This is a genomic window from Methanobacterium sp. SMA-27, from assembly GCF_000744455.1.
GTDB lineage: Archaea > Methanobacteriota > Methanobacteria > Methanobacteriales > Methanobacteriaceae > Methanobacterium_B.
Genome location: NZ_JQLY01000001.1, coordinates 2,067,843 through 2,183,185 on the forward strand (window position 1 = coordinate 2,067,843; position 115,343 = coordinate 2,183,185).

Sequence of the window (115,343 nt, forward strand, 5' to 3'; positions counted from 1 at the left end):
ACTGACCTGCTCATAAACTTACATTGTCATTGTACCAGCGGTATGACACCAATGAGTTATTATGCTGCTTGTCAAGCGGGAGTTGACCTCCTTGATACAGCTATATCACCCCTTTCATGGGGAGCATCACAACCTCCTACAGAGAGCATGGTTGCAGCACTTGAAGGTACGCCCTACTCAACAGAACTTGATTTAATACTTTTAAGTGAGATTAAAAAATATTTCGAAGGTATAAGAAAGAAATATAGTAGTCTTATAGATCCAATATCTGAGAAGGTAGACACAGATGTATTGCTCTATCAGATACCAGGAGGAATGCTTTCGAATTTTGTTTCTCAACTCAAAGAACAGAATGCACTTGATCGTTACGAAGAAGTACTTGAAGAAGTGCCTAAAGTACGTGCAGAACTAGGATATCCCCCATTAGTAACACCTACCAGCCAAATAGTAGGTATACAAGCTGTTATGAATGTACTCGGTGGTGAAAGATATAAAAATGTTTCAAAAGAGGTTAAAGATTATATAAAAGGATATTATGGACGACCTCCTGCACCAGTAAACAGTACCGTTGCAAAAAAAATAATAGGAGATGCCGAGATAATAGATTCTAGACCTGCAGATCTTTTAGAACCAGAACTAGAAAAGTTCCGATCCGAAGGCGAAAAAATGGGAATAATCAAAAAGGACGAAGACATTCTAACATATGCGCTTTATCCTGCAGTTGCACCCAAATTTCTAAGAGGTGAAGTAATAGAAGAACCCCTTGAAAAACCCAAAGAAGTTGAAAGTACCAGTTCTGGTGCGCTTCCAACAGAATATAATGTTGAGGTCGATGGCGAACTTTTCGATGTCAAAGTTGTTCCAACAGGATATATGGAAATTGAATCTGGTGGTATAAAAGCTCCAAGTGGTCCTGTTGAGGGTGGTGTTACATCTAGCATGCAGGGCATGATACTGAAGTTGAAGGTTGCACAGGATGATAAAGTGAATGAAGGCGACATAGTTGCTGTTTTAGAAGCCATGAAAATGGAAAATGATATACATGCCCCCAATTCAGGAGTTGTTCGGGATATATTTATTGAAGAAGGGGATACTGTTAGTACAGGTGAAACCCTGATGATTATTAAGTGAACTACTCCTCCCTTTCGGAAGGGGCTTCTTCCTTCATTGAATCACACTATTGTGGTTTTCTCAGAGAAGCTTTAATTTCCGTAGTTCCTACGGTACTGATGAGATTTTCTTTATCCAGTGCAAAATCGCGAATATTAACTGCTGCATTCACATCACGATCATGTCTCTTTTCACACTTTGGACAAATCCATTCACGATGATGTAATTTCAAATTACCATTATGGTATCCTCAATGGTTGCATATTTTACTTGATGGTTCAAACTGTCCTATTTGGAGTATTGTTTTACCATACCATTCACTTTTATATTTTAATTTATCCATGAAACCAGCCCAGCCAACTTCACTTATACTTTGTGAGAGGTTATGGTTTCGTAACATGCCTTTATTTTTAATTTCTCTATTGCTATCGCTTGGTTCTCACATACAATAGATTTACTAAGTTTATGCTGAAAATCCTCACTTATGTTTCATATTCGTTCATGAATCTTTGATATTTTGATTCGTTGTTTATCAAGATTATTTGAACCTTTTTGTTTATGTGATAACTTTCGTTGTTCACGTTTAAGTTTACGTAGTTCTGTTTTAAGTGGATGTGGATTATCAACCTTAACACCGTTACTAGTGATTAAGAAGTGGGTTAATCCCATATCCAATCCTACGGTGGTTTTCTGATTGAATTTTACCTTCTCAGGTAATGATTGTTCATCATCAATTAGAATACTGATATAATATTTACCAGTATTTGCCATTGAGATTGTTGCTGTTTGTTGTTTGCCTTTGAATTGTCTATGTAATTTTGTTTTCACCCATCCTATCTTAGGAAGGTATATGTATTGTTATCGAAATCAACTTTATAATTCTGTGGTACATTGAATGATAGTGCTCTATTTTTCTTTGATTTAAAATGTGGGAATCCTTTTTTCTCCCTGAAAAACCTTGTGAATGCATTATCAATGTTAAGTGTAGCTCCTTGTAATGATTGACTGTTAATTTCTTTGAGCCATACTACTTTGTTTGAGTAATGTTATTTCTTTGTTAAGAGCGAAACGGGATATTGATTTACCAGTTTCCTTATATGTTCGATTTTTATAGTCTAATCCCCAATTATACACGTATCGACATGCTCCAAAATGTTTGTTAACCATTTCTTTTTGGTTTTTAGTCGGATACATTCGATATCCTATATGCTCTTAACATAATATTATTTATTGCTAAATTATTATTAATATATTATGGTTGGATTCACCCCACCCCTCATAGGTGAGGTATTCTCCAACATTAGGATAAAAATATCTAATTCTTTTTCTTTGTCGCGATAATTTACATTGTTAATGGAAGTGTAGAAATGGCCAAAACCAAGAAAGAAATGTTAGATGACATCCTTACAAGTATATTACAAGTTGGAAAAATCAAGGCTTGTGGCATAGTCTCCTCTGAAGGCCAAATTATTGATTCAAGAGCGCCATCAGATGTTGATGAAGGGATATTTTCAGCATTATGTCAGCTATATGGGAACTGCAGAAGCAGCTTCAGGGCAGCTCAAGACAGGTCTTGTAGGGCAAATATCTGTAAAAACTGAAAAAGGAATAATAGTTTTGATACCTGCCGGCTCCAAGGCCATATTTACCGCATTAACCGAACTTGATGCCCAATTAGGACTTATATTATCTGAAATTGAATCTAGAGCTCAGCAAGTAAATACAATACTCAACAAATATTAAATAAAGATTTATACTTATTTTTTCTAGCGTTTAACATAAAATGGGCAATATTAACCCTTTTCACGCTTAAACTAATCTATTAATAAATTTTAATAAATTTTAAACCGCGTTTAAATACCTTTTTTGAAAAAATAGGTGATGTTACAATATATTAGCAAATCCCCACATTTTATAAATCAATATATGAATATCAACAAATTTTTTTTAAATTAAGATTTTAAAAGAAAATTTTAATTAATGTCTAGAATAAACGGTTTTATCCTCTACTTCAGCCCTTTCAAATGCCCTTATACGCCTCATACAAGATTCACAAACACCACAATGAGATTCAAAACCTTTATAACAGGAATAACTTAAATTTAGTGGCGCCCCTACATCATTTCCCAACTTAACTATGCTTTCTTTATCCATATCAATTAGTGGAGCTTTAATTTTTATTTTATCGAACGAACCCACATCTATAACATTATTAAATGCATTTAAAAACTCTTTAGAGTTATCAGGAAACGTTACTGCTTCCTCATGGTCCCAACCAACAATGATGATACTTGCTCCTTCTGACTCTGCAAATGAATTTGCTATGGATGTGAAGACTATATTACGCCCTGGAACCCACACACTGTGAGCAGTTTCAATTGAAACATCTTTATCATCCAGATCTTCTCCAGTTGGTTCAGGAATATCTCTGTCCGATGTTAATGCAGATTTCCCAAGTTCTGCAAGCCATGGTAAATCTATAACCGTATGTTCTGCACCAATTTCTTTACAAACTGCAAGTGCTGATTTAATTTCCATTTCAGCACTTTTTTGACCGTAGTTGAATGTTAAAGCATGTATATGATGAGTATCTTTAAATGTAGCAGTAGCAACTGTGGAGTCTAAACCTCCAGAAAGTACTGATATTGCAATTTTTTTCTTTGATTCCATTTTCAAGCACCATTATTTATTAAATTTATTAAGTAAAATGTATCATTTATAAATTTCATTAAATACTTGATTTGCACGATCCATAACCTCTTTAAGAGGCATACCTCTTTCATATGATACTTTACGCACATCTTCGTATTCCGGTTTTACACTTATTATATCCTTTCCAATCATTCCAACCTTTATCCTAATTTCTACTTCTATTCCATTGATATGAAACTGAACTGGAACAATTTTTCTTGATGCAATATTTCTGTGAACAAAAGGAATAACTCTGACTCCAAGAGTACCTGTTTCTCTTATGATCAGTTCCGAAAGCACATCACAATCTACAGGCTTTGCTATAACCCTCAAAAGATATCCTGGCCTATTTTTTTTGGTTAATGTGGGTATTATACTCACATCCCTTGCTCCTTTGTTCATCAATATATTGAATATATTTCCCATTAACTCTCCTGTTACATTATCAAGGTTGGTTTCAAGAATAGATACATGATCGCTTTCGAGTTCTGAATTTCCTTCAATAATCCTCAATGTATTGGGTAATGAAAGTTCCATTTTACCTGTACCATAACCCACATTCTTATTGATTATCAGGGGATAGAAATTGGTGAATTCATCAACAAAATTCACCAACAGTGCTGCACCCGTTGGTGTTGTGAGCTCAAAATTTACAGGACCACCAAATACAGGGACATTTTTCAGGATTTCAAGTGTTGCCGGTGCAGGTACACTTAGAATTCCATGCATAGCTTTAATTCTACCTCCACCAAGTGCAACTGGCATCCCATAGACCTTCTCATTCTTCATCCCCAGCTTATTGTAGCAATAAACTGCACCTACCACGTCTGCTACTGCATCAGCAGCCCCCACTTCGTGGAAATGTACCTCATCTATTGTGGTACCATGAACTTTGGCCTCTGCTTCTGCAAGGGTTTTAAACACGTTTTTTGAAAGTTTCATTGTATCGGATGATACTTCAGGATGTTCTATCCCATCTAAAACTTCAATTAAATCCGTATATTTAATTGGTTTTTTATCCTTACATTTCACATTAACAAAGCTTGCTGAAATTCCTGATTTTGTAACCTTATCAATATCAACATGAATATCACCAAAATGTGATGCATAATATTGCATAACTTCTATTACAACTTCAGAATCTAATCCCAAATCAACCAAAGCTCCAATAACCATGTTGCCAGAAATTCCTGAGTTTTGAGGATCTATTATAACAGTCATTGTATCACGATAATATTATTAAAAATTTAATTTATTTACGTATTATTTGTATCGGGAATGTAAACATTATTCCATTAATCACGTACTCTTTCAATCTCTTCATTCCACAGATCAGGGTTTTTTTGAATAAAATTTTCAAGAATAATCTTGCACTCATCAAGATCCATGTTAATTACTTCTACACCATTTTCAATCAAATATTCTTCTGAACCTTTCAATGTTTTATTTTCACCCATTACTACTCTAGGAATTTTATAAAGAATTATTGTACCAGAACACATTTCACATGGTGATAATGTAGTATATAATGTGCATTTTTTATAATCTACCCCTTTAAGTCTCCCAGCATTTTCAATACAATCCATTTCAGCATGTAAAATTGTTGAATCATCTTGTAAGAGCTTGTTATGCCCCCTACCTATAATATTCTTGTTTTCAACAAGAACCGCCCCTATTGGAATTCCACTTTCCTTTAAAGATATTTTCGCCTCTTTTATTGCTTCTTTCATGTATAGGTGATTTTTTTCTTTCATTTAATCCTCTGCAAAATTTTACATAATTAGTTATAAAATAGTTTAAATTAGTAGATATAAAATGAGATCATAAAATTTATAGGAGTGTAGACAATATGGACTTAAGATCCTTTGCAGTTTTTATTATAGTGGCTATTGTATTTTTCTACATTGTTAGCTATTTGCTACATTAGTAAATATAAAATTTGCAAACCCCTAATAAAATACTTAAAACATTATTTTTATTATTATAAACATTTTTTAGGAATTTCAACCATATTAAATGTGTAATACCTTTTAAATCCACATTCTCTACAGCAAATCTTCAAATCATATTCATCTACTTCTATTTCATGAATAGTTGCATCCCCACAATAATTGCACATCGCTGACTTCTCAAGTTTCCATGGTTTTACAACCATGATCACTCCCCAGGATTCTCAGTTGTTTTTAATGTATAATATCGTGATGCCCCACAATTAGTGCACCATATTTTAGCTTTATTTTTATCTATCCGTATTCTTTGTACTGCTTTTTCATCACAATAAAAACAGGGAACTTCCTTTTCAAGCAACCATGGCTCTGCTTTTTCATCTGTTTTCTTCTTATTGCCACCGTAGCTTACAATTATTCTTCTAATTGGAACTTCCAATATGGTATATTTTTCTCCTTCAAGGGATTCTTGTACAGATTCAACAATATTATCAACTCTATCCTCATCAACAACGCTACATACTAATACAGCGTCTTGCGCATAATCTCTTATTAAGCCTATTGTAGATTTTGGGTCTTCTTTTATTGAAAAACCTTTCCAATCTTGAGGAGACATTCCTTTATACTCTAAAATGTAAAAACCAGTTATTCCTGCATCCGTAAGGGCGTTAATGGCCTTTCCCAGATTTTCAATCTCAACAAAGACACGAAGATGTACCTTCAAGCTAATCACCTATTATAATATTCTGTAAAACTTATCTTAATAATTTATCTGTTACCATTAAAATAATAAAAAATTGACAAAATATTAAATTTGTTGATATGAATCTTCTCCATAACTTTATGCAATTTGAATATAGATTATTAATATTATGTATATTGTCGAGAGGTGATTAAATGACTGATTTCGATGTAAATAGAAATTCAGGATCATTCTGGATGAAAACATGCCCTAAAACAAATTTTAATCCTCTTAAAAATGGATTAAAGGTTGATACTGTAATACTCGGGGGAGGAATTGCAGGAATCACTACAGCAACACTATTAAAAGATTTAGGGTACAGTATCGCGATAATAGAGTCAGATAGAATTGTAAAAGACGTTACTTTAGGTACGACTGCTAAAATTAGCGTTGCACCCAATATGATATATAATAACCTAATAAAAAATTTAGGTCAAGTTAAAGCCCAAATGTATGCCACAGCAAATGGAAAAGCCTTGGAAAAAATAGGAGATATAGTATTTAATAAAAAAATAGAATGTGAATTCCATCGCACTCCCCTCTACATTTACACAGAGTCTCAGGATAAAGTTGAAAAAATAAAAGAAGAATTTCTAGCAGCAAAAAAACTTCAACTACCTGTTTCCTACACCAATAACATCCCATTACCTTTTAAAACTATAGCTGGGCTAAAGTATGAAAATCAAGCCCAATTTCATCCACGAAAATATCTTCTTGGGTTGGCTGAGGATTTAAATGGTGAAAATAATTACATCTTTGAAAAAACTCGTGCAATTACCGTTAAAGAAGGTGCTATTAATGAAGTTGTTACTGATAAAGGATCTATATTTGCAGATAACGTGGTAATTACAACCCACACCCCTGTTTATGATCCTGATAATTTGAAATCCCATTTGCATCCTGCTAGATCCTATGTTCTTGATTTATATATTAATGGAGAGTTTCCAGATGGAATGTTTATTGATTTTGACCCTGTTCATACCTACCGCACAACACCAACTGAAAAGGGTACACTAATAATAGTTGCCGGAGAACACAGTGATATGCGGGTACAAAATCTGAATGAATATTATATGCGTCTAGAAAACTATGCACGCGAACATTTGGATATTAAATCTATTGAGTATCGTTGGTCTAGCCATGATAATAGCAGTGATGATGGTTTGCCACTGATTGGTAAGACTTCATCTGAAAATATATACGTTGCAACGGGTTTTGGTTTTTGGGGAATGAATAATGGAACTACATCTGCAATGATTATTTCTGACATGATTGATGGTAAAAATAACCCTTTAATAACTCTATTTGATCCATTGAGGTTCAAATCAGGATAAAATATTTATATATTTATAAATTCTTTAGTTATCAAGGTGTGATGGAATGAAAACAAATATTTGTATAGATGATATTAAGATTAAAAAAGATAAACATACCACGGTATTTTACAGAGATAATGGGTTTCAGACCATTGGAAATTCTACAATTGGAAATGGAATTGGATATGTGAAGTCAATTGTATATCATGGAATGGAAAATCGAGAACAACCTCTTCCCTATACTTTTGGTGAAGTTAATGATGAAGAAATTTTTAAAGAAAAAAATGAATATTTAAATGCAATTTTTGAGTTTAATGAAGTTGAAAAACCTATTGCTGCAATATTAAGCCCCATAGATAAGGTTAACTTTGAAGCTGTAAACACAACTAATATTACAGCACTTGTAAATGTGTATCCCGGAAGTAAATTGTTTTTAAGTATTCTATTATTTGTAAACTATGACCTTGATTCAAAAACTCTTGTAAGAATTTTAAAATCCACAATAGACTCTAAATCCGCAGCTTTATGGGATATGGGTGTTATAAATCATTTTTCATTTGATCCGCTTGATCTTGAGGATAATGAATCAATTATTATAGCATCTACTGGTTCTGCAGAAGTTGTATCTCCTGAATTAGTTAATGAACTGGTTAAAGATGTGCAAATAAATGTTAGACAAGCAGTTAAAAACGCTTTGAGTCATAATGGTTATCCAAAAGATGTTCTAGAATATATGAAGGATGTAGGTGTAGAGGTTGATGATCTTGTAGATGCAGGTATGGAACTGGTTGTAGGTGTTGAAGAAACACCAGAAATCAGTGAAAAACTTAGAAAACAAATTTATCATTCTCTAGAGGACCTTAACGTGGTATCATTCATAATTGCAGGTATCAGGCTTGAAGAAGACTATGAAAAACATAGGGTTCTTGGAGTTGATGTTGATGATGATCCTGCATATCTATATTCAGACGAGGTTTTTGGAATGTCGGTTGCAAATCAAATAGCTGGTACCAAAGCAATTTTCAACTTTAAAAGATATGATGAGGCCAAACCTGGAATTATTAGTAAATTAGGTCCTGTTCTTGATGATGTATTCGCAGGTCTTGTTGCGGGATGTATGTCGAAAATATTTGAAGTTTAAATTGGAGGATAATCATGTCAATATTAAATGATCAGAATGATGAATCCAAAAAAGAAGGAAGTAAGATAAATGGTTTCTTTGGTTTGATATCCTTCTCAACAATAATCCCGATTAATATTCATACAAGCATCAAGGAAATGGCAACTTACACATGGGCTTGGCCAATAATTGGTGCAGCAATTGGAATAATTGTTGGTGCCTTTGGATTTTTACTTGTTGATCTGATGCATCTACCCCAATTGATAGCAGCAGCAATGATTTATAGTTTTTCAATTTGGTTCACTGGCTTCCATCATCTTGATGGCCTTATAGACTTTGGAGATGGGATGATGGTCCATGGAACCCCTGAAAAAAAAATAGATGTCATGAGGGACAAACGAATTGGTACAGGAGGTATGGCCTATCTTCTAATTGTAGGTCTTATCACACTTACAGCCATAGCATCAATTCCCATAGGAGTTATTTTCTATATAATTCTTATTTCAGAAATAGCTGCAAAAATGGGCATTGTTAGCTGTGCAACATTTTCTAAACCATTCCCCAATGGTACCGGAAAATATTTCATTGAAGCCATGAACAAGAAAATTTTATTCTTATCATTTATTCTAACATCCACAATTGGATTTCTTGTGTTTAATACAATAGGGATAATTGGAGTAGCAATGGGTATTTTATCAGGTGTTTTAATTGCATTAATTGCAAAGAAAAACTTTAAATGGGCTACAGGAGATGTTTTAGGTACATCAAATGAAGTTGCAAGGATGCTAGCACTTTTGATCATGGTGGCGATGTTTACAATCTGATTTTATTTAAGTTTTTAAATCAGAGTAGTATACTCCTAAAATATTTCAAGTTAATATTTGTCTATATTTATAAAATGAGAATTTTATGATTTCAAGGAATGGTAAAAAATGAAGGTTAATGTTTTAAGACTAGATCACAGGAGGGTCAGGGATGCCAGAATAACAACTCATGTTTGTTTGACAGCAAGGGCATTTGGGGCTTCTAAAGTTATATTAAGCGGAGATCAAGATAAAAAAATAATGGAAAATGTTAGAGATGTTGTAAAACGTTGGGGTGGGAACTTCGAAATTGATTATTGCAAAAGATGGGATAAATTCATAGATGACTGGAAACGAAATGGCGGAGAAGTAATTCATCTCACAATGTATGGTGAAGCTGTTCAAAATATAACTGGCAAAATACGTGAATCAACAAAGGACAAACTGGTTGTTGTGGGAGGTTCACGGGTTCCTTCAAAGGTTTACCAAGAATCAGATTGGAATGTTTCTGTAACCAATCAACCCCACTCAGAGGTTGCAGCTCTTTCTATATTCTTACATACACTATTTGATGGGAAAGAATATGAAATAGACTTTAAAAACAGTGAATTAAAGATTATTCCCACTGCACATGGTAAAAAGGTATTAACAAAATATAAAAATTCTGAGATTGATGATCAATAGTTTTAAAACTCGGACTATCCATCAATTAACTTTGATCCTTATGATTTTATCGTCTCCAATTTGAGGTATACCTCTTCCATCCCTATTGGAAGTGCAGATATAGATGTATCCATCATGCACAACTGCATCCCGAATTCTTCCTAATTGGGTAAACAGTGCATTTTGTCCAATGATGCTTGTGCCATTATTTGAAAGACTTATCTCCCTTAATTGAGAACCTCTGAGCCCTGCAACATAGAGTTTGTTATTGTAAAAAGCAATTCCCGATGGTGCAAGGGTCATATCAGTATAAACATACAAAGGTGTTTGTATTCCCTGTGCTGTTTCATTTCCCTGATCAGTTGGCCAACCATAATTACCTCCTCTAATCAAGATGTTAATTTCATCATTCTGTATGTCTCCATGTTCTGATTCATACAAAATTCCATTACTAGGATTCCATGCAAGCCCCTGTGGATCTCTGTTGCCATAGGTATACACAAAATTATTGAATGGATTATCTGAAGGAACTGTACCATCCTTATTTATTCTCAAAATCTTTCCAGAAAGGGAATTTAAATCCTGTGCAGAAGTTCTATTGTTAGCATCCCCTGTTGTAATGTATAGTTTTCCATCGGGCCCGAACTTAATTCTCCCACCGTTATGTATCGAACCTGATGGAATTCTATCGATTAATACTGTTTCATTTTGAAGTTGATCATTTAAAACAAATCTTGAAACCCTATTTCCATTATTAGAGGTATAAAAAAGATATACATATCTATTCTGAGAAAATTGAGGGTCAACAGCTATACCTAATAATCCAGATTCACCATTGGCAGTCACATTTATGTTACCAATATTTTTTACACCATTATCCATTAAAAGACTTACATTTCCCCCCCTCTGAGTGAATATCATTGTATTATTTGGCAAAAAATCCATTGCCCCAGGTATGTCCAGATTATCTGCAACTACCTCCGATTGAAATCCCGTTTGCGTGACTGGTTTAGGTAAGATAAGTATAATTAACACGGCAAAAATTATTATTAAAGGTATTATAAGCAATTTTTTGTTCATATTATCCCAGAATAATCTTAAAATTATTCAAATCAGATAATATTATATTGTAGTTTTTTATACTTCAAATTTTTGTAAGAATATAATTGAAATAGAAGATATAATTTGGATACTGAATAAATACAATATCATTTCATTAAATTAATTTGGAAACTTATAACCCTGAATTAATTAAAGGGTTACTATACTAATATTGAAGGAGAAATTTTTATGATATTAAAACATGTTGAGCATCTACTTGTACAGGATCAACTTACAACAATAAGAAGATCAGGAATAAGTAGCACAGATTTTAGGGCGGGTATGATCGAAATTGGCAGATTAATGAGTTATGTTTTCGCAGACACTCTTGAAAAAGAGAAATTAACCGTCAAAACACCTTTAGGAATATCTGAAGGTATTAAAATTAAAGATAAAAAAGATATCGTTGTTATAAATGTCCTTAGAGCTGCAATTCCACTTGTAGATGGAATATTGAGAGTTTTTACCGAATCTAAATGTGGAGTAGTAGGTGCATGGCGTGAAGATATTCCTCCATTTAAAGTAAACTTAAATTATGCAAGAATCCCACATGTTGAGAATAAAATTGTTATAATTGCTGATCCAATGCTTGCCACAGGCAACACACTTAATGCAATATTGAATGAAATAAAAAATCAGGGTATTCCAAAAAGAATTGTACTATTTAATGTGATAGCATCTCGAGAAGGAATAGAAAAAGTTTCTAGACACCACAATGATCTAGAGATTTATACTTGTGCCATTGACAATGAAGTTAACAGTGATGGATATATAGTCCCTGGACTTGGAGATGCAGGAGATATCTCTTTTGGAAAACCCCATGAAAAATAAAAATTTCCATTTATTAGTAATATAATCTAAAAAAATTTAGTAGATAGCCTTACCATGGGCAGCTGCAACTATACAGGGTATACCGCGTACTTCTAATAAATGAATGGATTCCATACCCTCATTTTCAAATGCAACAACCTTCCTTGAAATTATTCTACTCGATAAAAGTGCTGCTGCGGGAGGAGTAACAGCAAAAATTGATTCATATTTATCTAATAACTTAACTGTGCTATCTCCAAGTGATCCCTTCCCTATATGTATTTTAACACCAGATTTAGCAAGACACGGTATGCTCTCTTCAATCTCTTCTTTATTACTTGTTGTAGGGGAAATACCTGCATCGCTGACAGCAGTGTGCATAATAACAGATCCTTCAAGATCATCAAAACACTGCCCCTTATTTATAGAATCAACCAGTTTAGGAAGAGCAGCATCCCTACCTGTTAAAATAATACCATATACCTCTATCTTATCCCCAACATGCAAATCTTGAACTGTTTGAGAGTTTATTGGAGTACAGATTCGTTTTATTTGTCCGATCTCATTATTTTTCTCTGTCAACTACAAAAACTCCGTTAATTATAAATTCAAGCTCTTAAGATCTTCTATAAATGCTTTTACATGTTTTTCTTTGATGTGAGGCATTACTATAACCCTTATGGCACGTGGATATGACGATTTGGAAACAGCCCATCCTAAATTTTCAAGCCTTTTAGCCAGTTCATCAACAGATATGTCCTTTGATTTAAAAGCAACAATGTTCAACTGAGGCTCTGTTACCACTTCAAATCCAGATTCGATGATACCTTCATATAAAAGTTTGGTTATTTCCATACATTGATTTGAAACTTTCTTGTAACCTTCTCTTCCAAGATATTTCATAAGAGCCCATGTAGCAGCTGTTGAAGCACCCGTTCTAGTTCCTACAATGGTGGACTGCCTATCTTCTGTAAGATATGGCGTTTCAATGCTCATTGCATCCAGATACTTTTTCTCACGGAAAAGAATTCCACCAGTTGGTATTGGTGCAAGCCCCATTTTATGAGGATCTATTGTTATTGAACATACACCTTTGAGTTCAAAATCAAATTTAGGAAATTCATAACCTATTTCAGTTAAAAATGGAATAGAATATCCTCCAAATGCCGCATCAACATGAAGGTAAATATTATTTTCAAGACAAATATTTGAAATATCTTCAACAGGATCAACTTTACCCAATTCAGTTGTTCCTGCAACAGCCACTACTGCAACAGTGTTCTTAGATAACATTTCCTCAATAGAATTAACATCCACCTTGTAGTCACTATCAAGTTTTGCTTCCATAATATTCAAACAAAGCATGTCTGCTGCTTTTTTAAAAGAAAAATGTGCCGATTTAGGAACTATTATTTCAGGATCCTTTATTCCAGGATTTTCTAGTTTAGCAGAATTTCTGGCAGCTCTCATTGCCATTATATTTGCTTCTGTTCCACCAGTTATTATGTGACCATGAATATCTTGTTTACCCAAAAGATCGCCTAACAAATTTATAACTTCATCTTCCATGGCTTTAGTTCCTTTAAAAAGACCAGGATCTCCTAAATTAGACTCCAAAAACATTTGATATGCCCTCAAGCCTACAGGATGTGGGCATGTACACATTGAGCCAAGTATTTTACCTGAACGATGTGTCATATCCTTCTTTTTAAACTCTTTAAGTTGCCTGAAAACTTCTGTTTTTGATATTCCCTTATCTTCCATGGTTACCCCTGAAAATATGTGAAAATAATAATATCTTAAATTTCAAATCTAAAATAAAAAAAAATATTGGAGTAGTTACTCCTTAATTTAAAATTCTATTCTTGCAAGACTTTTCTTGCTGCTTTGAGTACTAACTTCTTTTCAACTCGTGCAACAACTTCTCTAACAGTTGCAACAGCATCTGTATTGGCAGATACACTTGTAATTCCAAGTTCTACCAGTTGTTCAACAATGTCAGGCATGCTTCCTGCTTGCCCACATATGCTTGTTTTAACACCTGCTTTGTTACACTCCTTGATTACCATTGCAATTAACTTCATAACTGCAGGATGTCTCTCAGAATAAAGTCCCGCCACGTTTTCATTGTTACGATCTATTGCAAGTGTGTATTGTGTCAAATCGTTTGTTCCGAAACTAACAAAATCAATTCCCTCAGCAATGAAGTCTTCAATTGTTAGAGCAGCTCCTGGAGTTTCAACCATTATACCCCATTCTATATTCTTTTGAGGTTTTAATCCAACTTCTCTTGCTATTTTCTTGGCTTCCTTAAGCTCATCTGGATGTTGAACCAATGGAAGCATAACACCTATGTTGGTATATCCCTCTTCATGGAGTTTTTTTATTGCTTTAAACTCAGCTTTTAATATTTCAGGTTCGTCAAGTTCCCTTCTAATACCCCTCCAACCCAACATAGGATTGTGTTCGTATGGTTCATCTTCTCCACCATCAAGTGACTTAAATTCATCAGTAGGCGCATCTAATGTTCTGTACCATACTGTTTTGGGATAAAATGCATCTGCAACCTTTAAAATATTTTCAACAAGAGCTTTGACAAGTTCGTCTTCCCTACCTTCAATAATGAACTTTTTAGGGTGCACACCCAAAGCCAACATCATGTGCTCTGTTCTAAGCAAACCTACACCATCAGCACCTGTCTCTGAAGCTTTTTTAGCTGCTTCTGGCATACTAACATTTACTTTAACTTCTGTTACTGTTAAAATTGATTGATTTTGGATAACTGTAGCTGTTGATCCATTTTCTGTGGAATCCTTATTATCTGTTTTCAACTTTCCTTCATATACAAATCCCTTGCTTCCATCAAGGGTTACAACAGAATTTTCTTTCAGAATCTTACTTCCATCACCTGTACCAACTACACATGGTATTCCAAGTTCTCTTGATACTATTGCTGCGTGGCAAGTAACTCCACCTTCGTCAGTTATAATACCCTCTGCCCTTTTCATTGCAGGAACCATATCTGGCGTTGTCATCACAGTAACTAATATGTCACCCTTTTCTATTTTATCGAGTTCATCAGTATTTCGTACGATTTTTACTGCCCCAGATGCCATACCTGGGCTTGCTCCAAGTCCTTTAGCGATTATTATCCTTTCTTCAGATTCTTGTTCTGATTTGGATTCACCGTTGTCCTTGCCAAGTGTTGTTACAGGCCTTGATTGTAGCATGTAAATTTTACCGCCTTCAATTGCCCACTCTGTGTCTTGAGGGAAATTATAATGATTTTGAATTCTTTTTCCAAGTTGAGCAAGTTGTGTTATCTCATCATTACTTAAAACACGTTTCTCACGTAGATCTTCTGGTACATCAACCTTTACTGTATATCCTGTATCAGGGTCACGATCAAACATTACCTTCTTATCGCTGATCTTGTAATCAAGAATCTCATTTTTTTCTTTGTCGTACCAGCAAGTATCAGGTGTCACTGTTCCTGAAACTACTCCTTCCCCTAAACCCCATGCTGCCTCTATGAGAATTTTTTCTTCTCCAGTTGATGGGTGTACAGTGAACATTACTCCTGCTTTTTCTGCATTAACCATTTCCTGAACAACCACTGCTATGTAAACTTTAGAATGGTCGAAATCATTTTCTTCACGATAAAATATTGCACGTGATTCAAAAAGAGATGCCCAACATTTTTGAACATATTCAACAACATCTTCGCTACCCCTTATGTTAAGATAGGTATCTTGTTGACCAGCAAAAGATGCTTCCGGCAGGTCTTCTGCAGTTGCAGAGGATCTGATTGCTACAAAAACATCATCTTTACCAATTCGATGGCATAATGCATTGTATGCTTCGATTATGATGGTTTTGATCTCATCGGGCATCGTTGTTTCGGTTATTATTTTTTTGATCTTAACAGCTGATGCCTGAAGTTCTTTGTTTTTGTTGACGTCAAGAGCATCAAGAATGTCCATTATTTCATCGAAGATCCCTGTTTCTTTTATAAATTGATCGTAGGTTTTGGATGTGACAACAAAACCGGGAGGTACCGGTATCCCTGCATGAGTTAATTCTCCGAGGTTTGCGCCTTTTCCGCCTGCTACTGCAACATCTTCCTTTCTCAGTTCTTCAAAAAATTCGACATGCTTCATGCTAACACTCTTTTTATTATTTTTTTATTTGACTAGTTCTGAGCCTTCTTCAACTTCAATTCTACATGTTACTGGAAACTTCATTGCTGCTCTTCTTAAAGATTCTTTAGCGTCTTTAAAGTTTCTTTTGTTAGTATAAATAGTTAAAACCTTTTGATTTGGTTTTACAATTGCAACAGAGCTTACGGCTTTACCGAATGCCTTTCTCATACCATCCTGTACCCTATCTGCACCTGCTCCAGTAGCCATTGGATTTTCCCTTACAATGTGATGAGGGTAAACCCTTATCTTCAAATGATAACCCATCCTTCCGGCTTTTCTCTGCATGTACCTGTTTGAAGCTATCCTAGCTGCTTCAAGTGCATTGTGAGATAACTGTGCTGCTTCTTTGACAACCAGCGTTACTTTTAAAGGGAACTCAGCTGAGAGGTTACCCATATCATATTGAACTATTCTTGAACCTGGAATTTTCCTGATGTAATCTTTTCTAGTATATGCTCTAACCATAAATAATCCTCCTTTCTAGAAAGTTTAGTCTATAAGTATAATAAACGTTGCCCTATAATATACCCATGTTAAAATATAACTCCATTTTCCTATAAAAAACATCAAATATATCAATCAACAGGATCGTGAGATGACGAAAATTGCAATAACTGGAAAAGGAGGGGTTGGAAAAACAACCCTTTCGGGCACATTGGCATGTTTATTTTCACAGACTTATAAAGTATTCGCTATCGATGCAGACCCAGATATGAACCTGGCATCCAGCCTTGGAATACACACTAAAATAACCCCAATATCAAAGATGAGGGACCTTATAAAAGAAAGGACAGGTGCAGAACCTGGATCATCATTTGGAGAGGTTTTTAAGATAAATCCCAGGATATCTGACCTTCCGGAATCTCTTTCAATAAATTACGATGAAGAAGGCAAGCTAAAGCTCCTTGTAATGGGCACAGTTGATAAAGGAGGAGAAGGGTGCATATGTCCTGCTTCAGTACTTTTAAAGGCATTAATGCGGAATCTTATTCTTAAAAAAGATGAGATGATTATATTGGATATGGAAGCAGGAGTTGAACATCTCGGGAGAAAAACAGCGGAAGCTGTTGATATAATGATAATCGTTGTTGAACCTGGACTCAAATCACTTGAAACTGCTGAACGAATTAAAAGACTTGCAAGGGACATTGGTATAAAAGAGATAGTTTGTGTTGTTAACAAGATTTCAAGTTTAGATGAAGACCAATTTGTAAGATCTAAGCTTGAAGATTTGGGAATTAAAATTATTGGAACCATACCCCGTGACCCATTAGTTGTAAAGGCAGATATGGAGGGTAAAGCACTTGTTGACTATCCTGATTCAGAAGCACTAGCTGCTATAAAAAATATTAGTAAAAACATACTTGAATGGGAAGGATAGAACAGCTTTCTATCGTTTAGGATAAGAGAAATTATAGGGTTAATAATATTATGAATATCAAAGCCATCATAAAATTCAAATATAAAAATGAAGAAATTGCAGAAATTGCCTATAAATCCCTTGAACCTGACAACATTGGATATATTAATTCTTCTATCGATGGTAATTATTTTATCTGTAGTTTAAATGGCGATTCAATAGGTACAATCCTTGCGACTGCTGATGATCTAGTTTTCTGCGAAACAATGGTTGAAAAGATTTCTGAATTAAGGACATATTAATCATTAACTATAAAATTTAATTAGGAGAAGTAACAATGATCAATCTCAAAGATTTGATGGTTGGTTTTGGATTTGTTCTAATAGTTCTAATATTTATGATACAAAAAATCAGAATTAGATCTGCCCATAAAAAAAAGATTATTGAAATTAAAAACAGAAGAAAAAAGAAAAGAAAGAAAAATATGAAGTAATATCTATTCCTTTTTCTCTTCTTCAGGTAAAACTTCTTCTGCTATTTCTTCAGCTTCAACCTTTTCAACAGCTTCTTCAAGTGCTTCTTCAGCAATAACCTCTTCGGCTATTTCTGCTGCTTCTTCTACTTTTTTCTCGAAGACATCGACGAATTCAACTTTTTCAATGTTTTCCATGTTCTCCCAGATATCTCTGGCTATTCTAAACCTTGCAAATGTAATGTCCATGTAAGGTTTTTTATCGAACTTCGCCATTTCATCCATTGCTATTCTGACCACTCCATCGATTATTTGTATGTCGTGTTTTTCAGAGTCGATGTTAGGTGCTGTGTAATGAAGTTCTATCATGCTTTTGATCTTCTCAACATCATCATCAATAACCTTAATGACTTTTATGTCGTATTCTAGATTTTTTCCTGCAAGTTCATGATTGAAGTCTACTCTAACCCTTCCACCACTTACACTTCTAATTATTCCAGTTGTTCCGTCGGATGTAATTGCCATTCCAACTTCGGGTTTCATTCCCTGTTTCTTGAATTCTCCCATAGGTATTAGCTGTAAGAGTTTTGGATCTCTTAATCCAAATCCTTCTTCAGGAGTTATATCTACTTTTTTCTCTTCTCCTTCTTTCATACCTACAAGTGCTTCGTCTAATCCCTTTAAAACGTGTCCTCCACCAACTACTATTGGTATTGCACCATAAGTTTTAGCATCTAATTTTATATCTGCTTCTTCCGCCACATTTTCATCGGTTGTGTCAAAGACGTTGCCTGTCTCCTGAACCTTTCCTGTATACTCAAGTCTTATAAAATCTCCTTCTTTCACTGCCATATCTCTAGCCTCCTGTGTGGTATTCTTTTTCGAAATTCATTTAGAACTTCTTTATTTTTATATTTTAATATACGTATAACAGATGGGTATCTGTCTATATAGTTATGTACACCCTCCTTAAAAATACCCGCCTCGATTGATGACATAACCCTGTTTTTAAAGTGTCTGCTGAAACCCTGAGAAATAGATTTTTCAACATCTAAAAGGCAATTAAAGGGCCTGTTCTTTATTAAAGCTTCTGCTGTAATATCATCAATCAATGGGAGGGATTTAAGTTCTTGAATGTTGTTATTATTCACCCTTTCGAGTATTCCATCAACATCCCTTAATTTGTCCAAAGGTGCATGACCATTATCAATTTCTCTAATAAGAACTTCAATTGTTTCAGGAGGTAACATATCTGTAACAGATTCCAGATCACCCAAAACAACTGCCTCCCTTATTTTAGTGCCACTAACACCTTCAACGCGCTTCACAAATATAAATTTACCAGTGAAATCAAAATCAATCTTTTTAAGGGACTTTGATAATGAAACTATTACATAATTGTCTTCATCAAGTTTTCCATGAAGAAGAACTTCCTTTGTTTCCATATCAACAATTTTATATGGTTTCGGTGCTACGCCGTTTCCATTGCTTATTCTTTTGAGTATATTTTCATATCCTGGAAATGGTCTGTAACCACGAGGAATGTAATCCGCATCAAGAGCCTTAAAAGTCTTTGCAAGACATAATGAATACTGACCCGAACCCATTATCCCCATCGGGGGTCCTTCAATTACAATATCTGCTCCTGCTGCTATTGCGGTTTCAGCACGAGCTTCACGTGTCATAATATAAGGAAGGCCCCTGCCACTTCTCTCCAATGGCCCGGGTACAACAGCAACAAATAAACCTTCTGGAATCTGGTTTTTTGCTTGGATCATACAAAATTTATGGCCTAGATGTAGTGGAGAGTACTCTGTAAAATCTGCAATTATCTTCACATCACCTTCAACAGATCCATAAATTGGTTCCCTTTTAATATCGTTATTTAAAAGTTTTCTATCTCTATCCAAAATTTTCTGGACGAATGTTTTACATTCCAAATTGAATTACCCCGATTACTTTGTATATATTTAATATGTTTCTATCATAATAATGGTTCATTGGATCAAAAGATAAAAATATAATAGAGAAGATATGATTATTTGGTGTAAAAATGCTTGATCTCTGCCTTTCAAATTGTAAAATTGTTCCTGAAAACATTGAATATTCGATAGGAATTAATGATGGTAAAATTGTTTCCATCAAAAGGAGTACTATCAAAGCAGGAAAAACTATTGAAATAAATGGTAAAATAGTTCTACCTGGATTAATTGATGCCCATGTGCACTTGAGAGACCCTGGATTTACCTATAAAGAAGATTTCAGATCTGGAACAACTGCTGCTGCTGGAGGCGGTTTTACAACTGTCCTGGACATGCCCAATACAAAACCTCCAACAAACACTGCCGAAACATTCAAGAACAAAATTAGAATAGGAGAAAATAAAAGTCTTGTTGACTTTGGTTTACATGCAGGGGCAGATAATCCTGAACAGATAAAAAAACTTGCAGCCCTCAAACCAGCTTCATTTAAAATTTTCATGGATCTATTTGATGATGATTTTTTAATGAATATATTCGGTGAACTATCGGATTTACCCGAAATTGACGGCATTAAAACCGTTGTTTCACTACATGCAGAAGATAAGGAAATTGTAAATCGATACACAAATATGGTAAAATCCAAGGAAAATTTGAATCCAATTGCATATGTGGATGCAAGACCACCATTAGCAGAAGAGATTGCAGTTTCCAAAGCTATATTATTGGCCAAAGAATTCAATTTGAAGATGCATGTGTGCCATGCGAGTACTAAAAAATCTTTAAACCTAATAAAAAAAGCTAAATTTGATGGATGTAATATTACATCAGAAGTTACTCCACATCATTTGTTTTTAGATTCAAGCTACTTTGAACAATTTGGAAACTTTGCCAAAACCAATCCCCCACTCAGAAACAAGGCAAATAAGATAAATCTAATTGATCTTCATAATGTGGACATTATTGGAACAGATCATGCCCCGCACACAATTTCAGAAAAAGAAGAAAATATTTGGAATGCACCACCTGGAATCCCAGGGCTTGAAACTGCCCTCCCACTTATTTTAACCCAAATAAATAGGGGTAAAACATCATTTGAAGTGCTGAAAAAGCTCCTATGTGAAAATCCTGCCAGAATATTTAACCTTAAAAATAAGGGATTTATAAAGGAAGGAATGGATGCGGATTTTGTTGTGGTTGACATGAAAAAGGAAGATATCATAAATCCTGATAATTTCTACTCAAAGGCCCATTATTCTCCATTTAAAGGTCAAAAAGTACAGGGATTACCAATCATGACAATTTTAAGAGGTGAAATTGTAATGAAAGAAGGCGAAGTTTATGAAACCAACGGAAAATTTGTTTACAGTTAAAATTAACTTAATTTGTATTATAAAAAAAATTTAATGGTGATAAAATGTGCGAATCCACTGTTTATTCAATAGATGGAACAAAAATAATGGAAGATGTTTTAAATATTAAAATAAATGGCAATAATATAGAATTAATGGATATTCTAAACACGAAAAAAGATATTAATGGTACCATAGTAGAGATAGACTTGGATAAACATGGAATATACATTGATTTAAAATAATCAAATCCAAATTTTTAATAAATTAATTTTTTTTTATTATCCAATCTAATATTTTCTTTAATATATACAAACTAGTATTTTGGTCTTATTTCAAAAAGAGTAATATTTGCAGATTTGCTATAATTTTATTATATTCATTATATTTTCTAAAAAAATAAAAAAAGGGTTTGGTGGATAAATTCCACCTTATAAAAAACTTACTTCATTGAGAGTGCGTCTTTAGGACACGGTTCTATGCACTGGTCACAGAGTATACAGTAACCCTTGAGTGGTACTTTTTCTCCAGTGAGCTTCAGCATGCTATATGGGCATACTTCAATACAGTCACCGCATTCAGTACATTTATCTGGGCTGAAAGAGATCCTGTTTCGTTTAACGGCTTTGCCATCAACTACTTTATCGATCTCTGAAATTGTCAAGGCTCCCTCAGGACAGGCAGTTGTACATGCACCGCAACGTGTACACATTGCGTATGATGCTTCTGCATCTGTCTTAATGTCGCCTGGAACTTGCATTCCAGTGTTTGTTACTACTCTGATTGCGTCAGTAGGGCATATTCTTGCACATGCACCTATATGATCACATTTTTCCTCGTCCCAGACAAGTCCTTCTTCAGATGCTGGCTTTGCTGGTCCTAATTCTACTTCAAGATCTATTGCATCTACAGGGCACAGCTGTTCGCAGAGACCACATGCTGTACAGATCTCTGGAAGTTCAACTGATAGTGTTGATGATTTAGGATTAATGAAGTCTCCAGGACATGCTTCAACACAGACGTTACATCCAATACAGGTGTCTTCGTCCACTTCAAATTTGAGCATCTCTTTGGTACGTTTTTCTGGTTTTTTGCCTGATATGTACACTGCATTCCATGGGCATGTCTGTGAACAGACTCCACATTTTATACAAGTGTCTTCATCAATGACAATACTTCCTCCAACTTCTTCGAGGGTGATGGCATCTACTGGACATTCATCCACACACATACCACAACCTACACAGTCCACTATTGCTATAGGTCCGCTGATGTCAATATCAACCTTATTAGGTTCTTTAACACCTTCAACACCAATAACTTCTACAGGGCATATGTCCACACATTTCTGACACATTACACAGTATCCTTCTAGTGGTACCTTGCTCATTTTACCTTCATCAAGTTTCAGTACCTGTGGTGGGCAAATTTCTACACAGTCGCCGCATTCATCACATAGTGCTGGGTTGTAGGTTACTCGAGCTTGTGTTACACCGCTCTCATCAATTGAAAGTTCTTCTGTTTTCAATGCACCTTTTGGGCATATGTCCACACATTTGGGTGCGCCTCCACAGACGTCACAGTAGATCACATCTTCCGGTGACACTTCTATGGCTGCTGTAGGACATGCACCCTGGCATGCGCCGCATCTGATGCAGTCTTCCTTGTTGACTACTATCATTTTTTCACCTTTGGGTTAGACCTTGTTTATGAGGTGTCCCTCACTGTCGTATACTTCAACAGTTGCGAGTTTCATATTTGTGTCGATTGTGTGAGTTGCACAGGATAGACATGGGTCGTATGCCCTTATTACCATTTCCATTAAGTTGAATATTTTGTCGTCTACTTCAACACCAGGTTTGATGTAGTCTTTGGCGACTTTCTGAATACCCATTTCCATGGCAGGGTTGTTCTGGATTGTAGCAACTATTATGTTAGCTTTGGTTACTAGACCGTCTTCATCTGTTTGGTAGTGGTGAGTCAATGTTCCTCTTGCTGCTTCAACTATTCCTACACCTTCACCAGCCTGTCTTTCAATTGGTCCTGGGAATTTTTCTCCAGATAGGTCGCCTTCGAGTGCGTCAACAGCCATTTCTGAAGCTGCAACCAGTTCAATTAACCTTGCCCAATGGAAGAGTAGTGGTTCTTGTGCGTATCCAAAGGTATCTTGGAATTCTTTGAAGTAGTCCTGAGCTATTGGTGATGGCATTTTATCTGCCACATTAAGCCTTGATAATGGAGCTACCCTGTAAATTCCTTCAGGATATCCTAAGTCTTTTATGTAAGGGAACTTGAGCCAGGAGTAAGGTTTGACCTTCTCTGCCATGTGGTCCAGGTAGTTTTCGCTTCCAAATTCAGCGTGTATTTTACCTTCTTTGTCTTTGATCCTAACGTCTCCGTTGTAAACATCCCATACGCCTTTGTTAACAAGACCGGTATGGTAGGTTTCTACGTATCCAAGTTCTTTAACAAGATCTAGGTTTTCAACAAATATTGGTTTTGCAAGTTCTATTGTTGCCTGTGCTAGTTCAACATTCCTCTTTGCTTTGGTAAGAAGATCTTTCTGAGTTTCTGCATCGATTTCTGTTGATATACCTCCAGGTGTTGATGATGTTGGGTGTATTGACCTTCCACCTGTTGCTTTGACTATGTCTAAAGCGTTTTTCCTTAATTCTATAGCTTGGAGTGCAACATCAGGTGCGTCTTTAATGATTTGGAAGACGTTCCTTGTTTTACGGTCTTTTCCAGCTATGAAATCAGGTGCTGCCAGGAAGTAGAAATGGAGTGCATGTGAGTGCATGAAAGAACCCCAGTTCATTAACTCCCTCATTTTGTAGGCAGTTGGTAAAATTTCATCGTCTTTAAATCCGTAACACTGATCTGATGCTTTTGCAGCAGCTAAGTGGTGCTGTACATCACAGATACCACAGATTCTTGGTACTATTCTAGGAACCTCTTCAACTGGTCTTCCCTGGAGGAATTTTTCAAATCCACGGAATTCCATAACATGAAGTCTGGTTTCCTCAACATTTCCGGCATCATCGAGATGCACTGTAATTTTTGCGTGACCTTCAATCCTTGTCACAGGTTCCATTGTTAATTTAACCATTTATTTTCCCTCCTTTTGCATTTTCATTGGTATTAATGCAGCTGGGAGTGTGTAAGTATAGAACGTACCTACAATATCATCTAACTGGTCAGCAACTTCTTCAGGGTCAACAGTTTTGTCGTGATCAATACCGAAGTCTGATCCTATAGCGCTTATCATTTTTGCACCTTGGTCAGTTACTTTTGCTGTTGGTCCGTAGCATCCTCTACACTGTATGCCTATTGATGGACATTCTGCTCCGCAGAGTGATATTGTTGATGGACCCATACATACAAGTCCCTGTGGTACCAGACACATTTCTTTTTCTGGTCTTCCAAGTTCGAACTGCCTGATGATCTTGTCCATTGCCATTCCTTCCGGTGGCTTTTCTCTTGGACATACTTCACATAGGTTTGTTGTTGGTAATGTTACCGGTTCACCTGTTAAAAGAGCTATAAGTGCTTCTGCAAGAACATCGGATCTTGTTGGGCAGCCAGGTATGGAAAGATCCACATCTATTGCTTCTGAAAGTGGTCTCACCCTACTTTCGAGGTGTGGTATATCTTCACTTGGTATTATACCTTCTTCGTTGTAAGTACTGGCGGAATTTACGTAAGCTTCTTGGGTGAGCTCGTCAACAGTGTGTAAGTTTCCGAGTCCAGGTATTCCTCCGTATACTGCGCAAACACCGTATGCTATGACGAATTTTGCTTTTTTTCTTAGCATTTCGGCAAGTTCACGGTTTTCATTGTTACGGATTCCGCCTTCTATTATTATAACATCCAGATCATCTGGAACTTCATCGTATTTAACGTCCATGAGTACGGGCATGAATTCTATGTCTGCCAATCCCATCACATCAATTATTGCTTCATGTATATCTGCAATGGACAGGTGACAACCGGAACATCCAGCCAACCACATGGTCGCTATTTTAGCTTTTTCTGCCATATTATTTCACTCCTCCGCTTATGCTTCAACTGATAGTTGTTCCTTGAGTGGGGATTTACCTAGTCCCTTTATACGGGTTACCATCATATCAACGGTTTTCGCGAATTTTTCTCCTTCTGATGCAGATATCCAGTCGTGGTAAATTCTTTCTCTTCCAATTCCTAGGTCATCTGCTAATTTGTAAATCAATCTCATTCTTCTGTCTAATTTGTAGTTTCCTGCGTCGTAGTGACAGTCACCGTGGTGACATCCTGCTACAATAACACCATCTGCTCCCTCACGGAATGCTTTAAAAACAAACTGTGGTTCTATACGTCCTGAGCACATAACTCTTATTACACGTACGTTTGGAGGATATTGCATCCTTGCAGTACCAGCGGTGTCAGCTCCACCGTAGGAGCACCAGTTACAACAAAACATAACGATCTTCACATCATCCTCAGCCATAGAGTTTCCTCCTGATTTATCAATGTACCATCAACTTCACCATATTGAGGTTACTTATTAATGTACATTATATGGATAGCAAAATAGTTATTATAAAGGTTACTCCAAGAACAATTCCGAAAGGCATATATATAAGAATATGAATATCCTGTTTAGTATTACTTTGACAATTTAATACCAATTATTTATATTATTAAAGCCTAAAAAAGCTTTAAAACTAATTATTTACTCTTAGATCTATTTTTAACATTTAATATTAATATTAATTAAATTTAAAGGAATAATTACAGGCGTATTTCTAATTTTTTTTGTATAAATTTAAATATAAAACAATTTTTAAGAATAGTATTTAATTGAATTTAATATTCTTAATAGTTAACAATGTTAATTTAATGGTTTATTAGTCATTGTTAAATAAAACAAAATACAGAAAAAGAGTTTGAGATAAAAAATTATTTAAAATAAAAAAGTTGGTGGTTAGACTGCTGCTTGAAATAACAGATCTGGCTGTAGAAGTTAATGGAAAAGAAATACTAAAGGATATAGATTTATACATCGATAAAGGCGAAACACATGTGCTGTTAGGTCCAAATGGAAGTGGAAAAAGTACTCTTTTTATGTCCATGCTAGGATTTCCAAAGTACAAAGTGACTAGAGGCGAAATAATCTTCAAAGATGAAGATATAACAAATATGACTACTACTGAACGGGTTGAACGAGGTTTAGGTGTAAGTTTCCAGAATCCCCCTGCAATAAGAGGAGTTAAACTTAAAGATTTGTTGCAGATCGAAAAGAGTAAAAAAAGTGTCAAACCTAATCAAGATGAGCTTGACCCTGAAACAATTGCACTAGCTGAAAAACTTAAATTCTCAGACCAATTCCTTGAAAGGGATGTTAATCTTGGATTTTCAGGTGGAGAAGTTAAAAGATCTGAGATTCTGCAACTTCTAGCACAACAACCAGATTTCATAATGTTCGATGAACCTGATTCTGGAGTTGATATTGAAAACGTGGAACTCCTTGCAGAGGAAATAAATGTATTATTGGACAAAGACAAAAAACCAGGATTGCGTGAAAAATCGGGTTTACTAATAACCCATTTGGGTTACATACTAAACTTTGTTAGTGCAAACACAGCCCATGTGCTGATGGATGGAAAAATAGCTTGTTCTGGAGATCCAAACGAGATATTAGGAAGGAAGGATTTAAAGGGTGTGTGGAATGTTGCGGAATACACTAGAACGTGCTGAAAAGGCCAAAAAGAAGAAAGCTGCCCTTGGATCTGATGTTGAAATAGAAGAATTCGAAGGGGAAGAAGCAGGAGAACACGAAGAGGTTGAATCTTTAAGTGATCTTTCGAATAAAGATCAAAAATCTCTTCTAAAGGTTGGGGTTGATCCTTCTGGTGCAGGTAGGGCAGGTTCATTTTTACAAATTGACCAGTCTAAAGTATGCAGCAATTGTCAATCCGAAGCAATAGAACTTATGGGTTTACCACAGGCATTAGAAAAATATGATTGGGTTAAAGATTATTTATGGAACGCCGTACCTGTAGATACAGATAAATACACTGCACGAACTGCTTTAGGAGAGCCAGGAGGTTACTTTATAAGATCACTTCCAGGTACCAAGGAAGTGTTACCTGTACAGGCATGTATGTTTATTGGTGATGAAAAAGTTGCTCAAACAGCTCATAACATAATAATTGCCGAAGAAAATTCAGAACTTCATATCATTACGGGATGTTCAACTGGTAGTGATGTGCAGTCTGCTATGCATGTTGGTGTTTCTGAATTCTATTTGAAAAAAGGGGCTAAAATAACCTTTACAATGGTACATAACTGGGCAGAGCAGGTTGAAGTTAGACCTAGGACAGGAGTTATTCTAGGTGATGATACAACTTACATCAGTAATTATATACTCACCAGCCCTGTGAATACAATACAGACATATCCTACAGCATATTGTCAGGGAGAAAACTCCAAAGTAGTTTTCCAGTCAATATTGGGTGGTCAAAAGGATTCTATTCTTGATGCCGGTTCAAGGGCAATATTAACTGGTAGAAATTCTAGCGCTGAAATGATAACACGTGCAGTTTCCAAGGATGAATCCCAGATATACACAAGGGGTCATCTTGCAGGAAAATCTCCAGATGTTCGAGGGCATTTGGAATGTATGGGTTTGGTACTTTCAGATGATTCACTCATTTACTCTGTTCCAGAACTTGAGGGAAGTTCAACTGATCTTGAACTCTCTCATGAGGCAGCTGTTGGTAAAATTGCAGAAGAAGAGGTTCTTTATCTCATGTCTAGAGGACTCACAGAGGATGAAGCTGCTTCAATGATTGTGAAGGGATTCCTGAGTATGGATATTGCAGGATTACCACCAGAGTTAGCTGCTGAAACTAAGAATATGATAGATCTAAGTATTCAGGGAATGTAAAAAAAATCTTTTTTTTTTGGAGATTAATTAGCAATCTCCATATTCTATTCTTTTTAATATTTAATAATGGAATATTTAATTCAAGTATCATTGTTAAACTTGAGAAATTACCAATTAATCTGGCAACAACTGGATTCCTTAAGTATAATATTGAAAATGTGAAATAACAACTGCATTTGCGTTCAATCCTTATTAACCAAACCAACCAATCCAATAATCTTATCCAAATTATAAAGATAAAATTATCACCAGAATTAGTCTTCTGGTATTGGTTTAGTATAGTTTAGATGTTTTAAAACATTGAAACATACAATTTAAAAAGAAAAAATATATTGATTCTATTAGAGGAACTGGTCTAAAAAAAATGTTTTTTTTTATATCTTCTGAAATAATTTGTTAATAAAATATTATGTGGGTTATTCTGAGATTATTATGAATTCGCCCACTTTCTCTACTTTACCGAACGGAACTAATAAATTCTCTCCTTTCTTCTTGGCACCTTTGATATGTACATTTCTGCCTTTTTCAACTTTAATAACAACATCAGTTATCTTTCCAGTTTTACCGTTGATTACCAATTCTTCAAGTTCTCCTAGAATTCTAGCATTATTTGTTGCTACTTGGTATCCCTTGATCTCGCTCCAGACTTTTTCTTCCCCTTTTATAAGTTTTCTCTCTTCAACAACCATTACAATCACCTAAATTTTTAACCCAATGTTACTCAAAACATCCTCTAAAACTACTATGTCCTCACAGCTATTAATATTTACGGCCAGTTCAATTTTCCCTAACTTGAGAACTTCCTCATCTTGTTGCTTGTTGTTACTTCTTAATATATTTAATCCCGACGGAACCACATCTCCAAGCACAATACTGGGCTTCAAACCATTTTTCTTGAATAATTCTATTGGAACAGCAATGCACATTGCTGGTTTCCTGGACTTTTCATATTCTAAAAGAACTTGATTTATAATTTCGCTTGTTATTAATGGTAAATCAGCAGTAATAGTTAATATAATCTTGTTTGAATCGTGTTGGAAACATTCTGAAATATAATACTGTAAATCTTCAATATATCCATTTCCAGGTGTTTGAAAGGCAGAATATCCTCCTATGCGGGCAAATTTAGAAGTTTTAGGAGTGTTTGGACTTGTTAATATAATTACATCTGAAATTCCTTTCGAAGCCAACAGTGCATTAATAACATGTTGGATCATTGGTATTCCGCCAACTTCAATGAGAGGTTTTTCTTTTTTACCTCTCATTCTTGTGCCCATTCCACCGGCCATAATAATTGCTGTTACCATTACTGATCCCATTGTTCCGTATTTGTAATATATCATTCCTTATGTTGTAGCTTTCTCCTGGGTCCAAGTATGCACTTACCGCCTTGACATCCACCTACTGGATTCTTTGGAGTACCTAATGAATTCATACATCTTGCCATCATAGCAGCACCCATTGCTAATGCATCTGAAACAAAAAGAGTGTCATTGAAGTACTTTTGAGAATATTCCAATATTAATTCTGGTTTTTTACCTGTTATTCCTGCTCTACCTGTCACTCCTAGCAAAGAACCCTCTTCAATTACACCTTCATTAAATGCTTCCTCTATTAATCTTTTAACTACAAGGGCACTTATATGGTCCAGTGTTGCAAATAGAGTATGTATTCCTGAGCTCTCAAATATTTCATGTCCTAGTTTTACTAGTTCAGGTATTTGATCCCCATTTTCACCAACATCACATCCAATTAGAGTTGTACCTGCATCATAAGCAGCTTTAGGATCTACTGGAACTGTTCCAAATCTTTCACGCCCTTCAGGCACTTTGCCTATGTCAACAAATTCGTGAGCTTGTTCTGCAAATTTTTTGGCTTCTTTCCAGTCTGCTCCTTTAATTATTCCTTTTTTATATAGATCCAGTGCTGCTCCCCCTCTTTTATCAACTTTTTCGGTACCACGTATTATTGAATCTGATATGGCCCCCGCAAGTCCACAAAAATTACCTATTGTCCTGGCATATGGTTTTTCATTGTTGGTTATACGACCTGCAAGAGTTGTTCCAAAATCCATGGATACACAGGGATTTCTGTAGTCAACTTTAGTCCACATAGATGCCACTTTTATACCTGCAGTTACCAATTCACCTTCCATTTCATTGGCAACAACAACCCTACCTGTTGGTGGAAGTACACTAACAACAGCTCCATCAAACATGACTTGGTCCAAAAGTGTAAATTCTTGGAGTCGTTGTGGAAAGTTCTCTTTACTCATTGCTGGAGACATTTTTCTTGGAGGAATTCCTGCTTCTAAACATCCCTTTGCAAGTGCTATTATAAGGTCACCAACCTCATCAGGAGCTGCAAACCCTGCTGTAACTCCAGTGGATCTAACAACAAAATCTAAATCATTCTCTATATCTACATGAGCCTTTTTAAGGGATTCTAGTATGGTGTCCCTTACCATTTCAGATACAGATTCCTTTGTTAGTTCGACTTCCCAAACTGTTTCTCCAAAAACTTTTTCACCTTTTTTTGGAGGTCTTATGTCCCTTGTCATACGTACTGTCTTATCCAGAAGATACGTTCGGCATGTGGTGAGGTTAGTGGCTGTTAAAATACATTTTGTTGTTGTGTTTCCAAGTTCTACAGATGCAACTACATAATATATATCTGGCTTCATTGAAAGGCCAGAACCTACAGTTTTCTTCATAAAAGGTGTTGATTTTATATCTTCGGTGTAAATATAGTGACTTTTTGCAAATATAGGCTTTGGACTTCTGCTAAGTAAATTACCAAACCGTGACATGAGAATTACCTCCCTAAAAATAATTAACAGTTTTTTATCATTAACTTTCCTATTTTAAGTTCAGTTAATTTGATATAAATTTATTGTGAAATGTATTGGAATTTTTAATGAATTAAGATGATTAACAATGTTATAAAAATTCTTTTAAAACTTAATATTGCTATGAAAATTGATTTAGAATAATTCAAAAATAAAATGCAGAGTAAAATATGACATTTAAAAAAAATAAAAAAATAAGGTATTTGACGATAAATCGCCATTTCCTTTGTTTTATAACAATTTGAAGAATGGGTGTTCTTCTATTGGTTCTGTTCCAATGTCTTTTGCAGCTTCTGCCATGAATATATCTGCCATGGAGCATGCTGAAAATGCCATTTTTGCGTTTTCAATAGGTCCAATAAGTACGAAATCTCCTCCAACTGCAATCTGCAGAAGGTTGGATCCTACGTCACAAACTGGCCATACTTCCCTGTTCTCTTTTTTGTAGCCTCTTAACCAGTCCCATGCTGATGGAACGTTGTGGATACCACTACCTACAGGGTATCCCCATTTACTTTTAACAGCAAATGAAGTTCTTAGAGCAGCACCTGCACCCTGACCGAGAGGGGTGATAGCTACGTCCATGAAAGGTTTGTCTATTCCACAGTCATCTGCTGTTTCTAGGAGACCTTTGTCAAGTACGCTTCCACCAGTTTCCCACATGTTGAGTTTACCTTCAACACCAGGTTCCATAGGGTTGAATCCCAGTATGATGGATGCTGATAGATCTGATTCTTTCAATGCTTGAATCTCGTCTGCATCTGCAGCCATGTTTAGGGAATTGTATATTGCCCTGTCTGCTAATCCAGTTTCTGATGCGAATTGTGCTCCTGCAACTCTTGCTTCTCCAGATGTTGAATCTATGAAGAAAGGTGCGTCTGTAGCTTCGCCTACAAATTCTAGGTATTTAACTAATGCTTCTGGTGTTGCACCGAAGGTGTGCACGATGTGTGGGTTACCAGTGACATCGGACATTTCTTCTTGCATTTTTATTAAACCTTCAGCTTTTTCTTTGTCGAAGACTCCTGCCTTCTCATCTTCAATTATTTTGTGTCCACCATAAAAGATGGTTCCTGCTAAAACAGTTGGATATTCACCAGGTTGTCCACCGACTTTAAGGCCAGCAACATCTAATACAATCTGTTCTTTGTCAAATCTAAACATAAATAATCCTCCTAAAAATTATTTAGACTCCACCAAATGTTGATAAGATAGCTCCTATTTTCACAACTTTGAAAGCTACAAATAGAATGATCAGTCCTATCACTATTCCGTATAAAATACCAATATCTCTTCCTATTTGTTGGCCCATTTTCTGAGAGATCTCACCGTAGTTAAATTCTACTTTGTCTTCAATGTCATCTAATCTCTCATTTGCTTTGTTGTACTCATCTGCAGAGACAATGATACGAGGTATGGTATTTTTTTCTTCTTCTGCCATACTTATGCCCCCACCATCATTTTATAAATTACTGGAAGGCCTACGAGGAGAAGTGCAAATATGAATCCCAAACCCATACCATATATTCTGGTTGATATGAGTCCTGCAAATAACCTCTGATCCCTACCAATTAGCTGGGTACGATATTTTATATCTTTTACAGTATTTTTTATGCCTCTAACGTTAGGTTTGTTTGATAATATTATCATGTAAAACCCCCTATTTTAGCAATAGTATGGTTCCAAGAGTTAGGATGAAAGCTAAACCTACAACTAGTCCCTGAACCTTTCCAGCGTACATTCCTGCGAATTGTCTCTGGATTCCACCAACAGCTTTAATCTGCGTCTGAATGTTACGCATTCTAGCTTCGATTAGTGCGGTTTCAGGAGCTACTGGGCGTATTTCTTCGCCTTCTTCTTCCTCTCCTTCCTCTTCAATTACTATTACCATTGCTTCTTCTTCAATTGCTCCGGGATCTTTCTCTATGCACTCTTTTACCTTTGCCTGAATTGCTGCAGCGTCCTCAACATCGATCAAATCTACCATTTCAAACTGGGATCTGAATCTATCCAATCCTTCGTCTGGAATGTTTTCGATGTAAGGTATTGCACCATCAGCACCTACGATGCTTCTTTTTTCAGGATCAACACCATTTTCATGGAGCGCCATAATACTTTGACCTGTGATGTGTCCCTGTACCTCTGATCCGCACAATATAAGGAACCTTAAGTTCGGATTGGATATTAGGTTTGAGATCATCTTTTCAATTCCGAGATTTTCGGTTTTGCACGGTCCTGCGATTGCAGCTCCTGCATCCACTGGTATTTGTTCGATGTGGGAAGCAAGTGTTGCAACTGCTACAGGACTTTCTGGATCGCCAGTCACGTAGTCACCATTTATTACAGGCCATCCTTCTGCGGGTGATTTTTTATCTGCCAATTTAACACCTCCTATAATAATAGGGCAACCAGCAGTACTAGCCCTAATATAAATCCGTAAACCATGTTGGTTAGTTTACCTGCTGTAATGTAAACTCCTTCCCTTCCAGGATAGGCGCCTTCAGATACAGTGGTTGGATCTAAGGCCGTCTCTATATCGTTTGCTGCAGCCTCTAATTCTGTTATTTGCTCGTTTATTGTGTCCATTGATAAGATTAAGACTTCTCTACCTAATGATGCCCCAATAATACCTGATGAAGGGTCTAGGGTTAGGTTGAGTTCAGGAGCTATTTTTACTAAGGGTAACATTTCTACCATTTTGCTTTCCTCCTATTGTTCTTCCTCTTTAGGCCACATTCCAGACCATTTAACTGATGCTGCACTATCGAGTGATGCCTGTAAAAAGGCTCTCATTGATATAAACCATCCTATTGCACCAATTATGGATATTACCCACCATGCTTTTGAAAAGCCTATTCCAAGTAGTCCTATTATCGCCATAGACATGAATGCTGTGGTTGCTGCGAGTTTTAGGGTTCTTCTTTGGTCTTCGTTTGGACCTAAACATGCGTTGAATGGGTGCTGAATTGCCATTGTGTTTAATATAAACAAGAGTCCTATGAATCCTGTTGATATGACAGTAGCTAGTATTGCAGGCATTGCATAACTTCCAGCTATTGCTGCAGAGAATCCGAGAACAGATAGTGCTGCTGCTCCTGAAAGTTCAACTGTGCACTGCACAAGTATAGGAATTTTCATTCCAACTATTTTTTTACCGATCAGCGCAACAACTCCACCAAGTATCATTGCAATGGCAAATGCCACCAATGGTCCTAGTATTGTGTATGCGGAACCAAGCATTATACCGCCTGCAAGTCCTGCTAAAACACCAATTATACCAATAGAAAGTGACATGTATCCGATTGATGGTACTCCAGTACCTAAACCGTAGCTTGCAACTCTCCTAATGGCATCTGCTCCCCATACTATGGCACAAACTGCTCCTAATGAAGCAAGTAATGGCCCAAGTATCGGATTAAAGGGTGTGGCGTATATTCCTATAAGTCCTCCAACTACTCCAAGTGCTATTGTCTTGGATGGTGGTATGGCTACTGATGCTTCGCCTCCTCCTGCTGCTGACATTAGAATACACCTCCTTTAAGTAGTAAAACTGCAATTAAACCTGTTACCAAAGATGCAACTAGACATGCTAGGGCTCCTTTTGGTAGTCTCTTGAATTTAGGGTCGTGAAATCCTTCGATTGTACCACCTATGTTATAGGATGCAATAACTGCATTAATGAAGAAAACTCCAACTGCAAATATTGCTGCTACTGTTGCAGCTGAGAGGGAAACTCCTCCACCTAATAATAATGATAGTTTGTATCCAGGTAGTACTGCTAATGCTTCGTATAAAGCCCAGTAAATAAGTCCTCCACCAATTCCACCCAGTGCTCCTCCAATGATTCCACTGACGAAACATACTGTTGGAATTCCGTGTCCTTCTGTTCCTTGGGTTACGTATTTACTCTGTTCGTACTTAGTTATTGGGTCAACTTCAACTTTTGCTGATGCTGGCACAACACCTACACCCCAAACATATACAAGGTTACCTACAAGCATGGTTATTCCAAGCATGAGCATTGAACCCACAGCTCCACCAGCCAGTATAAGCCATAATGGCTGTCCTGTCAGTGCTGCTGCTGTAATGAGTCCGGTCATACCTCCACCTGCTGCAAGCATAGCGGTACCTGTTCCGACTCCTGTAGCTGTTGCTATTGCTGCTGGGGCTCCACCCACTGGTATAAAGTGTACACCTCCACCAATGAGAACTCCTCCAACGGTTATAGCACCGATTAATAATAATGGATCCATCATAAAACCTCCTTAATGATCCTCATTCTTTATATGGTCCATAAGTGTTTCTTGCGAAAATCTCAATTCTGTTGTTGATGATTATAAGTGCTAAAATTATTACAAGACTAGCAATAACTCCTCCAGCTGCTCCGAATACAATGGTAGTCCAGAAGCTAAAGAATACTATAGTTCCGAAACAGAAACCTGTTATGGGTCCTCCAAACTTCGCACAGAAATGTACAACATCAATTGAGTTTCTTGCACCCAGTTCTGCTTTGGTTGTGATGTCACCGTGAATAGCGACTGGGATACCTCCACCAAATGGGTATGTCTGGTACTCTCTTTCAGCACCATAATGAACATCTCCGGTTGATGAACCGATTGCACCAATTGTTATACCCCATAGCACTGCTAATAGTGGTAATGGGAACGGGTGATTAAATCCTGATATAGGTAAGGTCATAAGATATGATAATCCAACTATACAGAATGTAACAATAAATCCATGAGCTGCTATTGGTCCTAAATGACTGGTAATAACATCAATGAACACTGGTTGATTAAACTGAGATTGACCTACAATTCTTCCTAAGTAAGATGTTGTTGCAAATGCGGTATGGAAAAGTGCTGCTATAAATCCACCAGCAGCTATTGACATTATAACTGGTAGATGAACTGAACTTATAAGGACAAATGCCACAGAACCTGCTATACCTGCAAGTGTACCCATCTGTACGGGTTCACCAGATATGGCCTTGTTAAACATCCTGTGAAGGTGTCCCATCTGCGGAGCCAGCTGAACTTGTGAGTTAGGGTTACTCATTGAACCGACATCAGATTCTAAATCTTCTGCGGCCCCAGCAATGGTTGCGGCAGCGCCCATTAATGCAACGACGCCTAATCCTGCTATCATAGGGTCCATATTACTTCCTCCTTCTTTTTAAAAAATATAAAAAAAATAGGTGTTTGCGCACCTATTTATTTAGCTGGAGAGATTAAAGCTCTTTCTCCGGCTGGTTCGAATTCTCTTAATGCACCTTTTGCGAACTCTGCACGTACGTTTGTGAAATCAAACATTAAGTTGTCGTCTGCAAATGCAATTTTAACCAGTGGGTTAAATACAAATGCGTCTCCACGTGCTGCGTGTGCTGACTGGGCAATACCTGCGTATTCACCCTGGTGGCCCACGTTCATTGCGTAGTTCGGATAGTTAGGTCCTCTCATTTCCACAGGTAATCCTTCGTCGTTCCTAATTGAGAACACGTTGGATGCACCACACTGGTCCTGGAGATCGTATCCGTAGAAACCGAGACGTGAGTGCTGTTCTTTGTGCAGGTACATTGATAGGTACCATGCGCTTAGTCCAGTCTGTGCGTTTCCTGTAGCGAATCCTGTTGCACATCCCGCTGCAGCTGCAACTATGGATGCCCTCTGTGATCCACCAAAGATGGTTTCTAAGAGTGCTGGGTATTCTTCGAACTGTTCTAGTGCGTAGAATGTAACTTCAGATCCTACGTCCAGTACTGTGTCCATAGTGTTTGGTGCTTCAGTCATTCCGAATTTGTCTTCGACGTACTCTTTACCGAAGTAAGTGAAGTCGTCTAAGATGTTGTCGGTGTACGCAGCTGTTGCGTACTGAGTGAATCCAACTCCACCTGACATGTATGAGCCTAGCCAGATCTGATCGTATAACATTGCTCCGGAAGCAACTACATCGAGGGTTACTCTGACAGGGTCGTCAGCGTTAACTCTTGAGGACTGACATATGTCAGCTAGGAAACCGAATGGTATTCCACCAGGTTCGTTTTCTCCTCTTGCTCTCCTCTGTGGTAGTGCTGTACCCATGTGCACAACTTCTGCGTGTTTTGCAGCGTAAGCGAAGTCACCAGTAGCGGCTTCTCCTGCTGCCTGTTTGTATGCAGAAATCATGGACATACCGATCTGCATTGCAGACCATCGTGAGGTTGTTCCACCATCACAGGTTCTTGATACTATGGTTGGGATCCTGACAACCTGCCAGATACCGTCTCCAACTTCCGCTTTTAGAACTTCTGCTTGGTCTTCTGGGAACATTTTGTTAATGTTCAGAACGTATGCAGGGTCGATTTCATCAGCTATTTCATCGTTACCAGTGAAGGTTTTCACGTAACTGTCAGCCACCAGATATGGGTTGGTTTCAACCATGTGTTCCTGTACAACTGCTGCACCAGGCATAGCGTGGTTTACAGTTTCCAGGTAGTTGGTGATGGTTTCTGGGCTAACTTCTTTACCTAACCTTTTTTCAATAACCATGTGAGCTGTGTTCATTCCGACAATAACAGTTCTTCTTATGTCGTCCCAGAACTGCTGCATTGCAGCGTTGTTCACGAAGTGTAAATCGTCTCCTTCAACATAGGTATCTGTTCCAGAAACCTGGTAAGGCATGAGGACTCTCTGTCCTAATGGTGTACCTACGTCTGGGTTGTACTGAGGGATTCCACGTTTAGCTGCTACTTCTTTACCAGCTGCAACGAATTCTCTTTTCCTTTCAGACTGTTTCCATCCACCATGGTTGTAGAAAGTGGTTTTTCCTTCGGTTGGGTCTTCTTTAAATGCTTTCTTTAAAGCGTCTATAAACATCTTTTCAGCCATATTTTCACCTCCTTCTTATTCAGGACCGTATCCACCCATGGATCTTGTCACGTGTATTCTGTGGAGTACTTCCACTGCGTCTACATCGTCTCTGTAGGCTTCACCATCTTTCCTGTAGATGGTTGTTTTTTCTTTGAGTACGGCTTCGTCTAAAGGTTCTCCTAATACGACTGGTTCGTCTAATTCGTCACCAATCTGGTTTTTGACCGATTCGACGTTTCCTGTAGCTTTGTTCAAGACCTGCCTTCTGAGCATGTCGAACATCAGACCATCTTCGTCGAGTCTTAAGGAGTGTCCGTGTACAGTTTTTCCTCTAATTCCTGTTCTTGCAGGGTCGAAGAATTCTGTTTCCAGGAGTTCTTTTGAGATCTTCTCGAGGTCTCTTTCCCTTGCTTCTATTATTTGCCTTCCTGATAGTGTACCTGCGTCAGCTCCTCTGTATCTGCATAGGTATGCTCTTGACCTTGCAAATGGTTGTGCTGGTGCGAAGTACATTGAGTCAGTAAACTGTATATATCGAACCCTGTCACCGGCTTTTGCACCGTCGACTGCTTCGACTAATTCTCTTACTGCATCTTCTGGTTCATCCATTTCTTCTAGTGGTGGGTGTACGCTAGGGTATTCCTCACCAGGAGCTCTGTGACCTAATATCTTTACAACATCTTCGTCTGAGATTTCCCTCAATTTCTCGAGGTCGTAATCAGGGTTGCATAAATTCCTTCTGTTTTGTGCAACCTTGGTTGTTCCGGGATAGTATTGTGCCATATTCATGCACCTCCTAATGCTAACTTAACTTTTCTAATTATTTCATCCAATTTATCTTGGGGACACGTTTCGCCTCTAATAACGCCGCTAATTATATCCACAATTTCACCTTTTGTATTTGGTTCATTGGGCATAACAGATCTAGTTTTGACACCTATCTTTGCAAAATCTTCAAAGTCAACAGGATATTCACATATTATGACACAAGGCCTGTTAACATGTCTTAAAATCAGTCTGGCTTTGTATATGATGTGATGTCTCACACCACCCAGGTGTACTACTACCAAGCGAAATCTCTTAATTTGCTCTATCTCCTTTGGAGTGAGCCCAAAAAGACTTCCTCCGCCTGCTGATGGAGCATCCTGCGGTACACCAGCACCTGCATTTAAAACAAGCGTACTTGTCTGGATATTAGCTTCGCGCAAAGCAAAGGTTATTTCACAGACTGGCTTGGTTATGTGCCTCCTTCCTGGAGACATTGCAATTGCCAAAACTTCACTTCCACACTCTGCAAATGTTCCTCTCTGGGCTATTCCTCCTCCTTCGCCCATTCCCATGGTCTCTCTGCAGTCAACAACGTGTGTGGTTTTTCCGATCATTACTCTTCTTTCCTTTTTAGTATTGTTACCCTTTCACTGAGTTGTGCGTTTTGATCCGTCAAACCTACCAATTCATCAGGTATGTCATTCAGAGCTTCGCCATACTTTATCTTGTCTGAAACTGTCTTTTGTTTCCTTATAAATGTTCCAACATGAATGTTGAATCCAAAAGATAGATTGACTTCGCATTTCTGTCTTACTGCTTCAATAGTTTCTTCGTCTTCGATTTCCATAAATATTCTGCCAGTTTTTACTTGTAAATCAACTTCTTCTCCTTTGATGTTGATTATTCTGTGATCTGGGTTTTCAGTGTCTGAAGGAAGTCTTTGTCCCTGTAGAACTATTTTCTTTACGCTATCGATTTCATCAAGAGCGTTTAAAAGGCTCTCTGTGGTATCAGCGCTTAATAATCTGTGTGGAAAGATCTCGATGTCCATTTGAATAATTACCCCCAAGGGTGGATTTATCTAGAGTTTGCCTTTTATGTCGACTGCTGCCTCGTTCACATATTTCAGTGGGTTTCGGAATTCGTCAACTTGGCTGAATACATCTTTTATTAAAGCGGAGGTTGCTTCTGGGGAAAACAATTGTGTTCCTGCATCTAAAGCCATAGCCGCGGCAACGCATGGTATAGCGAAACCTTTACTGTGTCTTGTTACGATGTGGTTACCGTTGAATATACCTGGGCCTCCACCACCGTAAATTGAGTGGCTGAAGAAAGAGAATCCTACAGCAGTACCTTCAACTCTACCGAAGTCTACACTAGGTAATCCAGTTTCGAACTCGATAATATCGTTGTAGTATAGAAGTGTAGATGATACACCCTGAGCTGCTCTTGCAGCACCTTGGTTTACCATAGTAGCTGCCATCATACCGGCTGCTGCGTATGCGTTCCATTTTGCCATGTCATCAGTTCCGTAGACACTGAATCCGTTTAGATCTTTTTCTACACCGATTACTCCGTCAGCTTTGGATCTGTCGATTGTGTCGTTTATGACTGAACCTACTGTACCTTCTTTACCGTTAGCTTTAACAAGGTCGAAAACTATGTTGTCAGCGTTCATTCCCTGGTATGCTAGCCCGAGTAAGTGCATTCTTTCAAATTTACCTACAGCATCACCCATTTCAAACATTGCTGCCTGTTCCAGTATACTGGATAAAGCTGCTGTGTTCATGGTATTTTTGAGTGTTGTTGCTACAACGTGGTTTACCATGATGTTCCTTAAAGAATATCCGGGTCCCTCAAGCTTCTGAGGTACATCAAGCATGGTTGCTAGGTTTCCACCCATGTAATCTACTGATTGTGGGTATCTTCCTAAAATAGATACTTTAACTATGTTTGCGTCGTACATGCTAACATCACATACGTCGATTATAGCCTGGATAAATGCCTGAGCAGTTACCAGTGGAGCTGCTGAGTATTCAGCTGCTGCATCGAATCTTGCTTGTGGAATCTGGACAAGTGCCCTCTTACCACCAACTAATAATTCAACGTTTGTATCATCGCCTTCTTCAACCCTTATCATTGAAGCTGCCTTAGCTGCGATAGCGTCTGCATTGCCAACAATGTCAATGTCGAGTTCTCTACCTAAGATTTTCCCTCCACCGAGTTTACCGGTTTTCACAGCGTTTTCTGCACCCTCTAGGTTTACAGCTACAGTCCTTTTTATACCTTGTACGATTGCTTTAATCGCAGGGTTCCTCAGTGGACTGAGGGCTTCTAGCGGGACTTGTTCTTCAACAAGATTTCCTCTGTCGTCGTACAAGTCGATCTTATCATCAAACTTTGCCATTTTTTCCCTCCTACGCATTCTTGTACACCAATTTCATGCACCAATTCAGTTTCGTGAGCAGATGTGAATCTGAACACATTGTAGTGACCAGTTGTGAATCTGTTCACATTGGGGATATTCCCCATGGTACCTTTTGATATACGAAACTGCATTTATGGCCTTATATGTTATTAAAGTTTCTTCTTGATTCAATTAGAAAGATTTATAAGGTACCATACCCAACAATTTTTAATATTGTTTCTATGTTATTTTTTTATACAAATTACTAATTTTATAGGGTTAAAAAGAGGTTAACATGCAGATTATAGCAGATGTAGGCGGAATACCTGGTAAGGACTGCAGAGGATTTTGTAAATACTGTTATTTCAGAAAAGTTAAAGAACAAGATCCTCTAGGATGTAAACAATGCACCCCCGGAAGGGTTGGATGCGAAAATTGTACAACAGGAGTTAGGGAAGTAAAAAACGAATTTATTCATCCTTTCATGGTAGTTGGTTCCGTACAAAATTCCCTTATGATGGGAGAGATAAAAGATAAAAATTTAAAGGTCAATATCAGTGGAGGAGGAGATGTTAGCTGTTATCCTCATCTCATGGAAGTAGCTAGTGCATTAAATCAATTCAATCTTCCTATGCATCTTGGTTACACTAGTGGAAAGGGTATTGAAGAAATAAAAATGGCAGAAAATCTTATTTCCCTTGGAGTAGACGAGGTAACTTTTACTGCTTTTTCTACCAATCAGAAAATAAGGGAAGAATGGACAGGAGATAAAACCAAAGGAGAATCTTTAAAGGCTTTAAAGCTTTTCTGTGAAAACATTGAAGTTCATGCTGCCTCTGTAATAGTTCCAGGAGTAAATGATGGGGAAGAACTATTTGAAACCTGCAGCACACTTGAAGATTGGGGAGCTAAAGCATTTATACTTATGAGATTTGCCAATTTCCGAAATCAAGGGTTAATACTTGGAAATGAACCAATATTAGAAGAAGTAAACCCTCACAGTCTTGAGGAATTTGAAGAACTAGTACGTAGAATAAACAGAGAGTTTAACTTCCGTGTTACAGGAACACCACTTTGCGATCCTGAAAACGACACCCCCTTTGCAATTTCAAAGGAAAAAAATAGTAAATATTTGGATATACTTACCGATGTCACTTCTGAAGCAACTATATTAACAAGTAGTATTGCAGCACCGTTTATTGATAAAATAATTAAAAGAATAGAAGCAGATGACCTTGTGAATGTTGTTTCTGTTGATCAGGACATAGGTTGTCTTATAACTCAAAAGGATCTGGAAGATATAGATCTCAATGATTTAAAGGATACAGTTCTAATTCCCGGACGGGCTTTTGTCCATGATAAGATGGCACAGGAAATTTTGAGTAGAGATGGTGTTGATAGAATTGTTACACGAGGACCAGACAAACTTACTGTTGATGGGGAAATGAGCGGAACCCTCAGTAATGAAGATGTTCTTAAAAAAGAATTAATAGCATTTGAAGATCTTTTAGAAGCTATAAACTTCTTTGGAGTCCGTAAAAAATAATTGAAAATACTTATTTTTTTTAAAATAATTATTTAATAATATTAACATTCTTGAAAATTATTTGATGAAAAATGATTTACTAACTTATATTTAAAATATAATATCTAATTTTCACCCTTTAAATTGATAACAGTAATTTCACATCTGGATCCAAGTCTCATAGGTGGGCCCCAAGTCCCAGTACCTGGTGAAACATATAGATAAGTTCCATTATATGTGTAAATGCCATGCATATATCTGAACATCAACCTTACCAGATAGTTGAAAGGAAACATCTGCCCTGCATGAGTATGACCTGAAAGTTGCAATCCTATACCTGCATTTGCAACCGTTTTTAACTCACGAGGAAGATGGTACAACATTATTGAAGGAGTTTCAGAATCAATTTTAAGTTTTGAAATCACATTTTCCATATGGTCCCGTTCATAAGAATATTCAACACCAATTATTTGGATTCCATTACACTCAAACATTTCATCCCTTAAAATTCTCATGTCAGTATTTCTCAAAACCCTGAAAACCTCGTCCAGTCCTTCGTAAGTTTCATGATTACCAGTTATAAAAAAAACAGGTGCTTTTAATTTATTTATTGCACTAAAAGTGTTTGTGTGCAATCTTGCACTCCCATCAACCATATCTCCTGTTATAAAAACTATTTCTGGTTGTAGTTCATTTGTTTTCTTTACAATCTTTTCCATGTAGCTTGAGTTCCGTATTGAGCCAATATGTATATCAGAAAGTTGTACAACTTTTAAATCGCTTTTTAAATGTTTTAAAGGTATTTCAATATGATTAACTACCAAAAATAAACTATTAACAAGTGAATATGAACTTAATATCAAAGTTAATAAAATAATTGTGACTCCTGCAATTTCCCCAGGGATATTAAAGAATAGTGATATTATCCAATAAATTGCAATGAAAGTCAGGAGATAAAAGGAAATTCCCATCCATGCAGAAGCTGCAGTATAAAAAACCCTTGTAAATGAATTGGAAACCACTCTTTCAATCATTGCGGATAAAGGATAGGAAATAACTGCCAGAATAAATAACGCGTAAAAAATTAATCCCGGCTGAATACTGAATAAAGATGCAACTCCATAAAAAATACAGTAATTAACTGCTAAAAATCCAAAAAAGAATACAGACATGAACCCAGCAAATCTAAGAATTGTCCTCATTGGAATATCTCCTCTTTTAAGATCAAATTATTGATGTTTCAGAAAGAAGTTTTACAAGGGTATAATCGTACATTTTAGACTTTACAATCTCAGATATATCTCCAAGACGGTAATCACTAACAATTACATCTTCGATTTCTTTATGGTAGTCATCGTAATTGAGTTTAACCCTTACTCCCATTAGTTGACTCACAACAGGAAGCGGAGAGTACACTTCTTTAATGGCAGGTATCTGGTTTTCAATTTCCCTTTTAACAAGCACAGAAGGTACAATTGGCGGATCATCCATTATTTCTCTTCTTCGTCCGTCTAGAATTTCTTCGATAACTTCTACAAGTTTTTTAAGGGCCCTTATATTTTCACCCCTCTTGAGCCTGCGTGGAATTCTTCCAAGGCCCCCTACATATGCATCTGCTCCAGGAATATCTTCCAAATCTATTTCAGGCGCTCCAGTCACAACTACAGGTGTTTCAATATCTTCAAATAAATGAGTTTTATGTGTTATACATTCTTTGAAACTTCCAAGTGCAAATACTGCCAAATCATGCTCCTCTATAAGTTTTTTTTCATCCTCGGATATTCTTGATATCCCTTTGCCAGCACCTCTTGAAAGTCCAATCATATTGTCCTTTGCACCATACCTTCTAAGATATTCAGATATATCACATGCAGAATGGGGGAGATGTTGACGTGCTAAAGTTGGAGAAACAATTGCTATTTCTGTACCTGCCATTGGTGCTATTTTTACTGTTCCAAGAAGTTCTTTAGCCTTTTCTTTGATCTTTTCAACATCTTCAATGGGTACAGCTAAAGTTAGGACTAAATCCATCTGACTAATATTTTCCTGTAAAACGAAACCTCCAAGATCTTCAATAAGCTCGATCATTTCATCATGCTTGTGAATTCCACCAGTATAAGTCAAGGTTTCATACATATTTTTTTCTCCAGAAGTTTATATCGCATTTCAGCTCTTTTAACAGGGTTTTTAGGTGCATTTTTGTGGGTAGGCACTTCAACCACATAATCACCCATAGTTACAATTTCATCTGATAATTTATCCCTAACATAATCGGGGTAAACAAGATAATCGTAATTTTGATCCTCTGATACAACAGAAAACCCCAGATCATCAACAATATCCCTAAGAAAATTTGAGTACACTCTAACTTTTATTTTTCGATTTTCTGATTTACTACTTTTAATATTAACTTTAAAAGAAATATTTTCAACTTCAATGATTCCAAACATATCACGAAGCATTTCAACACTCTCTTTAATCTGTAAAAAGGTGTTTAATTTTAGTTTTACAGATTTCATAACCGTATTTGTCTCTGATAAAACTACAGCTATCTCTGCATCTGTAGAATCTGGGTCTGAACTTACGTGAAATTTTTTGACACCTGCAAGTCTCATAACATCCTTACACATGGGTGTTGCTACTATCTTCATCTTAACCTCATTATAGTTCATTAACAGTATATAATTATATTTAATACGATTTAATACCTCCTTGAATCTAATGTTATAAAAATTTGAATACCAAATATAAACCCTGTAGATTCTTAAAATCATGATTCACCATATTCTAAAAAGATTTATATAATAAATTAAACAAATAAAATAACACTATAACCATTTTAGTTGGTTTGAAGGAAGTGGATATATTGTTCAAAATGGATCAAAGCCCAAAAACAGCCCCCATTCAGGAAGGGGAAGAATACGACATAAAAATTGAAGATGTAGGTAAAGAAGGAGATGGCATAACCCGTGTTGAGGGTTTTGTCGTGTTTGTACCAGATACTAAAGTTGGTGACGAAGTTAAGGTCAAAATAACATCGGTAAGAAGACGTTTTGCCTTTGCTGAGAAGGTTGAATAGATTCACGGAGATTTAAATTTTAATTTTTTTTCTCTAATTCTATTTTTGAGGTAATAATGAAAGTATCACTGAGCTTGGATAAATCATATTCTAAAGATGTTGCAATTATGGTAGATGTTCTAAGGGCAAGCACAACAATAACGGTTGCAATGGAAAATTTTGGAACTATTATACCAGTAAAGACTATTGAAGAAGCTGAAAATTTTGCTAAAAAAAATGATGCTGTTTTGGCTGGTGAAAGAAGAGGAGCAGCAATTAAAGGGTTTGATACAGGAAACTCCCCCATAGAAATTTCTAAATTTGCTGGAGATGTTCTAGTTATTACTACCAGCAATGGAACTCGAATAATGGATGGAATGCAATCAAAGGCATTGATTGGTTCATTTGTAAATGCAAAATCGGTAGCACAAACTGCTTTGAATCTTGCAGAAAACCATATAGAAGTTGTAATGGCCGGTGTGGAAGGTAATTTTGCAATAGAAGATTTTCTGGGAGCAGGAGAAATAATATCCTATTTAACTGACCAAAAACTTGATGAAAAGGCACTTGCAGCTTATATGGCATCCCGAGATGCATATATGGTTCAAAATGCCATTAAAACCTCAAGGTCAGCCCGTAGACTTGGTGAATTAGGGCTTACCAATGATGTTGAATTTTGTCTCAAACGAAATATATATGACACAGTTCCAGTATATGAAAACGGAAGAATAAACCTAATTAAATAATATTTCTGAACATTATTTAATTTGACGAATGTTATTTCTAAATATAAATTTTTAACATAATTTTATTGAACAATAAATATTCAAAACTAAATTTAAGCTAAATGTGATGATCATAATGGCACCAGAAAATATAAAAATAATTGGTACTGCTCATGTATCAAAAGAAAGTATAGACGAAGTTAAGGAAGCCATAATAATTAATCAACCCGATGTTGTAGCTGTTGAACTGGATATGAACCGCTACCAGAATATGATGGCAGAAAAAAATGGACAAGAAAAACCAGATGTAAATATTAGAGATATTATTAAAGGAGATAAATTAAGTATTTTTCTAGTAAGTATGTTCCTATCTTATATGCAGAGAAAGATTGGGGACGATTTAGGTGTTAAACCAGGTTCTGAAATGATCGCCGCCATTGAAACAGCAGAAGAAATTGGAGCTAAAGTAGCCCTAATTGATCGAGATATCAGTGTGACGTTGAAAAGAGCACTTAACAAAATGAGCTTTATTGAGAAGGCGAAATTTGTATTTGGAATAATAACATCATTTTTCAGTAAAGATGAAATAGAAGATGTTGAAAGTATTAAAGACGGTGACACTCTAACCGAAGTAATGGAATATTTTAAGGAAATGTCTCCTAAAGCCTATAGTGTGCTTGTATCAGAAAGAGATGCTTATATGGCAAACATGCTTCAAAATGTAGAGGGTGAAAATGTTGTTGTGGTTGTTGGAGCAGGACATAAAAAGGGGATCACAGAGTACATGGAACATCCAGGAAAAATTCCTCCAATTGAAGAACTTATAACCATCAATAAATCCAGAGTACCTGTTGGAAAACTCATATTATTCTCAATACCAGTTATTTTTGTTTTAATATTTGCATTAGCTCTGATTAAAGGCATAAATATTCAAACCAGCCTATTAAACTTTATACTGATAACAGGCAGTTTTTCATTCTTAGGTTGTATATTATCTGGTTCAAAGGTGTATTCTGCCATAACAGCATTTATAGTTGCCCCATTAACAACCATTCACCCTCTTCTTGCAGCAGGTTGGTTTTCAGGAATAGTAGAAGCGAAGGTGAGAAATATATCCATGGATGATGCAGTAAACATAACCAAAACAGAGAGTATTCGGGAATTATGGGGTAACAATCTATTCAGGGTACTTTTAGTTGTAGTTGGCACCAATATTGGGGCTTCAATTGGATTATTCCTAACAATACCCAACGTGATATTTCCACTATTCTACAAAATATTTGGATTTTAAATTTAATTTCAAATCAACTTCAATATATTAATATAAATTCTCAAAATAATGAAGATAGAATAGTAAGAATATTATATACACGAACAGGAAATGAATTAATTAAGTTTTAAAAATATAATATGATGGTGAGCAATGTACTTAGTTTATAGATGTGATTGTGGACGAGCAGTATATTCCAAGGAGAAAGTTGCTACTAAAAAATGTGTTTGTGGTAAAAACCTTAAGGTTAAAGAAAGAAGGATCATTGCAAAGGTGGAAGACATTGGTCAAGCCTCAGATATGGTCAGAAAATTGCAGGAAGAGAAATATGGTGAAGCTTTCTTCACAACTGCAGATAAAATTCCCAATAAGCGTTAAAAGTTTATTTAAAATTCAAGAACTGGATCATCATGACAGATAATATCTACGATATTACAAAAGATGGCGAAAGGGACAATATAGAATTTAAAGAAAATCTCACCATTGATTACCATCTAAAAAAGGATAGGAAACAACATCTCGCATCCCAAATGAAGTATAGGATGGAAGTAGGATGTGGTGAAGCCATTTATTTTATTGGAGTTCATGATGAAGGCCATTTAATCGGACTTCCAGAACCAGAATATGAAGAATCTATTTTTGTATTGGAAAGTATAGCACACGAAGTTGGTGCTGAAATTTTAGAACTCGAAAAACATCCAGCTAACAATGGAAGTGTTGCCAAGGTCAGGATAGCAAAATCTCAAAAAAATAAAAAAGATCATATTCTTGTTGGTGTTGCAGGCCATGTAGACCATGGTAAAAGTACTCTAGTAGGTACATTGACTACAGGATCCCTTGACAATGGATCAGGAAGAACAAGAATATTTCTAGATGTTCAGAAACATGAGATAGAACGAGGATTGTCTGCAGATCTTTCATTTGCTGTTTATGGATTCAGTAAATCTCAGCCAGTAAGGCTTAAAAATCCTTTGAAAAAAAATGAAAAATCCAAATTAGTTGAAGAATGTGACAAGGTTGTATCATTTGTTGATACTGTTGGGCACGAACCATGGTTACGTACAACAATAAGAGGCATAATGGGTCAAAAGCTCAGTTACGGCCTTCTTACAATTGCTGCAGACCAAGGTCCTACTCACATTACTAAAGAACATTTGGGAATAATACTTGCAATGGAACTACCAGTTATAGTTGCTATGACCAAGGTGGATGTTGTAACCTCTGAAAAAGCAGTTGAAATTCAGCAGAAAATATTTGAACTCTTAAAATTGGTTGGAAGAATTCCTTTCATGGTAAAATCCATTCAAGATGCAGATTTTGTATCAAAAAACATGAACCAACATATAGTTCCCGTTGTCAGAGTCTCTCCTGTAACAGGGGAAGGATTGGATCTTTTTGATAGACTCTTTTTAAAACTTAAAATACCTTCAAATAGAAAGGAACTTCAAAAGCCATTTATGATGTATATTGATAAAATTTATTCTGTTAAGGGCGTAGGGACTGTTGTCAGTGGCACAATTAGACAGGGTAAAGTTAAAAAGGGTGATAAACTTCTCATCGGACCAACTGGAACAGGAGAATATATTGAAACCGCATCCAAATCCATGGAAATGCATCACTATAAGAAAGATGTTGCAGAAACCGGAGAAGTTGTTGGAATATCAATTACAGGCCTAGATGTGAGTGATATTAAACGTGGAATGATCCTATGCAGTACAGAATATCCCACAATATCTGTAAGAGAATTTGAAGCAGATGTCGCAATATTAATCCATCCAACAACCATTAAAAGCGGTTATGAATGTATAGCTCATATAGAAACAATTGCCGAAACAATGACATTTGAACCTATTGATAATGAATATATGTCCGCTGGTGATACTGGAAAGATCAAAATGAAATTTAAATACCGCCCCTGCTGTATTAGGGAGGGTCAAAAACTGATATTTCGAGAGGGTAGAAGTAAAGGTGTAGGTACTGTAACTCGTATCATCCAATAACAAAAATATATATTATTTATATGTCTATCCTATGATTGATAGTTTTAAATTTAAAATTATTTTAGGCGATTTTTAATATCTTCAACCATCTCACATGCCTTACATATATTTAGGGAGGACGCTTCACCACATTGTTTGCATTGTCCAACGATTATTTCCTTTTTTTGGAAGTTAAAGGTTTTAGAAAAGGACTTAAGTATGGATATTTTGGTTCCATGTCTTTCACTTTCTAACTGGTTTAGATAATTCTTTACTTTTGCTCTTAAAGAAGTATTAGAATAGGGACACTCTGCAAAGTGAACATCTATTCCATTCATCACCGCCCATATCCCAACATCCTTCTCTGGAATTTTCCATAGAGGTTTTATTCTAGGTACGAGTTTTGGATGTATCCTATCCAGTTTAGGGCCAAATTTGGAGAATCTCCTGAAATCGGCCTTTGAAAAACTCATTAAGAAAGATTGAATCTCATCATCAAGATTGTGTCCTGTTGCAAGCTTATCTGCCCCTAATTCATTTGAAATTTTATTTAAAAGATACCGACGGAACACTCCGCAAGGTATGCATGCACTTTGATACAGATCCGTTATTTCATCCAATGTATATCCAAATTCTTTCTTGAATGATCCTTCTACCAGTTCAACATCGAGTTTTGAAGCGATAATCCTAGCAACATTTATTCCTTCACCCCGATATCCTGAAATTCCTTCATCAATAGAAACTGCTACCAGTTCAAAGTCTAATTCATCGACTAAATCTGCTAGAAGATATAATGTTAAAACACTATCCTTCCCTCCAGAAAGTCCAACTGCAACCTTATCTTTTGGTTTGATTAAATTATAATCTATTATAACTTCCCTTGCTTGATTCACTATATACTGATTGAACTCCAATGGATCAAGTGATTTCATAAAAAATATATTGAAACATGAACATAAATAAGAGTATGATAACTGCTGAACTTACAATTATTCCAATTGGAACCCATGGAACCAGTCTGAGTGAGTATATTGCTGCTGCTGTTACGGCTCTAGATAGTAATGACATAAAATATGAATTAACAGGTATGGGAACTTTAATTGAGTCAGACAATTTGGATAAAATATTCGTTGCCATAAATGCAGCTCATGAAGCGGTATTTAATGCCGGCGCCGAGAGGGTTGCAACAAGCATAAAAATAGATGAACGACGAGATGTAAATAAGACAATTAAAGATAAAATTACATCAGTAACTCAAAAACTCAGTTAAAACAATTGGTAATAAAAAATTTTGAAAAAAAGATTGGAATAATAATTAAAATAAGTTAAGTTGCTTTGATGCTTCATTGAGCACAGAAACTATTTTTTCCAAATCATTTTTTTCTAGTGATGGGTGAACTGGTAGGGAAAGAACTTCTGATGATGCTGCCTCCGCTTCTGGACATGATGCACTGAAACCAAGTTCTTTATATAATTTCTGTTTATAAATTGGCTTAGGATAATGTATTCCTGTTCCAATACCTCTACTATTTAAGAATTCCATTAATTCATTTCTTCTGGATTTTCCAACTCTAATAGTGTACTGATGGTAGACATGTTTCACATCAGCAGATACAAATGGGGCAGTAATACCATTTATTTTATCAATTCGTTCTGTTAGGTATTTTGCATTCGCTATTCTCTTCTCATTAAACTTATCGAGCTTTTTAAGTTGGACAATTCCTATTGCAGCAGCAATATCGGTCATTCTGAAGTTATATCCTAACACAACATGAGTGTAGCGTTCACTTTCACCATGTGACCTTAATACGCGTGCTTTTTCAGCCATCTCTTCATTTTCTGTAGTTATGATTCCGCCTTCACTGGTTGTCATATTTTTAGTGGGATAAAAACTGAAACATCCCATATCTCCAAGAGAACCTGCTTTTTTCCCTTTGTAAACAGCACCATGGGCTTGTGCTGCGTCTTCAATAACAATTAGATCATGTTCTTCTGCAATTTGTTTAATAGTATCCATTTCTGCAGGTTGTCCATAGAGATGAACAGGCATCACAGCTTTAGTTTTATCTGTTATTGCATTTTCTATGTTTTCTGGGTTTAAATTATAAGTTCTATTGTCAATATCAATAAAAACAGGTTTTGCACCCACATGTAACACAGAATTTCCTGTTGCAGCAAAGGTGAATGGGGTTGTTATTACTTCATCATTCGGACCAATACCTGCAGCAAGAAGTGCAAGATGTAATGCAGTTGTTCCAGAACTAACTGCAACAGCATACTTTACTCCCAGATATTCTGCAAATTTTTCTTCAAATTCTGCTACTTTAGGACCCTGTGCAATGAATCCCGATCTTAATACTTTTACTACTTCATCTATTTCATCATCGGTTATAATTGGTTTAGCAATTGGTATCATTCTAGTATCACCTAAATTAAAACATCCAGAAATCCAAGCAAAGTCCTTCAATTTCATTTAATATAGATCAATATCCATATTCCTTGATATTGAATTTTTATTTTTGTTGGATCATTAAAAGAAATTAATGTATTAAATCAATTATTGATTTATTTATATTAGTTCATATAAATACTGTTATCTCAGTATTTTCAGATTATTAATAAATTTGTTTACTGAAATATTCTATACAAATTCTCTTTTTTATTCCAGAAAAGTATTATTATCATTATACCAACCATTAGAATTAGTAAAGGTATTGAAGATAATGGATCAGTTGATTGTGCTGTAATTAATGAAGGTAATCCATCAAGACCAGAATTTGAAGAGTTTAAAATTAATGCAACATATATATTATTTGCAATATGCACACCCATAGCAGTTTCCAGACCATTTTCACCTAGAACAATTATTCCTAGCATCAATCCTATTATCAGTGCGGATATTACAATTGAAATGCTCATTGTAAAGTCTGTTCCATTGTTAAAGTGGATTAAGCCGAATATTAAAGTGGTTATTATTAGAGGTATCACTGGTTTCTTTGTAATCAACCCAATAGCCTGCATTAGGTATCCTCTAAAAAATATCTCCTCAAACGATGCTTGGAGTGGAAATATCAAAATACTTAGAAATAAAAGAATAATAAAAGGCCAAAAATCAAATTTGAAAGATAAACTGCCACCCTGATAGATAAAAGATAGTATAGTGAAAAAACCCATTATCCCCACCCATAAACCTGCACCTTTAATAATTCTCCTCCATTTTATATTCTTTCCCGTATTAATAAGACTTATAAAATGTTTTTTATGTACGAAACGTACACAGAGATAGAAAAGTAAGGAGAATATTCCGTAACTAATACCAATTAAAATAAGCATCATGAATGGATCATTTAAGATATTCATTTGAGTATCATATCTAGCTGAGCCTATACTTAAAAAATATAATACCACAATCAAAATCAATAAGCTGATAGAAGCAAAAATTCCCCCAATAAAGGTTATACCTATGGTTAAAATGTAACTGCCCATTGTATTTTTACCTTGGACTGCGTTATCAAGAAAACTTATTTTAGACATTTATTTACTCTCCTTCAATAAAGTTATTAATAACTATTAATTGGTATTAATAAATTTTTATATAAACCAGTATTTCATACCAAACATTTTATTATTCGATGATTAATTAATTGATTATCATTAACAATATCTTTTAAAGGCGGGAAAAATGGACAACAAAACAATTCATGAAGGCAAAGTTACAATCAAAGTTCCAGAATTTGAAAAAATTACAGCAAAAGCACCAGTATTCTATAATCCTGCCATGGAGCTTAATAGGGACCTTTCAGTAGTCGCCATATCTGTTTTCAAAGAATCCGTTGATCATGATATTTCAGTTTGCGATGTTTTCGGAGGAACAGGTATAAGGGGTATAAGGTATGCTAAAGAAATTGATGGCGTAGAAAAAGCCGTTATAAATGATTTGAACCCCCTTGCAGTTGAATTGGCAAAAGAAAATACCAAACTTAATGAACTACATCAAGTGTCGGTTTGCATGGAAGATGCCAATATGATCCTCAGGAAATGTAAGGGGAAATTTGTTGTAATAGACATAGACCCCTTTGGAACACCATCTTACTATGTTGAATCTGCTGCTGCAAGTCTAAGATCAGGAGGAATGATCTGCATAACTGCAACAGATACTTCAGCCCTTTGCGGAACTTACACAGAACCCTGCATCCGTAAATACGGGGCGGTACCATTAAAAACAGAATATTGTCATGAAAATGGCTTAAGAATACTTGCAGGTTTTATTGCCAGAACCTTTGCCAAATATAAGAAATATATTGAAGTTAAATTCTCTCACAGCACAGAACACTACATGAGGATATACGCTGTAATTGGAAAAGGTGCTGCAAATACAGATGAATCACTTAAATCGTTAGGATACATTGCTCACTGTAAAAACTGTTTAAACAGGATTGTGTTCAAGGGATTGTCTCCAGTTATTCCTGGAAAGTGTCCTATATGTGGTGGTATTTTTAATGTTGGCGGACCTTTGTGGTGTGGGGAAATGTATAATCAAGATTTTGTGTCATCAATGAGGGATACTGTTAATGAATTAGTATTAAACAAAGAAAACAACGTTATTAAACTTTTGGATACATGTTTTGAAGAATCAAACGCCCCTGTAACTCACTTTGAAATTCATAAGGTTTGTAAAAATTTAAAAACAAGTGCACCTCCCCTTATAGATATTATGAATCTGCTTAAAAAGGAAGGATTTTTTGTTTCAAGAACCCATTTCAGCCCTACATCCTTAAAAACAGATGCAAATATTACTGAGCTTAAGAATATTATAGTTAATTTAAAACAAGCACAGCCAACCGATCAAATTTAAATATAATCAATATTTTTTTAAGATATTAAATTTTTCCTGATTTTTTGAGTTTTAAGTATTCAGTTATTTTAAGTTAGAATTTCCTTAGATAAAAAATTAAATAAATGGCGCATTGCATTTATATGTGTCAACCATTAATTCACGTTATTTTTTAATTCAAATGATTTATATGGAATAATTAACATAATAAATTAATGGCATTTGCCAAATTAATGGAGGTTAAAAAATGAATATCGGAGAAATAATATCAGACTCAATTAAGTATCCGACATCTGATTGGACAAAGGTACTTATTTTGGGAGTTATATTTTTAATATCTGTTTTAATTCTACCAATTTTCTTAGCATACGGGTATATGTTTAGAATAATAAAAGCTACAATAGCTGGAATTGACGAATTACCCGAATTCGATGCAATTGGTGATATGTTTATTGATGGACTTAAGATATTTGTTGTTGGTATTGTTTATGCTATTCCTGTGATAATAATAGGATTAATAGTAAGTTTAATTTTTGGACCGGCATCTGCTACAACATCAACCAGTATTTCTGCTGGAATGTTTTGGGCATTAATTATTGGGAACATAATATATGTTATCATTGGACTAATTGTTGGACTAATAGCTATCATTGGTATAGCAAATATGGCATATTATGACGGAGATTTAGGAGCAGCTTTCCGTTTCAGTGAAATATTAGATTACATTTCCCGGATTGGTTGGGGTAAATATTTAGCTATTTACATAATAGTGGCTTTATTAAGCTTTGTAATCTACTTCATTGCTATAATTGTGGGAATATTATTAATTGTTGTTGGTCTTGTAATAACATTGCCATTGGCTTTTGCTTTCATTTCAATGTTCGGATCCCGGGCTGTAGCATTGTTATTCACAGAAGCTGTAATTGAAGTACCAGAAACTCCAACAGAACCAGAACCGCTAGAATAAAAAAATCAATCTTCTTTTTTATTTTTTTTTGGAATTCTCTTATTTTAAGAATGAAAATAATTTATTTGTTAATTAAACTTGCATATCTACATTTTAACCAAATTAGGAATTCTTATAAATTTTATGATTTAAAATCATTGATCAAAAAAAATATATTAGAAACATCTGCCAAGATACCGTAATAATGAGTTCTTAAAAATTATTTGGGGTGAATAATTATGGATATAGGGGATGTTATATCGGATTCATTGAGGTATCCCTCTTCGGACTGGATTAAAGTTGTTATTTTAGGCGTATTATTTATAATAAGTTTTTTTATTATTCCACTATTTCTTGCTATGGGTTACATATTTAGAGTAATAAAAGCTTCTTTAGCCGGAGTTGAAGAGTTACCCTCCTTTGATGAGTGGGGAGAAATGTTTATTGATGGAATTAAGCTGTTTTTAGTTTATCTGATCTATTCTTTGCCTGCAATAATTATTGGAGTATTCTCAATTATTTCTTTGTGGTCTTCAATATGGTCTCTAACCTATGTTACACAAATGAGTGGAAATACAATCACGCCGGAAATGGTTGTTAGTCTTTTTGGGGGAACAGCACTTGTTGGTCTTGTTGTTGCTGGAATTTATGCTCTGATAATTTATCCTATTATGGCGGTGGCAATTGGGAACCTTGCTTATTATAATGGTGAATTGAGTGCTGCCTTTAGATTTGGTGAAATATTTTCAACAATATCTTTAATTGGATGGGTTGATCTGATAATTTGGTATATTGTTATTATTCTCATTGGTATTGCTATTGGATTTATTACAAGTATTTTAGGCATAATCCCAATACTCGGATGGATAATTATTATATTCATTGTTTATCCATATTCTTATCTGTTTTATGCACGGGCAATTGCATGGTTGTACTCATCTGCATTTGGAGAAGAATACACAGCATAAATCAAATTTTTTTATCCTTTTTTATTTTTTAAAATATCATTTAGATTATTTTTTGCATTGAATTTTTTTACATTTGAGATCATCTATAATTTCCATTTAACTTGTTTGGTAAGCAATAATTGAATAAAAGTAATAATATCGCGAGCAGTGGTTTAAAACTCCTTATTAAATTGAGACCATTAAACATGTCAGATGATTTTGAAAAATATGCTATAACTCATCTTGAAAAACTGTGATCTTGGATTAAAAGATTAAAAAATATGTAGATTAATTTTAATTTTTATGACTTTACTCACAACATAATAATAAATCTTAAATAGTCGATCTTATCCATGTTCTTTGTAGGAAATGAACAGATGATTAAGTGATCTAAAATATTTTTATTCAACAGAATACTCAATTCACAACTCTTAACTAGCTCTTTCAATCAATAGAGCTATTCATGGTATGAAAATCTCATCGAACTTATTAACTTTCTCTAATAAAGGGATCTATTTAAACCTTCGTTGTGTGAATTGCTTCTTTATCACTTATAATACCTTTTAAAAAGCGTACCATATCTTAAACTTAAAATTTCCTTGTTTAACGGTTTTAATAGAATCAATTATTCTATTTGCGTTAAACTTATATTTAAATTGTTATAGTAAATTGTGAATAATGTATAATTATTTATAGAATAATAGAATAATATACAAACATTGTTCAGTTAATGGTGAAATGTATGAAAAACAATGGCGAAAAAGTACAATCAGTTAAAATTGATGAAACAGATAAAAAGATACTAAACCTCTTTAACGAAGATGGAAGAATGTCTTACAGAAAAATATCTCGCAAACTAGACATTTCAATAGGTACAGTTCACAACAGAATTGAAAAACTGATGAATTCAGGAGTTATTAAAAAGTTTGCACCCGTAATTGACCACAGTAAACTCGGATATAACTTCACTACCATCATAGGCGTCCGTGTTAAAGGTGGAGTTCTAAGAAATTGGGAAGATAAAACATCTTATCACAAAAACGTATTATGTATGTACGATGTTACAGGAGAATTCGATGCAATTATTGTTGCAAGATTTAAGGATACTTCTGAGCTAGATGAATTTGTAAAAAATCTTTTAAAAGAACCCGATGTTCAAAGAACATACACACAAACCGTGCTAAATATTCTTAAAGAAGATCTAGGCTCCAGTAAGATGCTCTAAATTTGAATATATGAACATGAGATTCAATTTTAAAAAGTTCAGATAACTCAAATAATTTATTTTCTTTTTTTTAATAATTTCTTCTAGTTTCCCATTTTAGCAATCCTTGTAAAAAAATATTAACTAGAAATTTAAAACTATTTAATAATATATAATTTGAATCTAAATTTTTTTTCCAAAAAAAACTCCCATAGAATTTATGAATTAGGAGAGAGCTGAATGATGGCACTAGTTCATTCCCAAGATTATGAAAAACATGAAACAGGAATCCATCCTGAGAACAAGGAAAGACTACGAGTTATAATAAATACCCTAGAAAAAGAAGGTATATTAAATCATATCCCCACTAACAAACACATTCTTAAATCTAGAAACAAAATTGATGTTTTTAGACCTGAAACTGCTTCACTTAAAGATATTTTGAAAGTACATTCAGAATCCTATGTTAAATATCTAAAATCTTTCTGTGATTCCGGTGGTGGTTACCTGGATCCAGATACTGTTGTATCAAAAGATAGCTATAAAATAGCTAAACTCGCAGCAGGTGGCGCCATTACCGCTTCAAAATTGGTTTTAAATGGTTATAATAGTGCATATTCACTTGCAAGACCTCCGGGACATCATGCAACCAGAGAAAATGCAATGGGGTTCTGTTTATTTAATAATATTGCAATTGCAATTGAACATCTTAAAAAGTATAATAAAATAAAAAAATTTATAATTTTTGATTTCGATGTCCACTATGGTAACGGGACAGCTGAAATGTATTTAAATGACCCTAATGTCTTATATATATCAATACATCAAGATCCAAGTACTTTATTTCCAGGATCAGGTTTTATCGAAGAAATTGGAGTGGATGAGGGGGAGGGATGTAACATGAACATTCCCATGCCTCCGGGATCTTCAAATCAAGATTATATGTACATATTAGAACGAATTTTGGAACCTGTTTTCAATGATTTTGATGCAGAATTTCAATTCCTTGAAGTTGGTTTTGATGCCCATAAAGATGATCCATTATCAAGGATAAATCTTGATGATGAATTTTATCCTTGGATAACATCAAAGATTATGAATATTACAAATCAACTTGTATTGATTTTAGAGGGCGGTTACAATCTTTCTGTACTTTCAAGATGTAATATGAAAATGATAAATGTATTGAGAAATGAATTAACTTATGAAGAAGAAATTCACAAAATAGGAAACGAAATAAAAGTTTCAAATGAAACTAAAAAAATATTTCACAATATTCAAGATATTTTTTCATCATTTTATGATTTTTGAGGTGATTTTATTGGAGAAATTCAGACTTGAACAAGCTCAAAACCTTCTTAAGGATGCAGCTAAATCAAAAACAAATGAAGAAAGGTTAAAAAATCCTAAAGAAGGTTTTATTAACGTAGATCAATTTGAAAATATTATTAACAAACTATTCGAAGCAGAGGAGTTCATATACACAAGCAGACCACATCATAAACTTGATCAAACAAATGCCGAGATATTTGTGGATAAGATCATCGAAGCACGGAATGGAATGGATAAAATACTGTCCGATTTTGGCGTTATAGAAAAACAGGCTGTTGAAATAGATTTAAATAAATATTATAACGATTTATTGATTTTAACAACAAAAACTAGTTTAAAAAAAACTATTGCTAAATTTGGTGTTGATCCGCAGAGGATCATTGTTGCAGGTGTGCCGCTTGATCCCGAAGATATGAAAATTTTAAATCCCAAAATACCTGAAACAGCATTAGATCCTATAAATAAAAAAATAATACACGTAAAAAATGATATCAATCGAAAAATGGAACAATTCGGTTTGAAAGATATCATAGTCATCGTAGAAAATGATAAACCTGGTCAAATTTTAGGAAAACGTGCCAAGGAACTTTATAATACACGTTTGGTAATCAAAGATAATTTAAAGGATATTAGTATCGAAGAATTCATTACAATAGTTTCATAAATATTTTCAATGATATTCAATTAAAACTGCAAATTAAAAAAGGTTAATATAGTTGAGATAAATCCTATTTATTAATGGTTTGATCATTTGATAAAATAAAAATTATTAAATTATTCATTAATTCGGATATTACGAAAGATAGGGGTGAATAAAGTGGATAAATGTTTTCCAGATACCCAAGATAATATACCAACCATTCCAGTACACCTTACTAGGGTTGGAGTTAAAGGAGTAAAAAAACTATTAAAAATTGAAAGAGACGAAAAGCGACCAATTGTCCTCTTACCCACCTTCAATGCTTTTGTTGATCTCCCAAGTACTCAAAGGGGAATCCACATGTCAAGAAATCCCGAAGCCATAAGCGAGGTTCTTGAACAGGCTCTTGAAGGATCAACAGTGGAAATAGAATCTTTGTGTGCCAGAATAGCTAGCTGTCTCTTGAAGAAGCATAAATATGCCAAAAGAGTTGAAGTTAGTATGAAAAGTGATTATATGATCATGAAAAAATCACCTGTAACACAAATCAAAACTCAAGAGATGACCAATATCATGGCAGATGCCATCGGAATCCGGAATGATGATGGAATTGTTATAAGGAAAATGATTGGTGCTGAGGTTGTTGGAATGACAGTGTGCCCATGTGCTCAAGAATCAACCAAAGAATCTGCAAAAGTGGACCTTTTAAAATTTTTAGATGAAGAAACAACGCAGAAGGTCTTGAACACAGTTTCATTTGCATCACATAACCAAAGAGGACGCGGTATGATAATGATGGAAGTTCCGGAAAACCAGGTAATTCGAGCTGAGGACTTGATAAGAATAATAGAAGACTCAATGAGCTCACCTGTTTGCGAACTCCTTAAAAGAAGCGATGAAAATGCCGTTGTTGTACATGCACACAAAAATCCGATGTTTGTTGAGGACTGTGTAAGAAATATGATCCAAAAAATTGTTAAAGAATATTCAGATCTGCCCGATGATGCATTAGTAACTGTTAGACAAATAAATGAAGAAAGTATACACCGACATAATGCCTTTGCCGAAAAAGTTGCTACAATGGGTGAATTAAAAAGAGAAATAAATGGCAATGGAGGAAAATAACATTGATGCCCACACATGAAATTGCAGGAAAAATTATGAACGAACTTGAGGCATTCCATGGATCAAAACCTGCCATTGACACCCCACAGATTCTTATAGTTAGAGGTATGTCCAAGAAAAAATTAGATCCCTTGGAACTTTCAACCATAGTTTCAGATGTTTTGAAAGGTGTTGGAGCAACGAGAATGGATATGTTCTCTGAATCAGCAACTGACATAATAGGAATAATGGACGAAAATATAAGGGCAACAGTAGAAATTCCTGGAGAAACGGATGTATATGGGATATACCGCCTCAAAGAATCCTTTGAAGCCATGAACTGTCACACAGAATATGCTCTTGGTACTATTGGACAAATAGCTGTATTTTTAGTTATTTGGAAGGATAAAAGTGGTATTGGTCCTCTTTTTGTTGAATTAGTGGTATCAAATTCAGAAGCATAATGCTATGAATCTTACCCATTTATTTTATTAGATAAAAATAAGTGAAAATATGGATTATATATCAAAAAATGATTTGGTTTCTATTTTAGATGCAAATACTCCTGAAATATTATCACTAATGTCTGAAACTAATTCTCTAAGGGCTAATAATATTATAACATATTCTAAGAATGTTTTTTTACCCATTACAGACATATGTAGAAATGAATGTGGATACTGCACTTTTAGAAAGGACCCATATTCTGATGAAGCAAAAATACTCATGAAACCAGACGAAGTCATGAATGTTATCAAAAAGGGAGATTCATTCAACTGTAAAGAAGCTCTGTTCACGTTTGGAGAACATCCTGATGAAACAGACATTGTTATGTCCGCATTAAATGGTTTGGGCTTTGAAAATATTTTGGAATATCTATATTTTCTTTGCAACGAAACCCTTGATAATACCCGACTTTTACCACACAGCAATCCAGGAATACTTAAAAAAAATGAACTTAAACTTTTAAGAGAAGTTAATGCATCCATGGGTTTGATGCTTGAAACAAGTAGCAGTAGAATAATGCAAACTATTGCACATGAAAAAAGTCCTGGCAAAAAGCCAGAATTGAGGATGGATACGATTAAAAATGCGGGAAAATTGAAAATTCCATTTACAACTGGCCTTTTGATTGGTATTGGAGAATCAAATTTGGAGAGAATTGAATCTTTACTTGAGTTAAGGAAAATTCAGGATAAATATGGCCATATTCAGGAGATAATAATTCAAAACTTCAAATCAAAACCAGGAATACCCATGGAAGGTTATAGAGAACCGTCCATAGTTGAAATGATAAAAATGGTTTCTATTACAAAGTTAATGTTTCCTGATGTAAGTGTACAAGTTCCACCAAATTTAAACATCAATCATTCACAAATATTTTTAATGGCTGGTTCAGATGACTGGGGAGGTATTTCACCTTTAACACCAGATTATGTAAACCCTGAGGCACCATGGCCCGAAATTGAAGAGCTTAAAATAATAACCAAAGAACTTGGCTTCAAACTTCAAGAAAGACTTCCTATATACCCTAAATTTATAACAGAGGAATTTTTAGACCAAAGAATACTTGAAAAAATAAAATAAACATATTTTTGATTCATCAAATTATTTTTCTAAATTTGATCTTAAAGTTTGTTCAGATTATCAATTTCACCTAGAAGCAAATGTTTTTAAAGTTTTGACAGAGTTAAAAGTATTTTGAAAAGATATAAATTATTTAGAAATGTTCAATTATTTATTCTATTTTTGCATCTACAACAACATGATAAACACCTGGCGAATAGGGTTTAATGATCCTCTTGTTGATAATTTCAATAACTTCTCTATCTGCATTTATTGCTGCTTCTTGAATACGTTCTACTGGCCTTATGAATTTCAATTTGTCAGGAACCGATTCATGATAATGGATTATTCCACCCTTTTTTAGCACATCCATTGCAACATCAAGATACTCATTTGTATTACCAATGTAACCCATTAAAACACGATCAGCAACCCCCCGAGGGGCAGTTATTCTACAATCTCCAAATATTGGTTCTACAATTTTATCAACTCGATTTATTTTCACATTTTCACATAGATAACCGTATGAAACTGGATTTATTTCAATGGAGTATATTTTTGCAGGTTTTGAATGAACAGCAATTGGTATTGAGAAGTAACCAATTCCTGCAAACATATCAACAACAGTTTCTCCGTTTTGGACAATAGTGGACATTCTCTTCCTTTCTGTTGTGTTACCCTTTGACCACATGATTTTTGAAACATCTAGTTTAAACTGACACTTATTTTCCCGATGTGTAGTTACAGTTCCCTCACCAAGAACTAATTCAACTTCAGGTTCTCTTTTTAAACCATTTATACGTCCTAATTTAACTATTCTCTTAACACCCGGAGTTTTAAGAAGACTTTCAGGATTTTCTATATCTTCTTTTATTACAAGGATGTCTCCAATAACCTTACCTTTCATAACACTACCTACTTCTACATGTTTAAATAGCCTTTCGGTAATTATAATCTTGAAAAACCAGAAATTATTATAAAATTTTAAATTATTGATCAAGACAAAAAAGATAATTACTCCAACCTACCAACCATATTCAACTAATACAAATAAAAAATTAATCACTTGATCTAAGGAGAGATTCTATTGGAAAAGTAAACCGACAGGAAATTCTTGATATCTTAAAGGGTTATGATAAAGAAAACATAACAATCGCAACATTAGGCAGTCACACTTCCCTTCACATATTAAAAGGGGCCAAAGAAGAAGGTTTCAAGACCGCAGTGGTCTGTGAAAAGGGACGTGAAGTTCCATACAAAAGATTCAAAGTAGCAGACGAATACATCATAGTTGATAAATTCAGTGACATAGTGAACGATGATGTTCAGGAGAAACTAAGAGCAATGAACAGCATTGTGGTTCCTCATGGTTCTTTTGTTGCATACGCAGGTCTAGACAGAATAGAAAATGATTTTAAAGTACCTATGTTTGGGAACAGAGATATATTACGATGGGAATCTGAAAGAGATCTTGAACGTAAACTGATGTTAGAATCTGATATCAGGATCCCTATGAAGTATGATGATCCATCTCAAATAGACAGAACAGTTATGGTTAAGTTTCCAGGGGCACGTGGGGGAAGAGGATATTTCGTTGCTTCTTCAACAGAATAATACAATCAGAAAATCGATTCAATGCTTAAAAGAAATTGGATTGAAGAAGAAGACATTAAAAATGCTCACATAGAGGAATATGTATCTGGATGCAGCTACTGTATACATTACTTTTACTCTGCACTAAATAATGAAGTTGAAGTTATGGGTATGGACAGTCGTTACGAATCAAATATTGATGGTTTGTGCAGAATTCCAGCTAAAGATCAATTGGATGTTTCAATGGACCCATCCTATGTTATAACCGGTAATCATCCTGTTGTTATGAGAGAATCTTTGCTCGCTCAAGTATTTGATATTGGAGATAATTTGGTAGAGGGTGCTAAAAAGCTAGTTGCTCCCGGGATGAGCGGACCATTCTGTTTACAGACCCTATGCACAGACGATTTGGAGATAATTGTATTTGAGATGAGTGCCAGAATAGATGGTGGAACCAACACTTTCATGGATAGTTCACCATATAGTTACCTGCTATTTGGCGAGTTCATGAGTATGGGGCGTAGAATTGCCCGTGAAATCAGGAATGGGGCAGAAGAAGACAGGTTAGAAATCTTAATAACCTGATCTCAATATTTTTTTTATTTTCTTTCAATTATCCATAATTAATTCTAAACTTGCTACAACCTTATTATAAAATGTATAATATTATCCTGCAATTACAAGGCTTATTGATATATAAATATAGTAATAAATTTTCTATAAATTTCGAACTTATTGAAAACATTTATAAGTAGCTTCAACTAAAACAAGCTTGATAAAGGCCTTAATATTTAAAAGTTATTTTATTAGAATTATTTTAATTTATATATTGTGAATGGACTTGAAGGGGGAAAAAACTGAAGTTCGAAGCAATATTTATATAGAATGAATTTTACATATAAGGCTAGAAATTAATATTTGAAAAATTTTAAAAACTATTTTTAATTTATCGTGTTTTTTTAGAGGTGTATTTCATGAACGATAAAGATCGATTAAAAGGCACTACAACTGTTGGTGTAACATGCAAAGACGGAATTGTGTTTGCTACCGAAAGAAGAGCTTCAATGGGTAATTTAATTGCTCATAAAGTTGCAGACAAGATATTTAAAATTGATGATCATATTGGAGCTACAATAGCAGGATCAGTATCAGATGCTCAAAAGCTTATGGGATATATTAGTGCAGAAGTGGCCCTTTACAGGCTAAGAAATGGTGCCCCCATGAGTGTTGAGGCAGCTGCAAACATGACCTCGAACATACTGCATGCATCAAGATTTTATCCTTACTATGTCCAAACCCTTCTAGGAGGAGTGGATGAAAAAGGACCTGCACTGTTCTCCCTAGATCCTAGTGGCGGAGTTATTAAAGATCTGATGATTTCAACTGGATCTGGTTCACCAATTGCCTATGGTGTGCTTGAAGACCGTTACAACAAAGATATGGATATTGAAGACGGAATAGAAGTTGTAATAAGAGCAATTAAAGCTGCTATGGAAAGAGATACTTATTCAGGTAATGGTATAAAAATAGCAACCGTTACTAAAGAAGAAGGATTTAAAATACTGCCTGATGAAGAGGTAGAAAAGAAGATCAAAGAATTGAGCTAGTTTTTTTAATCCTAAAATAAAGTGAAGTTTTATATAACAATTAAAGAACCATATACAAATCTTATATGGTTCAAATATTATTTTCTATTTTTTTAGACGTGATTTTATGGGTTCAGAGATTCAAGAAATTAAAAATACAATAGTACAAAGATTACCTAATAGAGTACAAGTGGCAAAGGTCGAATTTGAAGGTCCGGAAGTGGTTATATACACAAAAAATCCGGAGATAATAACAGAAAATGGGGACCTAATAAGAGATTTAGCAAAGGATATAAGGAAGAGAATAATTATCAGATCAGATAAATCCGTGCTAACAGAACCTGAAAAAACAATAGACAGGATCCACGAGATTGTACCCGAAGAAGCAAAAATAACTAACATATCCTTTGATGAGGTTACCTGTGAAGTAATTATAGAAGCAAGGAAACCCGGGCTTGTTATAGGAAAATATGGTTCAACATCAAGAGAAATAATAAAAAAAACCGGATGGTCCCCCAAGATATTACGAACTCCACCCATTACCTCAGAAGTTATCCAGAGGGTTAGAAGGACTTTGAGAAAAAACAGTAAAGAACGTAAAAAAATTCTTCAAACCTTAGGTAACAGAATTCACAGAGAATTAACTTCTGAAAATGAATGGACTCGTTTAACTGCTCTTGGAGGATTTAGGGAAGTGGGAAGATCCTCTCTGTTTTTACAGACTACAAACAGCAAAATTCTCCTTGATTGCGGAGTAAATGTAGCAGGATCGGATGATAAAAGTTCATATCCATATCTTAATGTACCTGAATTCGTATTAGATGATCTTGACGCAGTAATAATTTCACATGCACACCTTGATCACTCCGGATTTTTACCCTACCTTTATCATTATGGTTACGAAGGTCCAGTATACTGTACAACACCAACAAGGGATCTTATGACCCTTTTACAGCTCGATCATATTGACATAGCACACAGGGAGGATAATCCTCTTCCATTCAATATTAAACATGTTAAAAAGAGTATCAAACACACAATAACTTTAGATTATGGAGAAGTAACAGATATAGCTCCTGATATTAGACTTACTCTACACAATGCAGGTCATATACTTGGTTCTGCCATAACACACATGCATATAGGTGATGGCCAGCACAACTTCGTTTACACAGGCGACTTTAAGTATGAAAGGAGCAGGCTCCTTGAACCAGCAGTTTCCAAATTCCCACGAATAGAATCAATGGTAATGGAAAGTACATACGGAGGGCACGATGATGTTCAACCAACACGTAATGATGCTGAAAAGGAACTTGTGAAAACCATTTACAGAACACTTGAACGTGGCGGGAAAGTTCTTATGCCCGTGTTTGCAGTTGGAAGAGCCCAGGAACTCATGATAGTTCTAGACGAATATATCAGACATGGAATAATTGAGGAAGTTCCAGTGTATATCGATGGAATGATTTGGGAAGCAACAGCCATCCATACTGCAAGACCAGAATATTTAAGCAAAGATCTGCGAGATCAGATTTTCCATATGGGAAGAAACCCTTTCATTTCTGAAGTTTTCCATAAGGTTAATGGTGGAAATGAAAGACAAGAAATTGTTGAGGGTGAACCTGCAATTATTTTGTCAACTTCGGGTATGTTAACAGGTGGTAATTCTGTAGAATACTTCAAACAGCTCTGTGGAGATGAAAGAAACTCCCTTGTGTTTGTTGGATACCAAGCAGAAGGATCTCTTGGAAGAAGGCTTCAGAAGGGTTGGAAAGAAATACCACTCAAAGAAGATGGGAAAACCAATGTTTACAATGTTAAAATGCATATTAAAACCATTGAAGGATTCAGTGGGCATTCAGACAGAAGACAACTTATGGAGTATGTTAGAAGATTATCCCCAAAACCAGAGAAGATAATGATCTGCCATGGAGATAACTATAAAACATTGGATCTTGCATCAAGCATTTACCGGAGTTATAAAATAGAAACTAAAACCCCTATGAATCTTGAAACCATAAGAATTCAATAAATTATGGTTTTAAATATTTTTTGAATCCAAATTTTTTTTTTATTTATTCAAAATTCCAAATATCTAGATAGTACAAATTAGTTAAATATTACTTTCCATTGGAATATTCCTATTAGATAAACTTGATCTCTTCTAGGAATATGGAACTTTTATTAACTGTCAAATCTAATATCCAATATTCAATTGTTGTTTTAAAAAATTTTTTGGTGATTTAATGGTAACCTATTCAGAATCCGGAGTTGACATCAGTCTCGAAGAGATCACAGTATCAGCACTAATCTCAAAACTGAAGGAAACCCTCAATTATAGAGACATTATTACAGACTCAGGACACTTTGCAGCCCTTGTTAAACTAGGAGACAGAGCCATAGCTATGAGCACAGACGGGGTTGGAAGCAAAATATTAGTGGCTGAGATGATGGAAAAATATGACACTGTTGGAATAGATTGCATTGCAATGGTTGTAAATGACATTCTCTGTGTTGGAGCAGAACCAATAGCAATGGTAGACTATCTTGCTGTTGAAAAACCAGACCCTGAAATAGCTGAACAGATAGGAGAAGGTCTTAAAGAAGGATGTAATCAAGCCAAAGTAGCTATGATAGGTGGTGAAACTGCCAGCCTTCCTGAAATAGTTAGAAACTTTGATCTTGCTGGAACAGGAATAGGTATCGTTGATGTGAATAACATAATTACGGGCGAAAATATTGCAGATGGTGATGTTTTAATTGGAATTGAGAGTAGTGGAATTCACAGTAACGGCCTCAGCCTAGCAAGAAAGGTTTTCTTCCAAGAAAACAGTTATAATATCGATGATATACTCCCGACTGATCCTAAAACTTCGGTGGGGGAAGAACTGCTTAAACCAACTATTATCTATGTAAAACCTATAATGGAACTTTTAAAAACAGATGTAGAAGTTCATGGGCTTGCACATATAACTGGTGGAGGTTTCACAAATCTTAAAAGACTTAAAAACGGGATGAGTTATGATATTGAAGCCCTTCCAGAACCCAAACCCATATTTCAAGCAATGAATTCGCTTGGAGTCCCAATAGAAGAAATGTATCGTGTTTTTAACATGGGAATAGGTTTTATTGTAGTTGTAAAGGCTGAAGATAAAGAAAAGACAATAAATACTTTAGAAAAATACAATCATGCTTATTTAATTGGTAGAGCTAAAGAGGACTCACGGGAGAAAGTTACAATTAAAACATTCCAAGAAAGTATTATCACATTATAAATTATTAGAAGGTGTATTAATGAATATAACAGCAGAACAGGAAAGGGCAATCATAATAGGGATCTTAAAAAATTTAAATGTTGCAGATGATGATGCAACCATTGTAGCAGATGTAACAGTTGATGCTGATCTCAAAGGATTTTCGTCTCATGGAATTGGAAGGTTTCCACAATATTTAAAGGGCCTAAAAGCAGGGACTATCGATCCTGAAGCAGAAGTAAACATTGAAAATGAAACAGTTTCAATGGCTCTTATAAACGGTAATCATAAATTTGGTCATGTAGTTACATATACTGCAATGGAACTTGCTATCGAAAAAGCAAAAGAAACAGGTATCGGAGTTGTAGGTGTGCATGATTCAAACCATTTCGGTGTTGCAGGATACTACTCGGACATGGCAATAATGGAAGACATGATAGGAATTGTTATTGCAAATACAGATCCTGCAGTTGCACCAATTGGAGGGAAGAAACCAATTATTGGAACAAATCCAATAGCAATAGGAATTCCTTCTAATAAACATTATGTTTCGGTTGATATGGCAACATCTGCTTCTGCAAGGGGAAAACTTTTAGAAGCCAAGCGTAAAGGAGAAATGATACCTGAAAATGTTGCTCTTGATGTGGATGGAAACCCAACCATAGACCCTGAAGCAGCCCTTAAAGGGTCAATATTGCCGTTTGGAGCACATAAAGGTTATGCATTATCATTTATGATTGAAATACTTGCAGGACCACTTGTTAGAGCAGCATTTGGTAAACAAGTTACAGGAACAGCTAACCCTGAGAAAATGTGTACTAAAGGAGATCTTGTTATGGCTTTGGATCCTTCAAAGTTCTCCGACATTGATACATTTAAAGAAGAAGTTGATGAATTCATAAATGAAGTCAAAGGATCTGGAAATGTTTTCATTCCTGGAGATATGGAAGTCAGGAATATAAAAGATCGCAAGGAAAATGGAATTGCCATTGACAATGTCCTTATGGATCAGATCATAGCAATATCCAAAGAAGTATCCTTTGATCTGGAATCTATTTTAGGTAATTAAACCCAAGATAATTCTATAAAATTTGATAACTATAAACATGTTTCAATGTTATCACCAGTTAAATTAAAAGCATGATTAAAAAGATAATCATGTTTCTTTTCTATTTCTTGGATACTTAGTAATTTATTCTTAAATTTAGCTTTCAACCTTAATCTAAATCCAAGGGTTTGTCCTTTAATAAATTGTTAATCTATTAAAATAGGAATAAAAGAATTATTTTCCTAAAAATTTCTAATTATAATATGTTGATTTACTAAAATTCATAACTAAATAAAGATATACACATTATTACAAATTAATCAAAATTTAAATAGGTGTTTTATTTGGACAGTAGTGAAGCAGTTTACAATGCACTAAAAAAATCTGGAATAGACTTTGTGGTATCACTACCATGTGTAAATTTGGGTAAGATAATGAAGATGGTAGATTCAGACCAGGACATAGTACATGTGCCTGTTACAAGGGAAGAAGAAGGGTTTGGAATCTGCGCTGGTGCATTTATAGGCGGTAAATCCCCAGCCATGCTCATGCAGAATTCAGGGCTGGGTAACTCTGTAAATGTGCTTGCATCATTGTTTGAACTTTATAAACTGCCTGTTATGATAATAATGAGCCACAGAGGCACTGAAGGGGAATTCATGAGTGCTCAAATTCCAATGGGGAAAGCAACACCAAAGGTTTTGGATGCCCTGGAAATTCCATATTTCAATCCTAAAACTCCTGATGATGCTTTAAATATTATCCCAAAAGCATGGCAAATTGCAAAAACAAAAGGCACCCCTATAGGTATACTCTTGGATATTAAATTCTGGTAGTGTAAAAATGGAAAGAATAGAAGCCATCCAAAAAATATCATCCGAATTAACAAACGAACTGGTTATATGCAATATTGGATTCCCTTCAAGGGAACTCTTCCATGTGAAAGACTCATCTACTCATTTTTATATGTTGGGCTCAATGGGACTTGCATCGTCAATTGGTCTTGGATTAGCGATTTCAACTAGCAAGAAAGTGATAGTCTTTGATGGAGATGGATCAGTTCTAATGAATCTAGGAAGTTTAGTTACAATATTCAATCAAAACCCTAAAAATTTAATATTAATAGTTTTGGACAATGAATGCTACGGTTCAACAGGATCCCAGTGTACATATGCATCAACAGTTGATCTTGGAAAAGTTGCCAAAGCAGTTGGATTTAAAACCATATTTTTCTTCAAAAACAATACAGAAATGAATTTAGAAGAAGTTTTAAAATCAGAAGGACCCATATTTGTCCATTTTAAGGTTAAAAAAGGGAATGCAAATGTGCCTGTTATCCCAATGGAACCTGTTGAAATAAGAGACAGATTTATGGATGAAATAAAAAAACAAGAATAAAATTATTCAAAAGTTTTACGAACAGTTTCAAGAGTACTTTGAATTGGGATCATTTGGGGACATAATTTTTCACATTCTCCACATTTATTACATTTAGATGCTCTTTCATTGTCTTTTAATAACATATAATAATTCATTCTAGAGTTTTCAGTGTCCTGAAACATATATGAATGGTTCAACTGCAGAAAATTTCCAGGTATATCCACCCCCTGTGGACAGGGCATACAGTAACCACATTGAGTACAATCAACCTGTTTTCTAAATCTGTAAACTGTTCGAACTTCTTTGATAATCTCCTTCTCATCGGGTGTTAGTGAATTGGTGAATCCTTCTTCAGCAATTTTCAGGTTTTCATCAAGGTCATTATTATTACTCATACCACTTAGAACTACATCAATTTCTTTTTTATCCCAAAGATACTTCAAAGCCCATTCAACAGGGCTTCTTTTAACTGGTGATTCGTCCCATATATCTTGAACTTCGGTAGGTATGGTTTTTACCAATGTTCCTCCCCTTAATGGTTCCATTATTACCACACCTACACCATTACTCGACGCATAACGTATTCCTTCTATTCCCGCCTGATAATTCTCATCAACAATGTTATACTGTACTTGACATACATCCCAATTGTAGGAGTCAATAACATCAAAAAATAATTCTAGTTCCCCATGAAATGAAAAACCAGTATATTTTATTCTTCCATCCGCTACAGCCTCATCTAAAAATTCTAAAACTCCTAGAGATTCTAATTTGGACCAATAATCTTCCTTAATAGAATGCAGCAAATAAAAATCGATTTGTTCCGTTTGAAGCCGTTCCAGCTGTTCTTGAAGATAATGGTCCATATCTTCCCTTTTTTGGATTAACCACGAAGGTAATTTATCAGAAATAAAAACTTTATCCCTATAGCCATTTTTAAGCGCATCTGCAATTACAGTTTCGCTATGACCATTATGATATGGATAAGCAGTATCAATGTAATTAACACCATTATCTATGGCTTTACGTATCAAATGAATTGCATTAACACTATCCACATTATTGTACTGTCCATTTTTAACTGGCAGACGCATACAACCATAACCCAATATAGATATTTTTTCTCCAGTTGATCCAAGATTACGATAGAGCATTTAGAACCCCTCAAAAAAAGTTATTTATTCACATTGAATGAAAAAAATTAATTTAATCCCTTCTTCTTTCAAATTCTGTGTATAATTCATTAATATCAACTCCTTTATAAACTAAAAGGAGTAAAGTATGGAAAATCAGGTCAGTTGCTTCATAGACCAGATTTTCATTGTTTTTGGATGCAATTATCAGTTCTGCAGATTCTTCACCTATCTTTTCTAGTATCTTGTCCTCTGCACATTTATCGCTGTCCCTCATGATCTTAGATGTGTAAGAATCAATTGGTTGATCACGCCTTTTCTCCAAAACACTGTAAACCTCTCTTATTATTGTGTCTTTATTGTTATTCATTTTCTGGCCTCCTTTCGAAGACTGCTGGTGATTGCAATTAGAGGGTGCTGAGCATCGTCTATGACTTCAATGTCTTTGAATGAGAATATTCCATTCTTATCTGCTGTCTTTTCAAGTCCAAGGTGGATATCTTTATCCAGCTTAATTACATAAGAATCTATATCTTTACATCCAAGTTTACGTGCTGCTGCAGTTCTATGGTGCCCATCTACTAGTATATATCTATCTCCAGATTGTGCAATTATTGTTGGTTCTGCAAGACCTCTTTTAATTTCATAAGTTCTTCCCTGGAGTTCATCGGCATATATTTTGTCCTGTGTAGGTCTCACCTTATCAATTGGAACTTTCTTTCTTACAACTTTGGTTTTTATTTCGTAGAGCTGTTCCAAGGTTTTTTTGAAATATTCGACTTTCATGGGGGTCGATCTTTCGATATGTGAACGTACAATATCGGTATTTGTAAGAATTCCCACCAGTTTTGCATCCTTATCTATTACTGGAAGTCTAGATATTCCCATTCTAAACATTACTCTTGCGGCATCATTTATTGGCATTTCATGGTCTGCAACAACGATGTCTGTTGACATTATGTCTTTAACATAGGGTAACCATTCTTTAAGGAGAAGGTCAAAGGCTGTTACCATTCCTATAACTTCACCATTGGTTCTGACTGGAAATCCATCGTGTCCAGTTCCCTTCATAAGCATTATTACTTCCTCGTTAGGAGTTTCTGGAGTTACTGTGATAACTTCTTTAGTCATGTAATCTTTCACAAGAGCTGAGCTCGTCATTAAAAATCTCCTATAAATTTAGAATTATTTTTTATATAAAATTTTATTCTTATTTTCAATTTTTACTATTCTATGGTATGGAATTTGAGTTCCTTCCCTCAATATTAAAAATCCCCTTTCAATTCTTTCAATGTAAATTCCATTGATCTGTTTAAGATTTCCTGGAGCACCTCTGTGTATATAAGATATTTTAATTTCATTGATCTCCATTCCAGGATGCCATAGAACCATGTTAATTATGTTTCTTGCCATTCGATGGCCTGATTTTCCCAAATTAAAGAATGTTAAGGGTTTTTAATTATTTGAAGTCTGTATCTATATTCTATTTGTCATTATGTTGTTAAAGAATTTTATCTAATTTTCTGAAAACAATTTCTAAATGAAAAATATCAGAAAGTTATTCCTTAAGTTCTGCCTCTAAAAGCTTGTGAGTTTCACCAGGATCTGCCTTTCCGCGTGTAATTCTCATTACCTGACCTATAAGGAAGTTCATAGCATTTTTCTTTCCCTCATAATAATCTGAAACTGCTTCGGGATTTTCATTTACAACCTGTTTCACTGCCTTGAGAACAATATCTTCATCAACAACACCGGTTAACCCTAATTTTTCAGCGATCTGGGAGGGCATTTCATGATTTTTAGGAAGTTTCTCCATGATCCTCTTACCTGCTTTGGCCGTGATCTTCTTATCTTGAAGCATTTGAAGGAGATCAACTATTTGTGCAGGCGTTATTTCACTCTCCTTGAAGTTCATTTTGTTGTAGTAAATCACCCGCTTAAGTTCATCTCTCATCCAAAGAGCAGCAAATTCTGGATCTATAGACTTTACAACTTCTTCAAATGCATCTGCAAGATCCAATTCAGATGTAATGACCTTAGCATTATCTTTACTGATCCCATATTCACAAACAAATCTGTCTGTCTTAATGTGAGAGGGTTCAGGCATTTCCTCGCGTATTGTTTCAATTCTGTCCTTTTCAGCGAGCATTGGGGGAAGATCTGGATCAGGTATGTATCTGTAATCTTCTGCTTCTTCTTTTAGACGCATTGGAACAGTAATCATCTGCGATTCCAAAAATGCTCTTGTTTCCTGTTTTATCTCAATTCCTCTTTTAAGTAGATTTTTCTGGCGTACCATTTCAAACTGTAATGCTTTGTAAGCACCTTTTATTGAATTTATATTCTTTATTTCTGCCCTTTTTCCACCTTCAATGGATATATTGACGTCAGCACGCATTGTTCCTTCACCACGTGCACTTCCACTGTACTCTAACACTCTGATCAATTCTCTGAGAAATTTTCTAGCTGCCTCAGGAGACTTCATATCTGGTTCTGTAACTATTTCAATGAGTGGTATTCCTGATCTGTTGAAATCAACAATTCCAAGATCGGGTTTGTATTGACCAGGATCCTCTTCAATATGAACATCATAAATTCTTACTCCATTCAGTTCTCCCTGGTCCCCTATAGGTATAGATGTTCTCTGGTAGCCAGATGAAAGATCAGGATAATCATAGTGTTTACGCTGGAAGTAGGTTACTTCAGGCGATATTTCACAACCCAACATTAAAGCAATCTTAATGGCACCATCAAGGGCTGCTTTATTTGGGGGGTATGGTTTTGCTCCAGGCTGGTTCAAACATACAGGACAAATATTTGAATTAGCAGGAGCATCCTTATAATTGGTATGACATGTACAGAATAATTTGGAATCAGTTTCAAGCTGAACATGAATTTCCAGTCCGCATTTCATCTTAATAGTTATTCCTCCAGTGTAGTGATGTATCTTAAATTATATTAAATTAAAATATTTTTATTTTAAATAGATTTATCTGAATCATAATAATATAATATTTAATTTACACAGTATCTATAAAATAATTTTATTGAATTTCTAACTATTTAAAAATGGTTTTGATACTGAAATAAGTATAACTATCAATCCCAAATATAAATTTTTAATATGGAGTTTAAGCTAATATATTTTAAAATTATTTATTATTATCTGGTACCCACTTAAATCATAAATTTCTTAATGAGTTCAATTATTAGTTATTCAATTATTTTTTCACATTCTTAGTAACGCCATCTATATATCTTTTTATAAATGGTTCAAGATCTGCATGCTGAACATTGGATTCCTGTAATATTTCAAGGTCTGTAAAGGTCCCTTGTAGATATCTTCCTGCCCATTCAACTTCTTCTTCAACTCTTTTACCATATCTAGTTCCATACATCTTGAACAATGGAAATTTTGTTAGGCCATTTGCACCTGCAAGAATCAATGGCCCTATGTTGGCAAGATTATCTATCCATGTACCAGTAACTATCTCTAAAAGTGGAAATTTTATTCTTGTTGCAGCTACCACATTGGCATAGTACAATGATGCAGGTTGTGGCGAATTTTCATATATGGTGTCTTTATGAGGATTCAATGAATAAAATGTGACTCTATCTATTCCCATTTCTTCAATAAGCTTCCAAAGATATTTTGTATCCTCTGGTTTTTCTCCTAGACCCAATATTATTGTGATTGCCTTTTTAAACCCAAATTCACCTGCCAACTCAAGCATTTCAATTATATCCTCTAAAGACTTGCTAGGGCAAATACTTTGATGAAGATCTGGGTTTGCAATTTCAACAGCCCCTGTTATTCCTGCTATTTCATCACCATATATTTCAAGTTCCTTGGTTATTCCAAGGTTTAACCAAACTGGTTTTCCAGTTATTGAAAATATTTTTTCGGCGATATTTTTTATCTCAGGAGTTTTGAACGAACCATACCCCCCAGAAAGAAATTCTATATTCCACCCCATTCTGCGGGTGATTTCTGCCTCCGCAAGTATGGATTCAACTTTTCTACGGGCTTTTTCTGGCTCTTTAATTTTGGGCTTTTGCGATGACATATAACAAAATGCACAATCGCCTTTATCACACCACCATGAAAGAAAAATTGCCCTTTCTAATGTGATTTGTTTTCCATGTTCTGCAATAGTGATTTTATTGGCCTCTTGAAGAAGTTCAATAGTCTGATGATTTTTGATCTTGTTGATAAGGTTCATTGTTATACCTTTAACATAAAAATAGTGTTTAAATCATTAAATATTATAGTTAATTATAAGTTTACAATCAATATAAATTCCTAGGATTTGAGATTTAATATTTAAATATTAAAAGGATATTAAAATAATATTTTATATGGGTTATTTAAGCTTTAAAAATGAATATAGTGTTTTAACAGGGTTTTGAATAATATTAGGTGTTATTAAACCTAATTAATTTATAAAAACAATTTGGAATTTATTGTTTGGATAATATTAAAAATATTTTTAATTGAAACTTTAAATAGAAGTGAAACATCCCTCCAAAAACAATTTCATCAGATAAATTGTTTCATCCGCAACCTTTATATAGGATAAATGTCAACCTTAAGAATACATCTTGGTGTGCTATGTTTTAAATTATTGCAAACCCTAGATAATAGTTTGTAGGTCTTACTCAGCATCAGCCGCCGTAGCTCAGTAGGTAGAGCGTTCGACTGTTAATCGATTGGTCACAGGTTCGAGCCCTGTCGGCGGCGCTATGGGCCCATAGCTTAGGCTGGTAGAGCGCCCGGCTCATAACCGGGCGGCCATGGGTTCGAATCCCATTGGGCCCATCCAGATATATATTAAATTAAAAATAAAATAAATTTGTGTGTAAAATTTGCTCCGTTGGTGTAGTCCGGCCAATCATTTCGGCCTTTCGAGCCGAAGACTCGGGTTCGAATCCCGGACGGAGCATTGTTAAATTTTTAAAAATGCATATATTGCCCCATATATGATGGAATAATGCAAAGTATAGCAGGGGTGCCCGAGCTGGCCAAAGGGGACAGGCTTAGGACCTGTTGGCGTAGGCCTACCAGGGTTCGAATCCCTGCCCCTGCACTCTTAGCTGTTATTGTTACATAGATATTTATTTAATGTGCCGGGGTGGGGTAGGTGGTTATCCTACGGGACTGTGGATCCCGCGACTCGGGTTCGAATCTCGGCCCCGGCCTCTAAATTTTACATATAATAGCTTATATTTTTTTTAAAATTCATTCTAAATTCTACAGTATTTCTGCTTTAAACTGTTTTGATTTATTTTTGCATGAAATAAGTTGGAAAAATACTTATAGAATGTTCGAAAGAATAAAAAATATCTTGTAATATATTCTATCTGTTGGAGTATCCATGATAATAATGGAAAAAACATGTGGTTCCTATAAATGTGATGTAATGCATGAAGGTAAAAGAATAGGGCACATGGACGGTGTAAATTTAATACAATGGTTCGTGAAGAATAGATACCGTTATACAGGGACCTTTTCAAGGTTTGTGACCAGCGATCCAGAAGAAAGCCAATCTGGTATTGACATCGATATAATATTTTCTAACAAGAGAATCATTATCAAAAATGCCAGAATCGAATGGATTAAAAGTCCAAATCAAAATGGTACCTTCCACGCGGCTAATATAGAGAGCTATGAAGTGGTTTAAATTTCGGTCTATTTGCTAATTTTTACTTATAAGATAATTTTATCTGTTACTATTTCAGGAATCATGATATAATGAGTAAAACAGGATCAAGGGAAGAAAGAGAACTTGTAAAGATGCTTTGGGGTGCTAACTGTGCCGCCATGAGAGCACCAGCTTCGGGAGGAGCAACAAAAAAACCTCTTCCAGATGTTATAGCTGGCAATGGGACCACATATCTAGCTATAGAGGTTAAATCGACTTCATTAGAAAGAATATATATAAATTCAGAGAAAATAGATGGGCTCAAAGAATTTGCTGATATATTTGGTGCTAAACCCTATATTGGTGTAAAGTTTCTAAGAAAAAAATGGAGATTTATTTGTCTTGAAGATCTGTATATAACCAAAAATAACAACTACCGTGTGAATCTAGACCTTGCATTTGATAAAGGTCTTGAATTTGATGAAATAATTGGAAGGGATAAACAAGTTAAATTTAGTTAATATATATTAATTTAATTTATTAGGATTGTTTTATAAGATAAATAAATAATTACTAAAATAATTACAAAATATAAATAAATCATTAGGAGGTGTTTTATGGATAAAAGGATATCTGCATTAATAATTATTGTAATTGTTTTGTTAGTGGCAGGAGTTGTAGCCTTTAATTATATGAGTAATTCAACAACAACTAATAACACCACAACAGCAAATAACACTACAACCAACACATCCAATAAAACAACTAATATTAATGTGGTTGCAAATCAAACAGGACCTGTTACAGCCAAAAAAGGAGACAATGTAACAATTAGTTACAGTATTTCTAACAAAGGTAACAGTGAAGTTTTCAATGTAAAGGTCATTGATCAGAATTTTGAAAATACAATTGGAACTTTAAAACCAAGTGAAACCAAGAATTTCCAGTACACAGTACACATACCAACTGATGAAGAGGTTCAACAAGATTTCGATCCAAATGCAACAGTTTCCAACCCATTCTCCATAGGCGGTTTTGGAGTTAGTTTTAAGGATATAAATGGAAATACACACACAATAAATGCTAATTCCCTGGAAATAAAGCTTGATTAACCAGGGCATTACCTTTTTTTAACTTTTTTGAAATTCAATGATCTTTTTCTTTAATTTTACTACCCACATTAGTTTCTACAATTTTTTCTACAGGTTTGTCCTGATTTTCCTTCTTATAGGCAACTACTGCAGCGTAAGTTACACCCAATATAAGAGGGCCAATAATAAATCCAACCAAACCCAGTACAAGGGGCCCGCATAAAAATCCTAGAAGGAATATTAAAGGATGGATATCCGCATATTTACCTGCGAGTTTTGGTCTAATGTACATATCCATCAAACTAAGCAAAACCCCCAATAACATAACTTCCACTGCCCTGAAGTAGTTTCCAATGATGGCATCATAGATTGCAAGACCCACAAGGGTAGGCCAATGCCCAACAATTGGCATTAACTGAAAGAATCCAGTCAATGTTCCAAGGAATAATGCATAAGGATAACCTAATAATGCAAATCCAATGCCTGCCACAACTCCTGTTATTGTAGCTGTAACAAAATGTCCAAAGAATATACTCTTTAAAACCCGGTCAGTTTCCTTTATTAACGTTTTGAAATAGTGTTTTCTATCTTCTGGTACCATGTAATCCAAATAATCCCATACTCTATCACCATCCCTTGCAAAGTAAAATGTAGATGCAAAAAATATGAAAAGCTGGAGTAAAACAGTTGGAATTGACTTCAAAAGTCCTAATAAATATTCTGTGAGGCCTCTAAGAATGTCTTCTACACCTAAATAAATGGAATTAATTACCGAAGTCACAACTGGAGATGTACTTTCTGCAGGAATATATTGTTGAATTGGAAGATAATTTTGTATGTTAGTACTGTTTATACTACCTAAATTAAGGGTTTTAACAAATTCAACAAATGCAGGTGTTGATGCAATGATGGTATTGATAAAAAGTATTATAATTGCGATTAGGGGAATTATTACTATTATCATGCCAACAAATATTGCAATAGACTTGTACTTTAGATATGGTTCCATTCTATTTGACAGTGGACGTATTGCATAGGCAAATATAGCTCCAAGTATAATCATACTGAGCATCGGTGTCAAAACTAACGCAGAGAATATAACAAGGATTATAATTACAAAAATTGCAGAAGTTAAATTATTTTTAATATCATTAATCATTTTTTCCACTCTTTTATGAATATAAGTCTAGAGAGATTAGTATAATTTCCAATGAATATAAGTTTGATTAATAAAAAAAACATTCCAAATTTTGGTGCAAAAAAAATCTGATCTCATGGAATTTTATGTTTCACACCTGACGAATCCCTTCGGTATTTACCAAATTCACTGATCATTCTAAGTTCATCTGTCCAAAATACAGGTCCTTCAACACATACTCTCCAACCAACATTATCAACACAACACTGACCACATAAACCCATTCCACATTTCATATATCTTTCCATTGAAAACTGTGCAGGAATTCTATAATTTTCAACAATGTCAAAGAGTTTTTTCATCATGACCTCGGGACCACAACTTACTATCATATCATAATCAGTTTCTGATAATGTCTTTTCAGCAAGATCTGTTCCGAACCCACAGAAACCAGAGGTTCCATCGTCGGTACATGTTAATAGTTTAGCTCCCGATTTATCAATTCTACTACTGAAAATCAATTCATTACTGGTGGTAGCTGCACTTATAATATGTACATCAATCCCCATTCTGGTTGCTTCCTCGCAAAATGCTATTACCGGCGCCATACCAATACCCCCACCTACTGCAAGGATTTTTGAACCGGCAATATGGAATCCCCTACCATATGGTCCCCTCAATCCCAATTCATCTCCTTCACGAAGATTATGTACTTGGTTAGTAAATTCGCCAATATTTCTAATGGATATTCCTATCTCATTTTTCACAGGGTCTATAAGAGATATTGACATGGGTTTTTCATTATTAAAATTCCAAACCATCATAAACTGGCCCGGAATTTCATCTTTCACAGTCCAATCAAAGATAAATGTTTTTACTGTGGGAGATTCATTTATTATTTGTTTTATTTTAACTATCTTAGGAACATTCATATTATCAACCTGTTAACATCCACAATGTATTCAATCATGGGAAATTCCAATAATTTCATCTACAGAACCATACCCCTTCTCATCCATGAATCTTCTAAGCCCGTTATTTATCTTTGTAAAAATATCCATTCCTTCGTACATTATAGAAGTACCGATCTGAACACATCTTGCACCTGCATATAAAAATTCAAGCACATCATTATGATCTCTTATACCACCCACTCCAATAATAGGAATGTCTATAGATTCAAAAACATCAAAAACACACCTAATTGCAATAGGTTTTATGGCAGGTCCAGACAATCCTCCAAAACGATTCTTTAATATGGGTATTCCCGTTTCTACATCAATTTTCATTCCAGGTCCAACTGAATTTATCATTGTCAAAGCATCTGCTCCTGCATCCTCAGCATATTGTGCAATTTCAACTATATCTGTTACATTGGGGGTTAACTTGACAAAAACAGGAATTTTTACGCTTTTCTTTACAGTTCTCACTATATCTGCAGTTAAATGTGGGTCTTGTCCAATTGCTGATCCACATCCACCCATTGCATGTGGACATGATACATTGAGCTCAATGGCATCCACTAGATTTTCAACCTCTGATGCTATTTCAGAAAACTCATATTGGTTGGCACCATACAGAGAGGCTATGGCCGGAACAGATTTATCCAGCTTTTCAAGCTCTAATTTAAAGTTAGCAACACCAGGATTTGATAGGCCAATAGCATTGATAATTCCTCCCGTAACCTCTACCGTTGTAGGATTTGCATATCCCTTGTTAGGATTCAAACCAAACGATTTAGTTACAACAGCCCCTGCACCACTTCTACCGGCCCAATTAAGTGATGATGCAGTGCTACCCAGTATTCCTGCAGCTAACATTGTAGGACTTCTCATTTTAATACCGCATAGTTCGATTTCCAGTATAGTCACCCCATGACGAAAGTTTAAATCTTTAAAATATACAATTAAATCTATGAAATGTTATCTCACATGTTCCTTTGCTGGATTCATATCCCTTGATGAAAATTGTACACTCTTAGATTATGAACTTTTCCCAAGGGACAAATTAAAGGAAAGGTTTGCAAAGATCAGTGCTGGAATTGTAACCCAAGAAGAAGAATTAATTCTCAAAAGACTTGTTAAAAAATGCGATACAATAGTAATTGAAACCAATACTCCCCATTCAAGATATAAAAATCTTAAAGAAAGCATTAAATTTAAATATGAAACTCCAAACATGGCCGGAGAATTTTTAAGGTCAAATATGGAAGATTTATTAAAAAAAACAGATTTCTTAAAATCTGATGATGATCTAACTAAGATAATTCATGACCTATCAATAGAAATAACTAATGATCGCTTGCGAAAGGCTTCTGAATCTGAAGATATGTTCCTGATTCAGGCCATAAATTCCATAGACGAACTTGATGAAACAACTGGTAAAATGGTTGAAAGGTTGAGAGAATGGTATTCAATACACTTCCCCGAGTTGGATAAAATAAAAAATCATGAACGATTCGTTGAAATTGTAGCAGATCTTGGGGACAGGGATTCAATAATTGATTCTGGTGTTCTAGATCCGGATAAAGATTCTGTTAGAACCGATAAGAGTATTGGAGCACCCATATCTGAAATTGACCTTTTAATCCTTAAGGAATTTGCATCATCAATAAAATCTCTACAAGTAACAAAGAGATCAATCACAGAATATATAGATGAAAGAATGGGTGAGATTGCACCCAATCTCAAGGATCTTACAGGTGCATCTCTAGGAGCCAAGCTCATCGCCCATGTTGGTAGCCTAGAGAGATTATCAAAAATGGCTTCAGGCACTGTACAAGTTCTTGGAGCTGAAAAAGCCCTTTTCAGGCATTTAAAAACTGGTGAGAGACCACCTAAACATGGACTTATTTTCCAGCACCCCGAAGTCAGAGGTGCTAAATGGTGGATCAGGGGAAAAGTTGCACGAACATTAGCACTAAAAATATCTTTGGCCGTGCGTAAAGATGTTTATTCAGGTGAATACGATCCGAGTATAAGTGAAAGTTTCGAAATACGTATTGAAGAAATTAAAAAGTCCAATCCATTCCCTAAAAAAAGTACAAAAGGAAAAAAAGTTAATGATAAGGAAACAAAGAAGAAAAGGAAAAAAAGAGATAAATACAAGAAAAATATCAAGGATTATTATTAGAATTTTAATACCAAATGTGAAGAGTATATTTTCAAAATTCCGAAAAAAACAAAACTTAAATATTAGTAATCTGTAGATGTGTATCATCACCACCACAATTACTAATTTCATATACAACCGGATTCTTCACAAAGATAGGTATAAGAAATTGAATGATTAGTTACTAACTTTCATTGTATTGTGTGTGCATTCCATTATACTCAATCTAATTTGCAACCAATTTCCAATCGAATTAATACAAAAATAAAGAACTATTCAAAATATATCAATGAAACCCTGTAGATATCAAATTATCAGTATTTATAACAAAAAGGTATTCCATTGAGATATTAATCAATGATTTAAATGACATCAAAATATCTTTCTAATAGAGGACAATTTGTGGAATATGAAAAAAATTATATTAGATCACTATATTATTAGCTCTCTTAAAGGGGAAAAACATGGAAAAACTAGAGGAATTTACTGGCGTTTACAACATTGAAGACCATATTGCAACTGAAAACCTAAACACTGGCAAAAAGGTCTACGGTGAAAGACTAATTGAAGTTGATGATAAAGAATATAGAATATGGGAGCCTCGACGATCTAAACTGGGAGCGGCAATAATGAATGGGATGGAAACCTTCCCATTTAAAACCGACTCTAAAATACTTTATTTGGGAGCTTCATCTGGTACTACTCCATCACATATCTCGGACATAGCAACCAATGGAACAATTTGGTGCGTGGAATTTTCCCCTAGAATGATGAGGAGTCTGGTAGAACTTTCAAGAGATAGGAGAAATATGGTTCCTTTATTGGACGATGCAACTAAACCAAGGAATTACTTACATTTACTCGAAAAAGTGGATATCTTGTACTCTGATGTGGCACAATCAAAACAATCCGAACTTTTCATGGAAAATATGCGTCTTTATCTGAAACCTGAAGGTACTGGAATTATAATGATCAAATCTAGAAGCATAGATGTGACTCAAAGTCCCAAAAAGATATTCAGGGAAGAAGAAAAAAAGCTCAAGACAGGAGGTTTCAAAGTTCTTGAAAAAATCAATTTAGAGCCATATGAAAAGGATCATTTGGCAATGGTATGTAAATTTGCTTTTTAGAAGATGTGAACTACCCCTCCCTTTCGGAAGGAGCTTCTTCCTTCATTAAATCCACTAATGTGGTTTTTTTCAGAGAAGCTTTAATTTCCGTAGTTCCTACGGTACTGATTAGATTAAGTGTAGTATGCTTGGTTATCGCGTACGATACTATTAATTATTGTTAAACTATTATTTATATGTAGTGGTTGGATTCATCCCCACCCTCACACATGGGGTATTCTCCAACATTAAAGATAAACTCATGAAAAAAAATACTATTATCTAGCAAAAAGATACTTAATTTTTTAATCTTCTTCAAAATCTTCTTAGATTAAAAAAATTAATATCATATTTATAAATTAAAGAATTGATTTTGATCTTATCAGATTAATTATCCAACTTCAAAATTAACTTTTGGATAATTTTCTTGGCAATTTCCGTTTTAGATGTTAATGGTACTGTTAATGTATCTCCATCAACAATAATTACCTGGTTCTTATCTGAACTAAATCCTGCACCTTTAATTGAAACATCATTTGCAATCATTAAATCTGCTCTAGATGATTCCATTTTTTTATGGGCTAAAGATATTAATTCCTCATTTGATACATTATATTCTGCCTTGAAACCAACTAAGAAAATATTTGGATTGATTTCCTTGATAATATTTATTATTTTTGGAGCCTTTTTAAGATACAATGTTAAATCTTTTTTAGAAGAAATTTTATCTTGTTTTTCAGAAGTTTTTTCTACTGTAAAATCCGATACTGCTGCCGCAGATACAAATACATCACTTTCAGGAATTAATTTAATTATTTCTTTCTTCATTTCCTCGGTAGAATTAATTTTAATCCTGCCAAAAATTTTTGGAACATGGACTTTTATTGATCCAGTGATCAGCGTTACATCTGCACCTTGTATAAATGCTTCTTTAGCTATTTCAAGACCCATTTTTCCAGAACTTCTATTTGTGATACCTCTTACAGAATCTATCTCTTCATAAGTACCACCAGCAGTTATAATTACTTTTTTACCCCTTAACTTTCCTTCAGATGTTTCTCTTAAAGTTTGAAGGGTAATGTCTTGGATACTTGGAAATTTAGCCTTTCCTTCTTCTCTTTTAGGATCTATTAAAATAATACCATCATCTTTACACCTTTCGATGTTCTCTGAAACTGATTTATACATGGAATCATGCATTGATGGAACAAATATAATTGGTGTTGAATATCCATATGCAGTTATTAAAAGCGTGCTTATTGGATTATCTGCAATTTTATATGCAAACTTGCTTATTAAATTAGCTGTAGCAGGAGCAACTAATATTAGATCAGCTTGTGCATATTTAACATGCTCAATATCTCCAGTGAGTTCCAAGACAACATTCTTGCCAGTTGCAAACTCCATGGCATTTGGATGTATTATTTTGCATGCATCATCACTCATGAAACATGTAACATTCATTCCCTGCCTTTTAAGTTCCCTTACAAGTTTTACAGATTCAACTGCAGCAATACTACCTGTAACACATACCACAATTTCCATCGATTTCCCCTCGTTTCAGTTTCTGTCAACTACAACAACGGTTTCTTGTTCGGTAAGCATTTTTATTATATCATTGAGGATGTCAAGTCTTCCAGGAAGTTTTCTTGAATCTTCTCTCATTACCCTTACCTTGAACTTTTCTTCACCATCTGTTCCATAGACAACATTTATACCCGATACCCTTGCAGGGGCCAGTATATCCCTAGCAACTGCACGGAGGTCTGAATCTTCACCAACTACTCTAATCTTTTTCCCCACAGTTCTTGAGAGTTCACGTACTATTTTTCCACTCTTTCCTATGAGTTTTCCAACCTGGTCCTTCTCTGTGATTATTATAACAATATCTCCAATTTCAATGGTCTTTTTAAAACCTAATTTACCTTCACCGAGTTTGAAAAGTACCTTAGCAATGTCCAAGTCGAGTTGGGATATCTCACCACTTTTAAGCTTGTTCTCACAACCCTGACATAAAATTCCACTTTTTAAACAGACATCGCATACTGGCAATACCATTTACATTCCTCCTTTATTGTTATTTGATGATCATAATGTTTAATTGATACCCTTATTAGAATCATCAACTGATTTACCTGTAAACTTGAAATTACATCCAATTAATAAATCGTTTATGGCCTTTTTATGAAGATTTTATCCATGAAATCTTTTTTATAAATTTGTGGATACAGAACCTATCTTAAACTCATTGAAGTTTTAGATAATCTTCATTTTGCACATCATCTTTACATGTGATGCAACTAAATAAAAGCAGATAAATTTGGCTCTTTTTAAGGCTCTTTATCAGTATTATAAAGATAGTAATTTTAACAGATATAATTGTATTGAAGTTACTAATATATAATTTTGCATTGATAGAATATTGTTTACTAAATGAATATATTTTAATTGAAAAATTATAATTTGAATTTATTTTGGATTAAAATAATAAAATGAAAAATTTAATGAATTTACTTGAAACTATTTATTACAAGGTTAAAATTATTTTGTTGGGCTTGAAAATCTGCTGATTTAGCACTAAAGAGTACAACATATATATTACCATTTTTATTGAACCATACAGCACGATATTCCTTTTGATCGTCAGTATTAGATTTATATATGTTTTCAAGGGCAATGCCACCATTTATCGTTAAATTCCCCTCAGATACTTCCTGATAACCTGTTGTATTGAAAAATGATTTATAATTTGCCGCATACACATCAGTAAGGTTACTTCCTTTTGAAACATCCGGTTTTTGAACTACTACCCTTGTTGTAGGACTTCCATTTTGAATAGTATTTGGATCTGCAAGAGCTACAACAGCGTTTGGAGAAGTTGTGTTAGCAAGTTCCCATACTCCAGGATAAGTAAATGAAACATTGTTTTGATTGTAGGTCTTTGTTGCATTGGATTGTTTATTGTCAGATATACACCCAGATGCTAGAACAACAAAAAACAAAAGAACAATTACCAGAATTACTTGGTTTCTCAATTTTTCACCTTCATAAAGTAAAAAGAGTTAAATAGAACTCTAAATTAACCTGAATTATTGTTATTCGTATTTTTAGTTGGAGTAGTAGAATTTTTAGTTGAAGTCTTCTTTATAATGGTTGTTGTTTTTGTTGTGTTCTTTGTTAAAGTTGTGTTCGTGGTTGTATTGTTCACAACGGGAAATGCACTGTCATTAACAGTCATACTAGCTCCTGACGAATTATTTGCAGGCAAACTCATTGCATACACCCCGTAACCTGTTCCAACAAAGAATGCTAAAACTAAAAATACCAATAAAGATACCTTTCCTCTCGACATTCCAGAACTTTTGGTTTGACTAACAGGGGCTGTTTTCGGAGTGGTAACATATTTTTTTATTAATGCTTCCTTCTCCTCAATTTCATCTTCTTCTTTCTTTTTGTCTGACCAATAATCAAGTGATTTTTCAGAGACATCTTTGCCCTGAAGTCTTTTTATGCGGTCAGCTGCTAAAATCGTGCTTAATTTGTCATCTAAAACTCTTTTTTCAAGATCATACTGCCTTTTAGAAACTTTACCTTCACTAAATTGTTTTTCTAGCTTTTTTAAGCTATTTAATAATTTTTCTTTATCTGAAACTATCTCAATCCTCTCCTTCCTTAGGATATGAACCTAATACTTTTATATATCCTACCTTGGATCTTATAATATTTAAAATATACCTGATCAATTCATCTGTCCTATGGCCCTCTAAATCAACAAAAAAGATGTAATTACCAAGTTTTTCTTTTGAAGGTCTTGATTCAATTTTTGTTAGATTTATGTTATTGTCTGCAAACAATCCAAGAATTTCGTAGAGTCCTCCAGGTTTATCCTCTACAATTGAAAAAACAATAGAAGTTTTATCATTTCCTGTTTGTCCATGATCTTTTTTGCTTATAACAACAAATCTTGTAACATTATTTTTATAATCTTGAATATCTGTTTCTACAATTTTAAGTCCATATATTTCTGCAGCCCGCTTAGTTCCAATAGCTGCAGAATTATTATTTCCCTTCACCATCTCTGCAGCAGCAGAAGTACTCGGGGTAGCATTAACAACCACATTCAACGATTCAATAAAATTTCTGCATTGTGAAAGTGCTTGCATATGAGAATTCACGAATTCAATATTGTTTATATTAGTTTTAGGATTAATCAAAAGGTTGTGACTTACTGGAATAATAATCTCACGTTTTATCTTTAGATCATAATCATGAACCAATAGATCGAGGGTGATACCAACAGGACCTTCAATGGAGTTTTCAATAGGTACCACACCCACGTCAACTTCATTCTTTTCAACTGCATCGAGAACTTGAAGGATAGTATCAAATGCAACGAGATTATCTCCAACTAAAGCTGCAGCCTCTTCAGTAAATGTACCTACAGGACCTAAGAAGCCAATTTTACCCATGAATTTAGAATAATTTTCTGAAAAATTTTTAATAATTTTTTCATTTTGCTCACTGTCTTTAATGGATTTATTATTTTTTTTGATGATCTTGATGTTATCTTTGGTCAATACAACCCACCCCTGAGAAAATTTGATATCCTGTCAGTTGTAGATTGATGTACCCTCCTTATAATTGCTTTTCCATCTTCAAATGAATGAACAGTTGCAACAACCCCAAGATCTCGAAGGTAGCGAACAAAATCTTCTGCCTCATTCATATTGTCAACATGGATTATAATGTTCTCAGATGCAAGATTATCATTGGCAACATGTTTTATTGTATGTATCATTGGATAGAGTATTGATTCCCCTATCATGTGAGCCCTATGCCTGATCTCATCTTCTGACTCATTTAGTTCGTATGCTTGAAATCCCTCTCTAATAACTCTACTAAAGAAAAAAGATCTGCCAAAATCAAACGGATAAGTAAACGCATATTGTAATTCACCATTATGAGCTTGAGATGATGTATACTTAAGTGGATCAATTTCCATTGAGGGATCTTTAATAACTACTCCTTCTCTATTATCCTTTCCAAGTTTAAAAACCAAATCAAAGATTTTTTTAGGAGCATCTTCAATATCCATGATCTCAAAAAGTTTCACACCAGGAAGACCATAAAATTCAAGAATTTTAATTTTATCCGGGATAGACATTGCATTGTTAGAAGACTTTTCTCTTATATCGAATATTCTGAATCCAAGATTTCCAATCTCCCTGTAATGATGTGTCACATAAGGATTTTCTGTGCCAACCATTTCACCGCAAATAACTAGTTCGGGATGATCATTAAAAAATTCATCCATATCCATGATTTCCGGGGCTTTTTTAGTGGTATATGGACATACATAACCTCCTCGAGTGAAAGCTATAATCCTATTATTGATCAATGCTATTCTAACATTATAACCGTTCATTTTTTCTTCTACGGCTACTTTCTGATCAAAATGGATTCTAAGGGAAGGTTCAAGCATTAATGTTCTTCTTATTTTTGGAAATCCCCGTATTATCTCGACTTTATCCCCAAAACATACCATGGTTCCTGATTCTATTTTTCCAACAGATTTCCGGAATAGGAGACCATTAATACCTTGACTTTCATAAAATTTGATGTTACCATTTTTAAATGACCTTTCTATATTGGCTTTTTCAACATCTAGGATCTCTGGAAGTACATTACTGATAAAAATGGGCATTGGTGTTTCATAACTATAGTTACAGTGGTTGCATTTTAAAAAAAAGTTTTTGTGGGAATTTGTTTTTCCCACTCGTATTTGCATTGGTGAACTGCATTTTGGACATTCTATAGTCTGAATTCAACTTACCTCCTCAAGTTCCACAACAAAATTGATTAAATCTGTTTTTGTAATAATGCCTTTCAGCTTTCCATCGAGTTCAACTGGAATTCCACTGATACGATTTTCAAGCATTACAGTTGCAGCTTGTTCAAGTGTTGATCCACCATCAATGGTTTTTACGTTTTGAGTCATTACATCTCCTACAAGAAGATTTCTTATACGGGCATTTTTATACTTGTCAGGTACAATCTTTTTAAATGATATCATTGCATTAGCTACATCCTTTGCAGTTATTATACCTTCTAAAATATCCTCTTCAACAACAGGAAGTCTTCCTACTTCTTTATCTATTAAACATCTCCTTGCATGCACAAGTCTGTCGCTGGGACTTACTGTAACAAGATCAGTTTCCATTCTATCATCAATATTAGTTGAATTGAATGGTTTACCCTTGCATATCTCAAGAAAATCTGTTTTTGTAAGCATTCCCACGATTTCGCAGTTATTTATAACGGGCATTCCATCAATTTTATTTTTTATCATGGTTTCGGCGGCAATTCCAATATTTTGAGTGCTTTCAATAACCACTGGATCCTGTTTCATAACAGTTGAAACATGGAAATGTGATGGTGGGAGGTTTCCATACTTTGATGATCCTAATCTAAGAGCTATATCCTTTTCAGTGACAATTCCAACCAGTTCCCTATGATGATCTGTATTGATATTCACAACAGGAAGTCTGGAGATTTTATGCTTTTTCATCAGTTTTAGGGCATCTTGGATGTTCTGATCCTTATCCACATGAACAACTTCTTCTTTCATTATGTCTTTAACGTGCATTTTCATCCCCCTAAACATTTGATCTCAATAATTGACTATCTGAAATTATCAGTGCTTATTGTATACCTCTGATAAGATCTGTTTTAGTAATTACTCCGACTAGTGTATCTCCATCAACTACAGGTAGACCACTAATATCATTTTCAACCATCTTGTCTGCAGCAATAGTTGCATCTTCACCACCTGAAATGTTTACCAAGTGATTCTGCATTATATCCCCAGCTGTCATCATTGAAACCATCCTAACATTTCTTTTACTTTTTCCATCAGAGTTTCTTATGAAGTATATCTTTTCAACATTTACACCAGTTTCAGGATCTTCAACATAGGCAAATGAGATGTTTTCTGGAGTTATAATTCCCACAGGTGTGTTATCACGAATAACAACGATTTTTCCTATCTTATTATCTTCCATTGTACTTATAACATGTGCAATGCTATGATTTTCATTTACTGTGATTACATCACTTGTCATAAGATCGGAAACTCTCCATTTACCCTTTAATTTATCAGTATATACTTTCATAAGGTCAGTTTTAGTAAGTATGCCTGCGATACCATTATCATCCACTATAGGTATTGATCCAATGTTGTTCTTAATCAGAAGTTCGATGGCTATATGTATTTCATCATTGGGATTGGCTGTTATAGGATCTGTACTCATGATCCTTCTGATGGATATTTTATCAATAGGCCTACTTTTCCATTTTGGGCCATTTCCTTTGAGTTTACGGGTTAAATCCTTTTCAGTAACCATTCCAACAGGTTTTCCTTGTCCATCAACCACTACTAATTTGCTGATTCCATGTGAGAGCATCAGGTTCCTTGCATGTCCCACTTGCTCATTTTCCTGAACAACAAATACTTCAGGGTTCATTACTTCTTTAATTTCCATCATTCAACCACCTCGATCTTATGGCAGATATTAAGAACCTAAAATATACAAATAAAGGGATTATAGTCCCAAATTTTTATAATTTGTTCACAGCCTTCAGTATATCACTTTCAGTTATGATGCCTTCTAGATTTCCATTATTGACAACTGGTAATCCTCCAATTCCTTCCTTTATCATTGCATCACACAAATCTCCAAGTCGTGTATTGACTGTGGTGGCTACAACAGTTTTTTCCATTATCTCAGTTATGGTTGTATTCAAAACATCTTCTGCATCATTTGAAACCATTTTATCAAATGCACTATTCTTTCCAAGGAATTCTAAAATATCAGTAGCTGTTACAATACCCATTATCTTATCTTTCTCTGGATGGGAGGTTCTACGATCCTCTCCCACAACAGGGATCCTTCTAAGTTTATTTCTAACCATTATTTTAGATGCTCCCTCTATTCGGGTTCCAGGGGTTGTTGATATTACATTTTCAGTCATGTATTCCCCAACCAATTCATCTGTTAAAACTCCAGAAAGCAAAACAACAAAGTCTCTCTCTGAAACTATTCCAACCATCTTCTTTTCAGCATCCACTACTGGTAAAGCACCAACATCTTTTTTTTTCATTTTGGTTATTGCATCTTTTATTGAATCTTTATGGCTTAAAATTTCTACATTTCTAGTCATTATTTCCTTTACAGATTCATTTATTGCTCCAAGGAAATTTCCAGGGTATTTTTCTTCCAGTATTTTGTACTTGTCCCCTCCTCCTAGGAAGTCAAGAATATCCATGGATGTAACAATTCCAAGTATTTGACCTGTTCCAGGGTTAGTTATTGGAAGCCTTCTGAATTTGTTTTTAACCATGATTTCAGCTGCTTCTTTAATGGTGGTGCTCTGTGGTGCTGTTACCACCGTTTTTTTTGCGATGCTCATAACATCCCCTTCATGTTCTGAGGCATGGGACTCAAATTCCAGTGGACCTCTATCTCTTGATTTTACTAAATTTATGGTTTCTTTTCTTCTCATCAATACACCTCTTGTGAAAGATGATTTCTATCACCTTGAATATTTTTCCATGTTATCAAGCTACATTTGTAGTTTTCCTGGACATATCTAGTCGTTAAATATCCAGATGATTCAGGAAACGATCTGTTAACTAATCTTTTTTCAAATAAGTTAATAAATAAAGTACAAACTAATCTAAAAATTTTGAAAATAAGTTTAAATTTCATGACCACTTCTAAGATCAACTTAAATACGATCCTAATATATCTTCTCTTGCAACTATACCAATAATATTGGCTTCTCTTGCTCTGTGAGGCTCTTTTTTAATGTATACAGGATTTTCAACAACTGGAAGACGTCCGATATCGTATTGGACCATCAGTTCCGCAGCATCCTTTATACTGGTTTCGGGTGTGACGACAACGGGTGGTGTCACCATTACCTTTTCTACCTTGATTGATCTGTCAACTGCATCAAGACCAGTTCGAACATGTCCAGACTTAATTATGTCCTTACGGGTAATCATTCCAATAAGTTTAGATTTTTTCAATACAGGAAGTCCTGAAAAACCTGTTTCATCCATTTTGGACCATACTTTAGAGATATGATCATCATAATTAGCTTTTACAACATTCTTTGTGAAAATAGAATTAATATTCGGATTATGAGGCTTTACACCATTGTTCAGTAATTTTTTGATAATGTCTCCCATACTCAAAATACCTATTAAACACATATTCTCTGTTGATTTAACAACAGGTGCTTGTACAGCGTCTGATTTAATAAGTTTCTTGGCAATTTCTTCCATTGCCATTTCAGGGGTTGCTATAACTTTTGGGCGTTCCATTATCACTCTTGCTTCTATATTAGACTTGGTTGATGATAGGAACATTATGTCACCCCTTGTAATCATTCCTTCAAGATGGTTTTTGGATAAAACAGGAATTGAACGGAACCATCCCTCCCGGAATATTGATCTAACCTTTGTTAATTGGGTATCCACATTTACTGTAACAGGATCAGATGTCATGATATCTTCCACGATGCTCAAGTTTACTCATCCTCCAGATCTTCTTTACACTCTTCACATAAAAATTTCCCATCGAATGTATCAAGGTATTCAACGTAATTTCCACAAATCTCACATATGCCTGGTACGGATTTTTCAGATTCTAAATATTCCCTCTGATTTTCCATTCTAGCATTTTCAACTAGTAATTCTGTAAGTTCGGGTGAAACCATTAAAACATCCATCGATGTTAATATTCCCACTAAATTTCCATTATTTACTACAGGAAGTCTTCGAATATTATTTTTTGCCATCAGTCTTGCTGCCTGATTCAATTCACTTCCAGGGTCTATCAAAATAAGATTTTTGGTCATTATCTGACCTATGGTTACTTCACTTGCCAGTATATTCTTTGAAACTACTTTTTCAATGATGTCACTTTCAGTAATTAGTCCTTCGGGCTCTGTTTCGCTCTTAATTACCAGACTACCAATCTTGAACCTTGACATTAAAACAGCTGCATCCGCAATTGTAGTTTTGGGATCTGCCGTGATTACACTAGATGTCATTGCGTCGTGTACTGTTACCTTTGTATCCATCTCCATATTAAAACCTCCTACCTGACATTTAGAAGTTTATGAACTTGTGGTATGGTTAATACATCGATATATTTCCCTGCTTCTTCAGATATTTCAAATAGTTTCTGGCTACCATCTGCCCAAAGATCAAGAGGACTTACCGGTTGAATCACCATTGAAAACTTTGAAGTGTTTTGAACTTCATCGGCTATCTTTGAGGCAATTAAACCAATCATATCCACTTTTGTCTCGGGCATCACAACCACTTTACAGTATGTATTTATCTCTTCATCTCTTAATAGTTTTATGGATTTTAACTCCAAAGCAAATAGATCATCCCAATTTTTAGAAGCTTCATGTTCGGGTAATTTTATATCTAGAGATACATAATCCAATAAACCAGCAATTTTCTGTAATTCCCCCGGTAAAGAACCATTGGTCTCTAATAACGATTTGAATTCATTTTGTTCTAATATTTCTTTTATAAAATCTGAATGTAATAGTGGTTCACCACCAGTTAAAGAGATAGAATGAAAATCTGGAGTTATTAATTTATTAATTTTAAATAAAAGCTCTTCTGTAGATATTAAATCACCTAAAAGTGGGTCACGGCTTTTAGAGGTGTCACAGTAATTACAGTCAAGGTTGCAACCTGAAAACCTTATAAATATTTGTCTCCGCCCTATAAGGATTCCTTCACCCTGAATACTTGAGAAAACCTCGTTAACATGAGTTTTCATATTAAAACTCCTAAAATGGTTTTTAGTAAGAATTTTTTGTGAAATAAGCTCCCTGTCCTATTCCCTCATTAACACATATCTGAACACTGGAAATTTCACTATTTATTTCCTTTAAATCATGATAAAGTTCTTCTGCAAAATATTCAGATAGATCTTCAGCAGAGGTTGATTTAAGATCCAGAAGCAAACAGTCTTCAAGAGGTAACATATAATCTTTTTTCCCTATTGAAAATTCCACAGGACCTTTAAGATTTTTAAAATTAATATTAGGGTTTCTTATGGGTATAAGAACCCTGTGATCCATTCTTTTACACATTTTTCTTATAATATCCTTGACTTTTTTGAAATCAACAACAAATCCAAATTCTCCTGATCTTTCTCCATCAACAACAACATCAACTATGTACGAGTGTCCATGTATAACACCACATGATTCGTGTTTTGGAATCATGTGTGCTGAAGAAAATCTCAAATTTGCGTGAATACCGTTTATAACTATTTTCATAATGAAATACCTTCCATCTTCTTAAAATTTTAATTTAAATAAAAATATAGTTTAAAATACCTTTGTTTTACTAATATCTTCAGTAATTGATTCAATTTCCATTATATAATTTTTACAAATTTTTTCAGTGATATTACATATATCTTCATTAATCAAACCACAATCGAACAAACCTGCAGTCTCTACATCCTTCGGTGTTCCCTTTTCAGTCAAGTTCAGTGCAAAATGAATCTTCATGCTGCTAATGGAGCAAGTTGCAATTGAAACTGATAATTTTCCAATCTTATCATTCTTTGAACTTGACTTTTTGATGTAAAGATCATCACCCTTTCTTGATGTTCTTATTCCAAAATCATGAAGTATATCTTTAATAATCATAACAAGGATTCGTTGTCTATGGTAACACATGATAATATTTGCCGGCTGAACATCAAAATGTTCAACAATAAAATGTAACATATTGTTTCCCTCTATTTCAAGACCCACATCCTCAAAGTCCACCAAATGATCTGGTTCAATTTTCATTGGCCCCATCCAACTTACAATAGATGAATCCTTTATACCAAAAGTTCTAAAAGCCCACATAGGTTGAATCTGGCTTCCATCATAACAAGTTCTATCTTCAAGTTTCAAGTGTTTCATTGGTTCAAATCCATAAATTTGATTAAATTGGATATTTAATTTTGAGTGATTAATGATAATTGATTTACAATTTTATAAATGTTCTCGAAATATTTTTAGATACTATACAACTATAAATTCCTCATAATTAGTTTCAAGATTATAAATTCTATTAAAAATAATTTTAGATTCAATAAAATATATTTTCCATGTTTATAGATAAATATATCAATTTAATGGATTTCCACCTAAATTAAACCCTCATAATCTTATATTAAGAGTTTTTAAATGATTCCGTTTAGGGATATGCGTCTTTCTGCAGCTAATCTACCAAATAGTCTATTAAAACTTATTTTTATCCTAATTTAGTATTCTTAAATTGAATGACATATATTGCCCACAATATATGGAATTATTCTAGATTTAAGTCCTTTATAATCCCTAATATTCTCTAAACACCTTTAAGATCCTTATTATATTTTACTCTCAAAACTAACATATTTAATAATGTTGCATATAGTTAAATTAATCCATGAGAGCCAGACCCCGAGATTTTATACATACTACCGATGATCTGTTCTTTGCAACCACAACATATTTACATCCCGATGATCGGATCATTTCATTTTTAAGGTACATACCAGATCAAAATGGGGACCGTTCATTAAATGGTATAAAATATTCCAAAGTGGACTCAAAACAGGCCTATGAGTTTTTAGGGAAGAATTTTCCAGAATATCTTTTTGACTGCGATATAACAAATGTTTTAATGATGGGTGTGCCCACTGAGAAAGTAGAGCAAATACTACGGCCTAATTATCGTCTTAAAGAGATAATAGAATCTTCAAACAGAGATAAACTACTCAATAATGTTGTAAAACTTGCAAATATATTCCATGAAAGTACAGGAATCGGTTATGATAAAATGGGTATTTCCGGTTCTATACTTCCAGGATTGTACAATCCAAATGTATCTGATATGGACTTCGTTATTTATGGACTCAAAAATCATAGAAAAGTCATGGAAGCCTTTGCAGATATTAAAAAAGAAAATGGTCCCCTCAAAGGTATTGAAGGAGAATATTGGAAACGGCTTTACGAAAAAAGAATAAAAGATAATTCTTTAACCTATGAAGAGTTCAGATGGTACGAAAACCGCAAACACAACAGGGGTATTTTGGATGGCACATTGTTTGACATCCTTCAAACTCGAGATTGGGAAGAGATCAAAGGAAGTTATCGTGCAATTAGATATGAACCAATGGGATGTATCGAAATAGATTGCACCGTTAAAAATGCCCTTGCAGCATACGATAATCCTGCAGTATATCAAGTTGAGGATGTAAAAGTAATTAAAGGAGCAAATGTTCCTATAACCGAAGTTGCTTCGTATACACATACCTATGCCGGGCAAGCAATGGAAAATGAACGTATAACTGCTCGTGGCAAACTTGAAAAGGTTATTGGGGAAGATGTTAATTACAGACTTGTAGTTGGAACAACAAGGGAATCTATTGGAGAATATATCAAATTAAAAAATTTAAACCTAAATATTAATAATTAAAATATCAGATAACTTTTGTTATATTCCTTATTAATCTACTTAATTAAAACTAGAAGTTATTATTTGGGGGGTAATTTTGATGGATAATGTTGTGAATATTGGACTTATTGGTTTCGGAACAATTGGAAGTGGAGTTGTTGAAACCATTAATAAAAACATTGATCTTTTTGAGAATAAAGTAGGAAAGAAAGTAAAACTAAAAAAAGTTGTTGATCTGGATATTACTACTGACAGAGGTGTAGAAATTTCCAGTGAAATACTTTCAACTGATATTAATGATATCTTAGAAGATCCAGAAATTGAAATAGTCATAGAACTCATTGGAGGATACCAACCCGCACTTAAATTTATATTAAGGGCCATGGAAAATGGTAAGCATGTAGTGACTGCAAATAAAGCATTACTTGCCAAACACTGGACTGAAATTATTTCTTCAGCACAAAAAAACCATGTGAGAATATGTTTTGAAGCCAGTGTCGGTGGTGGAATACCACTGCTTCAGCCACTAAATGAAAGTCTTTCAGCTAATCATATAATTTCCAGTTATAGCATAATTAATGGAACTGCAAATTATATACTCACCAAAATGTCTGAAGAAGGCAGAGATTTTGATGATGTTCTCAAAGAAGCACAGATAAAAGGTTATGCCGAATCAGATCCTACTTTTGATATTGAAGGAGATGATACGGCTCAAAAACTTATAATACTTACCATAATAGGTTTTGGTGTTTATATCAAGCAGGAAAACTTCCATGTTGAGGGCATAACAAATATTACACAAGAAGATATTAATTTTGCAAAGAATGAACTTAATTGCTGCATTAAACTACTTGCAATTTCAAAATTAGTTGATGGCAAGTTAGAAGTTAGGGTACATCCAACACTCGTGCCAAATGATCATCTTCTTTCAAGTGTGAATGGTGTATTCAATGGAGTGTACCTTGTTGGAGATATTGTTGGGCCTGTTATGATGTACGGTCCAGGAGCCGGTATGATGCCTACAGCAAGTGCTGTGGTAGGTGATTGCATAGACATAATCGAGAATATGGAAAAACCAGTACTTTATGGCCCATCAACTACATCGGTCAAAGCAATTGGTAACATAACAGATTTAAAATCTAAATATTATATCCGCCTATTAACCGATGATAGGCCCGGTGTGCTCCATGAAATATCCGGAATCCTCAGCCAGCATAATATAAGTATTGGTTCAATGACTCAAAAACAGCAAGATGAGACTAAAGGAATTCCTATCTTTATGGTGACACATACTGCACTTGAAATGGATATGATAGAAGCTATCCATAAAATTGATCAATTAGATTGTGTCAAAGATCAAACTCATTTTATTAGGGTACTTTAATTATTTTATTTTTTTTGTAATTTTTTAATCGATAAATTTAATTATAGTTAATACAATAATATTAAAATGTATTAATTCGGGTGATAATTATGATTACTGTATCGCTGATAAACGAATATTTGTACTGCCCCTTGAGGGTTTACATAGAATTTGATAATCCAGAAATACATAACACTTCAATTGTAGCGTATAAATTATCTCGTGAAGCATTCAGGGGTTTGAAGAAATCCTAAAAAGAAATTTATGGACATTAAAAGGTAGAATGCAATTTACGGAAATATTAGAAGAGATTTTCAATGATGTTCCAGAGTATTTGGAAACTGTTTATTTGAAATTTGAAGATGAAATAATTGATGATGAAGTTGGTATTAGATTCGAAAGCTTAAAGGAAGATCTGAAATACAATTCATGGTTAATAGCTATAAAAAGTCAAAAAATATTAAATAGCGGAATAAATGGTTCTGATGCCGTAGATATGCTTTTTCCACCATGTTTAAATGAATTTGCAATTGAAGATAAGGAAGATGGGCTTTTTGGAAAGGTAGATAAAATAGAAATTATTGATGGAGTGTATTATCCAATTAAATTTAAAACAAGTTTACCTCCTTTAAAAGGTGTGTGGGATTCCGATGCATTACAAGTAACAGCTTATGCTATTTTAATGGAATATGAATTTAATAAAGAAGTACCAGTGGGTTTTGTCAACTACATAAAATTAGGATCTAAAAAACCAGTTCTAATTAATTCATATATAAGGGAAAAATTCTTGAATGTTTACAACGAACTTTCAGACATACTATACAATGATTATGTTCCTGAAGTTGTTAAAAATCATAAAAAATGCCTTGCTTGTAATTACTCTGAAATATGTGATTATAATGTAGGATAATCTTAAATAATTAATAATAAAAAAAATGGTTTCAGTTTGATCTGATCATAGTTAGAACCATCTTAAATCTTTCAATTGCTTTAAGTGCATGAGGATCATTTGCAGGCATAATAATCATTTCTCCTTTTTCTACTATGTTGCTATTATTAGAAATGATAATTTCTGCTTTACCATCCACTACTTGTACCATTGCATCAAATGGGGCGGTATGTTCGCTTAATCCTTCACCTTTATCAAATGCAAATATTGTAACTGTTCCTGTTTCTTTTCTAATGATCTCACGACTAACTACAGCATTTTCTTGGTAATCTATTAAATTTTCAACCTTAAATGTCTTACCTAATAGTTCATTGGACATTATATACACCTCAACTAATATTTATGGATTAAAATTCTGATTTGTTTTCTCTATATGATTGTACAATTCATGTGAGAATCGAATAAATTCAAGCATGGCGGTTATATAATCTCTTGCAGCATCAACATCATTGAGATCATATTCCTTCTTGGACATCATATCTTCAAACCGATTTTCAAACGATTCTTCAATTAAATTCATTAGGAATTCTTCTAATACAGTTTTATCCCCTATTTCAATTGCTTCTTCTGCCTTGTTGATCACAGGTCCCCAGTTTAGACCAGAATGTTTTATTCCATTGTAAGATTTTCCATCCCCCAACATATGCAATCTAACCGCAGTTTCAAAAAACCAGTAGTCAGCAACTTCAGCTGCTTCACCACTGAGTTCTCTTACAATAACCACCCTATCAAAAGCATCTCTTAACTCTCTTTCATACTCCTTTTTTATATAGGGAATTACATAATTTATATTTTCCATTTCTAATGCGAGTTCAGCGGCTGTTACAACCGGCCCATCCATTGTATCACAAAGCGGTGCCATAATTAATATCCCTCATACTTGTTTAGTACAAACATACCCTTTATCATTCCATGAAAAAAAATAAATTTTTTTCTAACCAATATCTAATTTATATTTAAGTTTCTTTCAAAATATAGAATTTTTGGTTCATACAGCAAAAATGATGATATTCCTAATTTGATGGATAAATAATGACATTCATATTTTTAATTAAAGCATAAAAATATAAATCCATAGTAATATATTATAAATGGTGATTTTATGGAAAAGAAGACAGAAGAGCTAATGAAAAAGTGTGAAAATCTAGATGATACAACAGTTATGGGTTCATGTCAAGTACTTTTGGATATGATGAAGGAAAAAAATGTTAAACTAGAGGATGACCCAGAGCAAACATATCTTGGAATGGCTGAAAACCTATCTCCTAAAGATCTTTCTAAAGTACTTGAAATGGCATTAAAAGTTAGAGAAAGCGGAGAAATAAAAGATGTTGAGCTTAAAAATGCTGCAAGTAGGATAATACGAGCAATAGAAATGAGCTAAAATTATTTTCTATAAATTTAATTTTAATCTTACTTTAATTATTTTTTTAAATACCTTTAAAAGCTGTTAGTTCATGCGAATTACATATCAACGTTAGAATAATTCTGTTTTTATTTAACTAAAAATATAAATCTCTGAAAAACAATTATATATTAGGTGTTCATAATGGATGATAAAAAAAACCAAGAACTTATGGCTAAATGTGAAACTATGAAGGATGATCCAGCTTTAATGAAAGAATGTAAAATTATGCTGGATACAATGGCTGAAAAAAAGGTTGAATTAGAAGACGACCCTAACCAGGACTACACCAACATGGCAGAAAATATTTCTGCAGATGATGTTCCTAAAGTACTGGAAATGGCGCTTAAAATAGCTAAAAGTGGAAAAATTAAGGATCCAGAAATAAAAATAGCAGCAGAAAGGCTTATTAGAACCTTAGAACCCCTTTAAAAAAACTACTGGTTAAAATTTCTTTCTCCCAATTTTTTTTATATCAAAAATTGCTGTTTCAGCTACAGCCATAACTGCCATTACACCTGCTTGAACAGGATCTGTAACTACAAGATCCGCCTTTTCAGTTACACTTCCAGGCATATTGAGACTTATAACAATAACATCGTGTTCAGTTTTTATTTTTTCAATACAGGTGGTTATTCTACCTCCCATAAGAGACCCAGCTAAAACTAGAGCGCCAATTCTTGGAAGTCTTCCTACTGCTGAAACTGCTTCTGCAAGTTCGTGTTCTCCAACTAACGGGATGGTATCTACGCTTATCCTTTCGCCCCTGATGTTATGACGGTCTGCCTCAGTTATGGCACCTTGTGCAACTTGTGCTACCTGAGCTCCACCACCTATAATTATTATTCTCTTTCCATATATCTCACTCAGAGAACGGTGGGTTTCAACGTTATCAACATTTCCATGGGTACGAATGTTTTTTGCAAGGGTTTCTATGTCGTCCACATCTTCCAATTCCATATAAACAGATGCAGATTCATCTTTTTCTATGAAAAGGTGAGTATATGAAATATTTATCCCACATTTAGCCATCATATCCGTTATATCTCGCAATACTCCCGGTTTATTGTGGGCTTTGATGGTTATTGCATCCTCTTTCATAGTATCTCCTTTCAATTAATTGTTATTTATATTTAAGTTTGCTTCTATCTAATTAAATTATTCTTTATTCGCTACATTTGAGCCATATCCTGATATTTTACCTGTTAATTCTTTTACTTCAACTCTAATTAATGCTAGATTGTTGAGAGAAGTTTTTGAATATTCAAAATTTGCATTTTTGGAATATTTGGCCATTATAATGTCTAGGGCTTCTTTTTTCTTTTTTGAATCTTCTATAAAATATGCATATCCCCATCCAACAACACTTTTGTATTTCATTCCCCATTTACATGGATTTTGGTCTTTCACAAGCTCAATATTTATCTCAACCCTAAATGAAACCCTATTGTTAACTTTTAAGATTTCTATCTTTTTTCCTTCATTTGAAGAGTGGAGGTATAAAGTCTGATTTTTGTATCCAATGTTCATGGGTACTATTTAAGGACTGTTATTACTTGATAACGCCAATATGCAATGATCTGCTTCTTGTAATATTGCTTCAATCATATTTTTATTCTTTATTTCCTTCTCCTTTCTTCTCATCTTCCAATCCTCGATCTATTATACTCTATAATCAGTTTTCTATAAAATAAATTATTTGCAAGATTTTATCCTAATGTTGGAGAATACCCCATCCGTGAGGGTGGGGATGAATACAACCATAATATATTAATAATAATTTAGCAATAAATAATATTATGTTAAGAGCATATAGATATCGAATGTATCCGACTAAAAACCAAGAAGAAATGGTTAACAAACATTTTGGAGCATGTCGATACGTGTATAATTGGGGATTAGAATATAAAATTCGAACATATAAGGAAACATGTAAATCAATATCCCGTTTCGCTCTTAACAAAGAAATAACAACACTCAAACAAAATGAAGTATGGCTCAAAGAAATTAACAGTCAATCATTACAAGGAGCTACCCTTAACCTTGATAATGCATTCACAAGATTTTTCAGAGAGAAAAAAGGATTCCCACATTTTAAATCAAAAAAAAATAGAGTACAATCATTCAATGTACCACAGAATTACAAAGTTGATTTCGCTAACAATGAAGTATACTTTCCAAAGATAGGATGGGTGAAAACAAAATTACATAGACAATTCAAAGGCAAACAACAAACAGCAACAATCTCTAAGACAAATACTGGTAAATATTATATCAGTATTCTAATTAATGACGAACAATCTTACCTGAAAAAGTAAAATTCAATCAGAAAACCACCATAGGATTGGATATGGGATTAACCCACTTCTTAATCACTAGTAAAAGTGTTAAGGTTAATAATCCACGACCACTTAAACAACAGTTGAAACGACTTAAACATGAACAACGAAAGTTATCACGTAAACAGAAAGGTTCAAATAATCATAATAAACAACAAATCAACCTATCAAAGATTCATGAACGAATACGAAACATACGTGAGGATTTCCAGCATAAACTTAGTAAATCTATTGTATGTGAGAACCAAGCAATAGCAATAGAGAAATTAAATATTAAAGGCATGCTACGAAACCATAACCTAGCACAAAGTATAAGTGATGTTGGCTGGGCAGGGTTCATAGATTGTACTTGTGGAGAGGGATGATTAATTTTATAACCTTAGGAGGTTGAAAAATGGGTGAATTTGTTGAGGTTGCATTGGTGGATGAATTAGATGATGGAAACATGCTGATGTCAAATATTAATGGACTAGAAATACTTGTTACAAGGGTTGGAGATAATTATTATGGTGCGGATAACCGTTGCCCACATATGGGGGTAATCTTTCAGGGAGGGAAACTTGAAGGAACAATTGTAACTTGTCCAAGACATCACAGCCAGTTTGACTTGACTGATGGCCACGTAATACGCTGGACAGATTGGACTGGACTTAAATTAACTGCTGCTAAAATATTCAAGTCCCCACGCTCTCTTAAAACCCATCAAGTCAAGATAAAAGAAGATAAAATATGGGTAAAGATAGACTAAATCAATTAATATTTTGTTTATTATGATTTTTTACAAAAATCAGCCATTTCATTCATATCATAAAAAATCCTGCAGAAATATTTACATGCAGTTATTAATTCCGATTCACCTTCAGTAGTTAATGAATAAATTTTATTGGTATCTGTCTTAATTAAACCTGTATTCTTCAATTCTTTTAATGCAGGATAAATGGTACCGGGACTTGGTTTAGATCCCCTTCTTATTTCCAATTCTCTACCAATTTGAGCCCCATTCATGCTTTTCCTGTTGAGAATCCATAGTATTAGATAAGATAAATATCCCTTCATTTCGCAGCAAGCCATGTGGAATGTATTGGATGTCCAACTAATTAACTTTATGTTTTTTATTGCATAACCGATATTTACAGCAATTAAATATTAGAATTAAGAATTCGAAAAAAGTAAAATCCATGATCAGATAATTTCAAGATGTAATATTGAATTTGATAATTCTTTTAATTTTAGGCGGCTTGTTAACGTATTTTTTTAGAGGGTATTATTATTTCTTAGGGTTACAGAAGAATTATTTAATAAAGAACCTTGATATCCTAAATTAGATATTAGCGAATAGGATTCGTCGGGGTCAGAAGTGTTGAGTACATCCAATACTCCTTCTTCGTTGTTTGTATATGCAGATATTGCATTGTTCACAGATGTTACTTCAGTTACATTATGGCCCATTGGATTTTGAAATGAAAAGCCAATGCATCTAAATTATCAGGATTTAATGAACTAAAAGACGATACTAAAGCAACTACTATTAAAATGAATATGATCCCCAAAATCTCAATATCATATCTCATAAACAACACCACATAATACTATGGTAATAATCACATATGAGATTTATTATTCGTTATGAAACAGAGTAAAATTACTTCTCTTTTCTTGAAGTGGGAAATATTAAAAGAAAAAAACCTTTATTTATATTGAAGATTTCAATTTATTGAAAACCAAAATAATTTTAATTATATAAATTATTCATATGTTAATTTAAGGTTATAATTGTAATTCTTACATTAATATGTAAACAAAGTAAGAATTTATCAGGAATAAAACAATGAAAAAGGATTCAATATTATGAATAAGTTAAAAATAAGATGAAATATCTGTAATTAGGGATATTATGGAGTTTTTTTCATCGAACATCCAATATTTTCATTGTTCTTACTATCTTCCATGTTTTAAGAAACATTATTTTGTATAATGAAAAATTTATACTAACGAACGTTAGTTTTATATACTATGTCAGCAAACTGTAACTAACGATTTCTTCGATACCTTATCCAGGTAGACATTTTTGTTTCTATAATAAGATTTTTATATTTTTGATTCTAATGTAGTTTTATGATTAAAACTCCTACTGTTTTTGTTCTAGGTGCTGGTGCAAGCATACCTTACGGTTATCCTTCAGGAGAGAAATTACGTGAAGAAATTTGTCATGAATTAGAAGATCCTTCACATCCTTATGGACTTAATGCTTCAAAGTCAAGGATTCTCTGAGAAAGAATTTTGGAGTTCAGTTCTTCTTTATCCTCAGGAAGATTATGACTAACAAGATTTTTAAAATGATCAAAAGCTTATCAGATTATATTTAAATTTAAAAAGTTTTCTACGATTATCCCATGGATTCCATTAGGGCATAGAAGTACTTTGAATCCTTAGTTTTATATAATTGATACCATGCTTCCAATGTTTCAACTTTCATTACATTTATTCTTTTTAATACTTCATATGAAAACTCTAATGGTGCAATACCACTAGCAGTTATTAGATTATCATCTGTAACTGCTGGTTGATTCAAATAAAAATTCTCTCCACCGTATTTAGAACAAAACAATTTTAAAAATTCAATGTCATTACTGGTATGATTTCTATTGTTTAATAATCCTTCATTTGCTAGGGCAACTGTGGCTCCGCAAATTGCTGCAATAATTACTTTTTTATCTATAATACCTAAAACAATATCTATTATTTTTTTATTTTCCTCTTGCATCCATGTATCTGCTCCAGGTAAAATAAGTAAATCATCTTCCTTAAACTTGATATTATCAATACTCTCATCTGGAGTAATTATAATACCTCCCATTGTTTTTATAGGTTCAGTAGTATTCCCAATTTTTATAAGCTCTACAGGAGGTCTTTTTTTATCCAAATATCTGCCACTGTTCAGTTCCGCGGTTAAATAGCTGATTTCCCAATCTGCTAATGAATTTAATACGTATATATACACTTTCATAATATTTCCTTAAGCATTAGTGTTTATAATTTTATCGTTTTCTGAGTAAAATTCTTGAAAAAAAAATTTTTGATATTTTTTATTTTTTGATTTATTTGACTAACGTTCGTTCGTTAGCTTTATATTGTAGTTCAATAATAGTATAGTGCAACAACCTAACAAGTGTTCGTTAGTAATATAACTTTTTAAATTTCTATGAATTTTTTAGGTTATGTTAACAGTATAGCGGACTAACGAACGTTAGTAAGGAGATGAAAATTTGAATAATAAAAAAAATACCTCCAAACCTGATGAAAAATCAACTAAAGACAAAATATTCGATGTATCAGTAGATTTATTTTCAAAAAAAGGTTTCGATGCAGTATCCATGAGGGAAATAGGAAGAGAAGTAGGCATAAGGGAGAGTTCAATTTATAACCATTATAAAAATAAGGAAGCCATATTAGATGCCATAATAAACTTTTTCCTATCTGAACTTGAAGCCAGCGGTCTGCCGGAAGAACAAATGGACGAATTAATAGCCACAAGTCCAGACATGTTCTTTAAAATTGGAGCAAAGACATTCATTGAACGAATGTCAACTCCAAAAACAGAAAAAATATGGAGGATCATATCTATCGAAGTATTCCATAATAAGAAAATTAGAAAATTTTTCGTGGAAGAGCTTCTTGAAACTCCCTTAAAGAGCTGGGAAGCAATATTCACTAAAATGATGGAAGAAAATCTCATAAAACAGTACGATCCAAAAATACTAGCACGTGAATATTTTTCTTATGCAATATTTCTCTACTTCGAATACTTCATACTCAAATACGATACAGATTACACATCATTCATGGATTTAGCATGGGATAAAATGGCAGATCATGCAAAATTCATTTTAGATTCAATAAAAATAGATAGTATTTAACATCCTCTTAATAAATAAAAATGAAAAAATATAATAAAATCAACCAAATGACTACTTTTATATACATTATATATTTAACCCAAATAATTTGTAAATAATTTTTAATTTAAAACTAAATAACGAAAGAAAGGTTCAAAAATGTACATCTCTAAAATGGAAATTACTCCAAAAAAAAAGGGAATTGAAAATAAGGGAGTAGATTCAAAATTAAAATTTAATACCTATACAAAGGGAGAAAATCCAGATAAAATTATTCGTAAAGTTATGTTAATGGGTTATAATGGTGCAAACAACACAGGCTCTGAAACCAGACTTATATCCATAATTGAAGATGTTAGGAAAGTTTTAGGTCCAGATGTACAGATTACCATCCCTACATTAAATGAAGAGAATCTTCGCAGATATATTAAAGAAGATTCCAATTTAATTATAGCTCCTATACCCTCAATCTTTTTCTTTGCCATTAGAAAGCTTGTTAAAGAGCAAGATCTTGTTCTTCTAGTTGAAGGAAGTTGTTACATGGACACTTGGACATCTGCACTTCTTTGGGCTTTTTTATGGACAACAAAATGTGCAAATTCTTTTAATATCCCTTGTATAGCCTATGCTGTAGATGCAGGAGATTTATCGGTTTTTAATAAGTTTTTAGTGAAAAGAGAAGCAAGTAAAACCGATCTTATAATTACCAGAACATCATATGCAGCAGACGAATTAATAAAAATCGGTGTAACCGCACCAATTAAACATACTGCAGACAGTGCATTTACATTCCAAACAGAACCTGAAGATTACAATACAATTAAAAAAAATTGGAACATTGAAACATCCTTCGAAACTACAGATGATATTGTTGGAATTGCAGTTATTGACTTCAATCTTTGGCCAGTAGTAATAAGACCTTGGGGCCGTAAGGAAAATCTTTATAAATGGCCATACTACTTTTCTAGATCCCCAAAAAGAATATTGGCAAGTAAAGATTTAGCATACAAATGGGCAGCAGAAGCAGATAGAATAATTGAAACTCATCGAAAGAACATTGCATTTATTTGTATGGAAGAACTTGACGAACCTCTAGCCAAGAATATTGTTAATGATATGAAACATCCACAAAATGCAAGAATATTTTCATCTAGCGAATTCAATGCATCCCAAATTACAGAAATACTGAGGAATGTTGATTTTCTTGTTACATCCCGTTATCATGCCGCTGTTTTGTCCCTTGAAGCACGCATTCCTCAGATTGCAGTTGGGCATGATCCACGTCTTAAGGGATTATATAAAGACCTTGAATTGGACGAAGATTATCTCATAGATTATATCTCTGAAAGAAATTCCATAAATATCTGGAATCTTTTAAGTAATTCTATTGATGATCTCATTAAAAATCCAAGGAAAAACTATGATAAAATAAATAAAGGTTTCGTAGAACATTTAGCTAAATCAAAGAAAAATCGCGTAATACTCAAGGAATTTCTGGATAAAAAAGGTTGGGATGTGGAAAGTTGAAGAATGTTGTTTTTCTAACTGGAGCAACTGGTTTTCTGGGCACACAAATTGCTTTAAGACTAATAAAAAAACAAAATGTCAACATAGCAGTTTTAATTAGAGGAAAAGACTATGATACTGCCTACAGACATCTTTCCCGTGCATGGTGGGAATGGCCAGAATTAATGGAAGAAATTCAGGGGCTAAAAAAATTTAATGAAAATTATTCACATGAAAGTAAAATATATTTAGTCAAAGGGGATATCTCAGAGGAAAATCTTGGATTAGACCCAGACGAATATAATTTTTTATTACATAATGTTACCCATATAATCCATACTGCAGCAGATCTACGACTAAACATTCCATTAGATGATCTCAGGAAGGTTAATGTACAAGGAACTTTGAATCTCCTTGATCTTGCTTCGGATATTAATAAAGACCATAAAATTGAGCGGTTCTCTCATTTATCTACAGCTTACGTTGCTGGATGTCAAAAAAATCTAATATCCGAGGATACCATTACAGATGAATACGGATTCTTAAGTAACTATGAAAGAAGTAAGTATGAAGGGGAATTAGAAGTAAAAAATTCTGATCTTCCCATATCAATATTCCGACCTGGAATGGTTATTGGTGATTCTAAATCTGGATATATTAAGACTTTCAATACTATTTATGTTCTTATACGTCTCTATCTTAATAATCAATTGCAATTAATGCCTGTTTCAAAGGAGTCTAAACTTAATATTGTTCCTGTAGATTATGTTGCTGAATCTGTTGTGGAATTAACATTTGATCAAAATACAGAAGGTAAGATATTCCATCTTACAGCTCCTTACATTTCCCTACCTACTGTAGAAGATTTTTTAGATTTTGTTCATGATTGGGTCTTAAATAATATGAATTTAAGAATTCCTAAACCAATTTTTCTTCCTATTTTCAATTTGATCCCTAAAATTTCTGTTTTGCTAAAGTACTTTGGTAAAAATTCTAATAGTCTCAGTAAAACAATGAAAGAACTTGCACCATATATGAACGAAGATAGAGAATTTTCAAGGGACAATACAAGAAAATTTATTGGACAATATACTTTACAATGGGAAAAATTTTTACCAACAATACTCAATTATGCGGTTTATAATGGTTTTTTTCATAGATCTGAACGAACAGTACACGAACAAGTTTTATTTAGATTAAGAAGTAAAAGTAGACCTGTTCAATACTATGATATTGTTAATGGAAAATTTCTTGAAAGAAAAAACTCAGATGTAAGAAAGGATATTTTAAGAAGTGTAAAATCACTTAAAAATCTCGGTATTAGTCGAGGCGATAAAGTAGCTATCGTAGGATTTAATTCAACCAGATATCTTGTATTAGATGTTTCTATTGGATTATTAGGTGCTGTAAGTGTTCCCCTTTACTACACCAGCCCAGTAAATGAAATCAATGAAATAATAAAGGATTGTGGAGCAAAAATAATTTTTGTTGGTACTCCTGATTTATTAAACCATTTAAATGAGTTAGAATTAGAAAATCACGTAATATCATTTTGCAGTGATAATATTAAAGTCCCAACTAATATTTTATCCTGGAAAGAATTTATTGGAAATGAAAATGAAGATGAAAAAAAATTCGGTGAAATAGTTGCACCCGTTGATTTTGATGATATTGCAACTATAAGATATACATCGGGAACAACCGGAGATCCATCGGGAGTTTCATTCACCCATGGAAATTTAAGGTGGATGGCGGAATACATAGCTTCAATGCCTCCATGGGCCGATAGAAATCATGATATTTCCTATCTTTCATTCTTACCAATGAATCATGTAGTTGAAGGTATTTTAGGAACATATGCACCATATTACGCTCCTGCTCCTCTGAAACTCTATTTTTTAGAAGATTTTAAAGATCTTGAAATCAGTTTACCGCGAGTTAGGCCAACCATATTTTTTTCGGTGCCTAGATTCTATGAAAAGATTTGGTCAAAAATCCTGCAAAGTAGGGTTGGGAATATGTATCTCAATGCTAACGAAGGAATGATAAAGGAGATATTACGCAGAATATTGAAAAGTTCCATGCTTAAACAAGCTGGTCTTGATGCATGTGCCCAGTTAATAGTAGGTTCTGCCCCTGTAAGTACACAGCTACTAGATAGTTTCAATGAGTTAGGTATTCAAATCTATAATGCTTACGGTTTAACAGAAGCACCTCTTGTAACCATCAATAAACTTGGATCAAACAGAATAGGCACTGTTGGAGAACCTTTACCAAATACGAATGTTAAAATAAATAATGATGGTGAAGTAATTGTGCAAGGCCCCCAAGTAACTTCAGGTTACTTCAATAATAAAAATCGTAACAACTTATTACTCCAAAATAACTGGCTTCTTACCGGTGATTATGGTTATTTAACATCTGCTGGGAGTTTAGTGATTACTGGAAGAAAGAAAGAATTAATAGTCAATTCATACGGGAAAAGTATTAGCCCACTAAAAATTGAAGGGATGTTAAAGCATATACATGGTGTATCAGAAGTTATGGTAGTTGGGGATGAAAAACCGTACTGCATTGCTATGATATGGATTGATGAAAATATTGATCAAGAAAAAATGGCCATTGCACTGAAGGATGTAAATTCGAAACTGTCAAATCCCGAGAAAATAAAACGCTGGGTAATACTTAAAAATGATCTATCAATAGAAAATGGCGATCTCACCGCTAATTTGAAGTTAAAAAGGGAAAATATTTTAAAACGTCACAAATATCTTGTAAGTATAATTTATGATGATAAATGTGCTGAAAAACTATCAAAAGAATTAACCCATATAAAAGTTCTGTACTTTGGATGGGAAGGTAAAAACAATGAGTATTAAATTACGATTTCTTTCCATTTGGATACCTGACTTCATTTTAATAAAGGAATTGGATAGATTATCTGATTTAACCAATAACCATCTTGAAATGCTTTTGAAAAGATATTCAGTTTCACCACAGTTTATAGAAAAACCTTCTAAAGGAAAACTTGAAGAACGTAGAGCAATAATGGCAGCAAGTCATAATCTCCATGTGAATGCATTAGTAGAGGCTTTGGGTTTTGAGAAAGCTTTGGAGTTAGGCAGGAAAGAAATGTTCAAAGCAGGCTATGAATTGGGATGTGAAGCCAAAAAACGTCTTGGTGTAGGCAGTGATATAAAAGACGCAATTTTTGCAGCACGTATATTATACAAAGTACTGGGAATAAAATTCTCTGTAGAAGAAAATGAACAAACTGTATTATTATTGGTTAAATATTGTGCACTTGCAAACCATTACACACCCGAAACATGTAAAATAATGAGTGCTGCAGATGAAGGTGTTTTAAAGGGTTTAAATGAAAAAATGGATATGAAATTCTTTAAAAGGATAACTGAAGGTTCAAAAAATTGTAAAGCATGTATAAACATTGAAAAATGATTAAAGATAGGTGTAAAAATGAAAGTAATAGTTGTGGGTTCTGGTGCAGGTGGAGGAACAGCCGCCCTTGAGTTAGCTTCAAGAGGTTATGATGTTACTATATTAGAAGCAGGCAAACCTTTTAAACCTTTCTCAAGGCATTTAACACTAATTGAACCCCTTAGAAGGATTGGTCTTCTTGGTGATGAAAGGAATATAAATAGAATATTTCCCCATATGGATGCAACCAGATCAGATAGAGATCTGGTGCTTGTGAGAGGTATAACCACCGGGGGTTCAACTGCAATATCATGCGGTAACATGGTAAGGGCGGATCAAGGTTTTAAAGAGTTGGGACTCGATCTTACCCCTGAATTTGAAGAACTTGAAAAGAAAATAAGTATAAGACCCATTCCAATGAAAAGATGGCGGCCATTAACCCGTAAAATGTATGAGTCAGCAGAAAATCTTGGTTTTAACCCTAAGCCCACACCAAAAGGAGTGAAATTGCATAAATGTAATTCATGCGGACTCTGTGAAATGGGCTGTTCTACTGGAGCCCGTTGGGATTCTAATCAATTTTTAAATGAAGCACTTAAAATGGGTGCTGTTATGCATACATCATCACGTGTAGAAAAATTGCTAATTGAAAATGGACATATCAATGGGGTTTTAATCAGATCCGGAAGTTTAACTAAAATAGTTAAGGGAGATGCTGTTGTTCTTGCTGCAGGAGGTGTGGGTACAGCCCAAATATTAAAAGCATCAGGACTTGAAGCTCAAGACAAACTATGGGTTGATATAGTACTTACCCTTGGAGGTGTTTCTAAAGGCGCAAAACAGCTTAATGAACCTCCAATGGCATGGTTTACCGAACATAAAGATTATATATTATCTCCTTATCTTGATATATTATCTCATTTCTTTCATAAACCATGGAGAAATGTTTCATTAAATGACAGAGTTGGAATTATGGTTAAACTTGCAGATATGGAAAAAGGAACAGTATTTTCCGATGGATCTGTACAAAAAGCTGTAACAGAGAAGGATGAGTTAAAAATAGATAATGCAGTTTCTAATGTTAAAGCAATCATGGAAACATCTGAAGTTTCTGGCCCATTTGTTAAAGGAATGTATAATGGAGGACATCTTGGAGGAACTGTTCCTCTGAAAAAAGAGGATATTTCTTCAATGAAACCTTCTGGTTTACCTGAAGGACTATGGATTGCTGATCTTTCCCTTGCACCACGTTCACAGGGACTTCCAACAATAATGCTCACTTCAGCACTGGCCATGAGAGTTTGTAAAACTTTGGCACAATAATTGATTATTATATCTATATTATGAGATATGACAATAGAATATTGAAATTAAAATATATATTTTCAAAAAAAAGATATTGAAAAATTGATGTTATTTTTAATTCTTTTCAGTTAATTTTTCTTTTTTAAGCTTTTCTAGCTTGATCTTAGCCTTTCTGAAATTACTGAGGAAACTTTCTTTTTCTGTTAGTGGTGTTATTTCAAGACCCAACTGCCGATGTTCTTCAATCCAATCCTCGGTAAAGATAGGAATATCTATTTTAATTGGTTCTTCTGTTGGATTAACTACAATTAAATTCCTAAATGGAAACTGAGTTTCAACAATATATCCTCCAACGCTTATTATATGCATGGGCCTTACAACGAACTTCATTACCATCACCTGTGGTTTTAGTTAGTCTTATTTTGTAAATTATTTTATTTAATTGATTTAATAATTCAAATTCATAATTTCCAATCCAATTTAAAGGAATGTAAAAATTATTGCCAGTATTCCAATAATTGAAACTCCTGCTACTGTTGGATAAAATTGTTTATATGTAAATATAGGAGAGAATGCACTCATAACTGCCATTAATATTGGGAATATTAGTGCTACTGCTATTGTTACAAGTATATTCCAGCTGAATAAATTCGGAGGAATTCCAAGGAACAGCGTTGTGAAAAGGCTAGCTAGGACAAACATCAGAAATCCTCTTGTAACATATACATATGCCCTGTATTTAGCAGCATATTCCATTAGAGGTCCTTCAATAACATCTGCCTTTGTTTTTAGAATTGCAAATGGGTACTCATTTAAAAGTATCATATATCCTATGAAAAAGACAATTGCTCCCAATATTCCTGCTATTGTGAAAAGTACTGGTCCATGGATGTGCTGATATGATACAATACCACTCAAATAGAT

129 protein-coding genes, 5 tRNA genes and 4 pseudogenes (2 of these 138 cut by a window edge) are annotated in these 115,343 nt (G+C 34.4%); 63 read left to right on the forward strand and 75 right to left on the reverse strand.

Features of this window, described 5'->3' with window-relative positions; translation table 11 throughout:
- Positions 1–1,131 carry the 3' portion of a sodium-extruding oxaloacetate decarboxylase subunit alpha gene (gene oadA, locus DL91_RS10400; RefSeq protein ID WP_048191566.1) on the forward strand. It extends 585 nt beyond the left edge of the window, so the window shows 1,131 of its 1,716 coding nt (coding positions 586–1,716); its start codon lies beyond the left edge, outside the window; its stop codon occupies positions 1,129–1,131.
- A 46-nt stretch (positions 1,132–1,177) separates the two neighbouring features.
- Here the strand turns inward: oadA and DL91_RS13945 are convergent.
- From DL91_RS13945 to DL91_RS13955, 3 genes and pseudogenes are all read right to left on the reverse strand, one after another.
- A pseudogene (locus tag DL91_RS13945) lies at positions 1,178–1,345 on the reverse strand (zinc ribbon domain-containing protein); the annotation flags it as partial.
- 254 nt (positions 1,346–1,599) lie between these two features.
- On the reverse strand, positions 1,600–1,938 hold the full coding sequence (locus DL91_RS13950) for a transposase (protein WP_197050642.1): 339 nt from the start codon (positions 1,936–1,938) through the stop codon (positions 1,600–1,602).
- 180 nt (positions 1,939–2,118) lie between these two features.
- The gene (locus DL91_RS13955; RefSeq protein ID WP_197050643.1) at positions 2,119–2,304 is read right to left on the reverse strand and encodes a helix-turn-helix domain-containing protein; all 186 of its coding nucleotides are present in this window, start codon (positions 2,302–2,304) and stop codon (positions 2,119–2,121) included.
- Between the two features lie 173 nt (positions 2,305–2,477).
- Here DL91_RS13955 and DL91_RS10410 point away from each other — a divergent pair.
- Positions 2,478–2,853, forward strand: a pseudogene (locus tag DL91_RS10410) (roadblock/LC7 domain-containing protein).
- Positions 2,854–3,087: 234 nt separating this feature from the next.
- On the opposite strand, the gene queC reads toward DL91_RS10410, so the two are convergent.
- The 5 genes from queC to DL91_RS10430 form a co-directional block, all read right to left on the reverse strand.
- Complete coding sequence (gene queC, locus DL91_RS10415; protein WP_048191568.1) at positions 3,088–3,780, reverse strand: 7-cyano-7-deazaguanine synthase QueC; 693 nt, start codon at positions 3,778–3,780, stop codon at positions 3,088–3,090.
- Between the two features lie 42 nt (positions 3,781–3,822).
- Positions 3,823–5,022 carry a nickel pincer cofactor biosynthesis protein LarC gene (gene larC / locus DL91_RS10420; RefSeq protein ID WP_048191569.1) on the reverse strand — a complete coding sequence of 400 codons (1,200 nt, stop codon included), beginning with the start codon at positions 5,020–5,022 and terminating at the stop codon, positions 3,823–3,825.
- A gap of 74 nt (positions 5,023–5,096) precedes the next feature.
- Positions 5,097–5,555 (reverse strand): nucleoside deaminase, encoded by a 459-nt coding sequence (locus tag DL91_RS10425; protein ID WP_048191570.1) that lies wholly within the window; start codon positions 5,553–5,555, stop codon positions 5,097–5,099.
- A 227-nt stretch (positions 5,556–5,782) separates the two neighbouring features.
- Positions 5,783–5,956, reverse strand: a complete 174-nt coding sequence (locus DL91_RS13960) for a hypothetical protein (RefSeq protein ID WP_197050644.1) — start codon at positions 5,954–5,956, stop codon at positions 5,783–5,785.
- Positions 5,957–5,958: 2 nt separating this feature from the next.
- Entirely contained in the window at positions 5,959–6,471 is a 513-nt protein-coding gene (locus tag DL91_RS10430; RefSeq protein WP_048191571.1) for an MJ1244 family protein, read from the reverse strand.
- A 173-nt stretch (positions 6,472–6,644) separates the two neighbouring features.
- Between DL91_RS10430 and DL91_RS10435 the strand changes: the two genes are divergently transcribed.
- From DL91_RS10435 to DL91_RS10450, 4 genes are all read left to right on the forward strand, one after another.
- Positions 6,645–7,823 carry an FAD-binding oxidoreductase gene (locus DL91_RS10435; protein ID WP_048191572.1) on the forward strand — a complete coding sequence of 393 codons (1,179 nt, stop codon included), beginning with the start codon at positions 6,645–6,647 and terminating at the stop codon, positions 7,821–7,823.
- A 46-nt stretch (positions 7,824–7,869) separates the two neighbouring features.
- A complete protein-coding gene (locus DL91_RS13695) occupies positions 7,870–8,946 on the forward strand; it encodes a phosphatidylglycerophosphatase A (RefSeq protein ID WP_156096069.1) in 1,077 nt (358 codons plus the stop codon).
- Between the two features lie 14 nt (positions 8,947–8,960).
- Positions 8,961–9,749 carry an adenosylcobinamide-GDP ribazoletransferase gene (cobS, locus tag DL91_RS10445; RefSeq protein WP_048191574.1) on the forward strand — a complete coding sequence of 263 codons (789 nt, stop codon included), beginning with the start codon at positions 8,961–8,963 and terminating at the stop codon, positions 9,747–9,749.
- A gap of 108 nt (positions 9,750–9,857) precedes the next feature.
- Positions 9,858–10,412 (forward strand): tRNA (cytidine(56)-2'-O)-methyltransferase, encoded by a 555-nt coding sequence (locus DL91_RS10450; protein WP_048191577.1) that lies wholly within the window; start codon positions 9,858–9,860, stop codon positions 10,410–10,412.
- A gap of 21 nt (positions 10,413–10,433) precedes the next feature.
- On the opposite strand, the gene DL91_RS10455 is transcribed toward DL91_RS10450, so the two are convergent.
- Complete coding sequence (locus tag DL91_RS10455) at positions 10,434–11,471, reverse strand: sorbosone dehydrogenase family protein (RefSeq protein ID WP_048191579.1); 1,038 nt, start codon at positions 11,469–11,471, stop codon at positions 10,434–10,436.
- A gap of 210 nt (positions 11,472–11,681) precedes the next feature.
- Between DL91_RS10455 and upp the strand changes: the two genes are divergently transcribed.
- Positions 11,682–12,323: a uracil phosphoribosyltransferase gene (upp, locus tag DL91_RS10460; RefSeq protein WP_048191580.1), complete on the forward strand. Its 642-nt coding sequence runs from the start codon at positions 11,682–11,684 to the stop codon at positions 12,321–12,323.
- Between the two features lie 36 nt (positions 12,324–12,359).
- Here upp and DL91_RS10465 read toward each other — a convergent pair whose 3' ends face one another.
- From DL91_RS10465 to rplJ, 4 genes are all read right to left on the reverse strand, one after another.
- Positions 12,360–12,854 (reverse strand): fumarate hydratase C-terminal domain-containing protein, encoded by a 495-nt coding sequence (locus tag DL91_RS10465; protein ID WP_048192723.1) that lies wholly within the window; start codon positions 12,852–12,854, stop codon positions 12,360–12,362.
- Between the two features lie 48 nt (positions 12,855–12,902).
- Entirely contained in the window at positions 12,903–14,066 is a 1,164-nt protein-coding gene (mfnA, locus tag DL91_RS10470; protein WP_048191583.1) for a tyrosine decarboxylase MfnA, read from the reverse strand.
- 95 nt (positions 14,067–14,161) lie between these two features.
- Positions 14,162–16,462 (reverse strand): phosphoenolpyruvate synthase, encoded by a 2,301-nt coding sequence (ppsA, locus tag DL91_RS10475; RefSeq protein WP_048191585.1) that lies wholly within the window; start codon positions 16,460–16,462, stop codon positions 14,162–14,164.
- Between the two features lie 24 nt (positions 16,463–16,486).
- Positions 16,487–16,969 (reverse strand): 50S ribosomal protein L16, encoded by a 483-nt coding sequence (gene rplJ / locus DL91_RS10480; RefSeq protein WP_048191586.1) that lies wholly within the window; start codon positions 16,967–16,969, stop codon positions 16,487–16,489.
- A gap of 130 nt (positions 16,970–17,099) precedes the next feature.
- Between rplJ and DL91_RS10485 the strand changes: the two genes are divergently transcribed.
- Genes DL91_RS10485 through DL91_RS13700 form a run of 3 tightly spaced genes read left to right on the forward strand, consistent with a single transcriptional unit; the run spans position 17,100 to position 18,357 of the window.
- Positions 17,100–17,885: an AAA family ATPase gene (locus tag DL91_RS10485; protein WP_048191588.1), complete on the forward strand. Its 786-nt coding sequence runs from the start codon at positions 17,100–17,102 to the stop codon at positions 17,883–17,885.
- Between the two features lie 50 nt (positions 17,886–17,935).
- Complete coding sequence (locus DL91_RS10490; RefSeq protein WP_048191590.1) at positions 17,936–18,166, forward strand: KEOPS complex subunit Pcc1; 231 nt, start codon at positions 17,936–17,938, stop codon at positions 18,164–18,166.
- A gap of 35 nt (positions 18,167–18,201) precedes the next feature.
- Entirely contained in the window at positions 18,202–18,357 is a 156-nt protein-coding gene (locus DL91_RS13700) for a hypothetical protein (RefSeq protein ID WP_156096070.1), read from the forward strand.
- 3 nt (positions 18,358–18,360) lie between these two features.
- Here DL91_RS13700 and DL91_RS10495 read toward each other — a convergent pair whose 3' ends face one another.
- Together DL91_RS10495 and DL91_RS10500 are read right to left on the reverse strand one after the other, a co-directional pair.
- Positions 18,361–19,188: a peptidylprolyl isomerase gene (locus DL91_RS10495; protein ID WP_048191593.1), complete on the reverse strand. Its 828-nt coding sequence runs from the start codon at positions 19,186–19,188 to the stop codon at positions 18,361–18,363.
- A complete protein-coding gene (locus DL91_RS10500) occupies positions 19,179–20,276 on the reverse strand; it encodes a nucleotidyltransferase family protein (protein ID WP_048191595.1) in 1,098 nt (365 codons plus the stop codon). Before DL91_RS10500 ends, DL91_RS10495 begins: the two co-directional genes overlap by 10 nt.
- A 113-nt stretch (positions 20,277–20,389) precedes the next feature.
- Here DL91_RS10500 and DL91_RS10505 point away from each other — a divergent pair, with 113 nt between their 5' ends.
- Both DL91_RS10505 and DL91_RS10510 read left to right on the forward strand, forming a co-directional pair.
- Positions 20,390–21,688 carry a dihydroorotase family protein gene (locus DL91_RS10505; protein WP_048191597.1) on the forward strand — a complete coding sequence of 433 codons (1,299 nt, stop codon included), beginning with the start codon at positions 20,390–20,392 and terminating at the stop codon, positions 21,686–21,688.
- A 44-nt stretch (positions 21,689–21,732) separates the two neighbouring features.
- Positions 21,733–21,912: a CooT family nickel-binding protein gene (locus DL91_RS10510; RefSeq protein ID WP_048191599.1), complete on the forward strand. Its 180-nt coding sequence runs from the start codon at positions 21,733–21,735 to the stop codon at positions 21,910–21,912.
- A gap of 197 nt (positions 21,913–22,109) precedes the next feature.
- Here DL91_RS10510 and DL91_RS10515 read toward each other — a convergent pair whose 3' ends face one another.
- From DL91_RS10515 to DL91_RS10530, 4 genes are read right to left on the reverse strand one after another with little or no spacing between them, the layout of a single operon-like run.
- Positions 22,110–23,348: a 4Fe-4S binding protein gene (locus tag DL91_RS10515; RefSeq protein WP_048191602.1), complete on the reverse strand. Its 1,239-nt coding sequence runs from the start codon at positions 23,346–23,348 to the stop codon at positions 22,110–22,112.
- Between the two features lie 15 nt (positions 23,349–23,363).
- Complete coding sequence (mvhA, locus tag DL91_RS10520; RefSeq protein WP_048191604.1) at positions 23,364–24,776, reverse strand: F420-non-reducing hydrogenase subunit MvhA; 1,413 nt, start codon at positions 24,774–24,776, stop codon at positions 23,364–23,366.
- On the reverse strand, positions 24,777–25,706 hold the full coding sequence (locus DL91_RS10525; protein WP_048191606.1) for a F420-nonreducing hydrogenase: 930 nt from the start codon (positions 25,704–25,706) through the stop codon (positions 24,777–24,779).
- Between the two features lie 18 nt (positions 25,707–25,724).
- A complete protein-coding gene (locus tag DL91_RS10530) occupies positions 25,725–26,153 on the reverse strand; it encodes a hydrogenase iron-sulfur subunit (RefSeq protein WP_048191608.1) in 429 nt (142 codons plus the stop codon).
- 482 nt (positions 26,154–26,635) lie between these two features.
- Between DL91_RS10530 and sufC the strand changes: the two are divergent.
- Positions 26,636–27,393: pseudogene (gene sufC, locus DL91_RS10535) on the forward strand (Fe-S cluster assembly ATPase SufC).
- Entirely contained in the window at positions 27,375–28,595 is a 1,221-nt protein-coding gene (locus DL91_RS10540) for a SufD family Fe-S cluster assembly protein (protein ID WP_048191610.1), read from the forward strand. Before sufC ends, DL91_RS10540 begins: the two are co-directional and overlap by 19 nt.
- 416 nt (positions 28,596–29,011) lie before the next feature.
- On the opposite strand, the gene DL91_RS10545 is transcribed toward DL91_RS10540, so the two are convergent.
- The 17 genes from DL91_RS10545 to DL91_RS13965 all read right to left on the reverse strand — a co-directional run bounded on the left by DL91_RS10545 (position 29,012) and on the right by DL91_RS13965 (position 41,618).
- Positions 29,012–29,284, reverse strand: a complete 273-nt coding sequence (locus DL91_RS10545; protein ID WP_048191612.1) for a PRC-barrel domain-containing protein — start codon at positions 29,282–29,284, stop codon at positions 29,012–29,014.
- Positions 29,285–29,293: 9 nt separating this feature from the next.
- Positions 29,294–29,902 (reverse strand): NTP transferase domain-containing protein, encoded by a 609-nt coding sequence (locus DL91_RS10550; RefSeq protein ID WP_048192725.1) that lies wholly within the window; start codon positions 29,900–29,902, stop codon positions 29,294–29,296.
- Positions 29,903–29,934: 32 nt separating this feature from the next.
- The gene (locus DL91_RS10555) at positions 29,935–31,404 is read right to left on the reverse strand and encodes a methanogenesis marker 14 protein (protein ID WP_048191614.1); all 1,470 of its coding nucleotides are present in this window, start codon (positions 31,402–31,404) and stop codon (positions 29,935–29,937) included.
- Between the two features lie 270 nt (positions 31,405–31,674).
- On the reverse strand, positions 31,675–32,607 hold the full coding sequence (gene mtrH, locus DL91_RS10560) for a tetrahydromethanopterin S-methyltransferase subunit H (RefSeq protein WP_048191616.1): 933 nt from the start codon (positions 32,605–32,607) through the stop codon (positions 31,675–31,677).
- A 22-nt stretch (positions 32,608–32,629) separates the two neighbouring features.
- The gene (gene mtrG, locus DL91_RS10565; protein ID WP_048191618.1) at positions 32,630–32,884 is read right to left on the reverse strand and encodes a tetrahydromethanopterin S-methyltransferase subunit MtrG; all 255 of its coding nucleotides are present in this window, start codon (positions 32,882–32,884) and stop codon (positions 32,630–32,632) included.
- 2 nt (positions 32,885–32,886) lie between these two features.
- A complete protein-coding gene (mtrF, locus tag DL91_RS10570; RefSeq protein ID WP_048191619.1) occupies positions 32,887–33,093 on the reverse strand; it encodes a tetrahydromethanopterin S-methyltransferase subunit F in 207 nt (68 codons plus the stop codon).
- A 10-nt stretch (positions 33,094–33,103) separates the two neighbouring features.
- Positions 33,104–33,823: a tetrahydromethanopterin S-methyltransferase subunit A gene (gene mtrA, locus DL91_RS10575; protein ID WP_048191621.1), complete on the reverse strand. Its 720-nt coding sequence runs from the start codon at positions 33,821–33,823 to the stop codon at positions 33,104–33,106.
- A gap of 11 nt (positions 33,824–33,834) precedes the next feature.
- Positions 33,835–34,140, reverse strand: coding sequence for a tetrahydromethanopterin S-methyltransferase subunit MtrB (mtrB, locus tag DL91_RS10580; protein WP_048191622.1), 306 nt, complete (start codon positions 34,138–34,140; stop codon positions 33,835–33,837).
- A 12-nt stretch (positions 34,141–34,152) separates the two neighbouring features.
- Complete coding sequence (gene mtrC, locus DL91_RS10585) at positions 34,153–34,965, reverse strand: tetrahydromethanopterin S-methyltransferase subunit MtrC (RefSeq protein WP_048191624.1); 813 nt, start codon at positions 34,963–34,965, stop codon at positions 34,153–34,155.
- On the reverse strand, positions 34,965–35,696 hold the full coding sequence (gene mtrD / locus DL91_RS10590) for a tetrahydromethanopterin S-methyltransferase subunit D (protein ID WP_048192726.1): 732 nt from the start codon (positions 35,694–35,696) through the stop codon (positions 34,965–34,967). The genes mtrC and mtrD overlap by 1 nt, the downstream gene beginning before the upstream one ends.
- Before the next feature lie 22 nt (positions 35,697–35,718).
- Positions 35,719–36,600: a tetrahydromethanopterin S-methyltransferase subunit E gene (gene mtrE / locus DL91_RS10595; RefSeq protein WP_048191625.1), complete on the reverse strand. Its 882-nt coding sequence runs from the start codon at positions 36,598–36,600 to the stop codon at positions 35,719–35,721.
- Between the two features lie 56 nt (positions 36,601–36,656).
- Positions 36,657–38,309, reverse strand: a complete 1,653-nt coding sequence (mcrA, locus tag DL91_RS10600) for a coenzyme-B sulfoethylthiotransferase subunit alpha (RefSeq protein ID WP_048191628.1) — start codon at positions 38,307–38,309, stop codon at positions 36,657–36,659.
- A gap of 15 nt (positions 38,310–38,324) precedes the next feature.
- Complete coding sequence (gene mcrG, locus DL91_RS10605; RefSeq protein ID WP_048192728.1) at positions 38,325–39,074, reverse strand: coenzyme-B sulfoethylthiotransferase subunit gamma; 750 nt, start codon at positions 39,072–39,074, stop codon at positions 38,325–38,327.
- 2 nt (positions 39,075–39,076) lie between these two features.
- The gene (mcrC, locus tag DL91_RS10610; RefSeq protein ID WP_048191631.1) at positions 39,077–39,673 is read right to left on the reverse strand and encodes a methyl-coenzyme M reductase I operon protein C; all 597 of its coding nucleotides are present in this window, start codon (positions 39,671–39,673) and stop codon (positions 39,077–39,079) included.
- A complete protein-coding gene (gene mcrD / locus DL91_RS10615) occupies positions 39,673–40,110 on the reverse strand; it encodes a methyl-coenzyme M reductase operon protein D (RefSeq protein ID WP_048191633.1) in 438 nt (145 codons plus the stop codon). The genes mcrC and mcrD overlap by 1 nt, the downstream gene beginning before the upstream one ends.
- A gap of 30 nt (positions 40,111–40,140) precedes the next feature.
- On the reverse strand, positions 40,141–41,466 hold the full coding sequence (gene mcrB / locus DL91_RS10620) for a coenzyme-B sulfoethylthiotransferase subunit beta (protein WP_048191635.1): 1,326 nt from the start codon (positions 41,464–41,466) through the stop codon (positions 40,141–40,143).
- Positions 41,394–41,618 carry a hypothetical protein gene (locus DL91_RS13965; RefSeq protein WP_197050645.1) on the reverse strand — a complete coding sequence of 75 codons (225 nt, stop codon included), beginning with the start codon at positions 41,616–41,618 and terminating at the stop codon, positions 41,394–41,396. The genes mcrB and DL91_RS13965 overlap by 73 nt, the downstream gene beginning before the upstream one ends.
- A gap of 143 nt (positions 41,619–41,761) precedes the next feature.
- Between DL91_RS13965 and mmp10 the strand changes: the two genes are divergently transcribed.
- Positions 41,762–43,012, forward strand: coding sequence for a methyl coenzyme M reductase-arginine methyltransferase Mmp10 (gene mmp10 / locus DL91_RS10625; protein ID WP_048191637.1), 1,251 nt, complete (start codon positions 41,762–41,764; stop codon positions 43,010–43,012).
- Positions 43,013–43,116: 104 nt separating this feature from the next.
- On the opposite strand, the gene DL91_RS10630 is transcribed toward mmp10, so the two are convergent.
- The 3 genes from DL91_RS10630 to DL91_RS10640 are packed head-to-tail and all read right to left on the reverse strand — an operon-like array spanning position 43,117 to position 45,642.
- Complete coding sequence (locus DL91_RS10630) at positions 43,117–44,193, reverse strand: metallophosphoesterase (protein WP_048191639.1); 1,077 nt, start codon at positions 44,191–44,193, stop codon at positions 43,117–43,119.
- A gap of 22 nt (positions 44,194–44,215) precedes the next feature.
- The gene (locus DL91_RS10635; RefSeq protein WP_048191640.1) at positions 44,216–45,127 is read right to left on the reverse strand and encodes a methanogenesis marker 7 protein; all 912 of its coding nucleotides are present in this window, start codon (positions 45,125–45,127) and stop codon (positions 44,216–44,218) included.
- The gene (locus tag DL91_RS10640) at positions 45,112–45,642 is read right to left on the reverse strand and encodes a hypothetical protein (protein WP_048192730.1); all 531 of its coding nucleotides are present in this window, start codon (positions 45,640–45,642) and stop codon (positions 45,112–45,114) included. Before DL91_RS10640 ends, DL91_RS10635 begins: the two co-directional genes overlap by 16 nt.
- A gap of 224 nt (positions 45,643–45,866) precedes the next feature.
- Between DL91_RS10640 and DL91_RS10645 the strand changes: the two genes are divergently transcribed.
- The 5 genes from DL91_RS10645 to DL91_RS10665 all read left to right on the forward strand — a co-directional run bounded on the left by DL91_RS10645 (position 45,867) and on the right by DL91_RS10665 (position 50,044).
- Positions 45,867–46,070, forward strand: a complete 204-nt coding sequence (locus DL91_RS10645; protein WP_048192731.1) for a TRAM domain-containing protein — start codon at positions 45,867–45,869, stop codon at positions 46,068–46,070.
- Positions 46,071–46,126: 56 nt separating this feature from the next.
- Complete coding sequence (gene comB / locus DL91_RS10650) at positions 46,127–46,795, forward strand: 2-phosphosulfolactate phosphatase (protein WP_048191641.1); 669 nt, start codon at positions 46,127–46,129, stop codon at positions 46,793–46,795.
- A gap of 106 nt (positions 46,796–46,901) precedes the next feature.
- Positions 46,902–48,065 (forward strand): TraB/GumN family protein, encoded by a 1,164-nt coding sequence (locus DL91_RS10655; protein WP_048191642.1) that lies wholly within the window; start codon positions 46,902–46,904, stop codon positions 48,063–48,065.
- A gap of 132 nt (positions 48,066–48,197) precedes the next feature.
- Entirely contained in the window at positions 48,198–48,422 is a 225-nt protein-coding gene (locus tag DL91_RS10660) for a DUF1922 domain-containing protein (protein ID WP_048191644.1), read from the forward strand.
- A gap of 32 nt (positions 48,423–48,454) precedes the next feature.
- On the forward strand, positions 48,455–50,044 hold the full coding sequence (locus tag DL91_RS10665; protein ID WP_048191645.1) for a GTPBP1 family GTP-binding protein: 1,590 nt from the start codon (positions 48,455–48,457) through the stop codon (positions 50,042–50,044).
- A gap of 56 nt (positions 50,045–50,100) precedes the next feature.
- On the opposite strand, the gene DL91_RS10670 is transcribed toward DL91_RS10665, so the two are convergent.
- A complete protein-coding gene (locus tag DL91_RS10670) occupies positions 50,101–50,955 on the reverse strand; it encodes a TIGR00269 family protein (protein WP_048191646.1) in 855 nt (284 codons plus the stop codon).
- A gap of 17 nt (positions 50,956–50,972) precedes the next feature.
- On the opposite strand from DL91_RS10670, the gene DL91_RS10675 reads away from it, so the two are divergent.
- The gene (locus DL91_RS10675) at positions 50,973–51,293 is read left to right on the forward strand and encodes an MTH1187 family thiamine-binding protein (RefSeq protein WP_369792056.1); all 321 of its coding nucleotides are present in this window, start codon (positions 50,973–50,975) and stop codon (positions 51,291–51,293) included.
- Between the two features lie 45 nt (positions 51,294–51,338).
- Here the strand turns inward: DL91_RS10675 and DL91_RS10680 are convergent, their stop codons facing one another.
- Together DL91_RS10680 and DL91_RS10685 are read right to left on the reverse strand one after the other, a co-directional pair.
- Positions 51,339–52,439 carry a DegT/DnrJ/EryC1/StrS aminotransferase family protein gene (locus tag DL91_RS10680; protein ID WP_048191648.1) on the reverse strand — a complete coding sequence of 367 codons (1,101 nt, stop codon included), beginning with the start codon at positions 52,437–52,439 and terminating at the stop codon, positions 51,339–51,341.
- A gap of 212 nt (positions 52,440–52,651) precedes the next feature.
- On the reverse strand, positions 52,652–53,557 hold the full coding sequence (locus DL91_RS10685; RefSeq protein ID WP_048191651.1) for a CPBP family intramembrane glutamic endopeptidase: 906 nt from the start codon (positions 53,555–53,557) through the stop codon (positions 52,652–52,654).
- A gap of 148 nt (positions 53,558–53,705) precedes the next feature.
- Here DL91_RS10685 and DL91_RS10690 point away from each other — a divergent pair, with 148 nt between their 5' ends.
- From DL91_RS10690 to cofG, 9 genes are all read left to right on the forward strand, one after another.
- A complete protein-coding gene (locus tag DL91_RS10690) occupies positions 53,706–54,878 on the forward strand; it encodes a tRNA (guanine(10)-N(2))-dimethyltransferase (protein WP_048191653.1) in 1,173 nt (390 codons plus the stop codon).
- 226 nt (positions 54,879–55,104) lie between these two features.
- The gene (locus DL91_RS10695) at positions 55,105–55,824 is read left to right on the forward strand and encodes a DUF4013 domain-containing protein (protein ID WP_048191655.1); all 720 of its coding nucleotides are present in this window, start codon (positions 55,105–55,107) and stop codon (positions 55,822–55,824) included.
- A 218-nt stretch (positions 55,825–56,042) separates the two neighbouring features.
- The gene (locus DL91_RS10700; RefSeq protein WP_048191657.1) at positions 56,043–56,771 is read left to right on the forward strand and encodes a DUF4013 domain-containing protein; all 729 of its coding nucleotides are present in this window, start codon (positions 56,043–56,045) and stop codon (positions 56,769–56,771) included.
- A 721-nt stretch (positions 56,772–57,492) separates the two neighbouring features.
- Positions 57,493–57,975 (forward strand): Lrp/AsnC family transcriptional regulator, encoded by a 483-nt coding sequence (locus DL91_RS10705; RefSeq protein WP_048191660.1) that lies wholly within the window; start codon positions 57,493–57,495, stop codon positions 57,973–57,975.
- 219 nt (positions 57,976–58,194) lie between these two features.
- Positions 58,195–59,265, forward strand: a complete 1,071-nt coding sequence (locus tag DL91_RS10710; protein WP_048191662.1) for a histone deacetylase — start codon at positions 58,195–58,197, stop codon at positions 59,263–59,265.
- A gap of 1 nt (position 59,266) precedes the next feature.
- Positions 59,267–59,950 (forward strand): DUF2100 domain-containing protein, encoded by a 684-nt coding sequence (locus DL91_RS10715; protein ID WP_231551502.1) that lies wholly within the window; start codon positions 59,267–59,269, stop codon positions 59,948–59,950.
- Positions 59,951–60,103: 153 nt separating this feature from the next.
- Positions 60,104–61,051 (forward strand): GTP cyclohydrolase MptA, encoded by a 948-nt coding sequence (mptA, locus tag DL91_RS10720; RefSeq protein ID WP_048191664.1) that lies wholly within the window; start codon positions 60,104–60,106, stop codon positions 61,049–61,051.
- Between the two features lie 5 nt (positions 61,052–61,056).
- Positions 61,057–61,494, forward strand: coding sequence for a DUF2120 domain-containing protein (locus DL91_RS10725; protein ID WP_048192735.1), 438 nt, complete (start codon positions 61,057–61,059; stop codon positions 61,492–61,494).
- 49 nt (positions 61,495–61,543) lie between these two features.
- Entirely contained in the window at positions 61,544–62,617 is a 1,074-nt protein-coding gene (cofG, locus tag DL91_RS10730; protein WP_048191665.1) for a 7,8-didemethyl-8-hydroxy-5-deazariboflavin synthase CofG, read from the forward strand.
- 151 nt (positions 62,618–62,768) lie between these two features.
- Here the strand turns inward: cofG and DL91_RS10735 are convergent, their stop codons facing one another.
- On the reverse strand, positions 62,769–63,503 hold the full coding sequence (locus DL91_RS10735; protein ID WP_048191666.1) for a class I SAM-dependent methyltransferase family protein: 735 nt from the start codon (positions 63,501–63,503) through the stop codon (positions 62,769–62,771).
- A 179-nt stretch (positions 63,504–63,682) separates the two neighbouring features.
- On the opposite strand from DL91_RS10735, the pseudogene DL91_RS10740 reads away from it, so the two are divergent.
- From DL91_RS10740 to comE, 7 genes and pseudogenes are all read left to right on the forward strand, one after another.
- Positions 63,683–64,774, forward strand: a pseudogene (locus tag DL91_RS10740) (formate--phosphoribosylaminoimidazolecarboxamide ligase).
- Between the two features lie 389 nt (positions 64,775–65,163).
- Positions 65,164–65,796, forward strand: coding sequence for an archaeal proteasome endopeptidase complex subunit beta (gene psmB / locus DL91_RS10745; RefSeq protein WP_048191667.1), 633 nt, complete (start codon positions 65,164–65,166; stop codon positions 65,794–65,796).
- Between the two features lie 106 nt (positions 65,797–65,902).
- Complete coding sequence (locus DL91_RS10750) at positions 65,903–67,807, forward strand: beta-CASP ribonuclease aCPSF1 (RefSeq protein ID WP_048191669.1); 1,905 nt, start codon at positions 65,903–65,905, stop codon at positions 67,805–67,807.
- Positions 67,808–68,021: 214 nt separating this feature from the next.
- Positions 68,022–69,050, forward strand: coding sequence for a phosphoribosylformylglycinamidine cyclo-ligase (gene purM / locus DL91_RS10755; protein ID WP_048191671.1), 1,029 nt, complete (start codon positions 68,022–68,024; stop codon positions 69,048–69,050).
- A gap of 19 nt (positions 69,051–69,069) precedes the next feature.
- Positions 69,070–70,098, forward strand: a complete 1,029-nt coding sequence (comC, locus tag DL91_RS10760) for an L-sulfolactate dehydrogenase (protein WP_048191673.1) — start codon at positions 69,070–69,072, stop codon at positions 70,096–70,098.
- A 323-nt stretch (positions 70,099–70,421) separates the two neighbouring features.
- Positions 70,422–70,913, forward strand: a complete 492-nt coding sequence (gene comD, locus DL91_RS10765) for a sulfopyruvate decarboxylase subunit alpha (protein ID WP_048191674.1) — start codon at positions 70,422–70,424, stop codon at positions 70,911–70,913.
- Between the two features lie 7 nt (positions 70,914–70,920).
- Entirely contained in the window at positions 70,921–71,475 is a 555-nt protein-coding gene (gene comE, locus DL91_RS10770) for a sulfopyruvate decarboxylase subunit beta (protein ID WP_048191676.1), read from the forward strand.
- A 2-nt stretch (positions 71,476–71,477) separates the two neighbouring features.
- Here comE and DL91_RS10775 read toward each other — a convergent pair whose 3' ends face one another.
- The 6 genes from DL91_RS10775 to DL91_RS10800 form a co-directional block, all read right to left on the reverse strand.
- Positions 71,478–72,611: an aldo/keto reductase gene (locus DL91_RS10775; RefSeq protein ID WP_048191678.1), complete on the reverse strand. Its 1,134-nt coding sequence runs from the start codon at positions 72,609–72,611 to the stop codon at positions 71,478–71,480.
- A gap of 52 nt (positions 72,612–72,663) precedes the next feature.
- Positions 72,664–72,960, reverse strand: coding sequence for a phosphoribosyl-ATP diphosphatase (gene hisE, locus DL91_RS10780; RefSeq protein ID WP_048191680.1), 297 nt, complete (start codon positions 72,958–72,960; stop codon positions 72,664–72,666).
- Positions 72,957–73,751 carry a CBS domain-containing protein gene (locus DL91_RS10785; protein ID WP_048191682.1) on the reverse strand — a complete coding sequence of 265 codons (795 nt, stop codon included), beginning with the start codon at positions 73,749–73,751 and terminating at the stop codon, positions 72,957–72,959. Before DL91_RS10785 ends, hisE begins: the two co-directional genes overlap by 4 nt.
- Positions 73,752–73,775: 24 nt before the next feature.
- Positions 73,776–74,003 carry a DUF504 domain-containing protein gene (locus DL91_RS10790; protein ID WP_048191684.1) on the reverse strand — a complete coding sequence of 76 codons (228 nt, stop codon included), beginning with the start codon at positions 74,001–74,003 and terminating at the stop codon, positions 73,776–73,778.
- Positions 74,004–74,148: 145 nt separating this feature from the next.
- Complete coding sequence (gene gatB, locus DL91_RS10795; RefSeq protein WP_048191686.1) at positions 74,149–75,504, reverse strand: Asp-tRNA(Asn)/Glu-tRNA(Gln) amidotransferase subunit GatB; 1,356 nt, start codon at positions 75,502–75,504, stop codon at positions 74,149–74,151.
- 307 nt (positions 75,505–75,811) lie between these two features.
- Positions 75,812–76,813 (reverse strand): radical SAM protein, encoded by a 1,002-nt coding sequence (locus DL91_RS10800; protein ID WP_048191688.1) that lies wholly within the window; start codon positions 76,811–76,813, stop codon positions 75,812–75,814.
- A gap of 445 nt (positions 76,814–77,258) precedes the next feature.
- Here DL91_RS10800 and DL91_RS10805 point away from each other — a divergent pair.
- From DL91_RS10805 to DL91_RS13970, 8 genes are all read left to right on the forward strand, one after another.
- A tRNA-Asn gene (locus tag DL91_RS10805) sits at positions 77,259–77,331 on the forward strand.
- Positions 77,332–77,335: 4 nt separating this feature from the next.
- Positions 77,336–77,409, forward strand: a tRNA-Ile gene (locus tag DL91_RS10810).
- 49 nt (positions 77,410–77,458) lie between these two features.
- Positions 77,459–77,533: transfer RNA gene (locus DL91_RS10815), tRNA-Glu, on the forward strand.
- A gap of 60 nt (positions 77,534–77,593) precedes the next feature.
- Positions 77,594–77,677, forward strand: a tRNA-Leu gene (locus DL91_RS10820).
- A 39-nt stretch (positions 77,678–77,716) separates the two neighbouring features.
- Positions 77,717–77,789 (forward strand) — tRNA-His (locus tag DL91_RS10825).
- A gap of 176 nt (positions 77,790–77,965) precedes the next feature.
- A complete protein-coding gene (locus DL91_RS10830) occupies positions 77,966–78,271 on the forward strand; it encodes a hypothetical protein (RefSeq protein ID WP_048191690.1) in 306 nt (101 codons plus the stop codon).
- A gap of 71 nt (positions 78,272–78,342) precedes the next feature.
- Complete coding sequence (hjc, locus tag DL91_RS10835) at positions 78,343–78,753, forward strand: Holliday junction resolvase Hjc (RefSeq protein WP_048191691.1); 411 nt, start codon at positions 78,343–78,345, stop codon at positions 78,751–78,753.
- Positions 78,754–78,849: 96 nt separating this feature from the next.
- Positions 78,850–79,344, forward strand: a complete 495-nt coding sequence (locus tag DL91_RS13970) for a hypothetical protein (RefSeq protein WP_048191695.1) — start codon at positions 78,850–78,852, stop codon at positions 79,342–79,344.
- A 34-nt stretch (positions 79,345–79,378) separates the two neighbouring features.
- Here DL91_RS13970 and DL91_RS10845 read toward each other — a convergent pair whose 3' ends face one another.
- The 3 genes from DL91_RS10845 to DL91_RS10855 form a co-directional block, all read right to left on the reverse strand.
- Positions 79,379–80,482 carry an AI-2E family transporter gene (locus DL91_RS10845; protein ID WP_048191697.1) on the reverse strand — a complete coding sequence of 368 codons (1,104 nt, stop codon included), beginning with the start codon at positions 80,480–80,482 and terminating at the stop codon, positions 79,379–79,381.
- Positions 80,483–80,595: 113 nt separating this feature from the next.
- Complete coding sequence (locus DL91_RS10850) at positions 80,596–81,393, reverse strand: dihydroorotate dehydrogenase electron transfer subunit (protein WP_048191700.1); 798 nt, start codon at positions 81,391–81,393, stop codon at positions 80,596–80,598.
- Between the two features lie 30 nt (positions 81,394–81,423).
- Positions 81,424–82,326, reverse strand: a complete 903-nt coding sequence (locus tag DL91_RS10855) for a dihydroorotate dehydrogenase (protein ID WP_048192737.1) — start codon at positions 82,324–82,326, stop codon at positions 81,424–81,426.
- A gap of 49 nt (positions 82,327–82,375) precedes the next feature.
- Here DL91_RS10855 and DL91_RS10860 point away from each other — a divergent pair, with 49 nt between their 5' ends.
- Positions 82,376–83,593: an NOP5/NOP56 family protein gene (locus tag DL91_RS10860; RefSeq protein WP_048191702.1), complete on the forward strand. Its 1,218-nt coding sequence runs from the start codon at positions 82,376–82,378 to the stop codon at positions 83,591–83,593.
- A 443-nt stretch (positions 83,594–84,036) separates the two neighbouring features.
- On the forward strand, positions 84,037–84,702 hold the full coding sequence (locus tag DL91_RS10865) for a fibrillarin-like rRNA/tRNA 2'-O-methyltransferase (protein WP_048191704.1): 666 nt from the start codon (positions 84,037–84,039) through the stop codon (positions 84,700–84,702).
- 366 nt (positions 84,703–85,068) lie between these two features.
- Here DL91_RS10865 and coaBC read toward each other — a convergent pair whose 3' ends face one another.
- From coaBC to DL91_RS10880, 3 genes are all read right to left on the reverse strand, one after another.
- Complete coding sequence (gene coaBC, locus DL91_RS10870; protein WP_048191706.1) at positions 85,069–86,226, reverse strand: bifunctional phosphopantothenoylcysteine decarboxylase/phosphopantothenate--cysteine ligase CoaBC; 1,158 nt, start codon at positions 86,224–86,226, stop codon at positions 85,069–85,071.
- Positions 86,227–86,241: 15 nt separating this feature from the next.
- Complete coding sequence (locus DL91_RS10875) at positions 86,242–86,739, reverse strand: KH domain-containing protein (RefSeq protein WP_048191707.1); 498 nt, start codon at positions 86,737–86,739, stop codon at positions 86,242–86,244.
- Between the two features lie 452 nt (positions 86,740–87,191).
- Positions 87,192–87,716: a PsbP-related protein gene (locus DL91_RS10880; protein WP_048191709.1), complete on the reverse strand. Its 525-nt coding sequence runs from the start codon at positions 87,714–87,716 to the stop codon at positions 87,192–87,194.
- A 57-nt stretch (positions 87,717–87,773) separates the two neighbouring features.
- Here DL91_RS10880 and DL91_RS13710 point away from each other — a divergent pair, with 57 nt between their 5' ends.
- Positions 87,774–87,971, forward strand: a complete 198-nt coding sequence (locus DL91_RS13710; RefSeq protein WP_156096071.1) for a hypothetical protein — start codon at positions 87,774–87,776, stop codon at positions 87,969–87,971.
- Positions 87,972–88,337: 366 nt separating this feature from the next.
- On the opposite strand, the gene pheA is transcribed toward DL91_RS13710, so the two are convergent.
- From pheA to DL91_RS10930, 10 genes are all read right to left on the reverse strand, one after another.
- The gene (pheA, locus tag DL91_RS10885) at positions 88,338–89,150 is read right to left on the reverse strand and encodes a prephenate dehydratase (protein ID WP_048192738.1); all 813 of its coding nucleotides are present in this window, start codon (positions 89,148–89,150) and stop codon (positions 88,338–88,340) included.
- Positions 89,151–89,254: 104 nt separating this feature from the next.
- Positions 89,255–90,469 (reverse strand): RNA ligase, encoded by a 1,215-nt coding sequence (locus DL91_RS10890; RefSeq protein WP_081882662.1) that lies wholly within the window; start codon positions 90,467–90,469, stop codon positions 89,255–89,257.
- Between the two features lie 36 nt (positions 90,470–90,505).
- Complete coding sequence (locus DL91_RS10895; protein ID WP_048191711.1) at positions 90,506–91,327, reverse strand: CBS domain-containing protein; 822 nt, start codon at positions 91,325–91,327, stop codon at positions 90,506–90,508.
- Positions 91,328–91,382: 55 nt separating this feature from the next.
- Positions 91,383–92,222, reverse strand: coding sequence for a CBS domain-containing protein (locus DL91_RS10900; RefSeq protein WP_048192742.1), 840 nt, complete (start codon positions 92,220–92,222; stop codon positions 91,383–91,385).
- 76 nt (positions 92,223–92,298) lie between these two features.
- Positions 92,299–93,243 (reverse strand): CBS domain-containing protein, encoded by a 945-nt coding sequence (locus DL91_RS10905; protein ID WP_048191713.1) that lies wholly within the window; start codon positions 93,241–93,243, stop codon positions 92,299–92,301.
- 220 nt (positions 93,244–93,463) lie between these two features.
- Positions 93,464–94,264: a CBS domain-containing protein gene (locus tag DL91_RS10910; RefSeq protein WP_231551503.1), complete on the reverse strand. Its 801-nt coding sequence runs from the start codon at positions 94,262–94,264 to the stop codon at positions 93,464–93,466.
- A gap of 11 nt (positions 94,265–94,275) precedes the next feature.
- Complete coding sequence (locus DL91_RS10915; RefSeq protein ID WP_048191714.1) at positions 94,276–94,836, reverse strand: cyclic nucleotide-binding/CBS domain-containing protein; 561 nt, start codon at positions 94,834–94,836, stop codon at positions 94,276–94,278.
- Between the two features lie 11 nt (positions 94,837–94,847).
- Positions 94,848–95,549: a 7-carboxy-7-deazaguanine synthase QueE gene (locus DL91_RS10920; protein WP_048191716.1), complete on the reverse strand. Its 702-nt coding sequence runs from the start codon at positions 95,547–95,549 to the stop codon at positions 94,848–94,850.
- Between the two features lie 22 nt (positions 95,550–95,571).
- Positions 95,572–96,054: a 6-carboxytetrahydropterin synthase gene (locus DL91_RS10925; protein WP_048191718.1), complete on the reverse strand. Its 483-nt coding sequence runs from the start codon at positions 96,052–96,054 to the stop codon at positions 95,572–95,574.
- Between the two features lie 51 nt (positions 96,055–96,105).
- Positions 96,106–96,696 (reverse strand): DUF366 family protein, encoded by a 591-nt coding sequence (locus DL91_RS10930; protein ID WP_048191720.1) that lies wholly within the window; start codon positions 96,694–96,696, stop codon positions 96,106–96,108.
- 511 nt (positions 96,697–97,207) lie between these two features.
- Between DL91_RS10930 and DL91_RS10935 the strand changes: the two genes are divergently transcribed.
- The 4 genes from DL91_RS10935 (at position 97,208) to cas4 (ending at position 100,491) form a co-directional block, all read left to right on the forward strand.
- Entirely contained in the window at positions 97,208–98,239 is a 1,032-nt protein-coding gene (locus tag DL91_RS10935) for a nucleotidyltransferase domain-containing protein (protein ID WP_048191721.1), read from the forward strand.
- 79 nt (positions 98,240–98,318) lie between these two features.
- Entirely contained in the window at positions 98,319–99,602 is a 1,284-nt protein-coding gene (locus DL91_RS10940; RefSeq protein ID WP_048191723.1) for a homoserine dehydrogenase, read from the forward strand.
- A gap of 89 nt (positions 99,603–99,691) precedes the next feature.
- Positions 99,692–99,835, forward strand: coding sequence for a hypothetical protein (locus DL91_RS13715; protein ID WP_156096072.1), 144 nt, complete (start codon positions 99,692–99,694; stop codon positions 99,833–99,835).
- Positions 99,836–99,864: 29 nt separating this feature from the next.
- Entirely contained in the window at positions 99,865–100,491 is a 627-nt protein-coding gene (gene cas4, locus DL91_RS10945; RefSeq protein ID WP_048191724.1) for a CRISPR-associated protein Cas4, read from the forward strand.
- Between the two features lie 31 nt (positions 100,492–100,522).
- On the opposite strand, the gene DL91_RS10950 is transcribed toward cas4, so the two are convergent.
- Both DL91_RS10950 and DL91_RS10955 read right to left on the reverse strand, forming a co-directional pair.
- Positions 100,523–100,849, reverse strand: a complete 327-nt coding sequence (locus DL91_RS10950; protein WP_048191726.1) for a cupin domain-containing protein — start codon at positions 100,847–100,849, stop codon at positions 100,523–100,525.
- A 21-nt stretch (positions 100,850–100,870) separates the two neighbouring features.
- Entirely contained in the window at positions 100,871–101,392 is a 522-nt protein-coding gene (locus DL91_RS10955) for a DUF6448 family protein (protein WP_048191728.1), read from the reverse strand.
- 240 nt (positions 101,393–101,632) lie between these two features.
- Between DL91_RS10955 and DL91_RS10960 the strand changes: the two genes are divergently transcribed.
- Positions 101,633–101,914 (forward strand): hypothetical protein, encoded by a 282-nt coding sequence (locus DL91_RS10960; protein WP_048191729.1) that lies wholly within the window; start codon positions 101,633–101,635, stop codon positions 101,912–101,914.
- Positions 101,915–102,079: 165 nt separating this feature from the next.
- On the forward strand, positions 102,080–102,367 hold the full coding sequence (locus DL91_RS10965) for a hypothetical protein (RefSeq protein ID WP_048191731.1): 288 nt from the start codon (positions 102,080–102,082) through the stop codon (positions 102,365–102,367).
- A 12-nt stretch (positions 102,368–102,379) separates the two neighbouring features.
- Here DL91_RS10965 and DL91_RS10970 read toward each other — a convergent pair whose 3' ends face one another.
- Positions 102,380–103,036, reverse strand: a complete 657-nt coding sequence (locus DL91_RS10970) for a DUF5612 domain-containing protein (protein ID WP_048191733.1) — start codon at positions 103,034–103,036, stop codon at positions 102,380–102,382.
- A gap of 57 nt (positions 103,037–103,093) precedes the next feature.
- A complete protein-coding gene (locus DL91_RS10975) occupies positions 103,094–103,465 on the reverse strand; it encodes a pyridoxamine 5'-phosphate oxidase family protein (protein WP_231551451.1) in 372 nt (123 codons plus the stop codon).
- A 269-nt stretch (positions 103,466–103,734) separates the two neighbouring features.
- On the opposite strand from DL91_RS10975, the gene DL91_RS14425 reads away from it, so the two are divergent.
- The 3 genes from DL91_RS14425 to DL91_RS10985 are packed head-to-tail and all read left to right on the forward strand — an operon-like array spanning position 103,735 to position 105,022.
- Positions 103,735–104,253 carry an RNA-guided endonuclease TnpB family protein gene (locus DL91_RS14425; RefSeq protein WP_081882663.1) on the forward strand — a complete coding sequence of 173 codons (519 nt, stop codon included), beginning with the start codon at positions 103,735–103,737 and terminating at the stop codon, positions 104,251–104,253.
- Positions 104,235–104,639, forward strand: a complete 405-nt coding sequence (locus DL91_RS14430; RefSeq protein ID WP_255343967.1) for a transposase — start codon at positions 104,235–104,237, stop codon at positions 104,637–104,639. The genes DL91_RS14425 and DL91_RS14430 overlap by 19 nt, the downstream gene beginning before the upstream one ends.
- Positions 104,640–104,668: 29 nt before the next feature.
- The gene (locus DL91_RS10985; RefSeq protein WP_048191734.1) at positions 104,669–105,022 is read left to right on the forward strand and encodes a Rieske (2Fe-2S) protein; all 354 of its coding nucleotides are present in this window, start codon (positions 104,669–104,671) and stop codon (positions 105,020–105,022) included.
- Positions 105,023–105,042: 20 nt separating this feature from the next.
- Here the strand turns inward: DL91_RS10985 and DL91_RS10990 are convergent, their stop codons facing one another.
- The 3 genes from DL91_RS10990 to DL91_RS13725 all read right to left on the reverse strand — a co-directional run bounded on the left by DL91_RS10990 (position 105,043) and on the right by DL91_RS13725 (position 105,845).
- Entirely contained in the window at positions 105,043–105,345 is a 303-nt protein-coding gene (locus DL91_RS10990; RefSeq protein WP_048191736.1) for a PadR family transcriptional regulator, read from the reverse strand.
- A gap of 183 nt (positions 105,346–105,528) precedes the next feature.
- The gene (locus DL91_RS13720) at positions 105,529–105,693 is read right to left on the reverse strand and encodes a hypothetical protein (RefSeq protein WP_231551452.1); all 165 of its coding nucleotides are present in this window, start codon (positions 105,691–105,693) and stop codon (positions 105,529–105,531) included.
- Between the two features lie 14 nt (positions 105,694–105,707).
- Positions 105,708–105,845: a hypothetical protein gene (locus DL91_RS13725; protein ID WP_156096075.1), complete on the reverse strand. Its 138-nt coding sequence runs from the start codon at positions 105,843–105,845 to the stop codon at positions 105,708–105,710.
- Positions 105,846–106,389: 544 nt separating this feature from the next.
- Here DL91_RS13725 and DL91_RS13730 point away from each other — a divergent pair.
- The gene (locus DL91_RS13730; RefSeq protein ID WP_156096076.1) at positions 106,390–106,545 is read left to right on the forward strand and encodes a hypothetical protein; all 156 of its coding nucleotides are present in this window, start codon (positions 106,390–106,392) and stop codon (positions 106,543–106,545) included.
- A 115-nt stretch (positions 106,546–106,660) separates the two neighbouring features.
- On the opposite strand, the gene DL91_RS10995 is transcribed toward DL91_RS13730, so the two are convergent.
- Entirely contained in the window at positions 106,661–107,281 is a 621-nt protein-coding gene (locus tag DL91_RS10995; protein WP_048191737.1) for a type 1 glutamine amidotransferase family protein, read from the reverse strand.
- 259 nt (positions 107,282–107,540) lie between these two features.
- On the opposite strand from DL91_RS10995, the gene DL91_RS11000 reads away from it, so the two are divergent.
- The 5 genes from DL91_RS11000 to DL91_RS11020 all read left to right on the forward strand — a co-directional run bounded on the left by DL91_RS11000 (position 107,541) and on the right by DL91_RS11020 (position 114,437).
- On the forward strand, positions 107,541–108,191 hold the full coding sequence (locus DL91_RS11000; RefSeq protein WP_048191739.1) for a TetR/AcrR family transcriptional regulator: 651 nt from the start codon (positions 107,541–107,543) through the stop codon (positions 108,189–108,191).
- Between the two features lie 138 nt (positions 108,192–108,329).
- Positions 108,330–109,697, forward strand: a complete 1,368-nt coding sequence (locus DL91_RS11005; RefSeq protein ID WP_231551453.1) for a polysaccharide pyruvyl transferase family protein — start codon at positions 108,330–108,332, stop codon at positions 109,695–109,697.
- The gene (locus tag DL91_RS11010; RefSeq protein ID WP_048191741.1) at positions 109,694–112,555 is read left to right on the forward strand and encodes an AMP-binding protein; all 2,862 of its coding nucleotides are present in this window, start codon (positions 109,694–109,696) and stop codon (positions 112,553–112,555) included. The genes DL91_RS11005 and DL91_RS11010 overlap by 4 nt, the downstream gene beginning before the upstream one ends.
- The gene (locus DL91_RS11015; protein WP_048191742.1) at positions 112,545–113,135 is read left to right on the forward strand and encodes a hypothetical protein; all 591 of its coding nucleotides are present in this window, start codon (positions 112,545–112,547) and stop codon (positions 113,133–113,135) included. Before DL91_RS11010 ends, DL91_RS11015 begins: the two co-directional genes overlap by 11 nt.
- Before the next feature lie 18 nt (positions 113,136–113,153).
- Complete coding sequence (locus DL91_RS11020; RefSeq protein ID WP_048191744.1) at positions 113,154–114,437, forward strand: GMC family oxidoreductase N-terminal domain-containing protein; 1,284 nt, start codon at positions 113,154–113,156, stop codon at positions 114,435–114,437.
- 96 nt (positions 114,438–114,533) lie between these two features.
- Here the strand turns inward: DL91_RS11020 and ehbP are convergent, their stop codons facing one another.
- Complete coding sequence (ehbP, locus tag DL91_RS11025; RefSeq protein WP_048191746.1) at positions 114,534–114,809, reverse strand: energy-converting hydrogenase B subunit EhbP; 276 nt, start codon at positions 114,807–114,809, stop codon at positions 114,534–114,536.
- 90 nt (positions 114,810–114,899) lie between these two features.
- Positions 114,900–115,343: the 3' end of a respiratory chain complex I subunit 1 family protein gene (locus tag DL91_RS11030; RefSeq protein ID WP_048191749.1), read on the reverse strand. It continues 546 nt past the right edge of the window; the window shows 444 of its 990 coding nt (coding positions 547–990); the start codon falls outside the window, past its right edge; it ends in the stop codon at positions 114,900–114,902.

Excerpts from the sequence above, each read along its gene's own strand:
- DL91_RS13955 (WP_197050643.1), bottom strand. The coding sequence starts at position 2,304 with ATGTATCCGACTAAAAACCAAAAAGAAATGGTTAACAAACATTTTGGA.
- queC (WP_048191568.1), bottom strand. The coding sequence starts at position 3,780 with ATGGAATCAAAGAAAAAAATTGCAATATCAGTACTTTCTGGAGGTTTA.
- larC (WP_048191569.1), bottom strand. The coding sequence starts at position 5,022 with ATGACTGTTATAATAGATCCTCAAAACTCAGGAATTTCTGGCAACATG.
- DL91_RS10425 (WP_048191570.1), bottom strand. The coding sequence starts at position 5,555 with ATGAAAGAAAAAAATCACCTATACATGAAAGAAGCAATAAAAGAGGCG.
- DL91_RS13960 (WP_197050644.1), bottom strand. The coding sequence starts at position 5,956 with ATGGTTGTAAAACCATGGAAACTTGAGAAGTCAGCGATGTGCAATTAT.
- DL91_RS10435 (WP_048191572.1), top strand. The coding sequence starts at position 6,645 with ATGACTGATTTCGATGTAAATAGAAATTCAGGATCATTCTGGATGAAA.
- DL91_RS13695 (WP_156096069.1), top strand. The coding sequence starts at position 7,870 with ATGAAAACAAATATTTGTATAGATGATATTAAGATTAAAAAAGATAAA.
- cobS (WP_048191574.1), top strand. The coding sequence starts at position 8,961 with ATGTCAATATTAAATGATCAGAATGATGAATCCAAAAAAGAAGGAAGT.
- DL91_RS10450 (WP_048191577.1), top strand. The coding sequence starts at position 9,858 with ATGAAGGTTAATGTTTTAAGACTAGATCACAGGAGGGTCAGGGATGCC.
- DL91_RS10455 (WP_048191579.1), bottom strand. The coding sequence starts at position 11,471 with ATGAACAAAAAATTGCTTATAATACCTTTAATAATAATTTTTGCCGTG.
- upp (WP_048191580.1), top strand. The coding sequence starts at position 11,682 with ATGATATTAAAACATGTTGAGCATCTACTTGTACAGGATCAACTTACA.
- mfnA (WP_048191583.1), bottom strand. The coding sequence starts at position 14,066 with ATGGAAGATAAGGGAATATCAAAAACAGAAGTTTTCAGGCAACTTAAA.
- ppsA (WP_048191585.1), bottom strand. The coding sequence starts at position 16,462 with ATGAAGCATGTCGAATTTTTTGAAGAACTGAGAAAGGAAGATGTTGCA.
- rplJ (WP_048191586.1), bottom strand. The coding sequence starts at position 16,969 with ATGGTTAGAGCATATACTAGAAAAGATTACATCAGGAAAATTCCAGGT.
- DL91_RS10485 (WP_048191588.1), top strand. The coding sequence starts at position 17,100 with ATGACGAAAATTGCAATAACTGGAAAAGGAGGGGTTGGAAAAACAACC.
- DL91_RS10490 (WP_048191590.1), top strand. The coding sequence starts at position 17,936 with ATGAATATCAAAGCCATCATAAAATTCAAATATAAAAATGAAGAAATT.
- DL91_RS13700 (WP_156096070.1), top strand. The coding sequence starts at position 18,202 with ATGATCAATCTCAAAGATTTGATGGTTGGTTTTGGATTTGTTCTAATA.
- DL91_RS10495 (WP_048191593.1), bottom strand. The coding sequence starts at position 19,188 with ATGGCAGTGAAAGAAGGAGATTTTATAAGACTTGAGTATACAGGAAAG.
- DL91_RS10505 (WP_048191597.1), top strand. The coding sequence starts at position 20,390 with ATGCTTGATCTCTGCCTTTCAAATTGTAAAATTGTTCCTGAAAACATT.
- DL91_RS10510 (WP_048191599.1), top strand. The coding sequence starts at position 21,733 with ATGTGCGAATCCACTGTTTATTCAATAGATGGAACAAAAATAATGGAA.
- DL91_RS10515 (WP_048191602.1), bottom strand. The coding sequence starts at position 23,348 with ATGATAGTAGTCAACAAGGAAGACTGCATCAGATGCGGCGCATGCCAG.
- mvhA (WP_048191604.1), bottom strand. The coding sequence starts at position 24,776 with ATGGTTAAATTAACAATGGAACCTGTGACAAGGATTGAAGGTCACGCA.
- DL91_RS10525 (WP_048191606.1), bottom strand. The coding sequence starts at position 25,706 with ATGGCAGAAAAAGCTAAAATAGCGACCATGTGGTTGGCTGGATGTTCC.
- DL91_RS10530 (WP_048191608.1), bottom strand. The coding sequence starts at position 26,153 with ATGGCTGAGGATGATGTGAAGATCGTTATGTTTTGTTGTAACTGGTGC.
- DL91_RS10540 (WP_048191610.1), top strand. The coding sequence starts at position 27,375 with ATGTTGCGGAATACACTAGAACGTGCTGAAAAGGCCAAAAAGAAGAAA.
- DL91_RS10545 (WP_048191612.1), bottom strand. The coding sequence starts at position 29,284 with ATGGTTGTTGAAGAGAGAAAACTTATAAAAGGGGAAGAAAAAGTCTGG.
- DL91_RS10550 (WP_048192725.1), bottom strand. The coding sequence starts at position 29,902 with ATGGTAACAGCAATTATTATGGCCGGTGGAATGGGCACAAGAATGAGA.
- DL91_RS10555 (WP_048191614.1), bottom strand. The coding sequence starts at position 31,404 with ATGTCACGGTTTGGTAATTTACTTAGCAGAAGTCCAAAGCCTATATTT.
- mtrH (WP_048191616.1), bottom strand. The coding sequence starts at position 32,607 with ATGTTTAGATTTGACAAAGAACAGATTGTATTAGATGTTGCTGGCCTT.
- mtrG (WP_048191618.1), bottom strand. The coding sequence starts at position 32,884 with ATGGCAGAAGAAGAAAAAAATACCATACCTCGTATCATTGTCTCTGCA.
- mtrF (WP_048191619.1), bottom strand. The coding sequence starts at position 33,093 with ATGATAATATTATCAAACAAACCTAACGTTAGAGGCATAAAAAATACT.
- mtrB (WP_048191622.1), bottom strand. The coding sequence starts at position 34,140 with ATGGTAGAAATGTTACCCTTAGTAAAAATAGCTCCTGAACTCAACCTA.
- mtrC (WP_048191624.1), bottom strand. The coding sequence starts at position 34,965 with ATGTCAGCAGCAGGAGGAGGCGAAGCATCAGTAGCCATACCACCATCC.
- mtrD (WP_048192726.1), bottom strand. The coding sequence starts at position 35,696 with ATGGATCCATTATTATTAATCGGTGCTATAACCGTTGGAGGAGTTCTC.
- mtrE (WP_048191625.1), bottom strand. The coding sequence starts at position 36,600 with ATGGACCCTATGATAGCAGGATTAGGCGTCGTTGCATTAATGGGCGCT.
- mcrA (WP_048191628.1), bottom strand. The coding sequence starts at position 38,309 with ATGGCTGAAAAGATGTTTATAGACGCTTTAAAGAAAGCATTTAAAGAA.
- mcrG (WP_048192728.1), bottom strand. The coding sequence starts at position 39,074 with ATGGCACAATACTATCCCGGAACAACCAAGGTTGCACAAAACAGAAGG.
- mcrC (WP_048191631.1), bottom strand. The coding sequence starts at position 39,673 with ATGATCGGAAAAACCACACACGTTGTTGACTGCAGAGAGACCATGGGA.
- mcrD (WP_048191633.1), bottom strand. The coding sequence starts at position 40,110 with ATGGACATCGAGATCTTTCCACACAGATTATTAAGCGCTGATACCACA.
- mcrB (WP_048191635.1), bottom strand. The coding sequence starts at position 41,466 with ATGGCAAAGTTTGATGATAAGATCGACTTGTACGACGACAGAGGAAAT.
- DL91_RS13965 (WP_197050645.1), bottom strand. The coding sequence starts at position 41,618 with ATGCAGTTTCGTATATCAAAAGGTACCATGGGGAATATCCCCAATGTG.
- mmp10 (WP_048191637.1), top strand. The coding sequence starts at position 41,762 with ATGCAGATTATAGCAGATGTAGGCGGAATACCTGGTAAGGACTGCAGA.
- DL91_RS10630 (WP_048191639.1), bottom strand. The coding sequence starts at position 44,193 with ATGAGGACAATTCTTAGATTTGCTGGGTTCATGTCTGTATTCTTTTTT.
- DL91_RS10635 (WP_048191640.1), bottom strand. The coding sequence starts at position 45,127 with ATGTATGAAACCTTGACTTATACTGGTGGAATTCACAAGCATGATGAA.
- DL91_RS10640 (WP_048192730.1), bottom strand. The coding sequence starts at position 45,642 with ATGAAGATAGTAGCAACACCCATGTGTAAGGATGTTATGAGACTTGCA.
- DL91_RS10645 (WP_048192731.1), top strand. The coding sequence starts at position 45,867 with ATGGATCAAAGCCCAAAAACAGCCCCCATTCAGGAAGGGGAAGAATAC.
- comB (WP_048191641.1), top strand. The coding sequence starts at position 46,127 with ATGAAAGTATCACTGAGCTTGGATAAATCATATTCTAAAGATGTTGCA.
- DL91_RS10655 (WP_048191642.1), top strand. The coding sequence starts at position 46,902 with ATGATCATAATGGCACCAGAAAATATAAAAATAATTGGTACTGCTCAT.
- DL91_RS10660 (WP_048191644.1), top strand. The coding sequence starts at position 48,198 with ATGTACTTAGTTTATAGATGTGATTGTGGACGAGCAGTATATTCCAAG.
- DL91_RS10665 (WP_048191645.1), top strand. The coding sequence starts at position 48,455 with ATGACAGATAATATCTACGATATTACAAAAGATGGCGAAAGGGACAAT.
- DL91_RS10670 (WP_048191646.1), bottom strand. The coding sequence starts at position 50,955 with ATGAAATCACTTGATCCATTGGAGTTCAATCAGTATATAGTGAATCAA.
- DL91_RS10675 (WP_369792056.1), top strand. The coding sequence starts at position 50,973 with ATGAACATAAATAAGAGTATGATAACTGCTGAACTTACAATTATTCCA.
- DL91_RS10680 (WP_048191648.1), bottom strand. The coding sequence starts at position 52,439 with ATGATACCAATTGCTAAACCAATTATAACCGATGATGAAATAGATGAA.
- DL91_RS10685 (WP_048191651.1), bottom strand. The coding sequence starts at position 53,557 with ATGTCTAAAATAAGTTTTCTTGATAACGCAGTCCAAGGTAAAAATACA.
- DL91_RS10690 (WP_048191653.1), top strand. The coding sequence starts at position 53,706 with ATGGACAACAAAACAATTCATGAAGGCAAAGTTACAATCAAAGTTCCA.
- DL91_RS10695 (WP_048191655.1), top strand. The coding sequence starts at position 55,105 with ATGAATATCGGAGAAATAATATCAGACTCAATTAAGTATCCGACATCT.
- DL91_RS10700 (WP_048191657.1), top strand. The coding sequence starts at position 56,043 with ATGGATATAGGGGATGTTATATCGGATTCATTGAGGTATCCCTCTTCG.
- DL91_RS10705 (WP_048191660.1), top strand. The coding sequence starts at position 57,493 with ATGAAAAACAATGGCGAAAAAGTACAATCAGTTAAAATTGATGAAACA.
- DL91_RS10710 (WP_048191662.1), top strand. The coding sequence starts at position 58,195 with ATGATGGCACTAGTTCATTCCCAAGATTATGAAAAACATGAAACAGGA.
- DL91_RS10725 (WP_048192735.1), top strand. The coding sequence starts at position 61,057 with ATGCCCACACATGAAATTGCAGGAAAAATTATGAACGAACTTGAGGCA.
- cofG (WP_048191665.1), top strand. The coding sequence starts at position 61,544 with ATGGATTATATATCAAAAAATGATTTGGTTTCTATTTTAGATGCAAAT.
- DL91_RS10735 (WP_048191666.1), bottom strand. The coding sequence starts at position 63,503 with ATGAAAGGTAAGGTTATTGGAGACATCCTTGTAATAAAAGAAGATATA.
- psmB (WP_048191667.1), top strand. The coding sequence starts at position 65,164 with ATGAACGATAAAGATCGATTAAAAGGCACTACAACTGTTGGTGTAACA.
- DL91_RS10750 (WP_048191669.1), top strand. The coding sequence starts at position 65,903 with ATGGGTTCAGAGATTCAAGAAATTAAAAATACAATAGTACAAAGATTA.
- purM (WP_048191671.1), top strand. The coding sequence starts at position 68,022 with ATGGTAACCTATTCAGAATCCGGAGTTGACATCAGTCTCGAAGAGATC.
- comC (WP_048191673.1), top strand. The coding sequence starts at position 69,070 with ATGAATATAACAGCAGAACAGGAAAGGGCAATCATAATAGGGATCTTA.
- comE (WP_048191676.1), top strand. The coding sequence starts at position 70,921 with ATGGAAAGAATAGAAGCCATCCAAAAAATATCATCCGAATTAACAAAC.
- DL91_RS10775 (WP_048191678.1), bottom strand. The coding sequence starts at position 72,611 with ATGCTCTATCGTAATCTTGGATCAACTGGAGAAAAAATATCTATATTG.
- hisE (WP_048191680.1), bottom strand. The coding sequence starts at position 72,960 with ATGAATAACAATAAAGACACAATAATAAGAGAGGTTTACAGTGTTTTG.
- DL91_RS10785 (WP_048191682.1), bottom strand. The coding sequence starts at position 73,751 with ATGACGAGCTCAGCTCTTGTGAAAGATTACATGACTAAAGAAGTTATC.
- DL91_RS10790 (WP_048191684.1), bottom strand. The coding sequence starts at position 74,003 with ATGGCAAGAAACATAATTAACATGGTTCTATGGCATCCTGGAATGGAG.
- gatB (WP_048191686.1), bottom strand. The coding sequence starts at position 75,504 with ATGAAATGCGGACTGGAAATTCATGTTCAGCTTGAAACTGATTCCAAA.
- DL91_RS10800 (WP_048191688.1), bottom strand. The coding sequence starts at position 76,813 with ATGAACCTTATCAACAAGATCAAAAATCATCAGACTATTGAACTTCTT.
- DL91_RS10830 (WP_048191690.1), top strand. The coding sequence starts at position 77,966 with ATGATAATAATGGAAAAAACATGTGGTTCCTATAAATGTGATGTAATG.
- hjc (WP_048191691.1), top strand. The coding sequence starts at position 78,343 with ATGAGTAAAACAGGATCAAGGGAAGAAAGAGAACTTGTAAAGATGCTT.
- DL91_RS13970 (WP_048191695.1), top strand. The coding sequence starts at position 78,850 with ATGGATAAAAGGATATCTGCATTAATAATTATTGTAATTGTTTTGTTA.
- DL91_RS10845 (WP_048191697.1), bottom strand. The coding sequence starts at position 80,482 with ATGATTAATGATATTAAAAATAATTTAACTTCTGCAATTTTTGTAATT.
- DL91_RS10850 (WP_048191700.1), bottom strand. The coding sequence starts at position 81,393 with ATGAATGTTCCTAAGATAGTTAAAATAAAACAAATAATAAATGAATCT.
- DL91_RS10860 (WP_048191702.1), top strand. The coding sequence starts at position 82,376 with ATGAAATGTTATCTCACATGTTCCTTTGCTGGATTCATATCCCTTGAT.
- DL91_RS10865 (WP_048191704.1), top strand. The coding sequence starts at position 84,037 with ATGGAAAAACTAGAGGAATTTACTGGCGTTTACAACATTGAAGACCAT.
- coaBC (WP_048191706.1), bottom strand. The coding sequence starts at position 86,226 with ATGGAAATTGTGGTATGTGTTACAGGTAGTATTGCTGCAGTTGAATCT.
- DL91_RS10875 (WP_048191707.1), bottom strand. The coding sequence starts at position 86,739 with ATGGTATTGCCAGTATGCGATGTCTGTTTAAAAAGTGGAATTTTATGT.
- pheA (WP_048192738.1), bottom strand. The coding sequence starts at position 89,150 with ATGGGTAAAATTGGCTTCTTAGGTCCTGTAGGTACATTTACTGAAGAG.
- DL91_RS10890 (WP_081882662.1), bottom strand. The coding sequence starts at position 90,469 with ATGCAAATACGAGTGGGAAAAACAAATTCCCACAAAAACTTTTTTTTA.
- DL91_RS10895 (WP_048191711.1), bottom strand. The coding sequence starts at position 91,327 with ATGCACGTTAAAGACATAATGAAAGAAGAAGTTGTTCATGTGGATAAG.
- DL91_RS10900 (WP_048192742.1), bottom strand. The coding sequence starts at position 92,222 with ATGGAAATTAAAGAAGTAATGAACCCTGAAGTATTTGTTGTTCAGGAA.
- DL91_RS10905 (WP_048191713.1), bottom strand. The coding sequence starts at position 93,243 with ATGAGAAGAAAAGAAACCATAAATTTAGTAAAATCAAGAGATAGAGGT.
- DL91_RS10915 (WP_048191714.1), bottom strand. The coding sequence starts at position 94,836 with ATGGAGATGGATACAAAGGTAACAGTACACGACGCAATGACATCTAGT.
- DL91_RS10920 (WP_048191716.1), bottom strand. The coding sequence starts at position 95,549 with ATGAAAACTCATGTTAACGAGGTTTTCTCAAGTATTCAGGGTGAAGGA.
- DL91_RS10925 (WP_048191718.1), bottom strand. The coding sequence starts at position 96,054 with ATGAAAATAGTTATAAACGGTATTCACGCAAATTTGAGATTTTCTTCA.
- DL91_RS10930 (WP_048191720.1), bottom strand. The coding sequence starts at position 96,696 with ATGAAACACTTGAAACTTGAAGATAGAACTTGTTATGATGGAAGCCAG.
- DL91_RS10935 (WP_048191721.1), top strand. The coding sequence starts at position 97,208 with ATGAGAGCCAGACCCCGAGATTTTATACATACTACCGATGATCTGTTC.
- DL91_RS10940 (WP_048191723.1), top strand. The coding sequence starts at position 98,319 with ATGGATAATGTTGTGAATATTGGACTTATTGGTTTCGGAACAATTGGA.
- DL91_RS13715 (WP_156096072.1), top strand. The coding sequence starts at position 99,692 with ATGATTACTGTATCGCTGATAAACGAATATTTGTACTGCCCCTTGAGG.
- cas4 (WP_048191724.1), top strand. The coding sequence starts at position 99,865 with ATGCAATTTACGGAAATATTAGAAGAGATTTTCAATGATGTTCCAGAG.
- DL91_RS10950 (WP_048191726.1), bottom strand. The coding sequence starts at position 100,849 with ATGTCCAATGAACTATTAGGTAAGACATTTAAGGTTGAAAATTTAATA.
- DL91_RS10955 (WP_048191728.1), bottom strand. The coding sequence starts at position 101,392 with ATGGCACCGCTTTGTGATACAATGGATGGGCCGGTTGTAACAGCCGCT.
- DL91_RS10960 (WP_048191729.1), top strand. The coding sequence starts at position 101,633 with ATGGAAAAGAAGACAGAAGAGCTAATGAAAAAGTGTGAAAATCTAGAT.
- DL91_RS10965 (WP_048191731.1), top strand. The coding sequence starts at position 102,080 with ATGGATGATAAAAAAAACCAAGAACTTATGGCTAAATGTGAAACTATG.
- DL91_RS10970 (WP_048191733.1), bottom strand. The coding sequence starts at position 103,036 with ATGAAAGAGGATGCAATAACCATCAAAGCCCACAATAAACCGGGAGTA.
- DL91_RS10975 (WP_231551451.1), bottom strand. The coding sequence starts at position 103,465 with ATGAACATTGGATACAAAAATCAGACTTTATACCTCCACTCTTCAAAT.
- DL91_RS14425 (WP_081882663.1), top strand. The coding sequence starts at position 103,735 with ATGTTAAGAGCATATAGATATCGAATGTATCCGACTAAAAACCAAGAA.
- DL91_RS10985 (WP_048191734.1), top strand. The coding sequence starts at position 104,669 with ATGGGTGAATTTGTTGAGGTTGCATTGGTGGATGAATTAGATGATGGA.
- DL91_RS10990 (WP_048191736.1), bottom strand. The coding sequence starts at position 105,345 with ATGGCTTGCTGCGAAATGAAGGGATATTTATCTTATCTAATACTATGG.
- DL91_RS13725 (WP_156096075.1), bottom strand. The coding sequence starts at position 105,845 with ATGAGATATGATATTGAGATTTTGGGGATCATATTCATTTTAATAGTA.
- DL91_RS13730 (WP_156096076.1), top strand. The coding sequence starts at position 106,390 with ATGATTAAAACTCCTACTGTTTTTGTTCTAGGTGCTGGTGCAAGCATA.
- DL91_RS10995 (WP_048191737.1), bottom strand. The coding sequence starts at position 107,281 with ATGAAAGTGTATATATACGTATTAAATTCATTAGCAGATTGGGAAATC.
- DL91_RS11005 (WP_231551453.1), top strand. The coding sequence starts at position 108,330 with ATGTACATCTCTAAAATGGAAATTACTCCAAAAAAAAAGGGAATTGAA.
- DL91_RS11015 (WP_048191742.1), top strand. The coding sequence starts at position 112,545 with ATGAGTATTAAATTACGATTTCTTTCCATTTGGATACCTGACTTCATT.
- DL91_RS11020 (WP_048191744.1), top strand. The coding sequence starts at position 113,154 with ATGAAAGTAATAGTTGTGGGTTCTGGTGCAGGTGGAGGAACAGCCGCC.
- ehbP (WP_048191746.1), bottom strand. The coding sequence starts at position 114,809 with ATGAAGTTCGTTGTAAGGCCCATGCATATAATAAGCGTTGGAGGATAT.